This window comes from Streptomyces sp. NPDC046215, assembly GCF_040646215.1.
Taxonomy (GTDB): domain Bacteria; phylum Actinomycetota; class Actinomycetes; order Streptomycetales; family Streptomycetaceae; genus Streptomyces; species Streptomyces stramineus.
This window is the reverse complement of record NZ_JBEYZW010000002.1, coordinates 115,344-213,127: the sequence shown is the minus strand read 5'-3', so window position 1 is coordinate 213,127 and position 97,784 is coordinate 115,344. Positions and strand designations below refer to the sequence as shown.

Sequence of the window (97,784 nt, the reverse complement as noted above, 5' to 3'; positions counted from 1 at the left end):
CGGGAGTTCGCCGACCGGCTCGGTCTGCCCTTCCCGATCCTCTCCGACCCGGACCGCCGCCTGGCGGACGCGCTGGATCTCCCCACGTTCCGGCTCCGGTCCGCGCGGCTGTGATCACTCGCGAGCCGGTGGCAGGGCTCGCGAGGTCCTGGGGGCGGGCCCGTGGGGGCCGCGCCGGTCAGCCGGCCGAACGCAGCTCCAGCGTGCAGCACTTCACGCTTCCGCCGGCCTTGAGCAGCTCCGACATGTCGGCGCCTATCGGATTGAACCCCCGCTCGCGCAGCGCTTCGATGAGGTGCGTCGCGTTGTGCGGCAGGACCACGTTGTACCCGTCGGAGGCCGCGTTGAGGCCGAAGACCGAGGCGTCGGCGTCGGTGGCGATGATCGCGTCCGGGAACAGCCGTTGGAGCACGGCGAGGCTGCCGGGGGAGAAGGCGGCCGGGTAGTAGGCGACGGTCTTCTCGTCCAGGACGCTGAGCGCGGTGTCCAGGTGGTAGTAGTCCGGGTCGACGAGCGTCAGGCCGATCACCGGCCGCCCGAAGAACTCCTGGGCCTCGGCGTGCGAGCGCGGGTCGCTGCGGAAGCCGGTGCCCGCGAGCAGCCATTCGCCGGCGAGCAGGTAGTCGCCTTCGCCCTCGTTGACGATGGAGGCGGTCCGCGCGTCGGCGAAGCCGTGCTCGCGCAGCCACTGGAGGTAGGCGGGCCCCTCGGCGATGCGCTCCGCGTCGCGGAAGCGTGCCACCAGGGCGCGCCCGTCGATCACGGTGGCGCCGTTGGCGGCGAAGACCATGTCGGGCAGACCGGGCAGGGGATCGATGGTCTCGACGGTGTGGCCGAGGCTCAGGTAGGTCTGGCGCAGGCTCTCCCACTGGGCGATGGCCAGCGGGGTGTCGACGGGCTTGCGCGGGTCCATCCACGGGTTGATGGAGTAGACCACGTCGAAGTGGGTCGGACGGCACATGAGGTAGTGCCGGGGCTGTGCTGTGCGCATGGGTGTGTGATCCCCTGGTTCAGGGGCGGCTGGTGAGGTAGCCGCCCATTGTGGTGAAGTACTCGGCCGCGGGCATTTCCCGGCCGTCCTCGGTGCGGACCCGCTTGACGGCCAGACCGTGGTTGCGGCCGGTCCGGGCGTCCGCTCCGGCGACGATCACCACGGCGTCGCCCTCGCGGTAGAAGATGCGGCCGGGCGTACCGCCGTAGCGGTTCTCGGAGACGGCCGCGGCCGTGATCTCCAGGCGCTTGCCGCGGTGGTAGGCGAAGGCGTTCGGGTAGGGCGAGCACTGGGCGCGCACCAGGCGCTCCAGGTCTTCGGCCGGCCAGTTCCAGTCGATGCGGATGTCCTCGGCGGAACGCTTGTGGAAGAAACTCGCCTTGCTGCGGTCCTGCTTGACCCAGTCGGTGCGGCCCGAGGCGATCTCGGCCAAGCCGTCGACGGTGATCGGGCCGAAGAGCTCCAGCGTCTTGTGGAACAGGTCCGTCGTGGTGTCCGCCGGTCCCACCGGAACGGCACGCTGTAGGACGATATCGCCAGCGTCAAGCGTTTCGTCCATGATGTGAGCGGTGACGCCCACCTCCTTCTCGCCGTTGATGAGCGCCCAGATCAGCGGGGAGAACCCGGCGTAGGCCGGCAGCAGCGAGTCGTGCACGTTGAGCGTGCCGTGCCGCGGCAGGTTGAAGATGCGTTCCGGAATCCAGGTACGCCAGTTGGTGGCCACGATGACGTCCGGGTCGGCTTCCTTGAGCCGGCTGAACAACTCCTCGTCGTCCGGGCGGTTGCGGATGAGGACGGGCACCCCGTGCTGCTCGGCGAGATCGGCGACGGAGTCGTTCCAGATCTTCTCGTACGCGTGGTCGCTCTTGGGGTGCGTCACGACCAATGCCACATCGTGCTCGGAGTCCAGGAGCGCCTGCAGGGTGCGATGCCCCCAGGTCTGATAGCCGAACATGACGACCCGCATCGGGTTCCTCCTTGGGGCGGTGGCTCGATCGACGCAAGTAAAGCAAGGCTTACCTAACTTCCGCAACGTCGTGGACCCCCGATTCAGGGGGTGGTCAGGTGTTCCCGTCGACAGGCTCTCTCGGATTAGGTTAGCTTTACCTAAGTTCGGCTCGGCCGTCGCTTCCAAGGCGTGCCCTGCTCCGTTCCTTCCCAAACGGCTGACAAGCGGCTGCCCCGCACGATGGGAGTGACATGTCACACGCTCTTTCTGACGACACGCCACCGGTCCACGACCTCATAGGCATAGGCTTCGGCCCGTCCAATGTGGCGATGGCGATAGCGCTGAGCGAGCACAACGCGGGCGTCGACCGGCAACACGCCGTCACGGCCCACTTCCTCGAACGCCAGCCCTCCTTCGGCTGGCACCGCGGCATGCTGATCGACGACGCCACGATGCAGGTCTCCTTCCTCAAGGACCTCGTGACGCTGCGCAATCCGACGAGCGAATTCAGCTTCCTGTGCTACCTGCAGAGCAAGGGGAGGCTGGTCGACTTCATCAACCAGAAGAACCTCTTCCCGCTGCGGATCGAGTTCCACGACTACTTCGAGTGGGCCGCGGCCAAGGTCGACGACCTGGTCAGCTACGGCCACGAGGTCATCGCCGTACGGCCCGTGGTGCGCGACGGCGTCGTCGAGTACCTGGACGTGGTCTCCCGCACCGGCCCGGACGCGGAACCCGTCGTCCACCGCGCCCGCAACCTCGTGGTGGGCACGGGCCTGCAGCCGCACCTGCCCGACGGCACCGAGCTGACCGACCGCATCTGGCACAACCGCGACCTGCTCGCCAAGGTCGAGGGCCTGGACGGCGCCGAGCCCTCCCGCTTCGTCGTCGTCGGAGCCGGCCAGAGCGCCGCCGAGACCGTCGCCTTCCTGCACCGCCGGTTCCCCGCGGCCGAGGTCTGCGCCGTCTTCGCCCGCTACGGCTACAGCCCCGCCGACGACAGCAGCTTCGCCAACCGGATCTTCGACCCCGAGGCCGTCGACGCCTACTTCACGGCACCCGCCGAGATCAAGCGCAAGCTGATGGGCTATCACGGCAACACCAACTACGCCGTGGTCGACATCGAGTTGATCGACGACCTCTACCGCAGGTCCTACCAGGAGAAGGTGCTCGGGACCGAGCGGCTGCGGCTGCTCAACGTCTCCCGGCTCACCGACGTCATCGAGACGCCGGACAAGGTGCGCACCACCGTCGAGTCGCTCGTCACCGGCGAGAAGACCCCCCTCGACACCGACGTTGTGGTGTACGCCACCGGATACCGGCCCGCCGACGCGCTCGGCCTGCTGGGCGACGTCGAGGAGTACTGCCTGCGCGACGGCGAGGGGCGCCCCGCCGTCGAGCGGGACTACCGCCTCGCCACCAAGCCGGAACTGCGCTGCGGGCTCTACGTACAGGGCGGCGGCACCGAGCACACCCACGGCATCACCTCGACGCTGCTGTCGAACACCGCGATCAGGGTCGGCGAGATCCTCGGATCGATCCTGGGCCACCGCCCGGCGGAGTCGGGGGACCAGATGCCGCTCGGCGTGATCGAGCCCTCCCCGGCCCGCTGACCCTCCCCACCGCCGGTCCCCGGCGACACCACCGCTCGCCCGCCGGCCTCACCGGCCGGCCGGGCACCATCCGCGCCATGACCCACCCTGGAACGTGAAAGGGACGCCCGTGTCCAAAGGTTCCCGCCCACCCGTGCTGACCCGCGTCGCCGGCAAACTGCCCTGCGTGGCCGTCGCCGTCGCCGCCGCCCTGGCCCTGACCGCCTGTGGCTCCGATACCGGGAAGGACGAGCAGGACACCGCCGGCAAGCCGAGCGCCCCGGCCGGCTCCTTCCCCGTCACCGTCGACCACAAGTACGGCAGCACGGAGATCAAGAAGACCCCGAAGAAGGTCGTCACCCTCGGCCTGTCCGACCAGGACGCCGTGCTCTCGCTCGGCGTCAAGCCCGTCGGCACGGTCGACTGGTTCAAGGAGAAGCCCTACGGCAAGTGGCCGTGGACCAAGAAGCTCTGGGGATCCGACACCCCGCAGATCGTCGGCGAGCGTGACGAGTACAACATGGAGAAGATCGCCGGCCTCAAGCCGGACCTGATCATCGCCCAGTACTCGGGCATGAAGAAGGAGCAGTACGAGACCCTCAAGAAGATCGCCCCGGTCGTCGCCCAGCCCAAGGGCCACCAGGACTACATGGCGCCCTGGCAGGTGATGACCCGCCAGATCGGCAAGTCCCTCGGCAGGGAGGCCGACGCCGAGAAGAAGATCACCGACATCAGCGCCCGCTTCAAGGCCGTCCGCGACAAGCACCCCGAGTTCGCGAAGCAGACGCTGACCGTCGCCGACAGCTTCGAGGCCGGCAAGTACTCGGCCTTCACCAAGGGCGACCCCAAGGCCATCTTCTTCTCCGAGCTCGGCTTCAAGCTCAAGCCCGAGATCGACAAGCTGGCCAAGCCGGGCTGGAACGTCGCCGAGCTGAGCGCCGAGAAGCTGGACGTCCTCGACGCCGACCGCCTCGTGTGGGTCACCTCCAGCACCCAGGCGAACGACCGCATCAAGGCGGAGCCGTTCTACAAGAAGCTGAAGGTCTCCCAGGACAAGCGCGACCTGTTCGTCCCCTACGAGGGTCCGGACATCGGCGCCGCGTTCTCCTTCAACACGGTCCTGTCGATCCCCTACGCCATCGACGAGATCCTGCCGCTCCTGACGGCCAAGAACTAAACGCTCCACCGCTGACGCACCACCAGGGAAAGGCGATCGACCATGTTTGATGCCGAGTCCGACCGGACCACGGCGACCGGGCAGCCCATGACCGGCGCGCAAGCCGGCCTCTGGCTGGCCCAGCAGATCGAGCCGGACAGCTCGGCGTACAACATCGCGTTCTTCCTCGACCTGCGCGGCGACCTCGACCTCGACCGCCTGACCGCCTCCGTGCGGCAGGCGGTCGAGGAGGCCGAGCCGCTGCGGGTGCGCGTCAGCGCGGAGCCGTCGGGACCGCGCCAGTACCCCGCCCCCCTCCCCGTCGACGTCTTCCACGTCGACCTGCGCGGCGAGAGCGACCCCGACGCCGCCGCCACGGCCTGGATGGAGGCCGAGCGCGGCAGGCCCTGCGACCTCGCCCGCGGCCCGCTCTTCGCCCAGGCCCTCCTGCGCCTGCGCGACGACCACGTCCTGTGGTACCAGCGCTACCACCACATCGCCGTCGACGCCGCGGGCGTCGTCCTGATCTCCCGCCGGGCCGGCGAGCTCTACACCCACGGCCCCGCCGCCGGGGAGACCGCCTGGGAACTTCACCGCCTCATCGGCGCCGACCAGGCGTACCGCGCCTCCGACCAACTCACCGCCGACCGCGCCTACTGGACGTCCCGGCTCGCCGGCCGCCCGGAGCCCGTCCGCCTGATCGCCCGCGCGGACACCCCCATGACCCGCCGGGTCCATCGCACCGCGGAGCTCTCACCCGCCCGCACCGCCCGGCTGCGGGAGGCCGCCGACGCCCTGGGCGTCCGCCCGTCCCGCCTGCTCGTCGCTGCCGTGGCCGCCTACCTGCACCGCGCCACCGGCGAGACGGACCTCGTCCTCGGCCTGCCCGTCACCGCCCGCTCCGACGCCGACCGGGACCTGCCCGGCATGGTCTCCAACGTGCTCCCGCTGCGCCTGAGCGTCCGCGCCGACATGACCTGCGCCCAGCTCGTCGACGCCGTACGGCACGAGATAACCGGCGCGCTCGGGCACGGCCGCTACCGCGCCGAGGAGCTCGCCCGGGACCTGGGCCTCGTCGACGGCGTCGCCGAGCTCGTCGGCCCGACGGTCAACATCCTGCCCCCCGGTGACGACCTGCGCTTCGGCGAGCAGCGGGCCGCGTTCCACCCCCTGTGGCTCGGCAGCGTCAGCGACCTGGCCGTCACCGCCGTCGCCCCCGCCGGCGAGAACATCCGCGTCGGACTCGACGCCGACGCCGCCGTGTGCGACGCGCGGACCCTCGCCGACCACGAACGGCGCTTCCTCGCGGTCCTGGACGCCATGGCGGAGTCGGCGGACCGGCCCCTCGGCCGCATCGAGCTCGTCGACGCCGCCGAGCGCGAGCGCCTGCTGACGGAGTTCGGGACCGCGCCCCGCGACGTACCCGAGCTGACCTGGACCGCCGCGTTCGAGGAGCGGGTGCGCACCGCGCCCGGCGCCGCCGCCCTCGTCTGCGAGGACCGCGAGCTGTCGTACGCCGAACTCGACACCGCCGCCAACCGGCTGGCCCGCCTCCTGACCGCGCGCGGCGTGCGCCGCGAGGACGTCGTCGCCGTCGCCGTGCCCCGCTCGGTCGAGCTCGTGGTCTCCCTGCTGGCCGTGATGAAGGCCGGAGCGGCCTACCTGCCGCTCGACGCCGACCACCCGCGCGACCGCATCGCCTACATGCTCGCCGACGCCGGCGCCCGGACCGTCCTCACGTCGTCCGGCCTCGCGGACGAACTGCCCGAGGCCCCCGGCGTCCGGCGGATCCTGCTCGACGACCCCGCCGTGCGCGCCGAACTGGCCGCCACCGACGGCTCCGCCCCCGGCGTCACCGTCACCCTCGACCAGGCCGCGTACGTCATCTACACCTCCGGCTCCACCGGCCGCCCCAAGGGCGTCGTCGTCTCCCACGACGGCGTCGGCAGCCTCATGGCGACCGCCACCGACCGGCTCGGCATCGGCCCGGACAGCCGCGTCGTGCAGTTCGCCTCGGCCGGCTTCGACGTGACGGTCTGGGACCTGGTCATGTCGCTGTGCGTCGGCGGCCGGGTCATCGTCGTGCCCGCCGAGCGCCGGGTCGCCGGGCCCGCCCTGACGGACTACATCGCCGCCCACCGGGCCACCCACATGATCCTTCCGCCGTCCCTGGTGTCGGCGCTGCCGCAGGGCTGCGAGCTCCCCGAGGGCGCCGTGCTCGTCGTGGGCACCGAGGCCGTCCCCGCCGAGCTGATCGCCCGCTGGTCGGACCGGCTGCGGGTCGTCGTCGCCTACGGGCTCACCGAGGCCACCGTCAACTCCACGCTCTGGCTCGCGGAACCCGACCGCGAGGGCCCGGTGCCCATCGGCCGCCCCGACCCCAACACCCGCGCTTACGTCCTCGACACCGCCCTGCGCCCCGTCCCCGCCGGCACCGAGGGCGAGCTGTACATCGCCGGGCGCGGCCTCGCCCGCGGCTACCTCGGCCGGCCCGCCCTCACCTCGGAGCGGTTCGTCGCCGACCCCTTCGGCGCCCCCGGCGCCCGCATGTACCGCACGGGCGACCGGGTCCGCTGGGGCACCGACGGCAACCTGGAGTTCCTCGGCCGCGCGGACGGCCAGATCAAGATCCGCGGGCACCGCGTCGAACCGGGCGAGATCGAGAGCGCGTTCATGGCCTGCCCGGGCATCGCCCAGGCCGCCGTCCTCGCCCGCGAGGACCACCGGGCCGTCAAGCGCCTCGTCGCCTACCTGGCCGGCGAGCCCGGCACCGACGTGGAGCAGGCGGCGGCCGCCGCCCGCGCCGAGCTGGCCCGGACCCTGCCCGAGCACATGGTGCCCTCGGCCGTCGTCGTCCTGGCCGGCCCCCTGCCGCTGACCCCCAACGGCAAGCTCGACACCCGGGCCCTGCCCGACCCGCAGTGGACGGCGATGGCCGGCGCCGACGCCCCCACCACCCCCGCCGAAGCCACCCTCGCCGCACTGTTCGCCGACGTCCTCGGCCTGCCCTCGGCCGGCGTCCACGACAGTTTCTTCGCGCTCGGCGGCGACAGCATCGTCGCCATCCAGCTCGTCCACCGCGCCCGCGAGGCCGGACTGGAGATCACCCCCCGCGACGTCTTCCGCCGCCGCACGGTCGCCGCGCTCGCCGCCGCCGCGGCCACCGCCCCCGCCCGCACCGTGGCCCAGACCGAACTCGACACGAACGCGCTGCCCGTCTCGCCGCTCCAGGAAGGTTTCTTCTTCCACGCGAACGTCGACGAGGACGCCCCCGACCTGTACGTCGTGCAGGAACTCCTCGACCTCGCCGCGCCCGTCGACGCCGACCGGCTCCGGCAGGCCCTCCAGACGCTCCTCGACCGCCACCCGCTGCTGCGCGCCGGCTTCCGCCAGCTCCCCGGCGGCCGGGTCGTCCAGCGGCTCGCCGACGCCGTCACCCTGCCGTGGCGGGAGACCACCGCCACCGGCACCGCCGCCCTGGAGGACCTGCTCCGCACCGACCGGGCCGAGCGCTTCGACCTCGCCGCGCCACCGCTGCTCCGCGCCACGCTCGTCCACGGCGCAGACCGCGACCGCCTCCTGCTCACCCTGCACCACATCATCGCCGACGGCTGGTCCGTCTCCGTCCTGCTGCGCGAACTGCGCGCCGCCTACCGCGGCGAAGAACTCCCCGGCCCGGCCGACCCGCACCCCTACCTCTCCCACCTGGCCGGACGCGACCGCGAAGGAGCCCGCGCCGCCTGGCGCCGCGCCCTCGCCGGCCTGGACGGGCCGACCCTGCTCCTCCCGCCGGACCCCACCGGGACCGCGGAACCCGGCCCCGCCCGGCCCGAACACCTCGACGTGAGCGTCCCCGAGCAGCTCACCGCCGACCTCACCACCTACGCCCGGACCCACGGCCTGACCCTGAGCACCGTCGTCCACGGCGCCTGGGGCCTGCTCCTCGGCGGCCTCACCGGCAGCGCCGACGTCACCTTCGGCACCACCGTCTCCGGGCGCACCACCGAGGTCGACGGCCTCGACGCCGCCGTCGGCCTGTTCATCAACACCGTGCCCGCGCGGCTGGGCGTCCGGCCGTGGGACTCCCTCACCGACGCCCTGCTGCGCCTGCAGGACGAGCACGCCGGGCTGCTGGACCACCACCACCTCGGGCTCGCCGACATCCAGCGCGCCGCCGGCACCGGCGAACTCTTCGACACCCTGGTGGTGTTCGAGAACTACCCGGCCCCGGAGGACCCCGCCGAGGAGCCCCTCATCACCGGGGCGGAGGTCTTCGACGCCGTCCACTACCCGCTCGCCCTCGTCGTCCACCCGGGCCGCACCCTGCGGCTGCGCTGGAAGCACGACGCCACCCGCCTCGACCACGCGGCGGTCCGCACCCTGGCCGACCGCTACGTCACCCTCCTGCGGACCCTGGTGAGCGACCCCGCCCTCCCGGCCGCCCGCCTGGACCTGCTCTCCGAGCGGGAGCACGAGCGCCTGGCCGAACTCAACGCGACCGCGCACACCGTGCCCGAGGCCACGCTCGCCACCGCCTTCGCCGCCCAGGCCGAGCGGACCCCCCTGGCCACCGCCGTCGTCTTCGAGGGCACCCGGCTGACCTACGCCGAACTCGACCGGCGCGCCGAGGCCCTGGCGCGGCGGCTGCGCTCCCGCGGCGCGGGCCCCGGGCAGTTCGTCGCCGTCGCCGTGCCGCGCTCGGCCGAGCTGATGGTCGCGCTGCTGGGCGTCCTGAAGTCGGGCGCCGCCTACCTGCCCGTGGACCTGGACTATCCGGCCGACCGGGTGGCATTCATGCTCGCCGACTCCGGCGCGCGCACCGCCGTGACCACCGCGGCCGGATCCGTGCGCCTGCCCGCCGTCGACGGGGTCGACCACCTGGTCCTGGAGCACCCCGAGCACGCCCCCGACACCCCCGGCGAGCCCGCACGGCCCGACGACCCCGCCTACCTGATCTACACCTCCGGCTCCACCGGCCGTCCCAAGGGCGTCGTGGTCACCCACCGGGCGGTCCACAACCGTCTCGCCTGGATGCAGGGCCGCTACGGGCTCCGAGCGGACGACCGCATCCTGCAGAAGACACCGTCCAGCTTCGACGTGTCGGTGTGGGAGTTCTTCTGGCCGCTCCTCGAAGGAGCCGCCGTCGTCCTCGCCCGCCCGGACGGCCACCGCGACCCCGCCTACCTGGCCGGGCTGATCCACGCCGAACGCGTCACCACCGTGCACTTCGTCCCCTCCATGCTGGCCGCGTTCGCCGCGGCCCTCGAAGCCGGCACCGACACCCCCGGCTGGGCCGCGAGCCTGCGCCGCGCCTTCGCCAGCGGCGAGGCCCTCACCGGGGACACCGCCCGCCGCTGGTGGGACCTCACCGCGCGGTCCGGCGGCCGAGTGCCCCTGCACAACCTCTACGGGCCCACCGAGGCGGCCGTGGACGTGACGTCGTTCCCCTACGCGGGCGGCACCGAGCAGGCCGTCCCCATCGGCCGGCCGGTGTGGAACACCCGCCTGTACGTGCTGGACGGCTTCCTGCGCCAGGTGCCCGACGGGGTGCCCGGCGAGCTCTACCTCGCCGGTGTCCAGCTCGCCCGCGGCTACCACGGCCGGCCCGGCCTGACCGCCGAGCGGTTCGTCGCCGACCCCTTCGGCGCGCCGGGGGAGCGGATGTACCGCACCGGCGACCTCGTCCGGCGCCGCCCCGACGGTGCGCTCGCCTACCTCGGGCGCACCGACCGGCAGGTGAAGATCCGCGGCAACCGCGTCGAACTCGGCGAGATCGAGGCCGCCCTCTCCCGGCAGCCCGGCGTCGCCCACGCCGCGGTGACCGTCCGCGACGGCGCCCTCGTCGGCTACGCCGTCCCCGCCCCGCACACCGGCGCCCCGGACGCCGCTGCCCTGCGCGCGGCGCTCGCCGGGGAACTGCCCGCGCCCATGGTGCCCGGCTCCGTCGTGATCCTGGACGAGCTGCCGCTGACCCCCAGCGGCAAACTCGACCAGAACGCCCTCCCCGCACCGGCCCCGGCCGCCGGGACCGGCGGCCGCGCGCCCCGCGACGCGCACGAGCGCGCCCTCTGCGAGATCTTCGCCGCCGTCCTCGGAATACCCGGGGCCGGCCCCGACGACGACTTCTTCGTCCTCGGCGGCGACAGCCTCACCACGATCGCCGTCGCCACCCGGGCCAGGGAACACGGGCTGACGCTCACCCCCCGCGACGTGTTCGTCCGCCGCACCCCCGCGGCGCTCGCCGCCACGGCCCAGGAGGCCCCCCTGACCACCCTGCCCAGCCCGCCCGCCGCCGGACCGGGAGACGCGGCGGGAGTGACCGTCGCCGCCGCGGACGCCGGCCAGATGGCCGCCGCCCTCCAGGCCATGCTCGCCCAGCAGACCGCAACGCCCGTCGACCCCGGCCTCCAGGCCCTGCTCGACCAGCTCGTCACCGCGGCCGGCACCGCGCAGGAGACGCCCGCCCCGCTCGGCGGCATCACGCTCACCCCCGAGGAGACCGCCCGCATCGAGGCCGCCGCCGGGCTGCCCGTCAGCGACGTATGGCCCCTCTCGCCCCTCCAGGAAGGCATGTTCTTCCACGCCACCTACGACGTGGGCGCCCTGGACGTCTACCTCTCCCAGGAGACCCTGGACCTCGACCGGCGCCTCGACGCCGACCGGCTGCGGGCCGCCTGCGCCACCTTGCTGGCCCGCAACACCGGCCTGCGCGCCGGCTTCACCGGCGACGGCCTGAACCGCCCGGTGCAGTTCGTCACCGACGGCGCCGAGGTCCCCCTGACCGAGACCGACCTCTCCGCGCTGCCCGCCGCCGAGGCGGACGCCCGGGCCCGGGAACTGCTCGCCGCCGACCGCAGGGAGCGCTTCGACCTCGCCGCCCCGCCCCTGTGCCGGCTGCTGCTGATCCGCCTGCCCGGCGGCCGGGACCGGCTCGTCGTCACCCACCACCTCATCCTGTGGGACGGCTGGTCCGCGTGGCTGTTCCTCGAAGAGCTCTTCACCCTCTACGAGCGCGCCGGTGACGACACCGGCCTCCCGCCCGGCGGCTCCTACCGCGACTACCTGGCCTGGCTGGACCGGCAGGACACCGACACCGCCCTGGCCGAATGGGGCCGCGCCCTCGCCGGCTTCGACGAGCCGACCCTGCTCGCCCCCGCCGGCCGCGACAGCGGCCCGGTCATCCCGCGCGACGTCGAGGCGACCCTCTCCCGGGAGACCAGCGACCGGCTGCGCGCCGCCGCCCGCCGCCACGGCCTCACCCTGAACACCGTGCTCAACGCCGCCTGGGGCCTGGTCCTGTCGGCCATGGTGGGCCGCGGCGACGTCGCCTTCGGCACCGCCGTGGCGGGCCGCCCCGCCGAGGTGCCCGACGTCGCCGGCATCATCGGCATGTTCCTCAACACCGTCCCCGCCCGTATCGCCTTCGACCCGGCCGAGCCCCTCCTGGACCTGCTCCGGCGGATGCAGTCCGAGCGCGCCGCCGTCATGCCCTACGAACACGTGGGCCTCGGCGCCCTCCAGCAGCAGACCGGCCACCGACGCCTCTTCGACACCCTCTTCGTCCTGCGGTCCGCCGACGGCGAGGACCGGGCCGCCGCACTCCGGCAGCGGCACGGCATCACCGCCGTGTCCAACGTCGACGGCACGCACTTCCCGCTCACCCTCATCGTCACCCCCGAGACCCGGCTGCGGGTGACGCTCGCCGCCCGGCCCGACCTCTTCGACCCCGAGGCCGCGACCACGGTCCTCACCCGCTTCACCACCGTCCTCGAACGCCTGGCCGCGGACCTCACCGCCCGGACCGGCAGCGTCGACCTGCTGCTGCCCGCCGAGCGGGCCGCCCTGCTCACCGGCCACGACGGCACCCGCGAAGCCGTGCCGGACGAGACCGTCGCCGACCTCCTCGCCGCCCAGGCCGCCCGCACCCCCGGCGCCACGGCCCTCGTCTGCGGGGACCGCACCCTGACCTACGCCGAACTCGACGGCGAGATCAACCGCCTGGCCCGGCTGCTCCTCGCCCGCGGCGCGGGACCGGAGCGGGCCGTGGCCCTCGCCCTGCCACGCTCGGTGGACACGGTCGTCGCCCTGTTCGCGGTCCTGCGCACCGGCGCCGCCTACCTGCCCCTCGACCTCGACCACCCCGCCGACCGGCTGCGCCTGATGGTCGAGGACACCGGACCGATGTGCCTGCTCTCCACCACGGCCGTCGCCCCGACCCTGCGGGAGACCCCCGGAGCCCTCGCCCCCGAGGTGCTCCTCGACGACCCGGCCGTCGCCGCCGCCCTCGCCGCCCTCCCCCCGGAGGAGATCGCCGACGCCGAACGGCCCGCGTTCGCGCACGGCCTGGCGGACCGGCTCGAACACCCCGCCTACATCATCTACACCTCCGGCTCGACCGGCCGGCCCAAGGGCGTCGTCACGCCCTACCGCGGCCTGACCAACATGCAGCTCAACCACCAGAAGGAGATCTTCGACCCGGCCATCGCCTCCGCCGGCGGCCGGCGGCTGCGCATCGCGCACACCGTCTCCTTCGCCTTCGACATGTCCTGGGAGGAGCTGCTCTGGCTCGTCGAAGGACACGAGGTGCACATCTGTGACGAGGAGCTGCGCCGCGACGCCGAAGCCCTCGTCGCCTACTGCGACAGCAACCGCGTCGACGTCGTCAACGTGACGCCCACCTACGCGCAACTCCTCATCGAGGAAGGGCTGCTGGAGCGGACCACCGGGGCCGCGCAGGCCGGCGCCGCCCGGCACCGGCCCGCGCTCGTCCTGCTCGGCGGCGAGGCCGTCTCCGACGCAGTGTGGAGCAGGCTGCGCGACACCGAGGGCACCTACGGCTACAACCTCTACGGGCCCACCGAGTACACGATCAACACCCTCGGCGGCTCCACGGCCGACAGCCCCGTGCCCACCGTCGGCCGGCCCATCCGCAACACCCGCGCCCACGTCCTCGACGCCATGCTGCGGCCCGTCCCGCCGGGCTGCCCCGGCGAGCTGTACATCGCCGGCACCGGCCTCGCCCGCGGCTACCACGACCGGCCCGGCCTGACCGCCGAACGGTTCGTCGCCGACCCCTTCGGCGCCCCGGGGGAGCGGATGTACCGCACCGGCGACCTCGTCCGGCGACGCCCGGACGGGCTGCTGGACTTCCTCGGCCGCACCGACGACCAGATCAAGATCCGCGGCTACCGGATCGAACCCGCCGAGATCTCCTCGGTCCTGGCCGCCCACCCCGAGGTCGCGCACGCCGCCGTCGTCGTCGCGGACACCGCCGGCACCCGCCGCCTGATCGGCTACGTGGTCCCCGAGACCCCCACCGGGGACGAGGACACCGAGCCGCTGGTCCGGCGGCTGCGCGCGCACCTGAAGGCCGGGCTGCCCGACTACATGGTCCCCGCGGCCCTCGTCCTGACCCCGGCCCTGCCGCTGACCGTCAACGGCAAGCTCGACGTCAAGGCCCTCCCCGCACCCGACCTCGCCGGAGGTGCCGCGAGCCGCCCGCCGCGGACCCCCCGGGAGGAAGCGCTCTGCGCCCTGTTCGCCGAGGTCCTCGGCCTGGACGGCGGCGTCGGCATCGACAGCGACTTCTTCGACCTCGGCGGCCACTCCCTGCTGGCCACCCGGCTGATCAGCCGCGCCCGCACCGCCCTGGAGGCCGAGCTCTCGATCCGGGACCTCTTCGAGGCACCCACCGTCGCCGAGCTCGTGGACCGGGCGGCCGGCTCCGGCGGGCCCGCCCGGCCGCCCCTGGTGGCCACCGAACGCCCCGCGGAACTGCCGCTGTCCCACGCCCAGCAGCGCCTGTGGGTCATCCAGCAGATGGAGGGCACCTCGGCCGCGTACAACTTCCCCCTCGTGATGCGGCTGCGCGGCACCTTCGACCCCGACGCCTGGCGGGCCGCGCTCGCCGACGTGACAGCACGCCACGAGGCGCTGCGGACCGTCTTCGTCGAGCGGGACGGGCGGGCCCTCCAGCGCGTCCTGCCCGCGGACCGGGCGCGCCCGGCCGTGGAGTTCCGCACCGCCGGGGAGGAGGAGGCGGCCGGCATCGTCGCCGACGCCGTCGCCCGCCCCTTCGACCTGGCCGCCGAACCGCCCCTGCGCGCCACGGTCGTCCGCATCGCCCCCGACGACCACATCGCCGTCACCCTGCTCCACCACATCACCACCGACGAATGGTCCGACCGCCCCTTCCTGCGCGACCTGACCACCGCCTACACCGCCCGCCTGGCCGGCGCGGCCCCGCACTGGCAGCCCCTGCCCGTCCAGTACGCCGACTACGCCCTGTGGCAGCAGCGGCTGCTCGGCGACCCCGCCGACCCGCGGAGCACCGCCGCCCGGCAGCTGGAGTACTGGCGCACCGCACTGGAGGGCGCCCCCGAGGAGCTCGAACTCCCCACCGACCGGCCCCGGCCCGTCCGCCCGAGCTTCGCCGGAGCCGACCACCACATCACCTTCGACGCCGACGCCCACCGGGGCCTGCGCCGCCTCGCCCGGGACAGCGGCGCGAGCATGTTCATGGTGGTGCACGCAGCCGTCGCCGCACTGCTCCACCGCATGGGCGCCGGCACCGACATCCCCCTCGGCTCGCCCATCGCCGGGCGGACCGACGAAGCCCTGGACGACCTCGTCGGCTTCTTCGTCAACACCCTCGTCCTGCGCGCGGACCTCACCGGCGACCCGAGCTTCCACGACCTCCTGGCCCGCCTGCGGGACACCGACCTCGCCGCGTTCTCCCACGCCGACGTCCCCTTCGAGTCCGTCGTCGAGAAGCTCAACCCCACCCGCTCCCTGGCCCGCAACCCCCTGTTCCAGGTGATGGTCGGCTATCACCACCGCACCGGCGAGGCGCTGGAACTGCCCGGGCTGCACGCCGAGTTCGTGCCCCTGCCGGCCCGGACGGCCAAGTTCGACCTGGTCTTCAGCTTCACCGAGCAGACCGGCGACACCGAGGAGGAGGGCACGCTCGGCTGCCGCCTCGAATACGCCACCGACCTCTTCGACCGGGAGACCGCCGAGGGCCTCGGCGACCGGCTGCGGCGGCTGATCGCCGCGGTCGTCGCCGCACCGGAGCGGCCCGTCTCCCACGCCTGCGTCCTCACCGCCGGCGAACGGCGCCTGGTCCTGGAGGACTTCAACGCCACCGCCCGTGCCGTCGACGAGTCCTCCCTGCCCGCCCTGTTCGCCCGGCGCCTGGCCGAGCGGCCCGACGCCGTGGCCGTCGTTGAGCGGTCCCGGTCGGTGAGCTACGCACAGCTCGACGCCCGCGCGAACCGCATCGCCCACCTGCTGGCCGGGCACGGGGTGGGCACCGAGAGCGTGGTCGGCGTGGCCGTGCCCCGCTCGGCCGACATGGTCGCGACCGTCCTCGCCGCCCTCAAGCTCGGCGCCGCGTTCCTCCCGCTCGACCTCGTCCACCCCGCGGACCGCCTCACCTACATGGTCGAGGACTCCGGCGCCGCCCTCGTCGTGGGCACCGAACCGGTCGCCGGGAAGATACCCGACGTGCCGGGGGTGCCCGTCCTGCTGCTCGACGCCCCGGACACCGCGGCCGCGCTCGACCGGCTGCCCGCCTCCGCCGTGACCGCCCCGCCGGTCAGCCTCGACCAAGCGGCCTACGTCATCTACACCTCCGGCTCCACCGGCCGCCCCAAGGGCGTGATCGTCCCCCACGACGGCATCTCCAGCCTCGTCGCCACGGCCGTGGACCGGATGGGCCTCCAACGCGACAGCAGGGTCCTGCAATTCGCCTCGATCGGCTTCGACGTCGCCGTGTTCGAGCTCGCCATGGCCCTGTGCCACGGCGGCCGGCTGGTGCTGATACCCGACGAGGCCCGCGTCGCCGGACCCGCGCTCACCGACTTCCTCGCCGGCCAGCGCATCACCCACATGATCCTGCCGCCGTCCCTGGTCTCGGCCCTGCCCGCCGACTGCGCCCTGCCCGAGGGATCGACGATCCTCGTCGGCACCGAGACCGTGCCGCCGGACCTCTTCGACCGCTGGGGCGACAGCGTCAACCTCATCGCCGCCTACGGGCTGACCGAGGCCACGGTGAACTCCACCCTCTGGCCCGCCCGGCAGGCCGGCGGCCGGGCCGGCGGCCAGGTGCCGATCGGCGCACCGGACCCCAACACCCTCGCCTACGTCCTCGACGCCACCCTGAGCCCGGTCCCGCCGGGCGTGGTGGGCGAGCTGTACATCGCCGGGCGCGGCCTCGCCCGCGGCTACCTCGGCCGGCCCGCCCTCACCTCGGAGCGGTTCGTCGCCGACCCCTTCGGCGCCCCCGGCACCCGCATGTACCGCACGGGCGACCGGGCCCGCTGGCGCCGCGACGGCAACCTCGACTTCCTCGGCCGGGTCGACACCCAGGTCAAGGTCCGCGGTTTCCGCATCGAACTCGGCGAGATCGAGGCCGCGCTCGTCAGCCACCCGGCAGTCACCCAGGCCGCCGTCGTCCCCGACCGCAAGGGCGACATCGTGCGGCTCGTCGCCTACACCGTGAGCGACGGCACCGAACCCGACCCGCAGGCCCTGCGCGCCCACGTCGCCGGGACGCTGCCCGAATACATGGTGCCCACCCTCGTGGTGCCCCTGGACGGGCCGCTGCCCCTGACGCCCAACGGCAAGCTGGACCGCAGGGCCCTGCCCGCCCCCGACTGGTCCGAGCTGACCGGCGACGCCGCCCCGGCGACCCCCACCCAGATCCGGCTGGCCGAGCTCTTCGGCGAGATCCTGGAGCTGACGGACGTCGGCGCCCACGACAACTTCTTCGCCCTGGGCGGCCACTCCATGGCCTCGATGCGCCTCCTCGGCCGCATCCGGTCCGTCTTCGGAGTGGACCTGAGCATCCGCGACGTCTTCGACGGGCTCACCGTCGCCGGCCTCGCCGCCAAACTCGACGGCGCCACCGCCGGCCGGCCCTCGCTGACCCGCACCGGCCGGCCCGACGACACCGGAGCCGACCTGCCGCTCGCCCCCGCCCAGCGCTGGCGGTGGACCTCCCACCGGCGCCGCACCGGCTACGACCACGCGCTCGTCCTGCGCTCCCCCGGCGGACTCGACGCCGAGGCCCTCGCGGCAGCCCTCGCCGACGTGGTGGAACGGCACGAACCCCTGCGCACCGCCTTCGCCGAGCGGGACGGCGCCGTATACCAGCGGCCCGTCGCACCGCCCGCCCTGGAGCGGGAGGACTGCGCCGACCCCGAGGCCCGCCTCAGCGAACTCGCCGCCGGAACCGCGGACCTGACCCGGCAGGCCCCCTTGCGCGTCCGGCTGCTGACCGGCCCCGGCGGAGCCCAGGCGATCCTGCTCACCCTGCACTACCTCGCCGTCGACGAATGGTCGGTCGTCCCCCTGCTCCGCGACCTCAGCACCGCCTACGCGGCCCGCTCGCACGGCCGCGCGCCGGTGTGGACACCCCTGCCGGTCACCTACACCGACTACACCCGCTGGGCGCACGACCTGCTCGGCGACCCCGCCCTGCCCGACAGCCCCGGCGGACGCCAGCTGGCGTACTGGCGGCGGACGCTCCGGGACGTCCCGCGCGAGCTGACCCTGCCGGCGGACGCCCGGCGCCAGGCCGGGCCCGGCAGGCCCGGACCCGGCGGCGACCTCGTCGAGTTCGTCCTCGACGAGCGGCTGCACGCCGTCGTCGACGACCTCGCCCACCGGACCGGCACGAGCATGTTCATGGTGCTCCACTCGGCACTGGCCGCGCTGCTCACCGCCCACGGCGCGGGCACCGACCTGCCGATCGGCACCATGGTCGCCGGGCGCACCGACGACCAGCTGGCCGACCTCGTCGGCTGCTTCTTGAACACCGTCGTGCTGCGCACCGACACCGGGGGCGACCCGACCTTCGCGGAGCTGCTGGCCCGGGTGCGGGAGACCACGCTCAGCGCCCTGGACCGCCAGGACGTCCCCTTCGACGACGTCGCGCGGGCCACCGGCCTGGCACCGGCCGGACCCCAGGTCATGGTCGTCCACCACGAGCAGGCCCGCCTCGACGCACTCGAAGGCGGCCTGGGCACCCTGGACGCCGTGCCCACCGGCTCCACCGGAGCGGAGCTGACCCTCAGCTTCTACGAACCGCGCGGCGACGGACCGGTGCACTGCGCACTGATCTTCGCGACCGCGCTGCTCGGCCGGGCGAAGGCCCGCCGGCTGGCCGAGGAACTGCACGCGCTGCTGCGCCACGCGGCGGCCGCACCCGAACAGCCGCTCTCCGAGCTGTTCACCGTAATGTCGATGAGGAGTGACGCATGACCACCAACCCGTTCGAGGACCCGCAGGCCCGCTTCCTGGTCCTGGTCAACGAGCAGAACCAGCACTCGCTGTGGCCGGCCTTCGCCGAGGTGCCGGCGGGGTGGCGGACCGCGTTCGGCGAGGACACCAGGGAAGCGTGCCTGGACTACGTCGAGACGCACTGGGCCGACCTGCGGCCCGCGAGCCTCGTCGCGCCGCAGGGCTGACGCCCGGCGCCCCGCACAGGGCCCCGCCGCCCGCTCCGGAGACCTTCCGGAGCGGGCGGCGGGGCCCTTCCCGCGCTCGGTGGCGGAAGGGCCCGCGGGGGTGTGAACTGGAGCGGTCCGGAGCGGCCCCGGCAGGAGGAGGACCCCGTGAGCCCCGCGCCCCCGTTCCGCGTCCGCCGCGTCTACGACGCGGCGGACCCCGCCGACGGCGTTCGGGTCCTGGTGGACCGGCTGTGGCCGCGCGGCCTGTCCAAGGAGCGCGCGGCGGTGGACGAGTGGCTGAAGGACGTCACCCCGTCCGGTGAGCTGCGTTCCCGCTACCACCGCACCGGGGACCACGAGGAGTTCGCCGAGCGGTACCGCGCCGAGCTCGCCGGACCCGGGCCGGCGGCCGCGGCCCGGCATCTGCGCGACCTCGCCCGCACCTCCACCGTCACCCTGGTCACCTCCGTGAAGGACGTCGAACACAGCCACGTCCCCGTCCTCGTCGAGCACCTGCGGACGCTGCGGGCATGACGAAAGGCCCCCGCCAACTGCGGGGGCCTTTCGTCATGGGGGAGGGGGGGAGCGTCGTCAGCCCGGCACGGGCTCCTCCGACTCCCGGCGGCTGTCGGACCACGCGGCCCACAGCGTGGCGTAGCGCCCGCCGGCGGCCACCAGGTCGTCGTGGGTGCCGGTCTCGACGACCCGGCCGCCGTCCAGGACGACGATCCGGTCCGCGGTGGCGGCCTGGGTCAGCCGGTGGGCCACCACCAGGCCCGTCCGGCCCTCCAGGGCCCGGGCCGCGGCACTCTCCAGGGTGCGGGCGCCGGCGCTGCCGGCGTCGGCGGTGGCCTCGTCCAGGATGGCCACCGGCGGGTCGGCGAGGACGAGGCGGGCCAGGGCCAGGTGCTGGGCCTGGGTCACCGTCAGCCGGTGGCCGCCCTCGCCCACCACCGTGGCGAGCCCGTCGGGCAGTTCGTCCACCCAGGGCAGGGCGTCCACCTTCTCCAGCGCCGCCCGCAGCTCCTCGTCGGTGGCCTCCGGCCGGGCCAGGCGCAGGTCGTCGGCCAGCGGCCCGGCGAACACGTGGACCTCCTGGCTGATCAGCGTCACCGTCCGGCGGATGCCGGCCGGGCCCAGTGCCCCGGTGTCGACGCCGCCGAGCGCGACCGACCCGCCGGACGGCCGGTGGATGCCGGCGATCAGCTTGGCCAGGGTCGTCTTGCCCGCGCCGCTGGCACCGACCAGCGCCACCCGCTCCCCGCTGCGGACCTCCAGGTCCACCTCCCGCAGCACGGGGCGGCCGGGCACGTAGGCGTGGCCGAGCGAGGCCACCGTGACCGAGCCGTCGGCGGGCACGCCGGGCCGGGCCGGCTCCTGCTCGCCGGGCAGGCTGGACACCCCGACGAGGCGGGCCAGGCTGGCCCCGGCGGACTGCGCGTCGTCGATCAGGACGAGCGCGGCGTTGAGCGGGTTGAACAGACTGTGGAAGTACAGGGCCGCGGCGGTCGCCGTGCCGATGCTCACCGAGCCGTTGTCGACCAGGAAGAAGCCGGTGACCAGGACCGAGCCCAGCCCCAGGAACTCGGCGACGTTCAGCCGGGAGAAGAAGCCCGTCACCAGCCGGTTGCCGCGCAGCGCCAGGTCGACGGCCGACTGCGACCGCCGCCCGACCAGCTCCACGTGCCGCTCGCCCAGCCGGAAGGCGCGCACGGTCCGCACCCCGCCGACGCTGTCCAGCAGCTGGTGCTGCAGCGCCCCCGTCGCCACGCGGTGCGCGGCGTAGACGGGGATGGCGCGGCTCATGTACCAGCGCACGGTGAAGTAGTGCACGGGCGCGGCCACCAGGACGACGAGCGCGAACCGCCAGTCCAGGACGGCCAGCCCGACCAGCGTCAGCACGATCGTGAACGCGGAACGGCTGAACTCCGGCAGCGCCTGGCGCACCGTCTTCGCTATCAGCGCCACGTCGCCGGTGACCCGGGACGTCAGGTCGCCGGAGCCGGCCTGCTCGACGCGTTCGAGGGGCAGGCGCAGCGCCCGCTCGATGAACTGCTCGCGCAGGCTCGCCAGGACCGTCTCGCCGAGCCGGGCGACGAGGGAGCTGCCGACCGCGGTGGCGGCGCCCCGCCCCACGGCGACCGCCACCAGCAGGACCATCGGCACCGTCAGCGCGTCCGCGCCCCGCCGCTCGACCACCTGGTCGACGATGTGGCCGAGCAGCGGCGCGGTCAGCAGGCCGATGCCCGTGCCCACCAGCAGCACCGTCACGGCCGCCACGGCCAGGGCCCGGTGGCGCCGCAGCAGGGGACCGAGGACGGCGAGGGTCTGGGCGCCGGTGGCCGTCGGCAGGAGCTCACGTTCCGCTGTGCCGGCCGCGCTCATCGCCGGCCCCCTCTCGTTGCGTGCCTCGTCGGTCATGGCGTTCGGTGTCCCGTCGGTGGTGGTCACGTGAGCACCACCGAGCGGTACGCCGCGTGGGCGGCGGCGAGGTCGGGGTGCCGGCCCTCGGCGGTCACGGTGCCGCCGTCCAGCACCACCACGCGGTCGGTGACGGCCAGCAGCGCGGGGCTGGTGGTGACGAGGATCGTGGTGCGGCCGGCGCGGACGTCCCGCAGCCGGGAGGCGATCTTGGACTCGGTGACCGTGTCCACCGCCGTGGTCGGGTCGTGGACGACCAGGACCGGCGCGTCGGCGGCGAGGGCGCGGGCGAGCGCGACCCGCTGGCGCTGGCCGCCGGACAGCGACCGGCCGCGCTCACTGAGGACGGTCTCCAGCCCCTCGGGGAGGGTGCGGGCGACGTCGTCGGCGGCCGCGGCCTCCAGCGCCGGGCCGGCTCCGGCCGCGTCACCGTCCCGGCCGGCCAGGACGTTGTCGAGCACACTGCCCTCGAAGAGGTCCGCGTCGTGATGGGCGACGAGGATCGCACCGCGGACGGCCGCGGGGTCGAGCTCGGCCAGGTCCACGCCGTCGAGCTCGATCGAGCCCTCCTCGGGCGCGGCTTCGCGCGCCAGACAGACCAGCAGGTCGGCCGCGGCCGCCTGGTCCCTGGCGACGACGCCGACGAGGCTCCCGGACGCGATGTCGAGGTCGAGCCCGCGCAGCGCGCCGTGCCGCACGCCGCGCAGCCGCAGCGCCCCGGCGACCGGGGCGGCCGGCGCGGCCGTTCCCGTCGGCACGGCGGCGGGGGCGGCGAGCACCGAGGCGATCCGCTCCGCCGACGCCCGGCCCTGGGCGAACTCGCCGTTGACGTAGGTGAGCAGCTGGAACGGGCCCAGCAGGAACTGCGCGAGGCCCACGGCCGCCACCAGCTCGCCGACGCTGATGTCACCGTTCATCGCCAGGTGCGCGCCGACCAGCCCGATGAGGGCGATGAAGATGCCGGTCAGGGCGAGGATGGCGCCGTCGTGCCACGCCCGGCTCCCGGCGGCGCGCAGCGCCGCCCCCAGGGAGTCCTGGCTGGTGCGCCGGTACCGCGCCACCGCCGCCGACTCCGCGCCGAACCCCTTGAGCACACGCAGGCCCGCGACCAGGTCGGTGGCGATGCCGGACGCCTGCGCGGCGTGCTCCTGCTCGACCCCGCTGCGCCGCTCCAGCGGCCGGCTGATGCGGTGTCCGAGCCAGAGGAGGGGAGGGATGCCGAGCAGGACGAGCAGCCCGAGCGGCACGGACATCCGCAGCAGGACCACGGCGCTGACGGCCAGGCCGGCGAGCGCCGCCACGCCGTAGGGCAGCACGGTCGCGACGCCGCCGACGCGCTTGGCGTCGCTCGTCGCGATGGTGGCCAGGACGCCGGGGAGCCGGTCGGCGTCCGCGCCGCCGCGGGGGTCGAGCACCCGGGTGCCGAGCTCCAGCCGCAGCCGGTGCGCGGCCTGCTCACCGGCCCGCTCGCCCATCCGCGCCCCGACGCGGTAGCACGTGGACAGGACGAGGAAGAGCCCGGCGAGCACCACCAGCCAGCGCACGAGGGCCCCGGAGTCGCCGGTGGCCACCGCCCGGTCGATCACTATGCCTATGACGACGGGAACCATCGCCTCGCACCCCTGGTGCGCCGTGCCGAGCAGCGATGCCCCGGCCACATGGCGACGCTGGCCCCCGATCGCCCTCCGGAGGACATCGCCCCCCGTCGGTCCTCCCTCGAGCATGCGGTACCTCCATCGAACAGCAATAAGTTAGGTAAGGCTACTCTAACTATCACTCGGGTCGCGCTGGTCCGTGCCGACTCCTTTCGCCCCCGGTGTGACAGCGGGGGGCCAACACGCTTGCTGCCCACCCCTGATGAATGAGCGTCACCCTCCGAGGGGGCGTGCGAAGGTGCGTCGGGGGCGTGCGCGCACCGGGCCCGGGGAGCGTTGACCTGGCCTGACATGTTCGGTTAGCCTCACCTAAGTCACTGCCCTCGTGTGAGGGGGCGACGCGCCGCCAAGGGGAGGTCCCTGTTGTCAGTCGAGGCCCCAGGGAAACCCGAGGCCCCCGTCGGCGGCTCAGCGGCCCCGCCGGTGCGCCGCTCCTCACCGGCCGCGTGGCGCGGCCTGGGTCTGCTCGCCGCGATCGCCGCGCTGACCGTCCTCGCCCTGGCCAGTGTGTGGGTGGGCACCCGGGACATCCCCTTCACCGCGACGTGGAGCCTGCTGTGGCACCACGACGGCTCGGACGCCGCCGTCATCATCCACGACTACCGCATCCCCCGCACCCTGCTCGGCCTCCTCGTGGGCACGGCCCTCGGCCTGTCCGGGGCGCTGATGCAGGCGCTGACCCGCAACCCGCTCGCCGACCCCGGCCTGCTGGGCGTGAGCCTGGGCGCCTCCACCGGCGTCGTCGTCGCCATCGCCTTCTGCGGCGTGGGCACGGCCCTGGGCTACGTGTGGTTCGCCTTCCTCGGCGCCGCGCTCGCCTCCGTCGCCGTCTACCTCCTCGGCTCCGCAGGGCGCAGACTCGCCACCCCGGACCGGCTGATCATCGCCGGAGCGGCCCTGACGGCGGTGCTCTACGCGTTCAACTCGGCGGTCCTGCTGCTCGATCCGCGGGCGTTCGACGAGTTCCGGTTCTGGACGGTCGGCTCGCTCGCGGGCCGGAAGTACGACGTGGTCTACGTGATCCTGCCGTTCGTCGCGGTGGGCGCGGGGATCGCCCTGGCCCTGTCCCGGTCGCTGAACGCGCTGGCCATGGGCGACCAGGTCGGGCGGGCCCTCGGCGTCCGGATCGGCCGCACCCGGATCCTCGGCACCGTCGCCGTGATGCTGCTGTGCGGCGCCGCCACCGCCGCCGCCGGCCCCATCGGCTTCATCGGCCTCGCCGTGCCGCACATCGCGCGGTTCGTGGTCGGCCCCGACCAGCGGTGGGTGATGGCGTACTCCACCCTGCTCGCGCCGATCCTGCTGATCGGCGCGGACGTCCTGGGCCGGGTGCTCGGATCCCCCGGCGAGATCCAGGTCGGCATCGTCACCGCCTTCCTCGGCGGACCCCTGTTCCTGATGCTGTGCCGCCGCCGAAAGCTGGTCATGCTGTGAGCCCCCTCCAGGACGCGCCCCCGCGGACCGCGGCCCCCCGCACCGCCGGAGTGCACCGGGCCCCGGTGGTCGGCGGCCTGGTCCTGCGCGCCCGGGGCGGGCGGCTGTCCCTGCGGATCGAGGTCCGCCCCGTCGCCGTGTCCCTGGCCCTGGTGCTCGCCCTGGTCCTCATCACCGGCCTCACGCTCACCACCGGCGACTTCCAGCTGTCGGTGGGGGAAGCCTTCGAGGCACTGATCGGACAGGGCTCGGGCAGCGCCGACTTCATCGTCAACACCCTGCGCCTGCCCCGGCTGCTGACCGCGCTGTTCGTCGGCGCGTCCCTCGCGGTCAGCGGTGCGGTCCTGCAGAGCCTCACGCGCAACGCCCTCGGCAGCCCCGACATCATCGGCTTCACCAACGGCTCGGCCACCGGAGCGCTCGTCGTCATCATCGTGCTGCACGGCAGCATGACCCAGATCGCGCTCGGGGCGCTGATCGGGGGCCTGGCCACCGCCCTGGTGGTCTACCTGCTCGCGTTCACCCGCGGCCCGCAGGGGTTCCGGCTCGTCGTCATGGGCATCGGCGTCAGCGCCATCCTGCTGGCCGCCAACTCCTACCTGATCACCCGGGCGAGCCTGCAGGACGCCCTGGCCGCCCAGACCTGGCTCGTCGGCAGCCTCAACAGCCGCACCTGGGACCAGGCGACCACCGTCGGCATCGCGCTCGCGATCCTGCTCCCGGTCGCCGTCCGCTTCGCCCGCAGGCTGTCGATGCTGGAGATGGGCGACGACACCGCCCGGGCCCTAGGCGTCGACGCCGGGCGCAGCCGGCTGGTCCTGCTGGTGGTGAGCGTCGGCCTGGCCGCGGTCGCCACCGCCGCCACCGGCCCCATCTGGTTCATCGCGCTGGCGGCGCCGCAGCTCTCGCGGCGGCTGACCCGCTCCGCCGGCCCCGGCCTGGTCACCGCCGCCCTCATGGGCGCCGCCCTGCTGGCCGTGAGCGACTTCGCGGTGCAGCGCATCTTCTCACCGGCCCTCCTGCCCGTCGGCACCGCGACCGGCACCATCGGCGGGCTCTACCTCATCTGGCTGCTGGTCACGGAGTCGCGAAAGAGCCGCGCATGACACAGAAGCACCACCTGGAAACCCGGCTGCGGGCCGAGGGCCTGACGCTCTCCTACGACCGGCGGACCGTGGCCACCGGCCTCGACGTCGCCATCCCCGACCGCTCGTTCACGGTGATCGTCGGCCCGAACGCCTGCGGCAAGTCGACCCTCCTCAAGGCCCTGGCGAGAATGCTCAGGCCCCGCGCCGGCGAGGTCCTCCTCGACGGCGCCGCCCTCTCCTCCTACCGCTCGCGCGAGGTGGCCCGCAGGCTGGGCCTGCTCCCGCAGTCCTCGACGGCCCCCGACGGGATCACGGTGGGGGACCTGGTCGCCCGGGGGCGCTACCCGCACCAGCGGTTCCTGCGGCAGTGGTCCGCCGAGGACGAGGACGCCGTGACGGAGTCGATGACGCTCACCGGCGTCCTCGAACTGGCCGACCGGCCCGTCGAGGACCTCTCCGGCGGCCAGCGGCAGCGCGTCCGGCTCGCCATGGTCCTGGCCCAGCAGACCTCGATCCTGCTGCTGGACGAGCCCACCACCTACCTCGACATCGCCCACCAGTTCGACGTGCTGGACCTCTGCGCCGATCTGCACGAGCACCGGGGGAGCACGGTCGTCGCGGTCCTGCACGACCTCAACCAGGCGTGCCGCTACGCCACCCACCTGGTGGTGATGAGAGCGGGCGGCGAGATCGCCGCCGAAGGCGACCCGGCGGTGGTGATGACCGCCGAACTGGTCGAGGACGTCTTCGGCCTGCCCTGCCGCATCATCGACGACCCGGAGAGCGGCAGCCCGCTGGTGGTGCCCACCGTCCGCCGCGCGGGCACCCGGGCCGGGGCCGCCGCCTCCTGACGGGCCGGCGCCGGCCGGGCGTCAGTCCGTGTCCGCCCGCGGGCTCGTGGCCCCGGCGGCCGCCGCCCGCCGGCTGCGCAGCAGTTCCAGCGCCAGGGGCAGCAGGGACAGCACCACGATGAGCCCGACGATCGGCAGGAGGTAGCGGTCCACGTCCGGGACCACCGAGCCCAGCGCGTACCCGGCGAGGATCAGCCCCGCCGTCCACACCAGACCGCCGGTCGTCTGCCACACGGCGAAGGTGCGCGGCGGCACCCCCAGGGCGCCGGCGAGCGGATTGAGGACCGTGCGGACCACCGGCACGAAGCGCGCCAGCACGATCGCCCGGGCGTGGCCGTACCGGTCGAGCAACTCCTCGGCCCGGGCCGCCCCTTCGTGCAGGCGCTTGTTGCGGGACCGGGTCAGCAGCGCCCGGCCGCCCCGGCGGCCGAGCACGTACCCGCACTGCGCGCCCACCAGCGCCCCGGTGACGGCGGCGGCCAGCACCTGCGTCAGATCCAGGTGCGGCCCGGAGTGCGCGCCCGACCGCGACAGCAGGCCCGCGGTGAACAGCAGGGAGTCGCCGGGCAGGAAGAAGCCGATCAACAGGCCGGTCTCGGCGAACAGCACCACGGCGATGCCGAGCGCGCCGAAGGCCGCCAGCAGCGAGGAGGCGTCGAGGACATTGACCGCCAGGGCGGCGGTGGGCTGTGCGAGCACGTGCGCGAGATCTCCCGTGATCGAGGGCGGGGCATGGGCCGTCATCCTCCCCCGGGGCCCTGGCGAGTGCGCCGAGCGCCGCGCCGCGTTGCCGCCTACGGCGAGTCTGTCGTTGCCGCCTGCGGCGGCGAGCGCCCTGCGGGCGCGTCCTCAAGCTCCCCCAGCTAACGCTGGGAGGTGCCCCCAGACGGGCTGGTTGGGGCTGAGCTCAGCCCCAACCAGCCCGTCCGGCGATTGAGGACACCGCCGCGCAGCGGTGGTGCACCCACCAGATTTGCCGGAAAGGCTAAGGCCGCAGGCCACTCGCCCGGGCGATCCCGTCGACCTCGGACCGGTCGCGCTCGGACCGGTCGCGCTCGGCGTCCGCGTCCGGGCCGGTGCCGACGACGAGGCGCATGCCGTGCGGGCCGAGGAAGCCGGCGAGCTTCGTGAGCACCTGGCCGAACTCCGGGGTGAACAGTTCCTTCTCCCGCGGGCTGAAGGGGAGGTCGACACCGGACCCGCGGTGCACGATCGCTTCGTTGAGGCCCTTGAGGATGCGGAGCAGGAGGGCGTACGACTCCGGGTCGAGGGTCGTGTGGAGCTCGGCCATGCAGCGCGCGAACTGCTTGGTGCGCTCCAAGAAGTTCTGGTCGTTCATGCGGCCATCGTCGCGAAGACCCTCCGCCGTGTGCGGAGCTTTCGGGATGTTCGTCTCGTCGGTGATGTGAAGAATGGATTCAGCTTATGGTTCCACCCCGTTGATTCACCGGTCCGGGGGAACGCCGGGCGGGCGGGCGTTGACCGCGCCGCCTCCCGCGCTCGCACCGGCAGCGCCCCCGGGGGGCGCGCGGAGCGGCGGTCGGAGGCTCGTTCGTGGGTACGCGGGTTCCCCTCCTCGAAGGAAGAACCGGGGTGTAATTTCCTGGCCTCCGGGAAGCCCCGGCAAGGGAAATGTTCAACCTTCCCCGACCTATCAACAAGGAGAATGCTTTGCTAAAGTGTCTGCCGAGTATCCTGCCGAACGCAGTCCGGGGGTCGGGAAAATGGGCCACAAAAGCATATGATCAACGGCTCGCTCCCACCGGCGGATCCCGTCGTTCCGAGGTGCGGGACGGTGAGCTGACGAGGCGTGTGCGGCACTGACCCGGCCTCGTGATCAGGCAAAAGTTCATGGTTATTGCCCCGCAGGTCACCCTCGCGACGGGCATCGCCGGCGCGTCGGCCGACCGGCGCCGGTCGGCCCGCCATGGTTCTCCCCGCTCGGGCAGCCGAATACAGGGGCATTCATGAGCGTTCTTCGGGCGGTCCGCGAGTTTCCTCTCGCATTGCGGTTGCTATTCATCAATCAGTTTGGAATCGATATTGGCTACTGTGTTCTGATTCCCTTTCTGGCGACATATCTGGAACATAATCTGGGAATGTCGGCGGCCCTGGTCGGGCTGGTGCTCGGCATCCGGAACCTCAGCCAGCAGGGCCTGTTCGTCCTCGGCGGCACCATGGCCGACCGGCTGGGCCCCCGGCGGGTGATCCTCACCGGCTGCGCGCTGCGGACCGTGGGGTTCGCGCTCTTCTCCCTCGGGCACTCCCTGCCCCTGCTGCTGGCGGCCTCCGTGTTCAGCAGCCTGGCGGGAGCGCTCTTCTACCCCGCCGTGCGCGCCTACGTCACCCAGGAGACGGGCGAGCGCCGGGCGGAGGCGTTCGCCCTGCTCAACGTGTTCGCGACCAGCGGATGGCTGATCGGCCTGATACTGGGCGGCCTGGTGTGCCTGGGCGACTACCAGGTCTGGGCCCTCGCGGTGACCTGCGTCTTCGCCCTCCTGACGGTCGCCCAGGCGTACGCGCTCCCGGCGCGGGAGGTGGCGGTCGCCCGCGAAACCGTCCTGGGGGACTGGCGCGAGGTCCTGGCGAACCGGCGGTTCCTGTGGTTCTCCCTCGCCACCACCGGCATGGTCGTCATGGAGAACCAGCTCTTCGTCCTGCTCCCCGAGGGAGCCCGCAGGGCCGCCGGCCGCGAGGCGGGCGCGGGCCTGCTGCTGGCGTCCGGGGCGGTCGTCCACCTGCTGTTCCAGCTGCGCATCACCCAGGGCCTGGGCCGACGCGGCGGCAGCGCCCGGTGGCTGGGGACCGGGATCGCGGTGATAGGGCTCGGCTTCGTGCCGCCCCTGCTCGTCTGCGGGGCGGCCCCGCCGGCCGGCGGGGCCGAGGCGGTCTCCCGGCTCATCGTCATGGTCACCGGCGCGCTGCTGCTCTACCTCGGCGGCATGGTCGCCTACCCCTCCGCCATGGAGCTCATCCCGGGGTTCGGCCGCGAGCGGCTCGCGGGCACCTACTTCGGGCTGTTCTACATGCTCACCGGCACCACGGCGGTGGCCGGCAACGCCCTCGTCGGCTGGGCCATGGACATCGGCGCCCGGACCGGCCGCACCTGGCTGCCCTGGCTGTGCTGCCTGCTCTTCGGCCTGGGCTCGTCGCTCGCCGTGGCCCTGCTCTACCGGGCCCGGGCGCTGCCCGCCCGGCCCGCCCCGGCGGGAGCGCCCGCCCCGGGCCCGGCCCGGCTGCCCGGACAGGCCCACGCCCCCGACGACGCGACGGACCGCCCGCCCCGCTGACCACCTGTTCGGCTGAGCAGCCCGGCACCGCCGCGGCGGTGCCGGCGTGGAAGGGGCCGGACGGGGCAGAGGCCCTGACGCCACGGCCGCGCGCGGCACGCCTTGCGCGGCCGGGCGGAGCGCTGCAAGGTCGAGGCATCGAGCAGGAGGAGGACACCCGTGCCCATCGCAACGGTGAACCCCGCGAACGGCGAGACGCTCAGGACGTTCGACGAGCTGGGAGCCGAGGGGATCGAGCGGCGCCTCGCCACCGCGACCGCGGCGTTCCGCACCTACCGCACCACCGACCTCCCCGAACGGGCCCGGCTGATGGCCCGCGCCGCGGACCTCCTGGAGCAGGACGAGGACGCCGTCGCCCGCACCATGACCACCGAGATGGGCAAGCCGCTCGCCGCCGCCCGCGCCGAGGCGGCCAAGTGCGTGAAGGCGATGCGCTGGTACGCCGGGCACGCCGAGATCCTGCTCGCCGACGAGCACCCCTCCGAGACGGAGGTGAAGGACTCCGGAGCCTCCCGCGCCCGCGTCCACTACCGCCCCCTGGGCGTGGTCCTGGCCGTGATGCCGTGGAACTTCCCGCTCTGGCAGGTCGTCCGCTTCGCCGCCCCCGCCCTCATGGCCGGCAACACGGGGCTGCTCAAGCACGCCTCGAACGTGCCGCAGACCGCCCTGTACCTGGAGGACCTCTTCCGCCGCGCGGGCTACCCCGACGGGTGCTTCCAGACCCTGCTCGTGGGCTCGGGCGCCGTCGAGGCGATCCTCCGTGACCCCCGGGTCGCCGCCGCCACGCTCACCGGCAGTGAGCCCGCGGGCCGCTCGGTCGCCGCCGTCGCCGGTGAGGAGATCAAGAAGACGGTCCTGGAGCTGGGCGGCAGCGACCCCTACGTCGTGATGCCCTCCGCCGACATCGACCGGGCCGCGCGGACCGCGGTGACCGCGCGGGTGCAGAACAACGGCCAGTCCTGCATCGCCGCCAAGCGGTTCATCGTGCACACCGACGTCTACGACGCGTTCGCCGAGCGTTTCACGGCCGGGATGGCCGCGCTGACCGTCGGCGACCCGATGGCCGACACCACCGACGTCGGCCCGCTGGCCAGTGAACAGGGCCGCGCCGACCTGGAGGAGCTCGTCGACGACGCCGTGCGGCGCGGGGCGACGGCCCTGTGCGGCGGACAGCGGCCGGCCGACCTGCCGCGGGGCTGGTTCTACACGCCGACGGTCCTCGCCGGCATCACCCCCGACATGCGCATCCACCACGAGGAGGCGTTCGGCCCGGTGGCCACGCTGTACCGGGCGGACAGCCTGGACGAGGCCGTGGCGCTCGCCAACGACACGCCGTTCGGTCTCAGTTCGAACGTATGGACCCGGGACGCGGCGGAGCAGGAGCGGTTCGTGCGGGACATCGAGGCGGGCGGCGTCTTCTTCAACGGCATGACCGCCTCCCACCCCGCGCTGCCCTTCGGCGGGGTCAAGCGCTCGGGCTACGGCCGGGAGCTCTCCGGCCACGGCATCCGCGAGTTCTGCAACGTCACCACGGTGTGGCACGGGGCGGAGCCGGAGGACGGCGCGTAACACCCGCCGGGCGGGCACGTGTCCGCGCCCGCCCGGGGCCGGCCCCGGGCGGGCGCTCGTCGCGTGGTGGCTACGGCCGGCCGGCGGTCACCCGCCGCACTGGCACGGGCCGCCGGACTGGCACCCGCAGCTGCAGCCCGGGCCGCAGCTGCAGTCCGCGCGGCAGTCGGGAGCGGGCTCGCGAGAGGTCATTTCCGGCTCCTCCTTCGGTAGGTGTTCCTCCCTTGAGGGAACACCCGTGCGGTCTGCCCGGCAAGGGGGTGCGGAGGCCAACTTGGTGCCCAGCGCGGCCTGTTGTGGGTGCGCGGGGGCCGTCCGGTGTCCGGTTCTCCCTCTTGGAGGAAGTGTGAAGGCCGTGGAGAATCCACCACCGTTACGCCATGCGTCTCGTGTCACATGAGTGAAGGAGAAAGCCATGCGTTCGGTGAAGACGGCCCTGGCCCTTGGTGCGGCGGTGCTCGCGGCGGCGGCAGGTGCCGTGAGCCCCGCAGGGGCGGCCTCGCCCGCTCCCGCCGCCCAGGGCAAGGCCTTGACGTGGACCCTGCTCGCCGACGGTCCGAGCGGCACGGTCCAGGTCGGCGGCGGCCCCCTCAGCAACCCGTATCAGGGCGACACGTCGACGAGCACGGCCCTGCCCCTGCTGTGCCTGAGGGTCGACGGAAGCCCCGCGCCGGCCGGGATCACCCCCGGCTTCTACGCGGGCTGGGCGCGGGGCGCGGTCGCGGCCACCAACCCGGTGCGCGGGACCCACCTGACCAGCCGGGCGGTCGCGGACGGCGTCTGCGCGAACACCTTCGGGGCGGGCTGGCGCATGGCGGAGTTCCACGACGGCAGATACGGCGCCAACCTGGAGAACTCGGGCGGCTGGAGCTACTGGGCCTACGGGGACGTGCCCGCCGGCACCCGCTTCTGGACGGCCATCAACGACCAGCCGGCCAACCCCTGGAACTGACCCCCGGCCCCTCCCTCCCCGCCGGCCCCCGCACGGAATGCGGCCTGGTCCAGACCTATTGACGGCCGACCGGGCCCGCTCTACCGTGCGGTCGATCCCGGTGGTCGGATCCCGGTGGTGAGAGGGGAGCGAGGCATGAAGCGTCCGATGTCCCGTCTGCTGGGGGCCGGCCTCGGCCTCGCGCTGGCCCTGGCCGCGCAGTTCCCGCTGCCTGCCGCCGCGGCGGCAAGCGCGCGGGCCGACGACACCTGCGCGCTCAAGCCGAGACCCCAGGGCAAGGTGCTCCAGGGTTACTGGGAGAACTGGGACGGCGCGGCCAACGGCGTCCACCCGCCCTTCGGATGGACGCCGATCACCGACGCGCGCATCCGCGAGCACGGCTACAACGTGCTCAACGCGGCGTTCCCGGTCATCCGCTCGGACGGCACGGCCCTGTGGGAGGACGGGATGGACGCGACAGTGAAGGTCGCGACCCCCGCCGAGATGTGCCGGGCCAAAGCGGCCGGCGCCACGCTCCTGCTGTCCATCGGCGGCGCCGCGGCCGGGATCGACCTCGGCTCCAGCGCCGTCGCCGACCGCTTCGTGGCCACGGTGGTGCCGATCCTCAAGGCGTACCACTTCGACGGCATCGACATCGACATCGAGACCGGCCTCGTCGGCGGTGGCGACATCACCAAGCTGTCGACGTCACAGGCCAACCTCGTCCGCATCATCGACGGCGTGCTCGCCGCGATGCCCCCGGGCTTCGGCCTCACGATGGCCCCCGAGACGGCCTACGTCACCGGCGGCAGCGTCACCTACGGCTCGATCTGGGGCGCGTACCTGCCGATCGTGAAGAAGTACGCGGACAACGGGCGGCTGTGGTGGCTGAACATGCAGTACTACAACGGCAACATGTACGGCTGTGCCGGCGACTCGTACTCCGCCGGCACGGTCAAGGGCTTCACCGCGCAGACGGACTGCCTGAACAAGGGCCTGGTCGTCCAGGGCACCACCATCAAGGTCCCCTACGACAAACAGGTCCCGGGCCTGCCGGCACAGCCGGGTGCCGGGGGCGGTTACATGGGGCCTGACCTGGTGAAACAGGCGTGGAACACCTATGGCGGGGCGCTGAAAGGCCTGATGACCTGGTCCGTTAACTGGGACGGGTCGAAGGGGTGGACGTTCGGCGACAACGTCAGAAGGCTGCAGGGCCGCTGAGCCCCGGGGCCCCGGCGGCCGCCCGCACCTCGTCCTCCCGGCAGCGCTGGACCACCACGAGGGCGACGTCGTCGTCGAGGGCCCCGCCCGTGTAGGCCAGCAGGTCCGCGTGGATGTGTTCGACGAGGCGCTGCGGTTCGCTCTCCCGCCAGGACGCCAGGCGTTCCGCGAGGGGGTAGAAGGTGCCCTTGGCGTCCCGGGCCTCGATCACGCCGTCCGTGTAGAGCAGCAGCAGATCGCCGTCCCGGAAGGGGAAGCGTTCCACCTCGTAGTCGTCCTCCGTGACGTCGCTCCCCAGGCCGAACGGGAGCGCGGGGTCCGTCACCGTCAGCGGGACGACCTCGCCGTCGCGCACGAGCAGGGGTGGGGGGTGGCCGCAGTTGACCAGCTGGAGCAGGCCGCCCTCGTCCGGGATCTCCAGTACCGCGGCCGTCACGAAGCTCTCACCGGCCTCGGGGCCCGCGGCCGGGTCGGCCACGTCCCAGTAGACGGTGTTGTGCAGATGGGCGACCAGGCGCGGCAGTGGCGGGTAGCGGTGCGCGGCCGCGCGGTAGGCGCCGAGGAGCAGGGCGGCGTCCCCGAAGGCGGGCAGGCCCTTGCCGCGCACATCGCCGATCATGACGCGGGTCGCGTCCCGGGCGCGGACCGCCGCGTAGAGGTCGCCGCCGATGCGGGCCTCGGCCTCGGCCGCGAGGTAGAGCGACGCGATCCGCAGCGGGCCGATCCGGGGCGGCAGGGGCCTGAGCAGGACCCGCTGGGCCACGTCGGCGACCAGGCGCGCCCGGCCGAGCGTCTGCAGATGCTGTTCGTGGACCACGCGGAACGCGACGACGAAGAGGGAGACGACGAGGATCGCGACGATCTGCGTCTGCTGTTCGGTGGTCCCCAAGCGGCCGAAGACCGCGCTGAGCACGACCTCGGCCCCCACGGCGAGGGCGCCGACGCAGGCGGTCAGGCGGGGACCACCGATCGCCGCGGTGACGGCCGGCGCCGCGACGAGCAGCGGCCCCAGGTGGATGTCCGCGCCGGTGATCAGGTCGACCACCGTGATCACCGCGATGAGCCCGAGCGGTACCGCGATCAGCCCGGGGCGATGACGCCACGGCCGGTCCTGGCCCGGCGGACGGTGGGGAAGACGCATGCTCCCTGCTTACCTCCCCGGTGCTCCACCACGCTCCTCCGACACGTCCTGGACGGCCGGCGCCGCGCGGGAACCCGGCCGTCAGTGTGTGAGCGCCCACCCCGCCGGTGGACGGGGCCGGAAGCGGCCGGGCCGGGCGGGTGGCCAGGGCCTTCCGCGTCGTGTCGCCCTCGGCGGGGGCGCCCCACAGGGCATGATCAGTCGGTGTCCGTCGCGGCCAACACCGCCAGCCGTCGCCGTTCCGGAGACACCGCGGCCAGGCCGATGTCCCAGGCCACGCGCTCGAACCACTTCGTGTCGGCATCGAAGTCGTACCAGGTGCACTCCCGTGCGCGCGCCTCGACCTCAGCGGTCGTGGCACCCTCCGCGGTCCCGGAGAGGCCGGCCAGAGACCGCCATGCCGCCAGGCGGCCATATGCGCCGTAGGAGCCGGAGTTGTAGGCCCCTCCCGAGGAGGCAGCGGCGAAGAGCACGCCCCATGCCTGGGCCGGCGGGCACGCCTCGACCGAGAGCCGGGACTTCTTCCTCGCTCCGTTCAGGCATTCCAGCCCCAGCGTCAAGAGCGCGTTCGGGACCGATTCAGCGTCCAGGGGGCCTGCAAGGTCGAAAACCCGTGTCTCGACGCGTCCGTTGGACTCCGCGACCCAGTTCGCCACGGCCTCGGCCATGCTCTTGGCACCGGCTTCCGTGGTGGTTTCCTCAGCCGATGGAACATGTGCCCCCGTGACGACCGGCATACCGCGGCTCTCCGACGGACCGTACGGCATCGGGTAGGAGCTGCCGCGGGCGCTGTGGCTCGGCAGGTCCGGCCGCCCTTCCACGTCGGACAGCGTCAGCGGCAGCCGGCCCAGCGGATGACGGCTCCAGTGCGACGACGTCGCCCAGCCCGCGATCCCCGGCGTCTCTGCGACGACGACACCCCTGAGTACCAGTTCGTGGACCAAGCAGGCACGCAGTTCCTCCGGCGCCTGGGCGGTGAACGCCACAGCCAGATCTTCTGCCGGATGGCTGGAGGCCAGCAACGAGGCCGTGTAGCGGTCCAGCTCGCGGCCGGCGACCTCCACCGAGGAGACCAGCCTCAGCGCCTGGGCGACGTTCCCGGGCCCGGGGGTGGTGGCCAGCAGTCGCAGCAGATGATCGAATACGTGCCTGTACTGCCAGATTTGTCCGGTGCCGGTGCCGGTGCCGGTGCCGGTGCCGGAGCCGGAGCCGTAGGACCTGGCCAAAGCGATGCCGAGATCCGCGGAGAAGGCGGCATCCCCTTGCGCGAGACGGCCGTCAGCCACCTCCCATACGCCCGTGACGCTCTTCAGGCCCGGCAACTCCGTCACGATCTTCTGTATCTGATCCACCACGGTACTGAGCGTACGCGGGCGCCCCACCGGCCCCATCCCGGTGACCGAAGCGCCGCACGTCCGTCAGCCCCCGCACTGCTTCAGCATCGTCTGCTTGTCCGGCGCCGTCACGGGCATCTCGTACTTGAGCGCCACCTGCGCGAAACGAACGGCGTAAGCGCACCTGATGCGCTTGTCCGGGGGCAGCCAGGAGGCGGGGCCGGAATCGCCCTTGGCCGAGTTGGCCCGCCCCTCGACCGGGAGCAGATTGAGCACGTCGTTGGCCAGCTGCTTGCGCTTGCTCTCCGGCCAGCGCGACGAGCCCATCTGCCAGCTGTACGAGAGCGGCACCACGTGATCTATCTGTACCTCGGCGGCCTTCGCCTTGCGCCACTCGATGGTGTTCCCGGTATACGGGTCGTGCAAGGTCATGGCGACGACCACACAGTCGGAGCCGGATCGGTAGGTCAGGTCCCGACCATCGCGATTCATAAGATCATTTCGAGTGTCGCAACCGTTCCTTGCCAGCGGGACCCCGTCGGCCGTGTCCATCCAGGCATAGCCGAACTCGGCGCGGGTGTAGCCCGTCCTGGGCCCCCGCCCCTTGGTGGACAGTTCAGCGATGAGCTTTCGGGCCGCAGCCTTGTCCGCGTCCGTCGTCACCGGCGCGAGTCCTGGCTTCGTGCCTTCTGGATTCTCAAGTGGGCTGACCGCCCGTCCGCCGGGCGCTACGGGTCCTGACCCTTTCGAGGAGTCGCCCTTTTCGGGACCCCCGCATCCCGAGGCCAGGAGCGCGGCGACTGCTGTCACCGCTGCGACTCGAAGAGAGCGCCGGGTGGTGGCGACAGCGGAACGACCCTTACGGAAGTGAGTGGAGTGCTGCACCTGACACGTCCTCTCGTCTGCGTCCACGACAGGCTCCCCCGGCCCCGGCCTCACGCCACCGGCGCCCGGTGGCGCATCCGGAGCGTTCCGGCGAATTCACCGTTCGCGCCACGCGCCCGACACCACCCCTAGTCGGTGTCGGTCGCCGCCAGGACGGCGATCCGGCGGCGGTCGGGGGAGAGGGCGGCGATGCCGTAGTCGTAGATCTCGTTGTGGAACCAGGCCGCGTCGGACTCGAAGTGGAACCATGTGCTCTGCCGCGCGTACTGCTCCGCCTCCGCCGCGCTCGCGCCCGCCGGAGCGCCGCTGAGCGCCGCCATCGAGTGCCACGCCGCCAGCCGGGCGTAGGCGCCGCCGTACCCGCCCGAGGCGTACAGGCCGCCCAGCGACGCGGTGGCGAAGAGCAGCCGCCAGACGGCGTCCAGCGGGCGGACGGCGATCTCGAAGCGGCCGGTGGGGCCGAGCCCCTCGACGCAGGCCATGGGGAGCGTGGGGAGCAGCGCGGGCACCTGCTCGGGGGCCACGGCCTCGTCCGGGCGGAAGACCCACGCCGCGGAGTCACCCCAGTTGCCCGCCTCGGCGGGGGAGATGACGGCCTCCTGGACGCGCGCGGTGGCGACGTCCCGGAGCGCGGACCGCTCGGCCGTGCGCGGCGTCGGCGGGTCCACCCGGCCCTCCGCGGGCAGGCCGGTCGGCATGGCGCAGGAGCCGCCGTGGATCGAGACGGTGCCGAAGTCCGCGCCGGCCTCGAAGTCGCACCGGTGCGCGGGCAGCCACGACAGGGCGTGCCAGCCGGGCCGGGCGCCGCTCCAGTAGCGCAGCGGCCGGAAATCCTCGACGGCCACCCCGCGGAGCACCAGCTCGTGGAAGAGGCAGTCGCGCAGCTCGTCGTGCCGGTCGCGCGCGCCGCGGTCGAAGACGGTGTCCACGAGGTCGGCGACCGACTGGCTCCGGGCGAGCAGGGAGGCGATGGAGCGCGGCTGGAGCCCGCCGTGCGCGGCCTGCGCGTTGCGGTCGTCGAGCAGGCGGAGCAGCTGCACCACGTTCTCACGGCCGGGGGTGAGGGCGAGCACCCGCACGACGTGGCTCAGGCTGCGCGCGTCGTCCCGCGCCCGCTCCTGAGCGGCGGCGTACCGGGCGGCCAGCCGGGAGCCCACCTCGTGGGCGTAGGCGGCGTCGCCTTGCGCGACACGGTCTTCGACGGTGCCCCATACGAGACTTCTGAGAGCGTCCTGCGCGTCGTCCTTCACGATCCGCAACCCTATGGCCAGGGGGTGGGGCGTGAGTGCGCGGGGCTCCCGCCCGGGCCGCCCCCGCGATCGGCTCATACCGCTCTGGCGGGAAACCGCGGGGTGCGCTTGAATCCGGGACCACACCGGGCGGAGGTGGCGGACATGAACGCGTACGGGCACCACGGGACCGCACCCGCCGACCCCGTGCCCCTGCACCGGCTGGGCGTACCGCCCGCCGAGAACCCGCCGTTCGCCATGGGCACCTTCGAGACCTTCGGCCCCGACTCCCGGGCGGGCTATCCGCACCGCCACACCTTCTACGAGATCGTCCACGTCACCGCGGGCACGGGCGCCCACGTCATCGACCTCGTCCGCCGGCCCCTGAGCCCCCCGCACCTGTGCTTCCTGCTGCCCGGACAGGTGCACCACTGGGAAGGGGTGACCGGTTTGCGCGGGGTGGTGATGCTCTTCACCGACGACTTCCTGCTGGCCCGGCCCGGTGACCGGCAGCTCCTGCGCGCCCTCGGCGAGCGCTCGTGGCTGCACCTGCCGCCCGGCCCGTCCGGCGACGACACGGCCGGACTCGGCGAACTGGTGCGGGCCATGGGGCGGGAGTTCACCGCCAAGGCGGACGGCTACGCCTCCGTGCTGGAGGCGTATCTGCACATCCTGCTCGTCCGCGCGTTGCGCCTGCCCGGTGCGCGAAGACCCGGCGCCGCCACGGGCCGCGCCGCGGAGGTCTCCCGGGAGTTCGGCCTGCTGCTCACCGAGACCGGGGGAGCGGAGGGGGCCGTCGGGGCCTACGCCGCACGCCTGGGCATCTCCGTCGGCTATCTGAACGAGGTCGTCAAGCAGACCACCGGACGGACGCCCGGCGAGCTGGTGCGCGCGGCCCGGACGCTGGAGGCGAAGCGGCTGCTGGCCGGATCCGGTCTCGGCGTCGGGCAGGTCGCCCGGCGGGTGGGCTTCACGGACCCCGCCTACTTCTGCCGCTTCTTCCGGCGCGAGACCGGCATCAGCCCCGGCGACTTCCGCCGGACCGCAGGCGGGAATCACCACGTTCCCCGAACGGAGTCCATCGATCCGCACGAGGGGCGTCCCTAGGTTCGTCAGTGAGCCACTCACCCCAGGAGGCGGACCATGGCGGACGAGTACGACGGCACCACGGAGCCCACGGCCACGGGCCGCGGGGTCAGCCGCAAGACCCTGCTCAAGGCGGCCCTCGTCGCCGTGCCGCTGCCCGCGCTGCTCGGCGGCGTGGCCCTCGCGCGGGACCACCGGCCCGCGGACGCGCCCCTGACCCCCACCCCGGCCTGTGACGACGGGGACGACCCGACCCCACCGCAGACCGAGGGCCCCTACTTCAAGCCCCACTCCCCCCAGCGCGCCTCGCTGCTGGAACCGGGTACCCGGGGCACCCGGCTGACGGTCAGCGGCTTCGTCTTCGGGCTCACGTGCCGGCCCGTCGCGCACGCGCTGCTGGACTTCTGGCAGGCGGACGACGCCGGCGCCTACGATAACCGGGGCTTCCGGATGCGGGGGCACCAGTACACCGACGCCAACGGCGCGTTCACCCTGACGACGATCGTCCCGGGGCTCTACCCGGGCCGGACGCGCCACCTCCACGTCAAGGTCCAGGAACCAGGCGGCCCCGTCCTCACCACGCAGCTCTACTTTCCCGGCGAACCGCGCAACAACACCGACCCGCTGTTCAACCCGGCCCTGCTGATGCAGGTCCGCCAGGCCGGACCGGCGAAGCAAGGGACCTTCGACTTCGTCGTCGGACGCCGCTGAACGCCGGCGGATCATAGCCCACCGGGAGCCGGTGCGCGGTCCGGCACCCCACGGCCGGGCCGCGCACCCGGCGGTGCATGATCAGAGCGTGAAGCACGACAGAGCAGGTCACAGGGTATGGACACGGCCCGCGATCACCGTCTCGACGGCGGCGTCGACGGTCACGGCGATGTGCGCGCTGGCGCTGTTCATGGTCTGGGCGATGGCCGACCCCGGCCCCGAACCCGAAGGCTCCGAGGCCGACAGCGGCGCCGCGGCCGTCTTTCTCCTGCCGCTCTTCTTCGCGGTCCTGTGGGCCGTGTCCTTCGCTCTCACGGTGACGCTCGTCCTGCCCGCGCTCTCCCTGGCCCGGGGCACGGGTACGCGGTGGGGGCGCGCCGGGGCCTGGTGGTGGGTACCGGCCGCGCTCTCGGCGGTGACGGCGGCGGCCGTCACCGCCGTCGCCGTGGCGTGCGGATCCTTCGGGGCGGTGGCCGCGCCCCCCGTCTACCTGTGGTGGTGGCTCGGGGTGACCGCCCTGCTCACGCCGTCGGGGCTGCTGGCCCGGCTGGTCAACCTCCGGGCCGCCGAAGGGCGGCCGGGGCCGCGGGCCGACCGGGTGCTGTTCATGGGCTGCGGGGGCCTGGCCGCCTGCTTCGGGGTGTTCCTGACGGCGGCCCTCGTCACCGAGCTCGTCACCTGAGACCACGTCACCCGACGCCGTGGCACCTGACGCCATGCCACCTGACACTCCGCCACCGGTCAGCCGTCCGCGGGCAGGTGGGCGAGGAAGTCCAGCAGCGCCGCGTTGACCTCGTCGGGGCGCTCCTGCTGCGTCCAGTGGCCGCAGCCGGGGAGGATCAGGCTGCGGTGCAGCCCCGGCAGGGTCCGGTCCAGGGAGGCGATCAGCCGGTCCATCCCGGGGAAGGCCCGGACCGTGTCGCGGTCGCCTCCCACGAACAGGGCGGGGACGTCGATGCCCCGGCCCTGGAAGGGGGCGAGCAGCTCCCAGTTCCGGTCGATGTTGCGGTACCAGTTCAGGGCGCCGGTGAAGGCCCGGTCGCCGTGCCCGGCGTACTCGCGGACGAAGACGTCGACGTCCTCCTCGGTGAGCCAGCCCGGCAGCTCCTTCACCTCGACCAGCGTGTCCCGCAGCGTGCGGCCCTCGCGGACCACCCACGCGCGGGGCGGGTCGGAGGCCGGGCTGTCGCCCGAGGCGCCGACCAGCAGGCTCCGGAAGGTCTTCGCCGGATCCGCCGCCAGCTCCGCGTCGGCGACACCGGGCTCCTGCATGTAGAGCTGGTAGAAACCGGCACCGTGCGCCTCGCGCATCTTCGCCAGCGGGCGGGACCCACCGCGCGGCACCGGCGGGACGCTCAGGCCCGCGACACCGCGCACGACATCGGGGCGCAGCAGGGCCGTCGTCCAGGCGACGGGCGCGCCCCAGTCGTGACCGACGACGACCGCGCGCTCCTCGCCCAGCGCGTGGACCAGCCCGATCACATCGCCGGTGAGGTGGAGCAGGCTGTACGCGCCGACGTCCTCCGGCCGCTCGCTGCGGGCGTAGCCGCGCTGGTCGGGAGCCACCACCCGGTAGCCGGCCGCCGCCAGCGGCGCGAACTGGTGCCGCCAGGAGTACCAGCACTCCGGGAAACCGTGCAGCAGCAGGACCAGCGGCCCCCGCCCCTGCTCGGCGATGTGCAGCCTGACGCCGTTGACCTCGACGAAGCGGTGTTCCATCGCACTGGTCACAGATCCTCCCGCAGCACACGTACGCGTTGACGCCGACCCGCCCACCGTACGGGGTGGCCCGCGCGCGCCGACAGCCCGTCACCCGGTGATCGGCGGCTCCTCGAGCAGGCGCCGGACGACCCGGCCGAACAGCAGCCGCCCGCACCGCGCCACCAGCGCCTCGCCGATCCGCGGCAGCCCTCTGACGCGCAGGTCCTCCCGCCACACGACCCGCGAACCCGCGCCGTCCGGGCGCACCTCGATCTCGGCCCAGCCGGTGACCACCGACCCCCGCTTCTCCAGCCGGCAGCGCCCCGGCCCGCCTCCTTCGGAAGGCGGCTCCCAGCGGACGACGTCCATGACGTCGTCGAACCCGGCGGGCCCGACGCCGGTCCGCGCCACGAAGCGCGTGCCGGCCCCGGACGGGGGCGGCGTCGTCACGGTGATGCGGGTCAGCGGGACGTGCGCGGCGTGCCGCTCCCAGTCGGTGAGCCGCAGCCACGCCTCACCGACGGGCAGCCGGGACGGGCGGACGATCACGAAGGGGGTCATGGGGGCCACCTCATCAGGTGCTCGCCGCCGGGCCCCGGGGGCGCCTGCGCACCCAGCCGAGCAGGCCGACGGCGGCCACCGCGGCGAACGCGCACCAGGTGGAGAGGAACTCCAGCCGCCACAGCACCGCGCAGACCACCGCCCCGGCGCCCACGAGAACGCCGAACCCCCGCAACAGCGGGTCGCCGCCCAGCAGCAGGGACCCCACCGTGGCCAGGAGATAGCCCGCCACGACCAGCGGCGCGTACGGCAGGGCGACGACGTAACCGAGGGTGTGGCCACGGATCTCGGCCGCCACCGGCCGGGTGGCGAGGGCGTACGCGAGGCACGCGGCGGTGGCGGCCCCGGCGGCGAGCGGGGCCGCCAGCCGCCGCCGGGCGCCCGGCGGCGCGGCGAGCCGCACGCCCAGCGGCACCCACACCGCCGGCAGGGGCAGCGCCATCACGGCCCAGGCCAGGGTGGCGGGCCCGGTGCCGCCACCGGCGCGCCAGACGGCGGACTCCACGAGCTGGTGCACTCCGAGGAACAGCGGCAGCGCCGCGAGCGGCAGGTCACGGGCCCGGCGCACGCAGGCCACGCACGCCACCCCGATCGCCGCGACAGCCGTGCCCGCCACGAGGTCGGCCGTCGCGCTCCAGCACATGACGCCACCCCACCTCCGACGAGCGACCGCCGGGCACCCGGCGAAACAGTGACCGGGTACCCGGCGCCACCACCCGCGCACGCCCCGGGCCCGCATTCCCTCCGGATGGCCGCACGCGCCCATGAGGGGGGCGCACGGGCCCAGCGGTGCGCCGTCTGCGGCGAAAGCGGGCAACGCCCCGGTTTGGGGGAGGTGGCACCGGGCACCCGACGGCTCAGCCTCCCGCCGGGCCGGCCGGCTCGTGAGGGGGACGCCGCGATCAGGAGGAACGATGGACCGGGGAAGCAGCAAGCACGGAGCCAAGCGGGACGACGAGTTGAAGAAGGAAGTACAGGGTCTCACCCGGTCGGGCCGGCCCACCCGGGCCCAGGAGTGGCGCGAGGCCGAGCCGCCCGCGGCCGAGGAGGAGACCGGGCCGGCCGGGACCGCCCCGGACGAGGGCGGGGCCGGCCGGTGAGCGGCCGCTCCCGGGCCACCGCGCGCCCGGCCCGGAGGGCCCGCCGGGCATCCCGGGAAACCCTGAAACCCCGGAAACCCCGAGAAGCACAGCCGTGAGCGGTCCGACAGCCGCGGACCGGCGGACGGCCGCCGCGCTCCTGCGGACCCACGGGCAGACGTACGCCGAGGAGGCGGGCATCCGGCTGCGGGACACCCCCCAGCCGCTGTACCGGCTCCTGGTGCTGTCCTGTCTGCTCAGCGCCCGGATCCGCGCGTCGGTCGCCGTCGCCGCGGCGCGCAGCCTCGCGGCCGCCGGCCTGAAGGACCCGCGCAGGATGGCGGCGGCCGCCTGGCAGCAGCGGGTGGACGCCCTCGGCGAGGGCGGGTACCGGCGCTACGACGAACGCACCGCCACCCAGCTCGGCGAGGGCGCCGAACTCCTGCTGGCGTCCTACCGCGGTGACGTCCGGCGGATGCGCGAGAAGGCGCGGGGCGACACCGGCCACCTGCGCGAGGTCCTGCGGGAGGTACCGGGTCTGGGGCCCGCGGGAGTGAACATCTTCCTGCGGGAGGTGCAGGGCGTCTGGCCCGAGGTCCACCCCTGCATCGACGACAAGGCCCTCCAGGGCGCGCGGCGCCTGGGCCTGCCCGAGGACCCGCGCATCCTGGCGGGCCTGGTGGAACGCCGGGAGACACCGCATTTCGCCGCGGCCCTCGTCCGGGCCGCCCTGGACAGAGCCGTGGTCGACGACGTGGTCGACGACGTGCGCCGGGCACAGGAGCGGTGACGCCCGCTGCCGGAGCCGGAGGAGCTCAGCCGAGCAGCTTCTCCGGGTGAAGGGGCAGGTCGCGGACGCGGACACCCGTCGCGTGGTGCACCGCGTTCGCGACCGCCGCGGCCGTGCCGACGATGCCGACCTCCCCGATGCCCTTGCTGCCCATCGGGTTCAGGTGCGGATCGTCCTCGTCGATCCAGTACGCCTCGATGCCGTGCACGTCCGCGCAGGCCGGCACGTGGTACGAAGCGAGGTCGCGCTCGGCGAAGTCACCGAACCGGGCGTCCAGGGTGCTGCTCTCGTGCAGCGCCATGCCCAGCCCCATCGTCATCCCGCCGATGAGCTGGCTGCGCCCGGTGCGGGCGTTGAGGACGTGCCCGGCCGCGAAGACGCCCAGGAGCCGGCGCACCCGGGTCTCACCGGTGTCCCTGTCGACCCGGACCTCCGCGAACTGGGCCCCGAAGGCGGCCTTCGCGTACGGGGGTTCGGCCTCGACGTCGTCCGAGGTGTCGGCACCGGCGGCGAGGCCCCCGGGCGGCACCGTGCCGCCGTGCTCGTCGACGAGCGCGCGCAGGGCGCGGCTCGCCTTGTGCACCGCCCACCCCCACGAGCCGGTCCCGCTGGAGCCGCCCGCGAGCGGCGCCCGGGGCAGGGCACTGCTGCCGACCTCGACGGAGACCAGCTCCAGAGGGACCGCGAGCGCCTCGGCCGCGATCTGGGCCAGGACCGTGCGGGCGCCCGTGCCGATGTCCGTGGCGTTGACCCGGACGAGGTAGCGGCCGTCGCCGCCGGCCCGCACCTCGGCCGAGGAGGGCGCGAGGAGGACGGGGTAGTAGGAGGAGGCCACCCCGGTGCCGAGGAGGAACCGGCCCTCGGAGCGGGAGCGGGGGCGCGGGTCGCGCTCGTGCCAGCCGAAGCGCCGGGCCCCCTCGCGCAGGCACTCCACCAGGTGGCGGCTGCTGAAGGGCTTGCCGCTGTCCGGCTCGGTGGCGGTGTCGTTGCGCACCCGCAGCTCGACGGGGTCCACGCCGGTCGCGCAGGCGAGTTCGTCCATCGCGCACTCCAGCGCGTACATCCCCGACGCCTCGCCCGGCGCCCGCATCCAGGACGGGCTGGGGACGTCGAGCGCCACGACGTGATGCGTGGTGCGGCTGTTGGGGGAGAGGTACATGGAGCGCGCGGGGACGGCGGCCTGTTCGACGAACTCGCGGACGGTGGAGGTCTGGGTGACGACCTCGTGGGCGAGGGCGGTGATCACCCCGTCCTCGCCCGCCCCGAGCCGGACGCGCTGGACGACGGGCGCGCGGTGCCCCACCGTGGCGGCGAGCTGGGCCCGGGGCAGGGCGAGCTTGACGGGCACCCCGGTGTGCCGGGCGGCCATCGCGGCCAGGACGACCTGGGGCCGGGGTGTGCCCTTGGAGCCGAACCCGCCGCCCACGTGCTCCGAGACGACGGTGATCCGCTCCTTGGCCAGGCCGAACAGCTCGGCCAGGGTCTCCTGGACGGTTGTGGCGCCCTGGCTGGAGTCGTGGGCGACGAGCGTGCCGTCCTCCCACCGGGCGGTCGTGGCGTGCGGTTCCATGGGGTGGTTGTGCAGGGGCGGGATCGTGTACGTGGCGTCGACGCGCGCGGGCGCCCGCTCGTAGGCGCCGTCGAAGTCGCCGCGTTCCCGGCTGCCGGGGAAGCCGCCGTTGGCCTCGTCGGGGACGCGCAGGCCGGGGTGGCCGGTGGTCAGCACGGCGTCGTGGTCCTCGGGCGCGTAGCCGATCTCCACCGCGGCGGCCATGGCGCGGGCGGCCTCCAGGGTGCGGGCGATGGCCAGGGCGACGTACCAGCCGCGGTGGGGCACCCGGTCGTTCTGGAGGAGGAGCAGGGTGGCGTCGTCCACGTCCTTCAGGCGCGGGGCGTTCTCGTGGGTCAGGACCGCGAGGGCGCCCGGCTCGTCCATCGCCCGGCCCGTGTCGACCGTGACCACCCGGCCGCGGGCGATCGTGGCGGGGACCGGCCAGGCGTAGGCGGTGCCGGGCGGGGTGTGCTCCGCCGCGTACCGGGCCGCTCCGGTGACCTTCTCCCGCCCCTCAAGACGCGCGGGCCCTGGTGTGTTCACGGTGCTCATGAGGCGGCGTCCCCGGCGAGGTCGGTGAGGGCGCGGACGGCGAGATTGCGGGCCAGCCGCACCTTGAAGGCGTTGTCGCGCAGCGGCTCGGCCGCCGCCAGCTCCGCCTCGGCGGCGGCCGCGAAGGACTCCTCCGTGGCCGGGGCGCCCCGCAGGGCGTCCTCCGCCGTGCGGGCCCGCCACGGCTTGTGGGCGAGAGCGCCGAACGCCAGGCGGACGTCCTCGACGGTGCCGCCCCGCACGTCGAGCACGGCCGCGACGGAGGCGAGGGCGAAGGCGTAGGAGGCCCGGTCGCGCGCCTTGCGGTAGGCGGACGGCCCCGCCGGCGGCGGCAGCTCCACGGCGACGACGAGCTCGGCGCGCCGGAGCACGGTGTCGTGCTGGGGCTCCGTGCCGGGCAGCCGGTGGAAGTCGGTGAGGGGGACCGCCCGGTCGCCCTCGGGCCCCCGCAGGTGGACGACCGCGTCGAGGGCGGTGAGCGCCACGGCCATGTCGGAGGGGTGCGTGGCCACGCAGTGCTCGGAGTGCCCGAGGACGGCGAGGTCGCGGTGGACGCCCTCCCGCGCGGGGCAGCCGCTGCCCGGTACCCGCTTGTTGCACGGTTTGCCCACGTCCTGGAAGTACAGGCAGCGGGTGCGCTGGAGGAGGTTGCCGCCGGTGGTGGCGGTGTTGCGGATCTGCCCCGAGGCGCCCGCGAGCACGGCCTGGGAGAGCGCGGCCCAGCGGATGCGGACGGCCGGGTGTGCGGCGAGGTCGCTGTTGCGCACGTTCGCGCCGATCCACAGGCCGCCGCCGTCGGTCTCCCGGATGTCCGTCAGGGGCAGCCGGCTGATGTCCACCAGCAGGCCGGGGGCTGCGACGCCCAGCTTCATGAGGTCGACGAGGTTGGTGCCGCCGCCGAGGAACATGCCGTCCGGGCGGGTGGCGAGGGCGTCGATCGCCGCGTCGACGCCGTCGGCGCGCGTGTAGGTGAACGTCCTCACCGCGTCACGTCCTCGATCGCGGCGACGATGTTCACATAGGCGCCGCACCGGCACAGGTTGCCGCTCATCCGCTCGCGGATCTCGCCGGGGGAGAGGGGGACGGGCTCCCCGGGCGGCGGGGTGGCGGGCGGCGTCACGTGGGAGGGGTGGCCCGCGGCCGCCTCGGCGATCGCGCCGAGCGCCGAGCAGAGCTGTCCGGGGGTGCAGTAGCCGCACTGGAAGCCGTCGCGGTCGACGAACGCCTCCTGCAGGGGGTGCAGGGCGTCGCCCTCGGCCAGCCCCTCCACGGTGGTGATCTCCGCGCCGTCGTGCGCGACGGCCAGCATCAGGCAGCTGTTCGCGCGCCGCCCGTCGACCAGGACGGTGCACGCGCCGCACTGCCCGTGGTCGCACCCCTTCTTGGCGCCGGTGAGGTCCAGGTGCTCGCGCAGGGCGTCGAGCACGGTCGTCCGGTTGTCGAGGGTCACCCGGTGCGGGACGCCGTTGACGTGCAGCGTCACCGCCGACGCGGTGGAGCGGTCCGTGGCGCCGGACCGGCTGTGCGGGAGGTGTTCTGCCACGGTGCCTCGCCTCGTCGTGTGGTGGTGTCCCAACGGCACCGTGACGAGGTCCCCCGATCCGGGAGGCGCAAACGCGCGCGGGGCGCACGGCACCCGTTCGGACCCGGTCGGGGCGGGCGGTGCCGTGGCTGCGACCACCGCCCGCCCCGGGATCCCGGGCCCGCGGCACGCGCGCGCCGGGGCTCAGCCCTCCGGGCGGAGCAGGCCGCGCTCGTACGCCCTGACCAGGTGCTGCGGCACCAGGTGGGAGGTGCCGTCCACGGTGACGGGCACCAGCTTGGGGGCGGTCGCCTTCCACTGGGCACGGCGGTGGCGGGTGTTGCTGCGGGACATCTTCCGCTTGGGAACGGCCATGGCAATCCTCCGGGGTGGGTGGGCGGCCAGACTATATGAACATGGGATCCATTATCAATTGGTGGCCTGGCATGATCGGGGGCATGGTTGAACGCATCATTGCCGCCTGTGACGGGGCTTCGAAGGGGAACCCGGGCCCCGCCGCCTGGGGCTGGGTCATCGGTGACGCCGACGGGAACGTCGACCGGTGGGAGTCCGGCCCCCTGGGCACCGCCACCAAGAACGTCGCGGAGCTGACCGCGCTGGAACGCCTGCTCGCGGCCACCGACCCGGCCGTGCCGATGCAGGTCCGCATGGACTCGCAGTACGCGATGAAGGCCGTGACCACCTGGCTGCCCGGCTGGAAGAAGAAGGGCTGGAAGACCGCCGCGGGCAAGCCGGTGGCCAACAAGGACCTGGTCGTGAGCATCGAGGCGCTGCTGTCCGGGCGCACGGTGGACTTCCTGTACGTCCCCGCGCACCAGGTCGACGGCGACCCGCTCAACGCCTTCGCCGACCGCGCCGCCAGCCACGCCGCCGTCACCCAGCAGGCGGCCGGCACCGCGCTGGGGTCGGGGGAGCCGCCGCTCCAGGCCGCGGCCGCGCCCTCCCGCGGGGGCGGCGGGGCCCGGCGGACCGGTGCGGCGAAGGCGGCGGGAGGTGTGCCGAAGCAGGGCGGGACGAAGCGTGCGGCGGGCACCATCGCGGCGAAGTTCCCCGGCAGGTGCCGCTGCGGCAAGCCGTACGCCTCCGGCGAGCAGATCGCGAAGAACCCTCAGGGCTGGGGTCACCCGGCCTGCCGGGCCGAGTCCACGACGGCGGGTTAGCGCCGGCGGGTTGTGGCGTCCGCACCACCGCTGCGCGGCGGCGTCCTTAACTCCCCCGGCTACCGCTGGGGGTGCCCCCAGGAGGTGTCCCAGGACGGGCTGATATGGGCTGAGTTCGACCCGTATCAGCCCGTCCGGCGTTTGAGGACGCGCCCGCAGGGCGCTCGCCGCCGCAGGCGGCAACGGCGGGCCCGCGGTCGACAACCCGCCGGCAGGCCCCGGCGCTCGCCACCTGCGGCGGGGCAGCCCGGCCTTGACGGCCGGCCCGGCGTTCTGAACGGCCGCTGACCGTCCACGTCTTCGGCGCGGGGCAGCACACACGAGAACCGTCCCTGGCCGGCCGCGAGCCGGCCGCCCGTCACAGGTCGAGCAGGGCCTGTACGGGCAGGTGGTCGCTGGCGAACCGGCCTTCGTCGGAGAAGGTGTTGATGTCGGCCCGGACCGTGCGGACCGAGGGCGAGGCGAGGATCCAGTCGATGCGGTCCCCGCCGGGCACCGGCGGCCGGAAGCCGTGGAAGGTGCCGTGGAACGGGCCGCGCGCGGCGGCGGTGTCCCAGGTGTCGGCCAGGACACCGCCCTCCAGCATGGCGGCGTAAACGGGGTTGCGGTGGGCGGGGACGTTGAAGTCGCCCGTCACGACGCGGGGGAGGGCCGGGTCGAGGCCCCTCAGCCGGCTGGTGATCAGCTCGGCGCCGCGCTCGCGGGAGCCCTGGTGCAGGTGGTCGAGGTGGGTGTTGAGCACGTAGAACGAGCGGCCGGTCCGCCGGTCGGCGAAACGCACCCACGTCGCCATGCGGACGACGGTGTTGCCCCACGTCGCCGAGCCGATCAGGGCCGGGGTACCGGACAGCCAGAAGTGGTCGTACTCCTCGGGCACCAGCCGGTGGACGTCGTAGAAGACGGCCATGAACTCCCCGCGGCTGCCGCCCTCCCGGCCCGTGCCGATCCACGCGTACCGCGGGCCGAGGTCGTCGGCGATGTCCCGCAGCTGGCCGTGCAGGCCCTCCTGGGTGCCCAGCAGGTGCGGTCTCTCCCGGCGCAGCAGCCGCCGCATGACCGGGCGGCGCCCGGACCACGGGTGGGGGCCGGTCTCCGCGGCGTACCGCAGGTTGAAGCTCATCGCCCGCAGCTCCCGCCCGTTGTCCGGACCGCCGCGGGACGGCGCGGCCGCCGTCGCCGTGGCCGGGGACAGCGCGGAAGCGGCAGGGGCGGCGCCGACGGCGGCGGGGACCCCCGCGGCCACGGTGGCGGCCGTCGCCCGCAGCGCGGTACGGCGGCTGAGCGGCGGACGTGGCGCGTACGGAGCGGAAGCGGGCACCGTGCCCTCCCTGGTCGGCCTGGCGGCGGGTCCGGTGATCCGGGCGGCCGCAACGCCTCCCGGATCCGTGCCCCGGCAGCACGCGCTACGTTTCTTTCCCGCGCCGCCCTCCGGCAACCACCCGCCGCACCGGACCACCGCGATTACGGGCCACCGGGCCCGAAGCGGGCGGGAGTTCGGCCCTGCGGCACCCGGGACCCGGGCCCGGCCGAAACCGGACTCCGGCATCCGCCTTTTCGGCCGCCGCGCCGTCCGCGGCGAAGTCCGGGCGTACGGACAGCAGTGCATTGGCATATGCCAATCACTCGGCCGGTGTCAATCGGAGCGGTGCCGGGCGCGGAAGCGGCGGTACGGAAAGGACGGTCCGCCGGTGGCCGTCCGCAATGTCACGCCCATAAATGATGCGGAACCAGCTTTTTCGGATGGCCAGTTCCGTTTCGACTTGATGCTCAGTAAGGTATGGCTGCCGCCGGTGGATCCGGGGAGGACTTCCGCTGAATTCGACAAGGGCGGGACGTGCGCGTGTGGGCAGGGTCGTCGGCAGGATCGGCAGGAGAACATGACCGCGGGGTTATTCGAGGGGCAGTACGTGTGGCACCCGGCGGCCGACGACCGACGGCTGGCGCGCGCGTGCGTGGACGTCCGGGCGGGACGCTTCCTGAGCGCGCAGGAGGCCCTGGAGGAGACCCGTGAGGACTTCGGCCTGCGGGCCCACCGCTCGCTGGTCCTCGCCTCCGAAGCCGCCGACTCCGACCTGGCGGAACGCTGGCTGGCCGAGGAGCCCAGCCCCGAGGCCGCCCTGGTGTGGGCGCGCGTCGCGGTGCTGCGGGCCCTGCGGGCCGCCGACGACCGGGACCGGCACGCCCTCGCCCTGGGCCGCATAGCCCAGGCCGCGTGCGACAGGGCCGCCGAGCGGGCCCCCGCCGACCCCACCCCCTGGGTGGCGAAGCTGACCCTGGCCCGCGTCCACCGGCCCCGCGACCCCGCGCCCCGCGGGCTGCTCACCGCCCCGCCGGGCCCCTGGTCGCTGTTCGCCCACATCCTCCGCCTCGACCCCTGGCACCGCGAGGCCCACCACCGCTTCCTGGCCTTCTTCTTCGCCCGCCACGGCGGATCGGCGAACGCGGCGTGGGACGTCGCCGCGTTCCTGGGCCAGCGGGCCCCGGAGTCCTCCCCGCTGCGGCTGCTGTCCCTGGTGTCCCTGGTCGAGGGCTACAACGCCGCCTCCCCGCTGGTGAACCACACCTGGGAGCAGCCCCCGTGGCGGGCGACCGCCCTCGGGGTCTACCGGAACTGGATGCCCCACGTGGCCGGCTACCGCTTCACCCCGGTCCTCGATCTGGCCTACCTGGCTCACGCGCTGTTCATGGCGCAGTGCGAAGGCGAGGCCCGGGCGGTGCTCACCGCCATGGGCCCCTACGCCTCCCGGATGCCCTGGAGCGTCTTCGGCGACCCCGAGGAGCAGCTGACCCGCGTCAGACGGCTGTGCGGGCTCCCCGTGCCCGGCGCCCCCTGAGACCGCCCCCGGAGAGTCCCCCGTAAGCCGTCGTGTCCCGCCCGGGCGGGGCGCTCCGATATTTTTTCCCCGCCCCTCGCCTTTGTTCTCCCGCTCACCCCGTCCCCTCGGAAAGGTTGCGGTCGTTGTCCGGTCCCGCATTCCTCGCCCGTACGAAATCCCGCCGCGCTCAGCCCGCCCCCGTCACGCTCGACGACGACGCGACGCTGCACGCCATGGGATATCCGCGAAAACTCACCCGGCGTTTCCGGGCCTTCGATAATTTCGCCATCTCCTTCACGATCATCAATATCATCTCCGGGATCTTCTCCTCATTCGGTTTCGGAATGGGCGCCGGCGGCCCCCGGATCCTCGTCTTCGGCTGGATCGGTGTGTCCGTCATGGTGCTGTTCGTCGGCGCCGCGATGGGAGAGATCGCCTCCGCCTACCCGACGAGCGGCGCGCTGTACTTCTCCGCGGGCAAGCTCGCCAAGCGCCACCACGGCGCCTGGTCCTGGTACACGGGCTGGCTCAACTTCGTCGGCCAGGTGGGCGGCACGGCCGCGACCAACTACGCGGCCGCCACCTTCATCCAGGCGTTCGTCGCGCTGCAGTGGCCCTCCTATCACCCGCGCCCGGCCCACACCGTCGCCATCACGGCGGTGATCCTGCTGGCCCAGGCGCTGATCAACACCTACACGGTGCAGCTGATCGCCGTGGTGAACCGGATATCCGTCTGGTGGCTGCTGATCGGCATGGTGGTGATCGTCGCCGCCCTCACCTTCATTCCGGCACACCACCAACCCGCCTCGTTCGCGACCCATTTCGTCAACAACACCGGTTTCACCTACGGCTTGTACGGCGGAATGCTGGGACTCCTCGTCACCAGCTGGACCTTCACCGGATTCGACGGCAGTTTTCACATGTCCGAAGAGACCGTGAAGGCGACCGTCAACGCCCCGAAGGGCATCATGCGGGCCATCGCCTGCTCCGCCCTCGCCGGGCTGATCCTCATGCTCGCCCTGGTGTACGCCATCCGCGACTACGCCCAGGAGGCCGGGGCATCGGCCCCGCCCGTCCAGATCCTCATCGACGCGCTCGGCACCGGCACCGCCAGGCTGCTCCTGCTGATCGTGATCGGCGCCATGCTGTTCTGCGGCCTGGCCAACATGACCAGCAACACCCGACAGATCTTCGCCTTCTCCCGGGACGGCGCGATGCCCGGCTCCCGCTGGTGGCACTCCGTCTCCCCGCGCACCCGGACCCCCGTCAAGGCCGTCTGGCTCGCCGCCGCCTGCCCCATGGTGCTGGTGCTGCCCGGGCTGTGGTCCCACACCGCCTTCACCGCCGTCGTCAGCGTCAACGTCGTCGGGCTGTTCCTCGCCTACGGCGTGCCCATCTTCCTGCGGCTGCGGCTGGACACCTTCGAGCCCGGCCCGTGGAACCTGGGCCGGTACGGCAAGCCCGTCGCGCGCGTCGCCGTGACCTGGATCGTGATCAGCAACGTGCTGTTCATGCTGCCCCAGGCGTCCCCCATCACCGCCACCTCGTTCAACTACGCGCCGATCGCCCTGGGCGTCGTGCTGCTCATCGCCACGGTGTGGTGGTTCGCCAGCGCCCGCGCCCGCTTCCAGGGGCCCGTCAGCTACGGCCGCCCCGACGAAGTGGCCGCCATGGACCTCATCTGAACCCGCCCCGGCCCCCGGCCCCCCGGCCCACCCCCTGACCGAAAGGAACGAACACCGGCATGAACCACCCCCTCGGCCCCGACCCGATCCGGCAGCCCGCCGACGGCGCCCTCACCGTCACCCGCGCCTCCCTGGAAGCCTGGCACCAAGTGACGGAGTGGGCCGCGGCCGAGGGCTGGAACCCCGGCACCGGCGACACGGCCTGCTTCCACCCCACCGACCCCGCCGGATTCTTCCTCGGCCACCTCGACGGCCGGCCGGTCTCCTCGCTCTCCCTCGTCACCTACTCCGAGGACTACGCGTTCCTGGGCTACTACATCGTCCACCCCGACCACCGCGGCCGGGGGCTGGGCCTGGCCACCTGGCGCGCCGCGTTCCCGCACGCCGGGGACCGCACCGTCGGACTGGACGCCGTGCCCGCACAGCTGGACACCTACCGGCGCTCCGGGTTCACCCCCGCCTACGACACCGTCCGCTACGCCGGCCGCCCCGCCCGCAGCGGCGCCCCGGCCGCGGGGGCCGTGATCGTGACCCCGGCCCACGTCGACGCCATCGCCGCCTACGACCAGCCGTGCTTCCCCGCCGACCGGCGCGCCTTCCTCACCCGCTGGCTGACGGCGCCCGGCCACATCGCCTACGTCCTCCTGCGCGACGGGCACGTCGCCGGCTACGGCGTGATCCGGCCCGGCCGGGACAGCCGGCGCATCGGCCCGCTGTTCGCCGACACCCAGGAGGGCGCCGAGGCGCTCTTCGACGCGCTCACCGCCCACCTCGGCCCCGACGAGGAGGTCTGCCTCGACATCCCCGAACCCCACCGGGGCGCCCGGGAACTGGCCACGGCCCGCGGCCTGGCGCCTTCCTTCCACACCACCCGCATGTACACCGGGCCCGTCCGCCCGGTCCGCGAGGAGCGCGTCTACGGCACCACCAGCCTCGAACTGGGGTAGGGCGGCAAGCCCGCGGGTGGTCCGACGGGCGGCGCTGCGGCGTGATTTCGGGCGGAGGCAGCACCGTACCGGCCGGTCCGGTCGTTGACCCGGCACCGAGACCGCGCCGCGCGGCGCAAGGAAGGACGTTGCCGTGACCGACGACCAGCCTGCCTCCACCACTTCGCCCCGTCACCCGAGCCCCGGCCCCCGCCCCACGCGGCGCCGCCTGATCGCCGCCGCGGGGGCCGCGGCCATGACCTGGACCCCCGCCTTCCGCCTCGACGCGCACGCCGTCGGCGCACCGGCACCCCCCGGGTTCCCGCCCGGGATCCGCCTGGTGCGGCAGGCGTTCCGCAACTGGTCCGGTGAGATCGTCCTGGACGCGGTGTGGACGGCCCTCCCGGCCGGCCCCGCCGACGTCGTCACCCTGGCCGACTGGGCCCGCGCCCAGGGCTGGCGGCTGCGGGCCAAGGGGATGGGGCACACCTGGACCCCCTTCATGGCACCGCCGGGGCGGTCCCCGCGCCTGGTCCTCGTCGACACCACCGAGGGCCTGACGGCCATCAGCCTCTCCGGCGGTGCCCCCGCGACGGTCACGGCACAGGCGGGCGCGACGATGGACGCGATCCACACGGCCCTGGAACACGCCGGGTACGGACTGGTCGGCACGCCCGCCATCGGCGACCTCACCGTCGCCGGCGGTCTCGCGATCGGCGCCCACGGCACCGGCGTCCCCGACGCCGGCCGGCCCGCGCCCGCCGGGACGGGCTTCGGCACCATGAGCGACCTCGTGGAGTCCCTCACCGCCGTGGTCTGGGACGCCCGCGCCGGGCGCCACACGCTGAGGACCTTCCACCGCGGCGAGGCGGATACCCCGGCGTTCCTGCTCCCGCTGGGCCGGACCTTCGTCACCGAGGTCACCCTGCGCACCCCGGCCAACGTCCGGCTGCGCTGCCGCAGCAGGACGGACATCCCGGCGTCGGAGCTGTTCGGCGCGCCGGGCAGCACCGGCCGCACCCTCGCGCGCCACCTGGCGGACACCGGCCGCGTCGAGGTGATCTGGTTCCCCTACACCGAACAGCCCTGGCTGAAGCAGTGGAGCGTCGAACCCCAGCAGCCGCCCGGCTCCCGCCGCATCGACCGGCCCTACCCCTACCCGTTCACCGACCGGGTCCCCGAGGGTGCCTCGAACCTTTTCCGCGACCTGCAAAGAGGGCTTGCGGCCGCCACGCCCGCCTTCATGGCCGCCCTCGCGGGGGCGGCCACGGCGGGGCTCACGCTGACGAACAGCTGGGACCTGTGGGGCTGGTCGAAGAACACCGTGCTGTACATGCGGCCGACGACGCTCCGCTACTTCTTCGCCGGCTGGACCGTCCTGTGCGCCCGGGCCGATGTGCAGCGCGTGGTCCACGACTTCTGGCAGCGCTTCACCAAGGACCTCGCGGCCTATGCCGAACGGGGGGTGTTCCCCGTCAACGGGCTGGTGGACATCCGTATCACCGGCACCGACGGCGGGGGGCGCGGCGCCGCGGGCGCCCCGCCGATCCTCTCCCCGGCCCGGTTCCGCGAGGACCGGCCCGACTGGGACACCGCCGTCTGGTTCAACTCCACGACCTTCCCCGGCACGGTGGGGTCGACGGAGTTCCACCGGGGCCTGGAACAGTGGGCGCTCTCCCACTACAGCGGCTGGTCGCAGCTGCGCCCGGAGTGGTCCAAGGGCTGGGCCTTCGGCCAGGACGGCCCCTGGACGGACCGGCCCCTGATCGAGAAGGGCTGGCCCGACGCGTTCCGCGCCGGCCGGGGCGCCGGCTCCCGCTGGGAGGACGCCGTCGCCGTCCTCGACCGCCACGACCCGGCGCGCGTCTTCAGCAGCCCCCTGCTGGACCACCTGCTCACCACCTGACGGCAGCCCTTCGCCCCTCAACTCCAGCCGGTAGGGCCCGAGAAGGCGCCCGGGGCCGGCGGGGCGGACGGTGGCAGGATGACGGCATGACAGCTCAGCCGATGTCCCCCGTCCCGCCGGCCCCCGCGGACGAGGCCGGGCGCGTCCGGGAGTTCTGGCGGGCCCTCGGCCTGCCCGGCCTGATCGACGTGCACACCCACTTCATGCCCGCGCGGGTCCTCGACAAGGTGTGGGCGTACTTCGACGCCGCGGGCCCGCTGACCGGCCGCCCCTGGCCGATCGCGTACCGGGCCGCCGAGGACGAACGAACAGCCCTGCTCCGGGCCTTCGGGGTACGCGCCTTCACCGCCATGCTCTACCCCCACAAGCCCGGCATGGCCGCCTGGCTCAACGGCTGGGCCGCCGACTTCGCCCGCCGCACCCCCGACTGCCTGCACACCGCCACCTTCTTCCCCGAGCCGGACGCGCTCCCCTGCGCCGAGCGGGCCGTCGAAGCGGGCGCCCGCGTCTTCAAGGCCCACCTCCAGGTCGGGGCCTACGACCCCCGCGACCCCCTGCTGGACGGGGTCTGGGGCCTGCTGGCCGACGCCGGCGTCCCCGTCGTCACGCACTGCGGCTCCGGCCCCGCACCCGGCCCGTACACCGGGCCCGGACCCATCGGCGAAGTCCTGCGCCGCCACCCCCGGCTGCGCCTGGTCGTCGCCCACCTGGGCATGCCCGAGTACACCGAGTTCCTGGCCCTGGCCGCCCGCTACCCGCAGGTCCGCCTGGACACCACGATGGCCTTCACCGACTTCTCCGAGCAGGCCGCCCCCTTCCCGGCCGGGGCGCTGCCCCTGCTGGCCGACCTCCAGGACCGCGTCCTCTTCGGCAGCGACTTCCCCAACCTGCCCTACCCCTACCTCCACGCCCTGGAGTCCCTGGCGCGGCTGGGGCTCGGCGACGCCTGGCTGCGCGCGGTCTGCCACGACAACGCCGCCCGGCTGTTCGGTGTGAGCCCCTGACCGGCCCGTGTCCGGATGTGACAGGGAATCGTCATTGCGGACGCCGGTGCCCCCGGTGAGGATGAGGACATGCCCCTTCCGCACCGTGTCGTCATCGCGGTCTTCCCCGACGTCGACCTCCTCGACGTCGCCGGCCCGGCCGAGGTGTTCGCCCTGGCCAACGGCGAGAGCCCCGGCCGGGCCCGGTACGACGTCCGGCTCGCGAGCCCCCGCCGCGGCGAGGTCCGCACCTCCGCCGGGGTGCGCCTGGTCACGGACCTGGAATTCGACGACGTCGGCGCCGCGGTGGACACCCTCCTGGTGCCCGGCGCGGTCGACGCGGGCGAGCTGGGCCCCGTCGCCCGGATCGACCCGGAAGTCGTGGCCTGGGTCGCGGCGACCGCGCCGCACGCCCGGCGGGTCGCGTCGGTGTGCGTGGGGGCCCACGTGCTGGCGGCCGCCGGGCTGCTGGACGGGAAGACGGCGACCACCCACTGGTCGACCGCCGCCCAGCTCGCCGCCGCCCACCCGGCCGTCACCGTCGACCCGGACCCGATCTTCGTGCGGACGGACCGGGGCAGACTGTGGACCGGGGCCGGCATCAGCGCCTGCCTGGACCTCGCCCTGGCCCTCGTGGCCGAGGACCTCGGTGAGGAGACCGCCCTCGCGGTGGCCCGCCGGCTGGTGATGTACCTCAAGCGCCAGGGCGGCCAGAGCCAGTTCTCCGTGCCCCTCAGCCGCCCCGCCACCTCCCGGCGGGACATCGACGAGCTGTGCGCGTGGATCGCCGACCACCTCGGCGAGGACCTGTCGGCGGCCGCACTGGCGGCCCGGATGTGCCTGAGCGAACGGCACTTCGCCCGGATCTTCACCCAGGAGACCGGGACCGGCCCGGCCGCCTACGTCGAGGCCGCCCGCGTGGAGGCCGCCCGCCGGCTGCTGGAGAGCACCGACAGCCCCTTGGGCGACGTCGCCACGGCCGCCGGGTTCGGCTCGGCCGAGACCCTGCACCGCTCCTTCCGGCGCCGGCTCGCCACCACCCCGGCCGCCTACCGCCGCCGCTTCCGCCGCGCCACGACCACCTGACCCGATCCCTCACCTTTTCACCGACCGCACCGGGCCGGCCGCCCGGCCGTGCCCGCACACCCTCCGAAAGGCCCCCGATGAACACGACGCCCTCCCCGCGCCCCTCCACGACCCTGCGCGGCGTGACCGGACTGGACGACCGGCTGCCCCGGCTGAGCGAGTCCGCCCTGATCCTCATCGACTTCCAGAACACCTACCGCACCGGCGTCATGGCCCTCGAAGGCGCCGACGCCGCCGTGGCCGCCGGGGCCCGCCTCCTGGCCCGCGCCCGGGCCGCCGGCCGGCCCGTCGTCCACATCGTCCACGACGGCGGGGACGGCACCCCGTACGACATCCGCGCCCGGATCGGCGCCATCAGCGACGAGGTCGCCCCGGCCGCGGGCGAACCGGTCGTCGTCAAGAACTACCCGGACGCCTTCCACCGCACCGACCTGCGCAAGACGCTCGACGACCTGGGCGTCGGCACCGGCGGCGACCTCATACTGGCCGGCCTCATGGCCCACATGTGCGTCACCTTCACCGCCCAGGGAGCCTTCCACCACGGCTACCGGCCCACCGTCGTCGCCGAGGCCACCGCCACCCGCTCCCTCACCGCGCCCGACGGCACCGTCCTGCCCGCCTCCACCCTGAAGACGGCCGCCCTGACCACCGTGACCGACCTGTTCGGCGTCGTCGCCCCCACCGTGGACGCGATCCCGGCACAGTGACGCCGGGAGCAACCGGGCCCGCCGCCGTCGGGTGAGGGGGAGCTCCGGCGGCGGGCCCGGGGTCAGGGGGCGACGGCCGGCAAGGGGCCGTCGGGCAGCGGATCGTGCCGGATGCGCGACACCGGCAGGTGCGCACCCGCGAGCCGGGCCACGGTCGCCCCGACCATCGCCGGCGGCCCGCTGACGAACGCGATGTGCCCGGACCAGTCGCCGTGACGCGCCACGGCGTCGGCCAGCGGCCCGTAGCGGTCCGCCCCCGGGCCCTCGCCGATCACCGGGGTCACCCGCAGCCACGGCCGCCGGCGCTCCATCTCGGCCGGCGACTCGGTGCCGTACAGCCCCGAGGCGTCACGGGCCCCGAGGAACAGGTGCACCGCGCGCCGGTCCTTGTGGTGGGCGGCCAGCTCCTCCAGCAGCGCCTTGGCCGCGGCCCAGCCCGTGTCGGCCGCCACCAGCAGCACGTCACGCGTCAGCTCGTCGTCGAGCGTCATCGGCCCGTCCGCGGGGCCCACGCGCAGCGTGTCACCGGCGCGGGTGCGGCTCACCAGGGCCTCGCTCACTCCGCCCCGGCCCGCCAGCCGCACATGGAACTCCAGCTCGCCGTCCGGCCGCGGGGCGCAGGCGAGGGAGTACTGCCGCCACGCCTGCGGCAGCAGCGGGGACGCCACCGACGCGAACTGCCCCGCCCGGTACGGGTAGGGCTCGTGGGGACGCGCCCGCAGCACCGCAAGGCCCGGCCGCCGGATCTCATGGGACGTCACCGTGGCCTGCCAGGCCGGCGGTTCCCCCAGCGCGGCCTCCGCGCCCTCGACCATGGCGGCCACCGCGAAGCGCACCATGCGCAGCCAGGCCCGTTCCATGGCATCGTGCCACCGCGGGCCCGCCGAGCGGCGCAGCGCCTTGCACAGGGCCACCTCGAAGGTCCGGAAGTGCGCCGGCCGCACCCCCAGCTTGCGGTGGTCGCGGCCGAGCCGGGTGAAGGTGGCCGTCACCTCCTCCGGCCGGTGCAGGTTCTCGATCAGGTACCGGAACGCCTGCTCCAGGTGCTTGCGCTGGAATTCCATCGACTCGGGGAACAGCGACCGCAGGAACGGCCACTGCGTGAACATCGCGTCATAGAGGTGGGCGATCAACTCGTCCAGCGGCGCGACCAGTTCGAGGGTTTGCACGATCAGCCGCTGGTCGGCGACGCCGTCGTAGGAGTCCGCCGCCGGGCGCGCGCCGGCCGCGTCGGCCGGGCCCTGCGCCGGGGAGAGGAGCCGCCGGCGCAGCCGCATCGCGTCGTGCCGGGCGAGCAGGGCGTGGTACGTGGCGTCGACGGTGGTCACGGGTGGGTGTCTCCTCACTTGGGCACAGCACTTCCGTCCGTCCGGCGGGCGGGACGCGTCAGTGTCGCACCGTCCGGCCGGGCCCGAACGGCCCTATCCCCAGGGCCGTTCGGCCCTGCCGGCCGCGCGGTACGGCGGTGTGAGCTGACCCCGTTGCCGGAGGCGGCCCCCGGTCTCCCGGCCCCGCGGGACCGGGACATACTGCACCGTATGGACAACAACACCGCCTCCGGCCGGCCCTTGCGCGTCTTCATCCTCGACGATCACGAGGTGGTGCGGCGCGGCGTGCGCGACCTCCTCGAAGCCGAACCCGACATCGAGGTCGTGGGGGAGGCGGCCGACAGCCGCGAGGCGCTCACCCGGGTGCCCGCCGCCCGCCCGGACGTGGCGATCCTCGACGTGCGGCTCGGCGGGCAGGGCGAGGGGAGCGGGGACCACGAGGGCATCGAGGTCTGCCGGGAACTGCGGGCCCGGACACCGGAGCTGGCCTGCCTGATGCTGACGTCCTTCGACGACGACGAGGCCCTCTTCGACGCCATCATGGCGGGCGCGGCCGGCTACGTCCTCAAGCAGATCAACGGATCGGACCTGGTCACGGCGGTCCGCACGGTGGCGACGGGCCAGTCCATGCTCGACCCGCGCACGGCCTCCCGCGTCATGTCACGGCTGCGCGGCCCCCGGGAGCCCGAGACCCCGCAGGCATCGGAGCTGGACCGGCTCTCCCCCCGGGAACGGCAGATCCTGGAGCTGATCGGCGAGGGCCTCACCAACCGGCAGATCGCCGACCGGCTCTTCCTCGCGGAGAAGACCGTCAAGAACCGGATCTCCACCCTGCTGGCCAAGCTGGGCGTGGGCCGCCGCGTCCAGGCCGCCGTGATCGCCGGCCGGGTCCGCGGGCAGCAGGAGCGGCGCGAGGGCCTGTAGCCGGCCCGTCAGCCGGGGAGCGGCACCGACCAGACGATGCGGGTGCCGCCCGCCGGAGCGGGCACCCCGACCGTCAGGGTGCCGCCGTGCAGTGCGGCCCGGTCCCGCATGTTGGCCAGGCCGCCGGTGTGGCCGGCGGCCGGACGCCCGGCGTGTTCCCCGCCCACCCCCACGCCGTCGTCCGTGACGGTCAGCGTGACCCGGTCGGTCACGGCGAGCACGATGTCCACCCGGCGGGCGCGGGCGTGCCGGGCGGCGTTGCTCAGCGCCTCGGCCGCCACCGCCAGCACCTGCTCGGCCAGTTCGGCCGGCACGTCGGTGTCCACCGGGCCCTCGATGCGCAGCGACGGCGGGAAGCCGAGGGTCCGGGCGGCGGCCTGCGCGGTCTCCGCCATATCCCGGCGCAGGCTAGGGCCGCCCCGGCCGCCGCCCGTGGTGCGCAGCCCGAAGATGGTCGACCGGATGATCTGGATGGTGGCGTCCAGGTCGTTCACGGCCCGGCCGACGCGCTCGGCGGCCTCGGGCCGCTCGATGAGCCGCGTCGCGCTCTGCAGGGTCATACCGGTGGCGAAGAGCCGCTGGATCGCCAGGTCGTGGAGGTCGCGGGCGATCCGGTCGCGGTCGTGGAGCACCGCCAGCTCCTCCGACTCGGCGCGGCGCCGGGCGAGTTCGAGGGCGATGGCGGCCTGGTCGGCGAAGCCCGAGATGAGGGCCACCTCGGTGTCGTCGAACGGCGGGCGGCCCGCCCGCCGGCTCAGCCGCAGCGCCCCGGACCCCCCGGCCTCGACGGGCAACGGCACCGCGACGGTGGGGCCGTGCGCCTCCTGCGCCGGGTCGCCGAGCGGGTGCGCCCGGGGGTCCGACCGGACGTCGGCACTGGCCACGGGCCGCCCGGTGCGCGCCGCCAGGCCGGCCAGCGAGCCCTCGGCGGGGACGGGCAGACCGAGGGCGCGGTCCGCGCCGTCACCGTGGGCCACCTCCACGGTGAGCCCCGCGCCCGGCGGGGCGGCCGGGAGCAGCACGGCGGCGAGGTCGGCGTTCGCTACCTCCATGGCCCGCTCGGCGATCAGATGCAGCACCTGGTCGGCCCCGGTCCCGGACAGCAGGCTGCGGGTGATCTCGCCGAGCGCCTCCAGCCAGAGCTCGCGGCGCCGGCTCTCGTGGTACATGCGGGCGTTGTCGATGGCCACGCCGGCGGCTATGGACAGGGTCGTCAGCAGGGCTTCGTCGTCCTCGTCGAAGGCCCCGCCCCGCTTCTCGGTGAGGTAGAGGTTGCCGAACACCTCGTCACGGACCCGCACGGGCACGCCCAGGAACGTGCGCATCGGCGGGTGGTGCTCGGGGAAGCCGTAACTGCGCGGGTGCCGGGAGAGGTCGGTGAGCCGGAGCGGGGCGGGGTTGTGGATGAGCTCACCGAGGATGCCCCGGCCGCACGGGGTGCGGCCGATGCGCGCCGCGAGCTCGTCGGACATGCCGACGGGCAGGAACTCCGACAGCTTCCGCTCGTCGCCGACCACGCCGAGCGCCCCGTACTCGGCGTCGGTGAGGGTGACCGCCGCCTGGACGATGCCCCGCAGCACCTGCGGGAGTTCGAGCCCGTGCCCGACGCTCATCACGGCGTCGAGGAGCCCGCGGATGCGGTCCGGTTCGCGGAGGTGCGGGCGGTGCCCCCCTGATGTGTGATCTGCGGTGGTGGACATGTCCGCTCCCCGGGAAAAGTGCTTGGACAGCAGCGTACGACAGTGATCATGTGTAGCTTGCATCGAGTCCGTGCGCCCGGTGGGACGCCGTGGCCCCGGTGCGGAGCCGGGACACGGCGGAGGCGGAGTGCGGTGAACACGCGGGGAGCGAGGGGGCCTTCCGGCCGGGCGCCGGGGAACTGGGCGAGGCGTGGACGGCGGGCTGCCGGGACGCGGTCCGGGGGCCGTCCCGGCGGCCCTGACGCCGTCTGCGCCTTCAGGGCCTTCAGGACTCCGCGACGACCTTCACGGTCCGCACCCGGGGATCCGCGGCGTCCGGGACGACCATGCCCGCCTCCACCCCGGTGCGCAGGTAGCGCAGCACGCCGGCGGTGAGACGCTCGCCGGGCAGCGCCGCGGGGATGCCCGGCGGGTACGGCGTCAGCAACTCCGCGCAGATCCGCCCCTCGGCCTTCTCCCACGGCACCTCCTCGGTGCGGTCGAAGAACGCGTCCCGGGGCAGCGCCACCTGTTCCAGGCGCAGTTGCTCCGGCTCCGGCACCGCCACTTCGGCGGCGGGGCGCAGTTCGGCGGCGTGTTCGGCCAGCGCGCGCAGGGCGGTCAGCAGGGTGCCCGTGGTCTCCTCGTCGTCGGCGTGCGTGAGCTGGGCGCTGATCCGGCGGTGGTCGCAGACGTGCAGGTTCACCCCGTGGGTGGCGCGGAGCCAGTCGCCGGCGCGGTAGCCGGTGGTCTTGAGCGGGGAGATGTCGATGATGATCTGGAGGGGGTCCAGGTCCACGGCCCTGCCGGGGGCGCAGAAGTCGGCCCGGCCGTGGACGTGCATGCCGTCGATGGCCTCGATGCGGTGGCGCACGTCCTCCGCGAGCGCCAGGGCCCGGTCGTACAGGGCCCGGCCGTGCTCGGCCATCTGACGGCGCCAGCCGTCGAGGGCGGCGTAGAGGAGGACGGAGGGGCTGGTGGTACCCAGGAGGTCCGCGCACGCCTTGAGTTTGCGCGCGTCGACGCGGTCGCCCTGAAGGTGGAAGACGGAACCCTGCTCCAGGCCCGAGCCCATCTTGTGCACCGAGGTGACGCAGACGTCCGCTCCGGCGTCCATCGCCCACTTCGGCAGCCCGGGGTGGAACGGCAGGTGGGCCCCCCACGCCTCGTCGACGATGAGGGGCTTGCCCCGGCGGTGGCACACCTCGGCGAGGGCGGTGAGGTCGGCGCACGTGCCGTACGGGGTGGGGCTGGTGACCAGTGCGCCCATGGCGTCGGGGTGCCGCTCGAACTCGGCCTCGAAGGTCTCGGGCGACGGCGGGTGGGCCAGGTGCAGGCCGGGGTCCCACTGCGGGTCCACCCAGACCGGCCGGACGCCGGAGAAGATGAGCCCGGCGGCCACCGACTTGTGGGCGTCGCGCCCGATCAGCAGCTTCTCGTGGGGGCCCGCCACCGACAGCATGGCGGCCTTGACGGACAGGGAACTGCCGCAGGTGGAGAAGAAGGTGTGCTCGGCCCCCACGGCGTCGGCCATCAGCTCCTCGGCCTTCTCCAGGACGCCGTGGGAGGACGTGCGGTCGTCCAGCCCGCTGGTGGCCAGGATGTCGTGGGTGAAGACGGCGTCCCCGAGCGCGGCCAGCACCCGTGGGTCGGTGCCCCGCCCCTGCTTGTGGCCCGGTGGGGTGAACGGAGTCTGTCCTTCGGCGTGGTAGGCGGCCAGCGCCTCGAGAACGGGCGCGCTCGAGTGATCCATGGTGCGCTGTTGCCCCGCCCTCCTCCCCGGGAAACGGGAAGGATGCACGCCCCACGCGACCGTGGGCGGCGCTGTGCTCCACGTGGCACGGGCGGGCGTCAGCCGTCGTCGCCGGGCCCCGGCGGGAAGTGGCGCGCCGGCTCGGTGACGACCGCGCGGGCGGCGGGGGAGACGCCGCGCCCGCGGTGCCGCGCGAGCCGCACCGGGACGTCCGCGATCCGCGGCGCGTCCACGGTCGCCGGCCGGCCCTCGCGCAGGGCGTCCGCGGCCGTCGCGCGCGGCAGGAGCGTCAGCCCCGGCGATCTGACGGCCGATCTGGACCCTGGTGGCCCGCGCGTGCGGGTCACCGGGCGGGCGGTGCCGATCGCGGACTGACCGCGGCGGGGCGGCCGGGTGGCACGGGTGGCGGCCCGGTGACGGCGCCGCGGCCGGCCGCGCAGCCGTCCGTCCGGTGGGTCGTGCCCCTCCCGGTCGGCATCGGGGTCCGGGCCCGGGCCGGCCAGGTGCTGCCCCGGCAGGAACATGTCGTTCAGCGGGCTGCCGCCGCCGTAACCGGTGCGCGGCCGGGGCGGGCGGGGGCGCTGCTGCCGCTGGTGCATACGGCGGTCGATGCTGTCCGCCGGCCAGTCGCGGCTGACCTTGTCGGCGCTGATGTTGCGGGACTTGGCGATGTCGCCGACCTTGACGCCCCGGTCGCGCGCCTGCTGCACGACCGCCGCGTCCAGGTCCTGGAGGTCCTTGGCCATTTCCGCGGAACTCTGCAGCAGGGCCAGGGAAAGCGTCCGCAAGGAGGCGGAACCGGTGAGGTCGGTGCGGTCGGCGTGCGCCAGATTCCGGATCCGGTCGACCCGCAGGGCCAGTTCCTCGACGATCTGCCGTACATAAGCGTCGTGCCGCTCGGCCTCCGGCGACGGCCCCGCCGCATTTCCTTTGTAAAAGGCTCTGCGGCACGCGTCGCTGCAGTATTTCCTCGGCCGCCCCGAACCGCTGGACGGTGCCACGGGCCGGGAACATGACGGGTTGTGGCAGGTGGGCCTGCCCGCGCCGTTCGGGATCATCTTGGGGGTAACCCTTTCGGCCGGTCGTGCGTTCAGATGCCGCGCAGGCGCCGGTAGCGCAGCCGGGAGCGGCTCACCGACGGCAGCGCGGCGAGCAATACCCCCAGGGCGACGGGGTGCGCGGCCGGCAGGGAGATCAGAATCAGCACGAGCACGGGCAGGGCGAGAAAGACTCCCGCCTGGACGGTGACCGCCAGGTCATGCACTTCCCAAGTTCCAGCGGGCCCGAGCCGCGGAATGTTACCGTCGATCCGCTGTGGCAGGCGCACCGAAAAGGACTGCGGCGGAACAGGGTCAGGAGGCATGGCGCCCTCCGGGTCGAAGCGAACGGGACGTGGGGGAGGGGCCCGCCGCCCGGTGGGGCCTGCCGGGGCCTCTCTCGTGCCCCAGGACGCTACCGGGTCAACACTCTGATACGCCAACGTGACGAATGGTAATGGGCAGCGTGGCCCGATCAAACAAAAAATCCCCACATTCGATCTTTGAAATGGTCGGCCCCGGGTAGTCGATCGGCCAATTCGTTCATTTGGTGAGCAGGACCGCTCAATTCCCCTGGCGGCGCCGTCCCCGCCTCCCGCTATCCCTGCTGTTCGCACGCGCAACGACCGCTGGGCCGCACGGGTGGCCTCCCGACCGTTGGCGCGATGCCGCCGCGTCTGCTCAGCTGGAAGGGGGCGGCCGGTCCGGGGGGCCGCCGTCACCCGAGGGAACCGCGCCCGTTCCGGTGAAGGAGATCCCCATGACCCTTGCCACCCAGAGTGCTGTCGCCGGCGCCACCGAGACCGCCCCCGGCACCCTGCGCGACCTGTTGGACGCGCGGGGCCCCTTCGTGTCGGTGTACTTCGACCGCGAAGTGCGCCCCCAGCAGGCCGGGGAGGCCGCCTCCCGCTGGCGGGGCCTCGCCGGGCGGCTGGCGAAGGACGGCGCGGACCAGCGCGCGCTCGACGCGCTGACGAACCGCGTCCTGGACTCGCTGCCGGGCACCGGCGTCCTCGCGGCCTTCGCGGCGGACGGCGAGGTCAAGCACGTCGTCGACCTGCCCGGGCCGCCCCGCGGCGACCTTGTCGAGGCCGGGCCCCTGCCGCACCTGCTGCCCCTGCTGGAGTGGCGCCAGGACCACCCCGCCCACGTCGTCGCCGTCGTGGACCGCACCGGCGCCGACCTCCTGCTCTACGCGGAGGGTGCCACCGAGCCCGTCCGCCGCACCGTCACCGGCCCGGACGACGAGATCCTGCGCAGCCGCGGCCTCCCCCAGATGCGGTTCCAGCACCGGGCCGAGGACTCCTGGGAGCACAACGCCACCGCCGTCGCCGAGGCCCTGGAGAAGGCCCTCGACGAGGTGTCCGCCCGGGTGCTCCTGCTGGCCGGCGACGTCCGGGCGCGCCAGTACCTGACGAAGCACCTGTCGCCCCGGGTCCGCCAGGGCGTGGCGGTCGGGCAGGTCAGCGGCAGCCGCAGCGAGGACGGTTCGAGCGGGGAACGGGCGGCCCAGGTGGCGGCGGAGGCCGCCGGCGCCGGGCGCCGGGAGACCGCCGAGCTGCTGCGCAGGCTCGCGGAGGAGCGCGCCCCGGGCGGCCACGCGGTGGAAGGCGTCCACGACACCCTCGGCGCCCTGGCCGGCGGCCGGGTGGCGACGCTGGCCGTGACCGACGACCCGCGGGATGCCCGCACGGCCTGGTTCGGCCCCGCGCCCACCGACGTCTTCGAGCGGAGCGAAGACTTCGTCCCGAACGGCGGCGGCCCCGCCGTCCGCGCCCGGCTGGCCGATGTCGCCGTCCGGGCGGCCCTGCTCACCGGCGCGGACGTCCGCGTGCTGGCCCCCGACACCCCCGGCGCCCCCGCCCAGGGGACGGGCGGCATCTGCCGGTACACCTGAGCCGCCCGGTCCTGCCGGTTCTGGTGGTTCTGCCTGGACCGGCGGTTCCGGCGTTCCAGGTGGTTCCGGTGGTTCGGGCGGTTCTGCCGGTTCCGGCGGGACGTGAGGCGGTCGCCCCGGGGTTTCTTCCTCCGCAAGTGGGGAACCTGCCTTTTATGGTGCAAATCGGCTACACGATGATGACCGAGCAGGCCGGCCCCCGGGACCTCGTCGACCATGTGGTGATGGCCGAGGAGGCGGGCTTCGACTTCTCCGTCACCTCCGACCACTACTTCCCCTGGCTGGCGTCCCAGGGCCACGCCCCGAACGCCTGGGCCGTCCTGGGCGCCGCCGCGCAGGCCACCTCGCGGATCCCGCTCATGACGTACGTGACCTGCCCGACCACCCGGTACCACCCGGCCGTCGTCGCCCAGCAGGCCGCCACCGTCCAGCTCCTGGCCGAGGGGCGGTTCCGCCTCGGGCTCGGCTCGGGCGAGAACCTCAACGAGCACGTTGTCGGCGGCGGCTGGCCCTCCGCCCGCGTCCGCATCGACAAGCTCCGGGAGGCCGTCGGCATCATCCGGGCCCTCTTCGAGGGGCGCACCCTCAACCACCACGGCCCGCACTACGACGTCGAGCACGCCCGGCTCTGGGACGTCCCCGCCACCCCGCCGCCCATCGGCGTCGCCGTCTCCGGCGAGCTCTCCTGCAAGGTCGCCGGGGAGCTGGCCGACCTGGTCATCGCCACCGAACCCCGCGCGGACCTGCTGGAGGCGTTCGACCGGCACGGCGGCGCGGGCAAGCCCCGCGTCGGCCAGCTGCCCATCTGCTACGACCCCGACCACGGCGCGGCCGTCGACCGGGCCCACGACCAGTTCCGCTGGTCCGGCCTGGGCTGGAAGGTCAACGCCGAGCTGCCCCACGACGAGGCCTTCGCATCCGCGACCGAGTCCGTCACCAAGGACGAGATCGCGCAGGCGATCCCCTGCGGCGCCGCGGTGGAGGACTTCGTCGAGGCGGTACGCGCCTATACGGACGCAGGGTTCACCGAGGTCGCCCTGGTGCAGATCGGCGGGCAGCACCAGGAGTCCTATCTCAAATGGGCCGCCGACGACCTGCTCCCGGCCCTGCGCGAACTGTGAAACGACCCGCCTCGCGGCCCGTGCACGGCCGCAGGGCGGGTACGCGCACCGCAAAAGACACCTTTCACGAGCGCCGACCCGGCGCGGACAAGGACGGATGACCATGCCCCGAGGTTCGAGCCCCAAGCGTGAACGGCAGTACGAGCACATCAAGGAAAGCGCGGAGGACCGCGGCGAGAGCACGAAACGGGCCAAGGAGATCGCGGCCCGCACGGTGAACAAGGAACGCGCTCGCTCGGGTGAATCCCGCACCGCCAGCAAGTCCTCGACGCAGGACATGTCCTCGTCCAAGCGCGGCGGACAGCGTTCCCACAGCGGCGCCGAAGGGCCCACCTACGACCAGCTCTACGCCGAGGCCCAGCGCCGCAATATCCACGGCCGCTCGTCCATGAACAAATCCGAACTCAAGCGCTCCCTCGGACGCTGAGCGGGAATTCGCGGAGAATGCGGCGGACACGGCGAACACGGCACCGCGGAGGAGGACCGCATTCTATGACCCGTTCGGCCCAACTGGGTGTGGGCTGTTCGGGGTAAGCCATGGGGGACAGACACCCGGCCCGGTCCGCTGACCCGGGACGGCACAGGCGCGGCCCACCGGCCGCGCCTCCTCGAACGTCCGTCCGCGGGGGGCGACATGAGTACTCCCACTCCGGTCCGGGTGCTGCGCGGCACCGATCTCCTCGACCTCACCTTCGGCTTCCTCCGGCTGGCCTTCCACAGCGGGCCGGGCCCCCGGCGCCTGATCCGGGCCGATCCGCGGCAGGACGGCCTGCTCGTCGTCACCTTCGGACCGCAGCACGTCCTCGAACAGGCCGTCGACGAGACGGCGCCCGGCGAGCCGAGGGACCTGCCGCTCCGGTCCCTGATCAGCGGCCGCAGCGTCCTGGTCTTCGAGGTGGGGGAGGACGACGAGATCCCCTACAGCGAGGCCGGCCTGCTGGAGGCCATGCAGCGGCTCCCGCTGCGCGTCCTCGACGCCGCCCGCGAGCCCGCGGCTCCGACAGCCACCGTCCGCCTGGCCGAGCCCGCGCCCACCGGCGGCGACGCCACCGCCAGGGCCACCGCCCTGGTCCGGCTGCTGCGCACCACCGCGGAACTGAGCGCCGGATACGGCCTGGAGGCCACCCTCGCCGCCGCCGCGGCCGCCGGCGCTGAGATCACCCACACCTCCGGGGGCGAGGCCGCACCACGAGCGGCGGCCGGCCCCCAGGACCCGCTGGCCGACCCCGACCACCCCTTCACCGGCGTCGAACTGCCCTACCGGCTGCTGCTGTCCCCGTCGCAGAAGGCCCGCTGGACCCACCGGGCCGCGATCGACGACCCCCGGCCCGGAGAGCGGGTCGAGCTGTGGCACACCAGGACGGACGCCCCCACGGCCCGCGCCGTCTGGAACCGCGAACGGGCCCCCGGCCCCCCGCTGCCGCCCCCGGAATTCCGGGTCTCGATGTCCTCCCAGGACCGCGCGCACATCGTCGACCTCACCACCGGACCGGGCCCCGGCACCAGGCCGGTCGACCTCGACAACCTGATGCTGTCGGCCGTCGGCGGCTGGCTCGACAGCCTCGGCGCGTGGCCCGTCCGGCCCCCCGGGATCCCGCTCTCCGAGTGGCGCCACCGCGCGACGATGGGCCGCGACCACTACGTCCGCTTGATCTACGAGGGCTTCCTGTGCCCCTTCGGGCACCGGGCCGCGCTCGTCAAGGTCACCGAGCGGAAGTTCGACGACCCCCGCGCCGCCTACCTGCACCAGCGGTTCTTCGTCCTGGTCCGGCAGCCGCTGCGCACCTACGACGTCAAGACGCCGCTGCCCGGGGGCCCGGGGGGCTCCGGGGACCTCACCAACGTCCTCTTCCCCTTCACCAGCGTCCGCATCGACACCCTCGTGACCCCGAACCTCATCGGCAGCCCGACCGGAGCGGTGGAGTTCTTCCCCGCCACCCGGGCCGAGGACCCCTTCCGGTTCAAGGTGACCGCGGTGGACCACGACGGGCGGATCGTGGAGTTCCGCACCCCGCTGCAATTCGTCCCGGAGACCCGGAGCACCGGGAGCGCCCTCGCCCAGGTCGTAGCGGGGTACAACAGGCTCTCCCCGCTCCCCACCGCCACCGACGCGCCGGCCGACCCTCCCGAGCGGACCCGGGCCGACCTCCAGGGGCAGTCCGTGGCACTCGCCCCCGCCACCAAGCCCGACGACACCCGCCTGGACGTGGCCACCCTCGTGTGGGGCGTCGCGGCACCCCCGGGGCTGGCGCAGCCGGGCCCGGCGGGGCCCGGCGAGGCCCACTTCATCCCCCAGCTCAGCTGGGCCACCGCCACCGTGCCCGCGGCCGGAGCGCTCAGCGGCAACGCCGGGACCGTCCCCGTCAGTTACGCCAAGCGGTACGCGGAATCGGGCTTCAGCAAGGTGGCGGGCGCGGGCCGCGCGGCCAACGCGGGCGAGGTCTTCCTCAACGTGCTCCAGCCGCTGACGATGGACTTCACCTCCCGAAGCGACCGCTCCGGCGGGCTGGTGGCCCCCAGCATGGTGGTCGCGGGCCTCTCGCGCCTGACCGGCCCGATCGCCGGCGGCCCGGGTGCCGACGCCCTCCAGACGTTCGCGGACGGCGGGTTCCGGCCGGCGGACTTCTTCAAGGCACTGGGCGCCAAGCTGCTCGGCGTCATCCCGCTCGAGGAAATGATCAAAAAGATCGACGGGCTGAACGAGCCCCTGAAGGTGCCGAACTTCTTCACCGAGACCATCAGCGCCGTCACCGGCTTCCTCTCCGACCTGCGCCGCGTCCGCGAACTGCTCCAGCGCGAGCCCGGCCGCTACCCGCCCGCCGCCCAGCGCGTGCTCGACAGCGCCCGGACGCTGGTCGACACCATCGCCGCCTTCCTCGCCCAGGAACTCGCCCGGCGGCCCCAGGACCCGCCCGGCCCCCGCACCATCGAGGAGATCGACCGGGCCTTCGACGCCTTCGCCACCGCCCTCACCACCCTCCTCGACACCCTGCCGCCCGACGCCGACCCCGGCGTCCGCACCCTGCTCGTCCGCGCCCAGGAACAGGTCGCCACCTGGACCAGCGCGGCCGGCCGGGCCCTGTCGCTGCGCGACGCCGTCCTGGCCGCCGCGCGGGGGGCGAAACTCCCCGAGACCGTCAACGCGCGGCTGGAGTGGAACCCCGAGATCCAGCCCTGGCCACCGGCCTCCGCCACCCCGATCTTCCGGCCCGACCCGGCCCGCGGACGGTTCTCCCTCGCCGTCGACCTGCGAGGATCACTGCGCCCCGATCTGACCGCCGGCGCCGATATCACCTGCACCCTCGAAGAGTTCACCCTCGTCCTCGCGCCCCCCGTGATGGAGGCCATGGAGCTGACGTTCCAGCGCGTCCGCTTCACCGCGCGCGCCGGCAAGAAGCTCGACGTCGAGATCGTCTTCCGCGGCATCAAGTTCATCGGCCCGCTGGCCTTCGTCGACACCCTGCGCAAGCTCATCCCCATCGACGGCTTCAGCGACCCGCCCGGCCTGCGGGTCACCCCCTCGGGCATCGTCGCCACCTACGCCCTTCCCCTGCCCAACCTCGCCATCGGCGTGTTCAGCCTGGAGAACCTGCGCCTGGCCGCGTCCCTCGACCTGCCGTTCGTCGGCAAGCCGCTGGAGGCGTCGTTCTCCTTCTGCACCCGGCAGGCACCCTTCCGTCTCACCGTCTCGATGCTCGGCGGCGGCGGGTTCTTCGGCATCGTGATCACCCCCGAGCGCGTGGCGGTCCTCGAAGCGGCCCTGGAGTTCGGCGCCGCCCTGTCGATGAACCTCGGCGTCGCCAGCGGCAGCCTGTCCGTGATGGCCGGTATCTACTTCCGGCTGGAGCTCGCCACCGGCACCGCCCGGCTGACCGGCTACTTCAGGGCCCGCGGCGAGGTCGACGTCCTCGGCATCGTCTCCGCCTCCATCGAGATCTACCTCGCCCTGGAATTCGAGACGGCCGGTGGCACGGTCTACGGCCGGGCCCGGATCACGATCAGCATCCACATCGGCTTCTGGTCGCAGTCGGTCACGATCGAGTGCGAGAAGCGGTTCATCGGCTCCGGGCCCCCCGCCCCCGCCCTGCCGGGCCGGGCCGCCACCGAGGCCGCGGACACCCCCCGGCCCCCCACCTTCGCCGAGATGATGGCGCCCTACCCCGACCCGGTGAGCGGCACCCGGCGCGTCCCCGTCGACGAGTACTGCACCGCCTTCGCGGAAGTGAGCTGAACCATGCCCGAGACGATCCGGTGGACCGTACTGCCCGACGGAGTGACCGCCGACGGCAAGCTCCGGCTGACCGTACTGGTCACCCCGAGACTCACCGGCGGCACGGCCCTCAGCGCCTTCCCCGGCTTCCTCCAGTGGCCCCGCACCCTGCTGACCGCGTACCTGCCCGCACTCCAGGTGGCCTTCCGCGGCCCCGGCGGCGCCGCCGCCACCGTCCCCACCACCGTGCAGCCCGACCGCTACCCACCGCCCGACAACGACCTGTGGCGCGCCCTCTTCCCGCCGCAGACCAAGGTGGCCGCCCCCACGTCCGTCACCGCCGCCTTCCTCGCCCAGGGCATCCCGCCCACCCTGCGCTCCTTCCCCGGCCAGGCGGTGCACCGGCAGGTCGACGCCCTGTACGAGACCGCCGTGACCACCACCGCCCGCAGCCGCGCGTTCCCCGGCGGCGGATCGGAGGGCACGCGGCCGGACGGCGGATCCGACACTCCGCCCGCCGCCGCACCGGTCCCCACCTGGGACCACCCCGACGTCTTCGACCTCCTGGTGCCCCTCACCGAGCCCATCAGGAAACTCGCCAGAACAGTCTCCGGCAGCTACCCCCTCGTCGACGGGCTGCTCGAAGGCCGCGGCGACAGCGGCCCCGGCGCCGCGCCCCCCGACCCCTACCGGCCCCGCTTCATGGACCGCACCCGGCCCGACTACCTGAGCCGGGCCGGGATGCTCAACTTCGCCGAGCTCTACCGCTTCTACGACCGGACGCCCCCGCCGACGACCCCCCGCGCCGCCGGCCAGGAACCCCCACCGCCCCCACCGGAGCGCCCGGACTTCGACTTCCACGACGCCTGCGCCCTCCTCGCCGACTACCCGGAACTGCTGCGCCGCTTCGGGCTGGCCGCCGACCTCCTCGTCACCCCGCCGCCCGGCCTCGCCGACCAGTGGCAGGCCCGCGTGGTGTTCGCCGCGGACCAGGGCCACCTCAACCTCGACGAGAGCCTGCGCCCCTGGACGAAACTGCGCTACGCCGCCGGGGCACGCTGCGAGCCGTACGCGACCGACGACGGCTTCCACGGGCGGCGGATGCTCGGCCTGGGCAGCGGCGACATCCTCCTGACCGACCTCGACCTCGACGGCGCGGCGATGAAGTACGTCGAGTTCGCGCGCATCGTCGAGCAGACCCCGGCCGGCTCCACCGACCCCGAACACCAGGGCAGCACGGCCCCGGAGGTCACCGCTCCGCCGGCGCTCCACGGCGCCGGCATCACCGTTCTCCTGGACGGCCGCGACGCGCTGCTGGCCCGGGAGATGGAGCACGACGCGCGGCACGTCGCCGGCGTCGACCCCGACGGCGCGCCCCTGGCCGCCGCCGTGCTCGAAGCCTCCCACCTGGTCCGCGGCTACCGCGTCGACGTTGGCCTGGTCGACGGGCGCACCGGGCGGGTCACCGCCTGGCGCCCGCTGTGCGCCCGCACCGGCTCCTACGCCCTCCGGCGGCCCGGCGCGCCACCGGTGCCCCTCCAGGTGCGCCCCGACGAGGGCCACGTCAAGGCCGGCGCCGTCACCCAGGACCGGACCCGGGCCGACCACCTCTACGTGCACCAGGCGCTGTTCGGCTGGCACGGCTGGTCCCTGGCCGCCCCGCTCCCCGGCCGGACCATCGGCGCCGACAACCGGCCCCAGGTGCCCGACCCGGAGGTCTCCGCGGACTTCCCCCTGGACACGAAGTTCCGGCCGGCCCCCGGCACCCTGCCGCCCCTGCGCTACGGGCGGACCTACCGGCTGCGCGCCCGCCTCGTCGACCTCGCGGGCAACAGCCTCGGCCCCGGCACGGACCCGGCCGGCACCCTGGAGGGGAGAGCGACGGCCCCTCACACCTACCGGCGCTGGGAGCCCGTTCCGCCGCCCGTGACCGTCCCCAAGTGGGCTTTCCTGGAAGGCGAGTCGGAGCCCCGGATGGTGATCCGCTCCACCGTCACGGACGACGGCTCGCCGCTGCGCCCCGACGAGTGGGCCGCCCAGCGCAACGGCCAGGTCCCCGACCACGAGCGGGAGAGCCCCGTCGACGGCCTCGACCGGCGCTACCGCTCCTTCGACGAACGTCACGTGTCGCCCCCCAAGAGCTCCCTGCAGATGGCCGAGCAACACGGCGCCTACGACGCCGCCTTCGGGCCCGAGCGGCCGGCCGCGGTGCGCGCCCGGTACTTCGCGGCGGCCTCCCGGGAGGAGGGCACCTACCTCGACCCGGTGGTCCGCCGGGCGGAGAACCCCGACCTCGTCCACCGGCCGCGGATCCGGGTCGCCAAGCACAACGTCCACGACACCGTGCCGCTCACCCGGCTGCCCGTCCCGCGCGGCGACGGCCTCCGGCCCGGCGAGTACATCGTCCACGAGGACGGCGAGCTGGTGCTGCCCTACCTGCCCGACGTGCCGGTGCGCGGCGTGTCCCTGCGCGGCCTGCCCGGCGCGAACCCCAACGAGACCTACGACTTCCCCGGGCCGTGGCCCCAGGCCCGCCCGTTCCGGCTGAAGATCGTGGAAGGGGACCGGTCACCGGTGTGGGGCGGGCCGCTCAACCGCGAGCTCACCGTCTTCCTGCCCAAGTCCACCTTCGCGACGGTCAGGATGAGCTGCCGGATCGACGTCGCGGACCTGGAACTCTTCCGGGCCTGGCAGCTGCTCACCGCGTCGAAGCTGTGGAACGATCCCGCGACCGGCCTGCCCCAGGCGAAGAAGGACGAGCTGACGGCGGCCTCCGCCGACGGCGAGAACTGGCTGATCACCCCGTGGACCGAGCTCACCCTCGTGCACGCCGTCGAAAAGCCCCTGAAGGCCCCCGAGTGCGGAAACCTGCGGTTCGGCCGCGCCGCCGAGCAGACCTTCGCCGACGTCGGCGGCGAGGTCCGCACGCACTCCGCGAGCACCGACCGGATCGACATCGAGGCCACCTGGACCGAGTGGACCGACGACGTCACCGAGTCCGTGCCGCGGCAGAGCGACGGCCACGACCGGGCCGGCGACGTGACCATCCTGCGCGGCCTGGACAACCAGCGCTTCGGCATCCGGCACGAGTTCCGCGACACCCGGCACCGCAACATCACCTACACCCCCGTGGCGACCACCCGGTTCCGGGAGTACTTCCACCCGGCGATCACCGCACGGCCCGAGCTGATCACCCGGCGGGGCCCGGGCAGCGCGGGCCCGGCGGGCGAGGGCTGGCCCGTCCCCAGCTCACGGCGGCCCGAACCGCCGCTGGTCCGCCACCTCGTGCCCACGTTCGGCTGGGAGCGCTCCGTCGACCACCAGGCGCACCGGGTGACCCAGGTCCGCCGGCACGCCGGCCTCCGCGTCCACCTGGGCCGCCCCTGGTTCTCCTCGGGAGACGACGAGCTCCTCGCGGTCGTCCTCGACCCCGGCGGCGCCACCGATCCCCGGCTGCCGGACGAGCTGGTCACCCGGTACGGCATCGACCCCGTATGGGCGGACGGCACCGCCCTGCCCCGCCCCACGGCCGAACACTTCCCCAACGCCGTGCTCACCGCCGCCGATGTCGCCCTCGCCGAACCGGTCGCCGGGGCTACGGAGGCCGTGACGGTCGTGGCGTTCGAACCCGTCTACGACAAGCGGCAGAAGCTGTGGCGCTGCGACATCGACGTGGACCTCGGCCCCACCGCCGGCGGGACCGCCTACTTCCCCTACGTGCGGCTCGCCCTCGCCCGCTACCAGCCGCACTCCGTGGATCCGCTCCACCTGTCGAAGGTGGTCACGGCGGAGTTCTCCCAGCTCGTGCCCGACCGCACGGTCACCGCCGCCATGACGGAGGACGGCCGGATCGGCGTCGAACTGAGCGGACCGGTCACCGTCGACGAGGTCGGCGAGCTGGTGGGCCCCGGGGTGCCCGGCATGGCGGCGAGCCGGCGCGTGACCGCCACGATCCAGCGGCGCGCGCTAGGCTCCGGCGACCTGGACTGGGCCGCCACCGGGCCCGCCGTCACGCTCGGCTGCGTGCAGCGCGGCACCGGTTTCGCCTGGACGGGCGTGCTGACCCCGCCCCCGCCGCAGCTGCCGGTCCTGTCGCTGTACCGGCTCGTGATCGAGGAGCACGAGACCTACCGCACGGACCCGACGACGGCCACCGGAACGGTCACCGCCGGCGGGGTCGCGCACCCGGTGGGCCACCGCCTGATCCACGCGGACACCTTCCGGCTGACCACCACCGTGCTGGGGAGGGTCGTCCTTCAGGAGTAGCCCGTTCCGGGGGAGGGGGAGTCAGCGGCCCCAGCGCAGGGCGGGTGTCTGGACCGGCGCGTCCCACAGGCGGAGCATCTCGCCGTCCACCTGGCACAGCGTCACGGAGGCCCCCGCCATGTCGAGCGAGGTGACGTAGTTGCCCACGAGTGTCCGGGCCACCGGCACGTCGCGCTCGCGCAGCACCCGGTGGACCTCCGCGGCGAAGCCGTACAGCTCCAGCAGCGGGGTCGCGCCCGCGCCGTTGACGAGCGCCAGTACCGGCCCGTTCGGCCGCAGGTCGCCGAGGACCGCGTCCACGGCGAAGTCCGCGATCTCCCCCGACGTCATCATCGCCCGGCGCTCCCGGCCGGGCTCCCCGTGGATGCCGACGCCCAGCTCCAGCTCCCCGTCCGGGAGGTCGAAGGTGGGGGAGCCCTTGGCGGGCGTCGTGCACGCGCCGAGCGCCACGCCGAAGCTCCGCGAGGACTCGTTCACCCGGCGGGCGAGGGCCTCCACCCGCTCCAGGGGCGCCCCCTCCTCGGCGGCGGCCCCCGCGATCTTCTCCACGAAGAGCGTGGCACCGGTGCCGCGGCGGCCCGCGGTGTACGTGCTGTCGACGACGGCGACATCGTCGTTGACGAGCACGCTGGCGACCTGAATGCCCTCGTCCTCGGCCAGCTCGGCGGCCATGTTGAAGTTGAGCACGTCGCCCGTGTAGTTCTTGACGATGAACAGCACCCCCGCGCCGCTGTCCACGGCGGCGGCCGCCCGCACCATCTGATCGGGAACCGGCGAGGTGAAGACCTCCCCGGGGCAGGCGGCGTCGAGCATCCCGGCCCCGACGAACCCCCCGTGCAGCGGCTCGTGCCCGGACCCACCGCCCGAGACGAGCCCCACCTTGCCGGCGACGGGCGCGTCACGCCGGACGATGACGCGCCCCTCGACATCGACGGTCAGCTCGGGGTGCACGGCCGCCATGCCCCGCAGGGCATCGGCGACGACGGTCTCGGCGACGTTGATGAGCATTTTCATGCGGGGCTCCTCGGATGTTGGGCGGATAGACCGCTGACTTGTGTTTTCGCAGGTCAGCAGTGGTATGGGTGATAGTTGACCTTGGCGGGCTCCGGCGGCCTGCGGCGACCTCTGGCGGGTCTGATGCCGGCTTTGCTGACTGGCCATCAGGTGTCCCGAACTGCGTCGCCGGACCAGGGAACAGTATCGAGACGGGGGTGGATGCGGGAGCACCGGTAGATCATGCTCGCTGACCGCGTCGGCGCCCCGGGCGCATGGGCTGACGGGTCGCCTAGGGCGTCTGACGCGCGTTGGCTGGCAGGAGAATGAGAATCATCTGTCAAGCGGTTTGACGATGGCGGTGAGATCGCGCGCGTGCAGAGCGTGGAGGAGGCCCTCGCCTTCGACGATCGACCAGGCACGGCCGACGTGCCCGGATACTGCTGTTCATGGCGAGGGGAAAGGCGCTGCTGGGCCTCGGGGACGAGGCCGAGGGCATCCGGCAGCTCGACCTGGCGGCCCGGGAGGCCGAGTCCTCCGGCTACGAGGGCGGCGCGGTACGGGCGCTCGGTGCGCTGCTGCGGGTATCGGCGGACGAGGGGTTGCGGGCACGGTACGACACGGCGCTGGGGCGGCTCACGGTCCGTTCGTGACCGTGCGTCGGCGCGACTGACGGCTCGGAGCCGGAGCGCCGCCGGACGTGAGTGGGACATCAGCCGCACGTGTGCGGGACATCAGCGGGCCCGGCAAAGATGGTCACATTACGGGAATGCACCGCGAAATCCACACCCTCGTTCGTGGACCTCGCGGGCGAGCCGGTCGCGTTCCCGCACCGTCGAGGGCTGTGCGCCCCGGGCCGCAGCCGAGGCCGGACATCGGCAAGTCGGCGATGTGCCGTGAGTAGGCAGAAAAAGGAAGGCTGCATGGAGTTCCGTGTATTGGGGACGGTTTCCGTGGTGTCGGAGCGCGGAGAACCTCTCCCGCTCGGCCCCGCCAAGCGCCGCAGCCTGCTCGCCATGCTGCTGCTGCGCCCCAACGCGGAAGTCGCCGTCGACCGGCTCACCGAGGCCCTGTGGGACGAGGAACCCCCCAGGCACTCCCGGACCGTGGTGCAGGGCCATGTCTGCCGGCTGCGGACCCTGCTCGACGAGCACCGGGCAGCGGCTCACGGTGTCGAACTCGCCACCCGGAGCGGGGCGTACGTCCTGCGGCTGCCCGACCCCGGGACACTGGTGGACGCCCGCCGCTTCGAGGAACTGCTCCGGCTCGCCCGGACACGGCACGAGCCGGGCGAGGCCGTGGCCCTGCTCCGCGAGGCACTCGGGCTGTGGCAGGGCCCCGCGTTCGCCGGGACGGTGGGCGGCCGGGCGCTGGAGGCCGCCGCGCACGAGCTGGAGGAACTGCGGCTGGTCGCCGTGGAGGAACTGGCCGGCGCCCACGGGCGGCTCGGCGAGCACGGTACGGCGGCAGCCGTGCTGCGCGCCGAGGCCGTCGCGCACCCGCTGCGGGAGCCGCTGATCGCGGCCCTGATGCTGGCCCTGGGCAGAGCCGGCCGGCAGTCGGAAGCGCTGGACTGGTTCCACCGCACCCGGCTGCTGCTGGCCGATCAGCTCGGCGTCGATCCCGGAGCGGTGCTCACCGACGCGTACACCGCTCTCCTGCGGGCCGATCTTCCACAGGACGACGCCCCCACGGCCGCGGCGGTTCTGACGGCTCCTACGACCGTGTCCGCGGCCGACGTCCCGCAGCTGCTGCCACGCCGGCCCGGAGGCTTCACCGGACGGCAGCCCGAACTGGCCGCGCTCGACCGGGCCACCGTGGGCGCGCCCGGCCCCATCGCCCTGATCACCGGAAGCGCCGGGGTGGGAAAGACCGCCCTCGCCCTGCACTGGGCGCACCGGCACGGCGCCGACTTCCCCGGCGGCCGGCTCTTCGCCGACCTGCGTGGCTACAGTTCCACCCCGGCCCGCGACACCACGCTGGTGCTCCGTGGATTCCTGCTCGCGCTCGGCGTTCCGGCCGAGGCGATGCCCGAGACCCCCGAAGCCATGGGCGCCCGCTACCGCGCCCTCACCGCCGGACGCCGGATGCTGGTCGTCCTCGACAACGCCCGCGCCTCCGAGCACATACGCCCCCTGCTGCCCGGCGGGGAGGACTGCGTCACCATCGTCACCAGCCGCGACCGCCTCGGCGGGCTCGTCGCCTCGGACGCGGCCCGTCCCGTTCCGCTCGCCGAACTCCCGGCCGCCGAGTCCACCGCGCTGCTCGCCGCCGTCCTCGGCGAGGACGTCGTCGCGGCCGAACCCGAGGCCGCCGTGCACCTGGCCGGCCTGTGCGACGGGCTGCCCCTCGCCCTGCGCGCCGCCGCCGCCCGCCTCGCTACCCGCCCGCACGCAGGCGGCCTGGCCGCCCTGGCCGGTGAACTCGCCGACGAGCAAGCCAGGTTGGACCTGCTGAACGTGGAGGGCGCCGGTGTGGCCACCGCCCTCGGCCTCACCGTCCAGCATCTGCCCGGCCCGGCCCGCCGGTTGTTCCGACAGCTCGGCCTGCACACCGGCCCCACCCTCGACACCAGCACGGCCGCCACTCTCGCCGACTGCCCTCCCGGCCGGGCCGCCACCGCACTGGATCAGCTCGCAGCCACCCACCTGGTCATCGAATCGGGCCCGCGCTCCTACGCGGTGCACGACCTCGTACGCCTCTACGCCCGCAGCCTGGCCTCCGAGCCCGACCCGGACGGGCTGCTGCGCCTCCTCGATCACTGACTGCACACCCTCCTTGCCGCGTGTGGCCGGCGCTTACGGACCGTTGTTAGCGGACTGTTAGGGCACTGTTGGCGCGCGGTGGAAGGCTGATGTGCGCAAGCAGACCGCGCAGCTGGAAGGAAGCCCGTGCGCAGTTCACCGTCACCGCAGCACCCCTCGCCCCGTTCTTCGTCGCTGAGCCGCCGCGCTTGGAGGGCCGGTGCGTACGCGGCGGCGGCAGCCGTCGTCACGGCGGCGGCCCTCACCGCCGGCCCCCAGGCGTCGGCCCGCCCCGCCGAGCCGGCGCCCGCCGCCGCGGGCGGTACCGAGGCCGCCGACAACAAGCCGCCCGCGGGCTTCGCCTCCTGGGGCGGGCTGGCGGCCGCGCAGAAGCCGCTGAGCGAGGCCGCGAACGCCATCGAGGACGCGCTCGGCGACTCGCCGGCCTTCTCCTCCCTCACCGTGTCCGTCGAGGACCGGTCGGTGACCCTGTACCACAAGGGCGATGCGGACCAGGTCGAGGCGGCCGTGGCACCCCAGCGCGCCAAGGGCGTACGGGTGGAGCTGCGCTCGGCTCCGTACAACAGGAGCGAGTTGAAGGAGGCGGCCGGCAAGGTCATGGGGCAGCCGCTCACCATCGACGGACAGCCGACCACCGTGCACTCGGCCGGCGCCCGGGCCGACGGATCGGGGCTCCTCCTCCAGGGCGAACCGCTGCGCGTCAACGGCGCGGCCCGCTCCGCCCCGCGCAGCGTGGCCCCCGAGGTGCCGTGGACCGGCACGGTGACCGAGGTGTCGACGACGCTGGACTCCCGTGAGAAGGACGAACCCCTGCACTCGGGCGGCATGCTGCTCCGGGGGCGCTACAAGGGCGGCCCGATCTGCACTTCGGGCTTCGTCGTCTCGTGGCCCCAGCGGAACATGGACTACCTGATGACCGCCGCGCACTGCGAGAAGGAATCAGGCTCCGGCAAGAAGTGGTACGCCGGCGATCAGGACACCAAGGTGGGCTCGATCTCGGACAGCTGGGAGAAGTACGACACCGCACTCATTCCGACGCACGGCGGCAACCTGCACACCTTCACGGCCTGGGCCGGCCAGCCGATCTACCGGCAGCCCCAGAGCATCGTGAAGGTGAACCGCGCGTCGCACTCCTACGTGGGCGAGTACCTGTGCGCCTCCGGCTCCCTGTCGGGGGAGGTCTGCAACCTCAAGGTCGCGGAGGGCCGGCACTTCACCCGGTACAAAGAATTCAGCGTCACCACCGAGGTGTACACCCTGAAGAACACTGTGCCCAACGTCATCACCGCGATGAAGGGCGACAGCGGCGGTCCTGTCTTCAGCCGCAACGTCGACAACACCGTCGTGGCCAGGGGCCTCATCAGCTCCGGCATCGGAAACGGGACCACCTGCAGCAATCCGGCGGTGAACAATTCGCCGGTCCCGTGCTACCGCAACATCAATATGACCGATGTGGTCGACGTACTGAACATGCATCAAGGCATGAAGATCACCGACTGATATCAGGAGACCACCATGAAGAGGACAACCGGCCTCATCGGCCTGCTCGCTTTCGCCTGCGCGACCGTCGTGGCGCTTCCGACCACGGCGTCCGCAGCGGGCGACGCTCCCGGACTGATCAAGAATGTGCAGACCGGCCTGTGCCTGGACGGCAACAACGCCGGCAGTGTCTACACCCATGGCTGTGACGGGGGCAACCCCTACCAGCGCTGGTACCGCCATGAGGGTTCGCTGGGGGTCATGCTGCAGAGCAGCCAGACCGGCCTCTGCCTCTCGGGCAAGGGGCCGGGCAAGGACGACCTCTACGCCACCGCGTGCAATTCCGGTGACACCAAGCAGTGGTGGGAAATGAGGAACGTGCGCGACAACGTCTACACGCTGATGAACTATCAGAACCGGAAGGCCATCGACTCCAACGCGAAGGGCAACGCGTACCTGCACCAGTACGGCGGGAACGGAAACCCGTATCAGCACTGGACCATGTGACACCGTCAGCTCTGCTGATTCTTGTCCCGGTTCTCCCGTTGCCGTCGGGCGCCCCCACCGCGTACGCGGTGGGGGCGCAGCTCGCTGCGGTCCGGCGGGCCAAGGTGCTCGACCGCGATGCGGGTGCGGATGTGCGCGATCTTCCGGGCATCGCCGTTCGCTGGGCCGACTGCCGGTTCGCCTCCTGGAACTGCTTCACCTTGACGGACGTGGGCGCGGACGCAGGGCTCGCCGGGCGTCGTCTGCGCCGGGCCGCGGACATCATGGGCGCGAAGAAGCGTCCAGGCTTCCTGTGGCTCGTCGAGGACCTCCTCGACGAGGAGGGAGGCGGTCACAGCATGACCGCCTCGGGAACACCTACACGGCCAGAGTCTGTCGCCCTGGTGGCCACCTGGCGACCGGACCGCCGGAAAGACACGTCCCCCACGGGCCCGGTCGGCTGGACCCCAGCCGGCCCCGGCATCCGGTGGCCGGCCCCGCGGCCGTGGCTTGCGCCCGCTGGACGGCCTCGGCCGGCAGATGCTCGACGGACTCCCGCACACCCCCGGCGAGCGGGCCCGGGAGCCGACCGGAGCCGCGCCACCCCCGCACGGCGCTCCGGCCGCGCCGTTCGCAGCGAATTGCCGCAAACTGCTGTATGAGGGCCGGCGCGGCGCCGGCAACGGGAGAGTGGTCGGCGTGTTGGATGTCCCGCTCTGGCTGTGGGCGGTATTCGCCGTGGCGGTGGTGGTGTCCCTGACCGTGGACCTGCTGGCTCACCGCAAGGCGCACGTCATCGGCTTCAAGGAGGCCGTCACCTGGAGCGGGCTGTGGGTCGGCCTCGCTCTGATCTTCGGCGCGGTGGTCTTCCTCGTCCTCGGCACGACGGCCGGAACGGAGTACACCACCGCGTGGCTGCTGGAGAAGAGCCTGTCGGTCGACAACCTGTTCGTCTTCGCGGTGATCTTCAGCTACTTCAAGGTCCCCCGCGCCTATCAGCACCGCGTCCTGTTCTTCGGCGTCATCGGTGCCCTGGTCTTCCGTGGCATCTTCCTCGCCCTCGGCGTGGCCGTGGTCAGCCGCTTCACCGCCGTCCTGTTCGTTTTCGCCGCGATCCTCTTTTACAGCACCTACAAGCTCCTCAAAGACGAAGAGGAAACCTTCGATCCTGGTAAGAGCTTCGCCGTGCGCGCCCTCAGGAAGATCGTTCCCGTCCGGGACGAGTACGCCGGCATGAAGTTCTTCGTCACCGAGGCCGGCAAGCGGGTGGCCACGCCGTTGCTCGCGGTGGTCGCCGCGATCGAGGCGGCCGACCTGATCTTCGCTGTCGACAGCGTCCCGGCCGTCCTCGCGGTCAGCGACGACGCCTTCATCGTTTACACCAGCAACGCCTTCGCCATTCTGGGGCTGCGGGCCCTGTATTTCATGCTCGCCGGCCTCCTGGATCGCTTTCATTACCTCAACGTCGGCTTGGCGATCATCTTGTCCTTCATCGGCGTCAAGCTCATCCTCCAGGCGTCCCACAAGATGATCAGCTCCGACATCCCGGAGATTCCCTCCCCGGTGAGCCTGGCGGTCATCGTCACGATCCTGGCCGCGTCCGTCGTGCTCAGCATGCGCCGGCCCCCCGCCCCCGGCGAAGCACCCCCCGGCGGTCCCGCAGACAAGGGGCCTGACCAGCGACCGGGTCCACCCCCGTCCGCGTGAGCGATGCACTCTCCCGCAACAGGAACTACTGCTGAAGGTCGGCCGGCAGAGGGCCTCGCGCAGGGGGCTGCGGAAGGTGCCGGCGTCGGGTCGCTCATTGACCGCACTCAGCGACGGGTGCCGGTGTCCTCCGGGTCCGGGTCGGGTGAGGCGCTCCGACGAGCGGCCGAGGCCCGCCACTCCTGCTGGAGCATGGCGTACACCAGGTCGTCCCGCCATGCCCCCTTGAAGAACTCCGTTCCGAGGAAACGGGCCTCCCTGCGCATGCCCAGCCGTTCGAGGAGGCCGGTGGAGGCGGTGTTGTCCGCGTGGCAGCGGCCGATCACGCGGTGCAGCCCCAGTGCGTCGAATCCCAGACGCAGGACGGCGAACGCGGCCTCGGTGGCGAAGCCCTTGCCCTGGTAGGACGGGTGGAAGACACAGCCGAGCTCGCCCTGGCGGTGTTCCGCGCTGAGCAGGACCAGCTCGACCTGTCCGACGACCGTCCCCGCGCCCGGCTCGACGACCGCCAGGCTGAGACAGTCCCCGTCCGAGACCAGTTCGGTCTCCCGGGTCATCTGCTCCACCGCCACCCGGACGTCGTCCTGCCCGCGCGGTTCCCACCGCATGAAACGGGCGACGTCGGGCCGGCGCTGGTAGTCGCCGACGTCTTCGGCGTCCTCAGAGCGGAACGGACGAAGTATCAGCCGGTCGGTGGTGAGAGGGAAGTTGATGCACGGCATCGGGTGACTGTACCCGGGCGTCGCGAAGGCAGTACCTCAGCCCCCGCAGACCTGAGGAGCATGCATAGGGTTACCTGTTCGTTCCATGACAGACGTCAGCGAACAGACACCCGCTTCACTCAGGCTCGAACGCCGGCCCTGCGCGAGGCCGTGCGGTCCTGGTGCACCGACCACCACGTCGACTACCTCGACATGTGGGAGCCGCTGCGCGACAACAACGATCTGCTCGTCGACGGCCTGCCCCCCATACCCGAAGGACATCAGGCGCTCTACCAGCACCTCAACGTCCTCGGCCGCTGAGCCTGGAGCCGGATAACCGAGGCGCAGCCGCAGACGAGCACCGTCATCGCCGGCCTCGACGGGCCGCACCTGCTGCCCTCTACCGCCCGGCAACGGCCCCGCCCCCGGACAGTGCGGTGAGGTGCGGGGTCACCGGTCCGGGGGCCGGCCGTCTTTCGGATTCTCCGGGTACTCGGAGCAGTCCGGGTTGCGGCAGCGGCCGGGGGTCCACACGGGCACGAAGATTCCGAACGTCTTGCGCCGCCCTTTTATGGTCATGGTCAGAGGCTGCTCGCAGACAGGGCACAGGCGCTGTCCCTGAGGCCCGGTCTCGTGCTGTTTGTTGCCCATTTTCTTACCCCTGGGTCCTGTGGTCGGAGAAAGAGGGGCCGGGGAGCAGCGGGCATTGATCAGTGCGCCGGGCGGTGCGGTTCCTCCGGTTCCTGGCTCTGCCGTGCGCGTGCCCTGCCGCCGGGCCCGGGGTTCTCGGGGGCCGTCTCGTCGGACGGGGAGGCCGCCTTCGTGGTCGTCGAGGCGGAAGCGGTGGGGGAGGGGGACGGTCGGCGCAGGCTGAGCACCACGGATCCGGCCAGGACGGTCACGATGACCGCGAGGCTGACGGGTGAGGGGATTTCCGGGATGCCAGGGCTGATCGTCTTGTGGGACGCCTGGAGGACGAGTTTGACGCCGATGAAGGCGAGAATGATCGCCAGGCCGGTGTTCAGGTAGTGGAAGCGGTCCAGGAGGCCGGCGAGCAGGAAGTACAGCGCGCGCAGGCCGAGGATGGCGAAGGCGTTGCTGGTGTAGACGATGAAGGCGTCGTCGCTGACGGCCAGGACGGCGGGGACGCTGTCGACGGCGAAGACCAGGTCGGCGGCCTCGACCGCGGCAATCACCGCGAGCAGTGGCGTGGCCACCCGCTTGCCGGCTTCCCTGACGAAGAACTTCGCGCCGGCGTACTCGTCCCTCACCGGCATGACCTTGCGGAGCAGCCGCACGGCGAAGCTCTTGCCCGGGTCGAAGCTCTCCTCGTCGTTCTTGAGGAGTTTGTAGGTGCTGTAGAAGAGGACGGCGGCGAAGGCGAACAGGACGGCGGTGAAGCGGCTGACCACGGCGACGCCGAGGGAGAGGAAAACGCCGCGGAAGACCAGGGCGCCGATGACGCCGAAGAACAGCACGCGGTGCTGGTAAGCGCGGGGCACCCTGAAGTAGGCGAAGATCACGGCGAAGACGAACAGGTTGTCGACCGACAGGCTCTTCTCCAGCAGCCACGCGGTGGTGTACTCCGTCCCGGCCGTCGTGCCGAGGACGAGGAAGACGACTCCGCCGAAAACCAGGGCGAGCCCCACCCATAGGCCGCTCCAGGTGGCGGCCTCCTTGAAGCCGATCACATGCGCCGCGCGGTGGGCCAGCAGATCCACCGTCAGGGAGACGACCACCGTCGCGGCGAACGCCGCCCACAGCCAGAGCGGAACTTCGAGCACGCTGATCACTTCCCTGGTGGCCCGCGCTCACGTGCGGGCCAGGACGCCTGCCATTGCCTGGTGCGGGCGCGCCGGTTGTGCCGACTCAGGCAACCGCGCTTGCCCATTTACTCGGAGATTACTCGCGGTTGCAGACCATAAGGTAGTCAAGTAATCGTTTAAAAAAGGTAATTGGCGCAAGGGCTTCGACGTGCGCCCCCCGAGTGCGAAGCTCTTGGGGCGCGGGGGTGAGAATGCACCCTCCCGCGGGGACAAGGGCGGTGGCCCCCTCCCGAGCAGCACCCCGGCCGCCCGGCCTCACCGGGTTCCGTGGGATGACGGCACGGCTCGGGCCGTCGGCGGGCCTCTACATGACGGGGGACGGACGGCACTTGGTGACAGGTCGCTCCGGCGGCGCGCCCGCTGTCCGGGAGTGTGTCCGGGACCTGGCACCACGTTCCGCCAAGCGCCGGGGTGAAGAAGGCCGGCGGCCCCGGTTCGCCGCCGACTTGGGCTCCCCCAGCCGGTCGGCCATCTGCCGCCGTTCCCCGAATTGCGGAATTCACCGGGCCGCAAAAAGCCGGGTGGCGATCCTGTGGCCGAAAAACGACCCAGAGGTTGCGACCGCGCGGAACATGGCGAGAGTTCCGCCACGGAATGCTGTACTCCGGTGCGACCGCACCCGGAAGTAGCCGCTCCGCAGCGATAACCGGCCGGTGAGGCAAGGGGCTTGCGAGCTGGCGCAGGGGCTCGTGGCGGCACAAAGCGGCTGCTCGGCGCGGTCCCGGTGCGCGTTCAGGCCGACCCGGTGGCCTGTCATGGCTGTGATCCAGCCGTTGGCCGCATAAACAGAGCGCTAACTTTCAGGTCATCCTTCCGGCCACCGTTGACCCGTCCATGGCCAACGCTTAGTGTCTCGATGTCGCCCTTCCCGGCCTTGTGCGTGGTGCATAAATCGAGAGGGTTGTGTGCCATGTATGCGGCAATGTCCGAGACAGTGACGATTCCCCAGGGGGGCAGGACCAGCCATTAAGAGGCCGGGCCGGCCGGGGAAAACACCTGTACATGTAGCGGGGGAAACGTGTTTGACTTATTCGCTGATGACGTCGACCGTGCACAGAATGATTGGCCCAGCCATGCATCGCTTCCCGATCTGCTCCGGGAGCGCGTGGCGGAAAATTCTGACGACACGGCGGTCGTCTACGGCCGCGATCGTCTGACCTACCGAGAACTGCTGTCGAAGAGCGAGGCACTGGCCGCTCACCTGCGGAAACTCGGTGTGACGCGGGACGACCGCGTGGGCCTTTTCGTCGAGCCCTCCCTCGATCTCATGGTGGGAGCCTGGGGAATCCTCTGTTCCGGAGGCGCTTATCTCCCGCTGTCACCCGAGTATCCGGAAGAACGTCTCCGGTACATGATCGAGGATGCCCGGGCCGGAATGATCGTCGCCCAGGAGCACCTGCGGGAGAAGCTGACGGAACTGTCCCCGCCCGGGACGAGGATCGTCACTCTGCGAGAAGTGCGGGAAGCGGCGGAATCCGACTCCCCGGGCCGGGAGAGCGCGCCCCGGCCGAAAGACCTCGCTTACGTCATCTACACCTCCGGGAGTACCGGAAAGCCCAAGGGTGTGATGATCGAGCACCACAGCGTCGTCAGTCAGATGCATTGGCTGAGGACGGCGTACGGGCTGGGCCCGGGTACGGCCGTCCTCCAGAAGACGCCCATGAGTTTCGACGCCGCCCAGTGGGAAATCCTGGCGCCCGCCTGCGGCGGCAAGGTGGTGATGGGCGACCCCGGCGTGTACCGGGACCCCGAGGGGCTCATCGAGACCGTCGTCGAGCACGGTGTCACCGCCTTGCAGTGCGTACCGACGCTCCTCCAGGCGCTGCTGGAGACCGAGGAGCTGGGCCGCTGCACCTCCCTGCGCCACGTGTTCAGCGGCGGCGAGGCCCTGTCGCGGAATCTCGCGGTGCAGGTGCTGGACGCCCTGCCGGGCTGCGATCTGATCAATCTCTACGGGCCGACCGAATGCACCATCAACGCCTCGGCGTTCACCGTGGACCGCGACCGGGTCGGCGAGGGGGCGGGCGCGGTTCCCATCGGATCCCCCGTGCACCGCACCCGGTACCACATCCTCGACGCGAACCTCGCCCCGGTCGGCGCCGGTGAGATCGGTGAGCTGTACATCGGCGGCGTCCAGCTGGCACGGGGGTACCTCGACCGGCCGGAACTGACCGCCGAACGCTTCATCGAGAGCCCCTTCCCCGGCGAGACCCGCCTGTACCGCACCGGGGACCTGGCCTCCTGGAACGACGACGGCACGGTGCAGTTCGCCGGCCGGGCCGACGGCCAGATCAAGCTGCGCGGGTTCCGCGTGGAGCTGGACGAGATCAGGCTGGCGATCGAGGCGCACGACTGGGTCAAGAACGCGGCGGTCCTCGTCAAGGACGACCGGCGCACCGGGTTCCAGAACCTCATCGCCTGCGTCGAGCTGAGCCCGAAGGAAGCGGCCCTGATGGACCAGGGCCGGCACGGCGCCCACCATCAGTCCAAGGAGAGCAAGCTCCAGGTGCGGGCGCAGCTGTCGAACGCCGGTACCCGCGAACCGGAGGAGCTGGCCGACAAGCCGGTCGTGGTCCTTCCGGGTGCCGAACCGGAGGCGCTGCAGCGGCGGCGTGTCTTCGCGCGCAAGACCTACCGGTTCTTCGAAGGCGGTGATGTCTCGCGGGACGACATCCTCCGGCTGCTCGGCCGGGAGACCGCGGGGGCGCCCCCGCGGAGCCCGGGCGATCTGACCATGGGTGAACTCGGCGAGATCCTGCGGTACTTCGGCCAGTACCGGAGCCCGGAACGACTGCTTCCGAAGTACGGGTACGCCTCGCCCGGGTCGCTCTACGCGACGCAGATGTACCTGGAGCTGAGCGGGATCTGCGGGCTGCGCTCCGGCCATTACTACTACCACCCGCTCGACCACCGGCTGGTGCTGATCCGCGACCTCCCGGAGGCCGACGGCCCCCGGTTCCGGGTCCATTTCATGGGCAAGAAGCGGGCGATCGAACCCGTCTACAAGAACAACATCCAGGAAGTCCTGGCGATCGAGACCGGTCATATGGTGGGCCTCTTCGATGAGGTCCTGCCCGAATACGGCCTGGGCACCGGCGAGCCGGCGGAGCTCGACCCCGCCGTGGCGAATCTCCTGGAGTGCGCCGCGGAGGACTACCGGCTGGGCACCGTCGAGATCCTCCCGCTCGATGCGCACCGGCCGGGCCCGGCGCCCGACATCTGTGTGCAGGCGCACCCGGGCAAGGTCACCGACCTGGCCGCCGGCCAGTACCGCTACCGGCAGGGCACCCTGGAGCGCATATCCGACGACATCGTCCGCAAGAAGGACGTCATCGCCATCAACCAGCGCGTCTACGACCGGTCGCAGTTCGGCATCTCGGTGCTGAGCCGCCCCGAACGCGGCTGGCTCGCGTACGTCGACCTCGGCCGCGCCCTCCAGCGGTTGCAGATGAACGACCAGGGCCTGGGCTTCATGTCCTCCGGCTACAGCTCCGAGACCGGGAACGACCTCTCCGCCGCCAAGCGCATCGCCGCCGTCCTGCGGGCGCGCGGTGACCGCGTCGGCCCCTCCTACTTCTTCGTCGGCGGCCGGGTGAGCCCCGCCCAGATCCGCAGCGAGGGAATGAAGGAGGATGTCGTCCACATGCAGGGCCCGGCCGAAATGATCAAAGAGGACCTGGCCACCTTCCTGCCCGACTACATGGTGCCCAACAAGGTCGTCGTCCTCGACCGGCTGCCCCTCACCGCCAATGGGAAGATCGACGTCAACGCGCTGCGGGCCGACGACCGGACGGACACCGACTTCGCCGACCGGCCCTTCATCCCGCCCAGAACCCGCACCGAGAAGCGGATCGGGGACATCTGGAAGAAGCTGATGAAGCGGGACGCCGTCTCGGTCGGCGACGACTTCTTCGCCTCCGGCGGCAACTCGCTCATCGCGGTCTCCCTCATCAACCGCATCAACAAGACCTTCGCGAGCTCGCTGCCGCTCCAGGCGCTCTTCGAGTCGCCGACCGTCGAGCAGCTGGCGCGCCGCGTCGACGGCGACACGGCCGCCGTGAGCTCCCGGCTGGTGCGGCTGCGGGACGAGGGCGCGAAGAGCCCGGTCCTGTGCTGGCCCGGCCTCGGCGGCTACCCGATGAACCTGCGCCTGCTCGCCACCCGGCTGGACATCGACCGCCCCTTCTACGGCGTCCAGGCACACGGCATCAACCAGGGAGAGGTGCCGTACGCCACCATCGCGGAAATGGCCGCCGAGGACATCAAGGCGATCAAGCAGCTCCAGCCGACCGGCCCCTACACCCTGTGGGGCTACTCCTTCGGGGCCCGCGTGGCCTTCGAGGCGGCCCACCAGCTGGAGCAGTCCGGCGAGCGGGTGGAGAACCTGTTCCTGATCGCCCCCGGGTCGCCCGAGGTCAGGGCCGTCGACGCGGAAGTCCACGGAAACGAACCGTCCTACCGCAACCCGGCATTCGTGACGATCCTCTTCTCCGTCTTCGCGGGCACCATCAGCGGGCCGCTGCTGGAGGAGTGCCTGCGGCAGGCCACCGACGACGAGAGCTTCGCCGCCTTCATCGGCACCGCCTTCAGCGGCCTCGACACCGAACTGGTGAAGAGGATCGTCCGGATCGTCCGCCGCACCTACGAGTTCACCTACACCTTCCGTGAACTGGCGGAACGCCGGATCAAGGCCCCGATCACCCTCTTCAAGGCCCAGGGTGACGACTACTCGTTCATCGAGAACAGCAGTGACTTCTCCGCGCAGGCCCCGACCGTGATCACCCTCCGGACGGACCACTACGGCCTGCTGCGGGACCCCGATGTCGATGAACTGCTCCAGGCGGTGCGACGCCGACTGCAAGAGCAGAAGCAGGACCAGTACCAGGAGAAGGAAAGGGAGATCGCCTTGCCCCACGTCAACATCAAGCACTTCCCCGTCGCGCTCAGCGAGGAGCGCGAGTCCGCGCTGGTCGCCGCGGTGACCCGGGCGGTGCAGTCGGCCTTCGAATGCGAGGAAGGGGTCATATCCATCGCGCTCGAACCGGTCGAGCAGGACGCGTGGAACGAGAAGGTGTACGTCCCCGAGCTGGTGGGGCGCAAGGAACTGCTGCGCAAGACCCCCGAGTACTGAGCGTCCCGCGCGGCCTCGCGGGACCCGCGCCCCGGCGCGGCGCCCTGAAGCTCGCCGTTAGCGGTTGCCGGCGCAGGCCGGCAACCGCTGTCAGTCACGACAACGACGACAAGGAACACAACGAATGACCACCCGCCGCACCCGACCCGGCGACATACCCCTCATCTTCAGCGACGAGGTGGCGGAAGCCGTCCACTCCGGTGCGCCGGTCGTGGCGCTGGAGTCCAACGTCATCACCCACGGCCTCCCCTACCCCCACAACGCCGCCACCGCGCGGAAGGTCGAGGCGGCGGTCCGGGCCGGCGGCGCCGTTCCCGCCACGATCGGTGTCGAGAACGGGAGCATCCTCATCGGGATGACCGACGACGACATCGAACGCTTCGCCTCGACCCCCGGCATCCCCAAGGTCAGCAGCAGGGACCTGCCCGTCGTCCTGGCCCAGGGCGGCCTGGGAGCCACCACCGTGGCCTCGTCCGTCGTGGCGGCCGAACTCGCGGGCATCCCGTTCTTCTCCTCCGCCGGGATCGGCGGCGTCCACCGTGGCGCCGAGACCACGATGGACATCTCCTCGGACCTCATCCAGTTCACCCGGTCCAAGGTCGCCGTCGTCTGCGCGGGTGCGAAGAGCATCCTGGACCTCGGCCTGACCATGGAGTTCCTGGAGACCCACTGCGTGCCGGTGGTCACCTACCAGTTCGACGAGTTCCCCGCGTTCTACTGCCGCACCAGCGGCATCCGCAGCCCGCACCGGCTGGACGACGAGACGGTGATCGCCCGCGCGGTCGAGGCCCACTGGGCCCTCGGCGGCCACGGCTCCTTCCTCGTGGCCACCCCGGTCAGGGAGGAAGACGCGATCGACAGCGCCGAGGTGGACGCCGCCATCGCCGACGCGACGGCCGCCGCCGAGCGCGAGGGCGTGCGGGGCAACGCCATCACCAAGTACCTGATGCACGCCGTCGACAAGGTGACCCGGGGCCGCTCCGCCCAGGCGAACATGTCGGTGCTCATCAGCACGGCCGAACTCGCCGGCCGGCTGGCAGTGGCGCACGCCCGGCTGCGGACCGAAGGCTCCACGGGCGCGACGGAGGAGGGCCGATGACCACCACCGCCCTCTTCGACCTGGACGGGACGCTCGTCGACACCCCGCGCGGGATCGTCGAGACGTTCACCGCCGCCTTCACCGCCATGGGCCTCGAAGCGCCCCGCCCCGAGGACATCAGGGCCACCATCGGCCTCCCCCTGGAGCGGGCGTTCGGATCGCTCATGGGCGTCGCCCCCGACGACGAGCGGGTGCCGGAGGCGATACGGCAGTACCAGTCGCTGTTCCGCGAGATCGTCCTGCCCAAAGCGGCGGACCTGCTCTTCCCCGGCGTGGCGGACGGCCTGACCGCCCTCCGCGACCAGGGCATCACCCTCACCGTGGCCACCAGCAAGTTCTACGCCAGCGCCGACGCACTGCTCACCGCCGCCGGCATCCGGGACCACTTCGTCATGGTGGTCGGCGCCGACCAGGTGTCCCACCCCAAGCCGCACCCCGAGTCGGGACTGGTGATCCTGCGGGAACTGGGCGTGCCGGGCGAGGACGCGGTGATGGTCGGGGACACCACCCACGACCTGCTGATGGCCCGGGCCTGCGGGATGCCCTCGATCGGCGTCACCTACGGCGTGCACCGCGAGGCCGAGCTCCGCACCGCCGAACCCACCTGGCTGGCCGACACCTTCGACGACGTCCTCGCCCGCATCGCGCCCGTGACGGCGCGGGCCTGAGGGCGGGCGGAGTGTTCGGACGTTCGACGGACTGGGTCCTGGGCATCGCGGGAGGTGTGCTCCTCGCGCTGATGACCCACTACAACAGCCTGCTGGCCAAGCACACCACCCCCACCTTCGCCTCGTGGGTCGCACACGGCCTGGGGGCGGCGGTGGCCCTCCTGCTCGTCCTGCTGGCCGGCTCGCGGCTGTTCCGGCGCGGGGGCGGGCGCGGCGACGGCGCCGGGGATGGAGGCGGGGAGGAGCGACGCCCGCGGGTGAAGGTGCCCCGCTGGTTCTACCTGGGCGGCATTCCGGGCGCGTTCACCGTCATCCTGGCCGCCATCACGGTGAACGGCAGCCTGTCGCTCTCCGGCACGATCGCGCTGATGCTGGTGGGCCAGATCGTCTTCGGGCTGGTGTCCGACCACTTCGGGCTGTTCCACAGCCCGAGGCGCCGCATCGTGCCCATGGACGGCGCGGTGGCGCTCTGTGTGCTCGCGGGCAGCGCCCTCATCATCTTCGGCGGTTCATGACGTGCTCCTCTATGTGTTCCTGGCGCTCCTCAACGGCGCGGTGATCGGCATCAGCCGCGCCGTCAACGGCCGGCTCAGCGCCACGGTCGGCCCCTTCCGGTCCTCGCTGTGGAACCACGCCGTGGGGTTCGCGTTCCTCACCGTGGCCCTCGTCGTGCTCGGCCAGTGGGAGTTCGGCGCGTCCCCGCCGTGGGCCGCGTATCTGGGCGGCTTCTTCGGCGCCCTGTTCGTGGCCGTCAACAGCTACGTGTTCCCGCGGGTCGGCGCGATGCACGCCGCGCTGCTGGTGATCAGCGGCCAGATGATCTCCGCCGTCCTCATCGACTGGCACACCGAGGGGGAGGCGCCGTCCGGCCTGCGCTGCCTCGGTGCCGCCGTCGTCCTCCTCGGCATCTACCTGTCACAGACCCGACGCACGAAAGAAAAAGCGAAGTGAACCACGCGCCGTTGATCGAGCAATTGCTGGACGACCGCAGCCACCACATCGAGTTCAACGGCCACCTCAGCAACCACGTCAAACACGCGGTGGTCGCCCTCGCCCGGCTCGGGGCAACCCCCGAGCGCATCAAGGACTACTACGACAGCTACGCGACCCTGACGACCTACGGTTACGGCCTGGAACCCGCCAGGCCCGCCGAGTCCGAGATCACGGACGACACCTGGCAGGACTACCTCGGCCGGCGCCGCGACTTCACCGCCCTCTGCGCGTACTTCGACCGCAAGGAACGCGAACTCGGCATGGACGAGGTGCTGCGGCGCTACCTGCCGACGCTGCTGCCGGGCTGGGTCGGCGCTTTCACGCACGCCACCATCCACCTGGGGTGGGCGCTGGACATCGGCAACCGGTGGATGGCCATCGAGGGCCTGGCGTACATGACGTTCACCTACGTCTCCTGCCACCCGGAGCGGTCCACCGCACCGGTGGAGGGGCCGGCGGACGCCTCGGCCGTCGACTCCCTGCTCCGCATCGCGGGCGCCTGGGACGCCGACCGCGAAGCACTCGGTGCGTGGGCACGCGCGGTCGGCACCGTTCCCGAGACCGGGCCGCCCGCGGGCATTCACCCCGAACTCGCGCGCTCCGGACTGCAGTACCGCAACGCGAGGATGCTGGAGGAAGGGCACCCGCTGATCCACCGGACCCCGTCGTGGATCGCGGACCAGCCCGTCGCCACCAGCTGGGAGCAGCTGTACTACGCGGCGACCCTGCTGTACCTCTCCCGCCCGGGCGACTTCGTCCTGCTCCACCTGGTCACCTCCCTGCACGCCATGGAGCAGATCGCCGCACGGCTGCCCGAAGACCTGCAACGGCACGTCATCACCTGCTACTGGACCGGGATGGTCGGCGTCGTCTTCGCCCTGGCCGACTTCCCGAAGCGGGACAAACTCCAGGCCCTGCACACCGCGTTCGCCGCGGCGGCGGACGCGGGCGGCGCCGCGACCTGGGCCCCGGACTGGCAGCTGACCATCGCCCGGTCCTTCGAGGAGGAGGAAGAGCACAACCCCAAGCTCGTCTACGTGATGCGCCGGATGTGGGACCGGACCGGCGGCCTGTCCGTCTACCGCCACGCGGCCGCCCAGTTCACCGCCACGCCCGCGCTGCCCCCGTCCTTCGAGCAGCCGCCCACCGAGTGACCCGCCGCCCGTACCCGCTCACCTCCGACCGTTGGGAGACCGGCCCCATGCCGACCACCACAGAACCGTCCGTCGACGCCTACCTCGGCAGCAGCCTCCACCTGCTTCCCCAGACCCGTCACCTGCGCGCCCTGCACACCATCGCCCGGGACCGCGGCGCGCGCCGAGACGAGTTCCTCCACGCCTCCGAACGCATCATCCGGATGCTGATCGAAGCCGGCCTCGAACTGCTCCCGTACGAGAAGCACGAGGTCACCACCCCCGTCGGCGCGACCTACGAGGGCCTGCGCCCGGCCTCCCCGGTGTGCGGCGTGTCCGTCGTCCGGGCGGGGGAGAGCATGGAAGGGCAACTGCGCGCCGTCTGCCCGGACATCCGCATCGGCAAGATCCTCATGCAGCGGGACAAGCAGACCAAGCAGCCGCACCACTCCTACACCTCGCTCCCCGCCGACATCGCCGACGGGCACGTCCTGCTGCTGGAACCCATGCTCGCCACCGGCGGCACGGCCCTCGCCACGATCGCGCTCCTGCTGGACAAGGGCGTCGCCGAGGAGAACATCATCTTCATCAACCTGATCACCGTGCCCGAGGGCGTCGAGCGGGTGTGCCGCCGCTACCCGAAGGTGCGCATCGTGACGTCCTCCATCGAGCAGCGGCTCAACGAGAACGCCTACATGATCCCGGGCATCGGGGACTTCGGCGACCGCTACTTCGGCACCGACATCGGGCTGCGTTGATCGAGAAGGTGGCGTGGATCCTGTCGCAGGACGGCCGGGTCCTCGCCGCTCGCTCCCGGGGCAAGGACGCCTATTACCTGCCCGGAGGCAAGCCCGAGCCGGGCGAGACCGCACACGAGGCCCTGATCCGGGAAGTGCGGGAGGAACTCGGCGTCGAGCTGCTCCCCGGGACGATCGCCCCGGCGTTCAGGGTCCGGGCCCCGGCCCACGGCGCGCCGGACGGCAGCGAGGTCCGCATGGCCTGCTACACGGCCGGCCACCGCGGCACTCCGGCCCCCCGGTCGGAGATCGCCGAACTGGCCTGGCTGACACCGGGCGGCCACCACCCGGTGAGCCGGGCGACCCGGGCGGCCCTCGACCTCCTGTGGGCCACCGCCGGGTAGGCCCGGCCGGCGGCGTCGGCCGACACGCTCCCTGGGTCACCCGGCGAAGGGCCGCTGCCCGGCCGGCGGCGCCCAACAGGCGGCCGGGCCCCGCTCCCGGTAGCACCCCGGCCGGGCGGGCCCGGCAGCCGGCCGGCCCGCGGGCCCGGGACGTCAGCCCGTGGAGAGCCCCGCCGCCGACTCGGCCAGCACGTCCAGCACCGGGCGGATCAGCGGGTGGTGTTCGGACCCCCGGCGCACGGCGGCGAACACACGCCGCGTCGCGGCCGGCCCCGTCACCGGCCGCACCACGGTGTCCTTGAGCTCCATGCCGCGCAGCGCGGAACGCGGCACCAGCGCCACCCCGACGCCGGCGCCCGCCAGCGCCACGACGGCCCGGAAGTCGTCCGAGGAGTGCACGAGACGCGGCCGGA

General features: G+C 73.2%; 72 protein-coding genes and 1 pseudogene (1 of these 73 only partly in view). 46 read left to right on the top strand and 27 right to left on the bottom strand.

The window, feature by feature from the left end; genetic code table 11:
- Positions 1–178 precede the first annotated feature (178 nt).
- Both ddaH and ABZ951_RS01975 read right to left on the bottom strand, forming a co-directional pair.
- Complete coding sequence (ddaH, locus tag ABZ951_RS01980) at positions 179–991, bottom strand: dimethylargininase (RefSeq protein WP_344087493.1); 813 nt, start codon at positions 989–991, stop codon at positions 179–181.
- A 19-nt stretch (positions 992–1,010) separates the two neighbouring features.
- Entirely contained in the window at positions 1,011–1,958 is a 948-nt protein-coding gene (locus ABZ951_RS01975) for a methionyl-tRNA formyltransferase (protein WP_344087490.1), read from the bottom strand.
- Positions 1,959–2,191: 233 nt separating this feature from the next.
- On the opposite strand from ABZ951_RS01975, the gene ABZ951_RS01970 reads away from it, so the two are divergent.
- The 5 genes from ABZ951_RS01970 (at position 2,192) to ABZ951_RS01950 (ending at position 19,675) form a co-directional block, all read left to right on the top strand.
- On the top strand, positions 2,192–3,553 hold the full coding sequence (locus ABZ951_RS01970) for a lysine N(6)-hydroxylase/L-ornithine N(5)-oxygenase family protein (RefSeq protein ID WP_344087488.1): 1,362 nt from the start codon (positions 2,192–2,194) through the stop codon (positions 3,551–3,553).
- A 109-nt stretch (positions 3,554–3,662) separates the two neighbouring features.
- Entirely contained in the window at positions 3,663–4,709 is a 1,047-nt protein-coding gene (locus tag ABZ951_RS01965; protein WP_344087486.1) for an iron-siderophore ABC transporter substrate-binding protein, read from the top strand.
- 42 nt (positions 4,710–4,751) lie between these two features.
- Complete coding sequence (locus ABZ951_RS01960; protein ID WP_361278523.1) at positions 4,752–18,953, top strand: amino acid adenylation domain-containing protein; 14,202 nt, start codon at positions 4,752–4,754, stop codon at positions 18,951–18,953.
- Complete coding sequence (locus ABZ951_RS01955) at positions 18,950–19,159, top strand: MbtH family protein (protein WP_344087480.1); 210 nt, start codon at positions 18,950–18,952, stop codon at positions 19,157–19,159. Before ABZ951_RS01960 ends, ABZ951_RS01955 begins: the two co-directional genes overlap by 4 nt.
- A gap of 147 nt (positions 19,160–19,306) precedes the next feature.
- Entirely contained in the window at positions 19,307–19,675 is a 369-nt protein-coding gene (locus ABZ951_RS01950; RefSeq protein ID WP_344087477.1) for a DUF488 family protein, read from the top strand.
- Between the two features lie 57 nt (positions 19,676–19,732).
- Here ABZ951_RS01950 and ABZ951_RS01945 read toward each other — a convergent pair whose 3' ends face one another.
- Positions 19,733–21,526 (bottom strand): ABC transporter ATP-binding protein, encoded by a 1,794-nt coding sequence (locus tag ABZ951_RS01945; RefSeq protein WP_344087661.1) that lies wholly within the window; start codon positions 21,524–21,526, stop codon positions 19,733–19,735.
- A gap of 62 nt (positions 21,527–21,588) precedes the next feature.
- On the bottom strand, positions 21,589–23,286 hold the full coding sequence (locus tag ABZ951_RS01940; protein ID WP_361278518.1) for an ABC transporter ATP-binding protein: 1,698 nt from the start codon (positions 23,284–23,286) through the stop codon (positions 21,589–21,591).
- 294 nt (positions 23,287–23,580) lie between these two features.
- Between ABZ951_RS01940 and ABZ951_RS01935 the strand changes: the two genes are divergently transcribed.
- The 3 genes from ABZ951_RS01935 to ABZ951_RS01925 are packed head-to-tail and all read left to right on the top strand — an operon-like array spanning position 23,581 to position 26,590.
- Complete coding sequence (locus tag ABZ951_RS01935) at positions 23,581–24,651, top strand: iron chelate uptake ABC transporter family permease subunit (RefSeq protein ID WP_344087471.1); 1,071 nt, start codon at positions 23,581–23,583, stop codon at positions 24,649–24,651.
- Positions 24,648–25,757: an iron chelate uptake ABC transporter family permease subunit gene (locus tag ABZ951_RS01930; protein ID WP_344087468.1), complete on the top strand. Its 1,110-nt coding sequence runs from the start codon at positions 24,648–24,650 to the stop codon at positions 25,755–25,757. Before ABZ951_RS01935 ends, ABZ951_RS01930 begins: the two co-directional genes overlap by 4 nt.
- Positions 25,754–26,590, top strand: coding sequence for an ABC transporter ATP-binding protein (locus tag ABZ951_RS01925; protein ID WP_344087465.1), 837 nt, complete (start codon positions 25,754–25,756; stop codon positions 26,588–26,590). The genes ABZ951_RS01930 and ABZ951_RS01925 overlap by 4 nt, the downstream gene beginning before the upstream one ends.
- A 21-nt stretch (positions 26,591–26,611) precedes the next feature.
- Here the strand turns inward: ABZ951_RS01925 and ABZ951_RS01920 are convergent, their stop codons facing one another.
- Positions 26,612–27,289: a DedA family protein gene (locus tag ABZ951_RS01920; protein ID WP_344087462.1), complete on the bottom strand. Its 678-nt coding sequence runs from the start codon at positions 27,287–27,289 to the stop codon at positions 26,612–26,614.
- 286 nt (positions 27,290–27,575) lie between these two features.
- Complete coding sequence (locus ABZ951_RS01915) at positions 27,576–27,929, bottom strand: hypothetical protein (protein WP_344087460.1); 354 nt, start codon at positions 27,927–27,929, stop codon at positions 27,576–27,578.
- A 628-nt stretch (positions 27,930–28,557) separates the two neighbouring features.
- Between ABZ951_RS01915 and ABZ951_RS01910 the strand changes: the two genes are divergently transcribed.
- The 4 genes from ABZ951_RS01910 to ABZ951_RS01895 all read left to right on the top strand — a co-directional run bounded on the left by ABZ951_RS01910 (position 28,558) and on the right by ABZ951_RS01895 (position 33,601).
- Complete coding sequence (locus tag ABZ951_RS01910) at positions 28,558–29,880, top strand: MFS transporter (protein ID WP_344087457.1); 1,323 nt, start codon at positions 28,558–28,560, stop codon at positions 29,878–29,880.
- A 159-nt stretch (positions 29,881–30,039) separates the two neighbouring features.
- Positions 30,040–31,449 carry an NADP-dependent succinic semialdehyde dehydrogenase gene (locus ABZ951_RS01905; RefSeq protein ID WP_344087454.1) on the top strand — a complete coding sequence of 470 codons (1,410 nt, stop codon included), beginning with the start codon at positions 30,040–30,042 and terminating at the stop codon, positions 31,447–31,449.
- Positions 31,450–31,864: 415 nt separating this feature from the next.
- A complete protein-coding gene (locus ABZ951_RS01900; RefSeq protein ID WP_344087451.1) occupies positions 31,865–32,401 on the top strand; it encodes a hypothetical protein in 537 nt (178 codons plus the stop codon).
- 135 nt (positions 32,402–32,536) lie between these two features.
- The gene (locus tag ABZ951_RS01895; RefSeq protein WP_344087448.1) at positions 32,537–33,601 is read left to right on the top strand and encodes a chitinase; all 1,065 of its coding nucleotides are present in this window, start codon (positions 32,537–32,539) and stop codon (positions 33,599–33,601) included.
- Here the strand turns inward: ABZ951_RS01895 and ABZ951_RS01890 are convergent.
- From ABZ951_RS01890 to ABZ951_RS01875, 4 genes are all read right to left on the bottom strand, one after another.
- Entirely contained in the window at positions 33,579–34,742 is a 1,164-nt protein-coding gene (locus ABZ951_RS01890; protein WP_344087445.1) for a PP2C family protein-serine/threonine phosphatase, read from the bottom strand. The genes ABZ951_RS01895 and ABZ951_RS01890 overlap by 23 nt on opposite strands.
- A gap of 197 nt (positions 34,743–34,939) precedes the next feature.
- Positions 34,940–36,097, bottom strand: coding sequence for a DUF6183 family protein (locus tag ABZ951_RS01885; protein ID WP_344087442.1), 1,158 nt, complete (start codon positions 36,095–36,097; stop codon positions 34,940–34,942).
- Positions 36,098–36,160: 63 nt separating this feature from the next.
- On the bottom strand, positions 36,161–36,865 hold the full coding sequence (locus tag ABZ951_RS01880) for an HNH endonuclease family protein (protein WP_344087658.1): 705 nt from the start codon (positions 36,863–36,865) through the stop codon (positions 36,161–36,163).
- 224 nt (positions 36,866–37,089) lie between these two features.
- The gene (locus ABZ951_RS01875) at positions 37,090–38,211 is read right to left on the bottom strand and encodes a DUF6183 family protein (RefSeq protein WP_344087439.1); all 1,122 of its coding nucleotides are present in this window, start codon (positions 38,209–38,211) and stop codon (positions 37,090–37,092) included.
- A 144-nt stretch (positions 38,212–38,355) separates the two neighbouring features.
- On the opposite strand from ABZ951_RS01875, the gene ABZ951_RS01870 reads away from it, so the two are divergent.
- From ABZ951_RS01870 to ABZ951_RS01860, 3 genes are all read left to right on the top strand, one after another.
- Positions 38,356–39,297, top strand: coding sequence for a helix-turn-helix transcriptional regulator (locus tag ABZ951_RS01870; RefSeq protein WP_344087436.1), 942 nt, complete (start codon positions 38,356–38,358; stop codon positions 39,295–39,297).
- Between the two features lie 36 nt (positions 39,298–39,333).
- Positions 39,334–39,987: a dioxygenase gene (locus tag ABZ951_RS01865; protein WP_344087434.1), complete on the top strand. Its 654-nt coding sequence runs from the start codon at positions 39,334–39,336 to the stop codon at positions 39,985–39,987.
- A gap of 88 nt (positions 39,988–40,075) precedes the next feature.
- On the top strand, positions 40,076–40,669 hold the full coding sequence (locus ABZ951_RS01860; protein WP_361278506.1) for a hypothetical protein: 594 nt from the start codon (positions 40,076–40,078) through the stop codon (positions 40,667–40,669).
- Between the two features lie 59 nt (positions 40,670–40,728).
- Here ABZ951_RS01860 and ABZ951_RS01855 read toward each other — a convergent pair whose 3' ends face one another.
- The 3 genes from ABZ951_RS01855 to ABZ951_RS01845 all read right to left on the bottom strand — a co-directional run bounded on the left by ABZ951_RS01855 (position 40,729) and on the right by ABZ951_RS01845 (position 42,892).
- Complete coding sequence (locus ABZ951_RS01855) at positions 40,729–41,706, bottom strand: alpha/beta hydrolase (protein ID WP_344087655.1); 978 nt, start codon at positions 41,704–41,706, stop codon at positions 40,729–40,731.
- Positions 41,707–41,796: 90 nt separating this feature from the next.
- Positions 41,797–42,249 (bottom strand): SRPBCC family protein, encoded by a 453-nt coding sequence (locus ABZ951_RS01850; protein WP_344087428.1) that lies wholly within the window; start codon positions 42,247–42,249, stop codon positions 41,797–41,799.
- Positions 42,250–42,262: 13 nt separating this feature from the next.
- Entirely contained in the window at positions 42,263–42,892 is a 630-nt protein-coding gene (locus ABZ951_RS01845; RefSeq protein WP_361278503.1) for a DUF6629 family protein, read from the bottom strand.
- A gap of 271 nt (positions 42,893–43,163) precedes the next feature.
- Here ABZ951_RS01845 and ABZ951_RS01840 point away from each other — a divergent pair, with 271 nt between their 5' ends.
- A complete protein-coding gene (locus ABZ951_RS01840) occupies positions 43,164–43,349 on the top strand; it encodes a hypothetical protein (protein WP_344096184.1) in 186 nt (61 codons plus the stop codon).
- Positions 43,350–43,443: 94 nt separating this feature from the next.
- Positions 43,444–44,118, top strand: coding sequence for an endonuclease (locus tag ABZ951_RS01835; RefSeq protein WP_344096186.1), 675 nt, complete (start codon positions 43,444–43,446; stop codon positions 44,116–44,118).
- Positions 44,119–44,143: 25 nt separating this feature from the next.
- Here ABZ951_RS01835 and ABZ951_RS01830 read toward each other — a convergent pair whose 3' ends face one another.
- From ABZ951_RS01830 to rpmF, 4 genes are all read right to left on the bottom strand, one after another.
- Positions 44,144–46,222, bottom strand: a complete 2,079-nt coding sequence (locus tag ABZ951_RS01830; RefSeq protein ID WP_344096188.1) for a xanthine dehydrogenase family protein molybdopterin-binding subunit — start codon at positions 46,220–46,222, stop codon at positions 44,144–44,146.
- On the bottom strand, positions 46,219–47,205 hold the full coding sequence (locus ABZ951_RS01825) for a xanthine dehydrogenase family protein subunit M (RefSeq protein WP_344096190.1): 987 nt from the start codon (positions 47,203–47,205) through the stop codon (positions 46,219–46,221). The genes ABZ951_RS01830 and ABZ951_RS01825 overlap by 4 nt, the downstream gene beginning before the upstream one ends.
- Positions 47,202–47,765: a 2Fe-2S iron-sulfur cluster-binding protein gene (locus tag ABZ951_RS01820; protein WP_344096193.1), complete on the bottom strand. Its 564-nt coding sequence runs from the start codon at positions 47,763–47,765 to the stop codon at positions 47,202–47,204. Before ABZ951_RS01820 ends, ABZ951_RS01825 begins: the two co-directional genes overlap by 4 nt.
- Before the next feature lie 183 nt (positions 47,766–47,948).
- A complete protein-coding gene (rpmF, locus tag ABZ951_RS01815; protein ID WP_344096195.1) occupies positions 47,949–48,119 on the bottom strand; it encodes a 50S ribosomal protein L32 in 171 nt (56 codons plus the stop codon).
- Positions 48,120–48,202: 83 nt separating this feature from the next.
- On the opposite strand from rpmF, the gene ABZ951_RS01810 reads away from it, so the two are divergent.
- Positions 48,203–48,925, top strand: a complete 723-nt coding sequence (locus ABZ951_RS01810; RefSeq protein WP_361278496.1) for a ribonuclease H — start codon at positions 48,203–48,205, stop codon at positions 48,923–48,925.
- Between the two features lie 358 nt (positions 48,926–49,283).
- Here ABZ951_RS01810 and ABZ951_RS01805 read toward each other — a convergent pair whose 3' ends face one another.
- Positions 49,284–50,243 carry an endonuclease/exonuclease/phosphatase family protein gene (locus ABZ951_RS01805; RefSeq protein WP_344096200.1) on the bottom strand — a complete coding sequence of 320 codons (960 nt, stop codon included), beginning with the start codon at positions 50,241–50,243 and terminating at the stop codon, positions 49,284–49,286.
- A 559-nt stretch (positions 50,244–50,802) separates the two neighbouring features.
- Here ABZ951_RS01805 and ABZ951_RS01800 point away from each other — a divergent pair.
- The 7 genes from ABZ951_RS01800 to ABZ951_RS01770 all read left to right on the top strand — a co-directional run bounded on the left by ABZ951_RS01800 (position 50,803) and on the right by ABZ951_RS01770 (position 59,034).
- Positions 50,803–51,759, top strand: a complete 957-nt coding sequence (locus tag ABZ951_RS01800) for a hypothetical protein (RefSeq protein ID WP_344096202.1) — start codon at positions 50,803–50,805, stop codon at positions 51,757–51,759.
- A 215-nt stretch (positions 51,760–51,974) separates the two neighbouring features.
- Positions 51,975–53,426 carry an amino acid permease gene (locus tag ABZ951_RS01795; RefSeq protein WP_344096221.1) on the top strand — a complete coding sequence of 484 codons (1,452 nt, stop codon included), beginning with the start codon at positions 51,975–51,977 and terminating at the stop codon, positions 53,424–53,426.
- Between the two features lie 59 nt (positions 53,427–53,485).
- A complete protein-coding gene (locus ABZ951_RS01790; protein WP_344096205.1) occupies positions 53,486–54,373 on the top strand; it encodes a GNAT family N-acetyltransferase in 888 nt (295 codons plus the stop codon).
- Positions 54,374–54,506: 133 nt separating this feature from the next.
- Entirely contained in the window at positions 54,507–56,258 is a 1,752-nt protein-coding gene (locus ABZ951_RS01785; RefSeq protein ID WP_344096207.1) for a cholesterol oxidase substrate-binding domain-containing protein, read from the top strand.
- A gap of 86 nt (positions 56,259–56,344) precedes the next feature.
- Positions 56,345–57,262, top strand: coding sequence for an amidohydrolase family protein (locus ABZ951_RS01780; RefSeq protein WP_344096210.1), 918 nt, complete (start codon positions 56,345–56,347; stop codon positions 57,260–57,262).
- A 69-nt stretch (positions 57,263–57,331) separates the two neighbouring features.
- Positions 57,332–58,327, top strand: coding sequence for a helix-turn-helix domain-containing protein (locus ABZ951_RS01775; RefSeq protein WP_344096213.1), 996 nt, complete (start codon positions 57,332–57,334; stop codon positions 58,325–58,327).
- A 77-nt stretch (positions 58,328–58,404) separates the two neighbouring features.
- Positions 58,405–59,034 carry an isochorismatase family protein gene (locus ABZ951_RS01770; protein WP_344096215.1) on the top strand — a complete coding sequence of 210 codons (630 nt, stop codon included), beginning with the start codon at positions 58,405–58,407 and terminating at the stop codon, positions 59,032–59,034.
- A 62-nt stretch (positions 59,035–59,096) separates the two neighbouring features.
- On the opposite strand, the gene ABZ951_RS01765 is transcribed toward ABZ951_RS01770, so the two are convergent.
- Positions 59,097–60,311 carry a globin domain-containing protein gene (locus tag ABZ951_RS01765; RefSeq protein ID WP_344096223.1) on the bottom strand — a complete coding sequence of 405 codons (1,215 nt, stop codon included), beginning with the start codon at positions 60,309–60,311 and terminating at the stop codon, positions 59,097–59,099.
- Between the two features lie 261 nt (positions 60,312–60,572).
- On the opposite strand from ABZ951_RS01765, the gene ABZ951_RS01760 reads away from it, so the two are divergent.
- Positions 60,573–61,286, top strand: a complete 714-nt coding sequence (locus tag ABZ951_RS01760) for a response regulator transcription factor (protein ID WP_344096217.1) — start codon at positions 60,573–60,575, stop codon at positions 61,284–61,286.
- Between the two features lie 8 nt (positions 61,287–61,294).
- Here ABZ951_RS01760 and ABZ951_RS01755 read toward each other — a convergent pair whose 3' ends face one another.
- The 4 genes from ABZ951_RS01755 to ABZ951_RS01740 all read right to left on the bottom strand — a co-directional run bounded on the left by ABZ951_RS01755 (position 61,295) and on the right by ABZ951_RS01740 (position 65,982).
- Entirely contained in the window at positions 61,295–62,899 is a 1,605-nt protein-coding gene (locus tag ABZ951_RS01755; RefSeq protein ID WP_344096225.1) for a GAF domain-containing protein, read from the bottom strand.
- Positions 62,900–63,251: 352 nt separating this feature from the next.
- Positions 63,252–64,718, bottom strand: coding sequence for an ornithine decarboxylase (locus ABZ951_RS01750; protein WP_344096219.1), 1,467 nt, complete (start codon positions 64,716–64,718; stop codon positions 63,252–63,254).
- Positions 64,719–64,816: 98 nt separating this feature from the next.
- Positions 64,817–65,719, bottom strand: a complete 903-nt coding sequence (locus ABZ951_RS01745) for a hypothetical protein (protein ID WP_361278488.1) — start codon at positions 65,717–65,719, stop codon at positions 64,817–64,819.
- An 89-nt stretch (positions 65,720–65,808) separates the two neighbouring features.
- Entirely contained in the window at positions 65,809–65,982 is a 174-nt protein-coding gene (locus ABZ951_RS01740) for a hypothetical protein (RefSeq protein ID WP_344092374.1), read from the bottom strand.
- 533 nt (positions 65,983–66,515) lie between these two features.
- On the opposite strand from ABZ951_RS01740, the gene ABZ951_RS01735 reads away from it, so the two are divergent.
- From ABZ951_RS01735 to ABZ951_RS01715, 5 genes are all read left to right on the top strand, one after another.
- Positions 66,516–67,652, top strand: coding sequence for a Vms1/Ankzf1 family peptidyl-tRNA hydrolase (locus ABZ951_RS01735; protein ID WP_344092371.1), 1,137 nt, complete (start codon positions 66,516–66,518; stop codon positions 67,650–67,652).
- A gap of 155 nt (positions 67,653–67,807) precedes the next feature.
- Positions 67,808–68,773 (top strand): TIGR03557 family F420-dependent LLM class oxidoreductase, encoded by a 966-nt coding sequence (locus tag ABZ951_RS01730; protein ID WP_344092369.1) that lies wholly within the window; start codon positions 67,808–67,810, stop codon positions 68,771–68,773.
- Positions 68,774–68,876: 103 nt separating this feature from the next.
- Positions 68,877–69,200 carry a plasmid stabilization protein gene (locus ABZ951_RS01725; protein WP_344092381.1) on the top strand — a complete coding sequence of 108 codons (324 nt, stop codon included), beginning with the start codon at positions 68,877–68,879 and terminating at the stop codon, positions 69,198–69,200.
- Positions 69,201–69,407: 207 nt separating this feature from the next.
- Entirely contained in the window at positions 69,408–73,004 is a 3,597-nt protein-coding gene (locus tag ABZ951_RS01720; protein ID WP_344092367.1) for a hypothetical protein, read from the top strand.
- A gap of 3 nt (positions 73,005–73,007) precedes the next feature.
- On the top strand, positions 73,008–77,249 hold the full coding sequence (locus ABZ951_RS01715) for a hypothetical protein (protein ID WP_344092364.1): 4,242 nt from the start codon (positions 73,008–73,010) through the stop codon (positions 77,247–77,249).
- 21 nt (positions 77,250–77,270) lie between these two features.
- Here ABZ951_RS01715 and dhaK read toward each other — a convergent pair whose 3' ends face one another.
- Positions 77,271–78,263, bottom strand: a complete 993-nt coding sequence (gene dhaK / locus ABZ951_RS01710; RefSeq protein ID WP_344092362.1) for a dihydroxyacetone kinase subunit DhaK — start codon at positions 78,261–78,263, stop codon at positions 77,271–77,273.
- Between the two features lie 428 nt (positions 78,264–78,691).
- Here dhaK and ABZ951_RS01705 point away from each other — a divergent pair, with 428 nt between their 5' ends.
- From ABZ951_RS01705 to ABZ951_RS01680, 6 genes and pseudogenes are all read left to right on the top strand, one after another.
- Positions 78,692–78,895 carry a hypothetical protein gene (locus tag ABZ951_RS01705; RefSeq protein WP_344092360.1) on the top strand — a complete coding sequence of 68 codons (204 nt, stop codon included), beginning with the start codon at positions 78,692–78,694 and terminating at the stop codon, positions 78,893–78,895.
- Positions 78,896–79,165: 270 nt separating this feature from the next.
- The gene (locus ABZ951_RS01700) at positions 79,166–81,007 is read left to right on the top strand and encodes a BTAD domain-containing putative transcriptional regulator (RefSeq protein WP_344092358.1); all 1,842 of its coding nucleotides are present in this window, start codon (positions 79,166–79,168) and stop codon (positions 81,005–81,007) included.
- A gap of 126 nt (positions 81,008–81,133) precedes the next feature.
- Positions 81,134–82,507, top strand: coding sequence for a hypothetical protein (locus ABZ951_RS01695; protein WP_344092356.1), 1,374 nt, complete (start codon positions 81,134–81,136; stop codon positions 82,505–82,507).
- 15 nt (positions 82,508–82,522) lie between these two features.
- Entirely contained in the window at positions 82,523–82,993 is a 471-nt protein-coding gene (locus ABZ951_RS01690; protein ID WP_344092354.1) for an RICIN domain-containing protein, read from the top strand.
- Between the two features lie 68 nt (positions 82,994–83,061).
- Positions 83,062–83,316, top strand: a pseudogene (locus ABZ951_RS01685) (GNAT family N-acetyltransferase); the annotation flags it as partial.
- Positions 83,317–83,671: 355 nt separating this feature from the next.
- The gene (locus ABZ951_RS01680) at positions 83,672–84,679 is read left to right on the top strand and encodes a TerC family protein (RefSeq protein ID WP_344092352.1); all 1,008 of its coding nucleotides are present in this window, start codon (positions 83,672–83,674) and stop codon (positions 84,677–84,679) included.
- A 107-nt stretch (positions 84,680–84,786) separates the two neighbouring features.
- Here the strand turns inward: ABZ951_RS01680 and ABZ951_RS01675 are convergent, their stop codons facing one another.
- Positions 84,787–85,401 (bottom strand): GNAT family protein, encoded by a 615-nt coding sequence (locus ABZ951_RS01675; protein WP_344092350.1) that lies wholly within the window; start codon positions 85,399–85,401, stop codon positions 84,787–84,789.
- A gap of 60 nt (positions 85,402–85,461) precedes the next feature.
- On the opposite strand from ABZ951_RS01675, the gene ABZ951_RS01670 reads away from it, so the two are divergent.
- Complete coding sequence (locus ABZ951_RS01670; RefSeq protein ID WP_361278478.1) at positions 85,462–85,701, top strand: SGNH/GDSL hydrolase family protein; 240 nt, start codon at positions 85,462–85,464, stop codon at positions 85,699–85,701.
- Between the two features lie 389 nt (positions 85,702–86,090).
- Here ABZ951_RS01670 and ABZ951_RS01665 read toward each other — a convergent pair whose 3' ends face one another.
- Entirely contained in the window at positions 86,091–87,164 is a 1,074-nt protein-coding gene (locus ABZ951_RS01665) for a TerC/Alx family metal homeostasis membrane protein (protein WP_344092346.1), read from the bottom strand.
- 1,147 nt (positions 87,165–88,311) lie between these two features.
- Here ABZ951_RS01665 and ABZ951_RS01660 point away from each other — a divergent pair.
- The 8 genes from ABZ951_RS01660 (at position 88,312) to ABZ951_RS01625 (ending at position 97,371) form a co-directional block, all read left to right on the top strand.
- The gene (locus ABZ951_RS01660; RefSeq protein WP_344092344.1) at positions 88,312–92,337 is read left to right on the top strand and encodes an amino acid adenylation domain-containing protein; all 4,026 of its coding nucleotides are present in this window, start codon (positions 88,312–88,314) and stop codon (positions 92,335–92,337) included.
- A 124-nt stretch (positions 92,338–92,461) separates the two neighbouring features.
- Complete coding sequence (locus ABZ951_RS01655; RefSeq protein WP_344092342.1) at positions 92,462–93,436, top strand: pseudouridine-5'-phosphate glycosidase; 975 nt, start codon at positions 92,462–92,464, stop codon at positions 93,434–93,436.
- The gene (locus tag ABZ951_RS01650) at positions 93,433–94,104 is read left to right on the top strand and encodes an HAD family hydrolase (protein ID WP_344092340.1); all 672 of its coding nucleotides are present in this window, start codon (positions 93,433–93,435) and stop codon (positions 94,102–94,104) included. The genes ABZ951_RS01655 and ABZ951_RS01650 overlap by 4 nt, the downstream gene beginning before the upstream one ends.
- Before the next feature lie 11 nt (positions 94,105–94,115).
- Positions 94,116–94,619 (top strand): DMT family transporter, encoded by a 504-nt coding sequence (locus ABZ951_RS01645; protein WP_344092337.1) that lies wholly within the window; start codon positions 94,116–94,118, stop codon positions 94,617–94,619.
- Between the two features lies 1 nt (position 94,620).
- Positions 94,621–95,055 (top strand): DMT family transporter, encoded by a 435-nt coding sequence (locus ABZ951_RS01640; protein WP_344092335.1) that lies wholly within the window; start codon positions 94,621–94,623, stop codon positions 95,053–95,055.
- Positions 95,052–96,251, top strand: coding sequence for a questin oxidase family protein (locus tag ABZ951_RS01635; protein ID WP_344092333.1), 1,200 nt, complete (start codon positions 95,052–95,054; stop codon positions 96,249–96,251). Before ABZ951_RS01640 ends, ABZ951_RS01635 begins: the two co-directional genes overlap by 4 nt.
- A gap of 47 nt (positions 96,252–96,298) precedes the next feature.
- Complete coding sequence (gene upp, locus ABZ951_RS01630) at positions 96,299–96,988, top strand: uracil phosphoribosyltransferase (protein ID WP_344092331.1); 690 nt, start codon at positions 96,299–96,301, stop codon at positions 96,986–96,988.
- Positions 96,985–97,371, top strand: coding sequence for an NUDIX domain-containing protein (locus ABZ951_RS01625; RefSeq protein ID WP_344092328.1), 387 nt, complete (start codon positions 96,985–96,987; stop codon positions 97,369–97,371). The genes upp and ABZ951_RS01625 overlap by 4 nt, the downstream gene beginning before the upstream one ends.
- Positions 97,372–97,524: 153 nt before the next feature.
- Here the strand turns inward: ABZ951_RS01625 and ABZ951_RS01620 are convergent, their stop codons facing one another.
- Positions 97,525–97,784: the final stretch of a LysR substrate-binding domain-containing protein gene (locus ABZ951_RS01620; protein ID WP_344092325.1), read on the bottom strand. The gene runs 655 nt beyond the window's last position; only the last 260 of its 915 coding nucleotides appear in the window; its start codon lies off the right edge, out of view; its stop codon occupies positions 97,525–97,527.

Excerpts from the sequence above, each read along its gene's own strand:
- ddaH (WP_344087493.1), bottom strand. The coding sequence starts at position 991 with ATGCGCACAGCACAGCCCCGGCACTACCTCATGTGCCGTCCGACCCAC.
- ABZ951_RS01975 (WP_344087490.1), bottom strand. The coding sequence starts at position 1,958 with ATGCGGGTCGTCATGTTCGGCTATCAGACCTGGGGGCATCGCACCCTG.
- ABZ951_RS01970 (WP_344087488.1), top strand. The coding sequence starts at position 2,192 with ATGTCACACGCTCTTTCTGACGACACGCCACCGGTCCACGACCTCATA.
- ABZ951_RS01960 (WP_361278523.1), top strand. The coding sequence starts at position 4,752 with ATGTTTGATGCCGAGTCCGACCGGACCACGGCGACCGGGCAGCCCATG.
- ABZ951_RS01955 (WP_344087480.1), top strand. The coding sequence starts at position 18,950 with ATGACCACCAACCCGTTCGAGGACCCGCAGGCCCGCTTCCTGGTCCTG.
- ABZ951_RS01945 (WP_344087661.1), bottom strand. The coding sequence starts at position 21,526 with ATGAGCGCGGCCGGCACAGCGGAACGTGAGCTCCTGCCGACGGCCACC.
- ABZ951_RS01940 (WP_361278518.1), bottom strand. The coding sequence starts at position 23,286 with ATGCTCGAGGGAGGACCGACGGGGGGCGATGTCCTCCGGAGGGCGATC.
- ABZ951_RS01925 (WP_344087465.1), top strand. The coding sequence starts at position 25,754 with ATGACACAGAAGCACCACCTGGAAACCCGGCTGCGGGCCGAGGGCCTG.
- ABZ951_RS01915 (WP_344087460.1), bottom strand. The coding sequence starts at position 27,929 with ATGAACGACCAGAACTTCTTGGAGCGCACCAAGCAGTTCGCGCGCTGC.
- ABZ951_RS01910 (WP_344087457.1), top strand. The coding sequence starts at position 28,558 with ATGAGCGTTCTTCGGGCGGTCCGCGAGTTTCCTCTCGCATTGCGGTTG.
- ABZ951_RS01900 (WP_344087451.1), top strand. The coding sequence starts at position 31,865 with ATGCGTTCGGTGAAGACGGCCCTGGCCCTTGGTGCGGCGGTGCTCGCG.
- ABZ951_RS01895 (WP_344087448.1), top strand. The coding sequence starts at position 32,537 with ATGAAGCGTCCGATGTCCCGTCTGCTGGGGGCCGGCCTCGGCCTCGCG.
- ABZ951_RS01890 (WP_344087445.1), bottom strand. The coding sequence starts at position 34,742 with ATGCGTCTTCCCCACCGTCCGCCGGGCCAGGACCGGCCGTGGCGTCAT.
- ABZ951_RS01870 (WP_344087436.1), top strand. The coding sequence starts at position 38,356 with ATGAACGCGTACGGGCACCACGGGACCGCACCCGCCGACCCCGTGCCC.
- ABZ951_RS01865 (WP_344087434.1), top strand. The coding sequence starts at position 39,334 with ATGGCGGACGAGTACGACGGCACCACGGAGCCCACGGCCACGGGCCGC.
- ABZ951_RS01855 (WP_344087655.1), bottom strand. The coding sequence starts at position 41,706 with ATGGAACACCGCTTCGTCGAGGTCAACGGCGTCAGGCTGCACATCGCC.
- ABZ951_RS01850 (WP_344087428.1), bottom strand. The coding sequence starts at position 42,249 with ATGACCCCCTTCGTGATCGTCCGCCCGTCCCGGCTGCCCGTCGGTGAG.
- ABZ951_RS01845 (WP_361278503.1), bottom strand. The coding sequence starts at position 42,892 with ATGTGCTGGAGCGCGACGGCCGACCTCGTGGCGGGCACGGCTGTCGCG.
- ABZ951_RS01840 (WP_344096184.1), top strand. The coding sequence starts at position 43,164 with ATGGACCGGGGAAGCAGCAAGCACGGAGCCAAGCGGGACGACGAGTTG.
- ABZ951_RS01830 (WP_344096188.1), bottom strand. The coding sequence starts at position 46,222 with ATGAGCACCGTGAACACACCAGGGCCCGCGCGTCTTGAGGGGCGGGAG.
- rpmF (WP_344096195.1), bottom strand. The coding sequence starts at position 48,119 with ATGGCCGTTCCCAAGCGGAAGATGTCCCGCAGCAACACCCGCCACCGC.
- ABZ951_RS01810 (WP_361278496.1), top strand. The coding sequence starts at position 48,203 with ATGGTTGAACGCATCATTGCCGCCTGTGACGGGGCTTCGAAGGGGAAC.
- ABZ951_RS01800 (WP_344096202.1), top strand. The coding sequence starts at position 50,803 with ATGACCGCGGGGTTATTCGAGGGGCAGTACGTGTGGCACCCGGCGGCC.
- ABZ951_RS01795 (WP_344096221.1), top strand. The coding sequence starts at position 51,975 with ATGGGATATCCGCGAAAACTCACCCGGCGTTTCCGGGCCTTCGATAAT.
- ABZ951_RS01790 (WP_344096205.1), top strand. The coding sequence starts at position 53,486 with ATGAACCACCCCCTCGGCCCCGACCCGATCCGGCAGCCCGCCGACGGC.
- ABZ951_RS01780 (WP_344096210.1), top strand. The coding sequence starts at position 56,345 with ATGACAGCTCAGCCGATGTCCCCCGTCCCGCCGGCCCCCGCGGACGAG.
- ABZ951_RS01775 (WP_344096213.1), top strand. The coding sequence starts at position 57,332 with ATGCCCCTTCCGCACCGTGTCGTCATCGCGGTCTTCCCCGACGTCGAC.
- ABZ951_RS01770 (WP_344096215.1), top strand. The coding sequence starts at position 58,405 with ATGAACACGACGCCCTCCCCGCGCCCCTCCACGACCCTGCGCGGCGTG.
- ABZ951_RS01765 (WP_344096223.1), bottom strand. The coding sequence starts at position 60,311 with ATGCGGCTGCGCCGGCGGCTCCTCTCCCCGGCGCAGGGCCCGGCCGAC.
- ABZ951_RS01760 (WP_344096217.1), top strand. The coding sequence starts at position 60,573 with ATGGACAACAACACCGCCTCCGGCCGGCCCTTGCGCGTCTTCATCCTC.
- ABZ951_RS01755 (WP_344096225.1), bottom strand. The coding sequence starts at position 62,899 with ATGAGCGTCGGGCACGGGCTCGAACTCCCGCAGGTGCTGCGGGGCATC.
- ABZ951_RS01750 (WP_344096219.1), bottom strand. The coding sequence starts at position 64,718 with ATGGATCACTCGAGCGCGCCCGTTCTCGAGGCGCTGGCCGCCTACCAC.
- ABZ951_RS01735 (WP_344092371.1), top strand. The coding sequence starts at position 66,516 with ATGACCCTTGCCACCCAGAGTGCTGTCGCCGGCGCCACCGAGACCGCC.
- ABZ951_RS01730 (WP_344092369.1), top strand. The coding sequence starts at position 67,808 with ATGGTGCAAATCGGCTACACGATGATGACCGAGCAGGCCGGCCCCCGG.
- ABZ951_RS01725 (WP_344092381.1), top strand. The coding sequence starts at position 68,877 with ATGCCCCGAGGTTCGAGCCCCAAGCGTGAACGGCAGTACGAGCACATC.
- ABZ951_RS01720 (WP_344092367.1), top strand. The coding sequence starts at position 69,408 with ATGAGTACTCCCACTCCGGTCCGGGTGCTGCGCGGCACCGATCTCCTC.
- ABZ951_RS01715 (WP_344092364.1), top strand. The coding sequence starts at position 73,008 with ATGCCCGAGACGATCCGGTGGACCGTACTGCCCGACGGAGTGACCGCC.
- dhaK (WP_344092362.1), bottom strand. The coding sequence starts at position 78,263 with ATGAAAATGCTCATCAACGTCGCCGAGACCGTCGTCGCCGATGCCCTG.
- ABZ951_RS01705 (WP_344092360.1), top strand. The coding sequence starts at position 78,692 with ATGGCGAGGGGAAAGGCGCTGCTGGGCCTCGGGGACGAGGCCGAGGGC.
- ABZ951_RS01700 (WP_344092358.1), top strand. The coding sequence starts at position 79,166 with ATGGAGTTCCGTGTATTGGGGACGGTTTCCGTGGTGTCGGAGCGCGGA.
- ABZ951_RS01690 (WP_344092354.1), top strand. The coding sequence starts at position 82,523 with ATGAAGAGGACAACCGGCCTCATCGGCCTGCTCGCTTTCGCCTGCGCG.
- ABZ951_RS01675 (WP_344092350.1), bottom strand. The coding sequence starts at position 85,401 with ATGCCGTGCATCAACTTCCCTCTCACCACCGACCGGCTGATACTTCGT.
- ABZ951_RS01670 (WP_361278478.1), top strand. The coding sequence starts at position 85,462 with ATGCATAGGGTTACCTGTTCGTTCCATGACAGACGTCAGCGAACAGAC.
- ABZ951_RS01655 (WP_344092342.1), top strand. The coding sequence starts at position 92,462 with ATGACCACCCGCCGCACCCGACCCGGCGACATACCCCTCATCTTCAGC.
- ABZ951_RS01650 (WP_344092340.1), top strand. The coding sequence starts at position 93,433 with ATGACCACCACCGCCCTCTTCGACCTGGACGGGACGCTCGTCGACACC.
- upp (WP_344092331.1), top strand. The coding sequence starts at position 96,299 with ATGCCGACCACCACAGAACCGTCCGTCGACGCCTACCTCGGCAGCAGC.